This window comes from Ensifer sp. 22460, from assembly GCF_052044935.1.
Classification (GTDB): Bacteria; Pseudomonadota; Alphaproteobacteria; order Rhizobiales; family Rhizobiaceae; genus Ensifer.
In genome coordinates, this window is sequence record NZ_JBQENZ010000007.1 from 1 (window position 1) to 110,830 (window position 110,830).

Sequence of the window (110,830 nt, forward strand, 5' to 3'; positions counted from 1 at the left end):
GTCACCGATTTTGCGAGGTTGCGGGGCTGGTCGACGTCGGTGCCCATGAATACCGCCGTATGGTAGGCAAGCAACTGGATCGGCAGCGAGAAGATCATCGGCGCGATGATCTCGTCGACATTCGGCAGCACGATCGTTGCCATCGTTTCGAGCTTCGAGGCGGCAGCCCCCTTCTCATCGGTGATCAGGATGATCCGACCGCCGCGCGCGGCCACTTCCTGCATGTTGGAAACCGTCTTCTCATAGAAGCGGTCATGCGGCGCAATGACGATGACCGGCATGTTTTCGTCGATCAGCGCGATCGGTCCGTGCTTCAGCTCGCCGGCGGCATAACCTTCGGCGTGAATATAGGAGATTTCCTTGAGCTTGAGCGCGCCTTCCATCGCCAGCGGGAAGCTGGTGCCGCGCCCGAGATAGAGCACGTCGCGGCACTTCGACAGCTCGCGCGACAGAAGCTCGATCTTCGGCTGGATGGCGTTCAACACCTGGCCCATGATACGCGGCATTTCCGAGAGGTAGCGAACCAGCACCTGCTCCTCGTCTGCACTGACCGTGCCGCGGGCGCGTCCGGCGCCGATCGCCAGCGACGCCAGGACGGCCAGCTGGCAGGTGAAGGCCTTGGTGGAGGCGACACCGATCTCCGGACCGGCGAGGATCGGGAACACGGCATCGGACTCGCGTGCGATCGTCGATTCGCGCGTATTGACGACGGCGCCGATCTTTAAGCCCAGCTCCTTGCAGTAGCGCAGCGAGGCGAGCGTGTCGGCGGTTTCGCCCGATTGCGAGATGAACAGTGCTGCCGACTGCGCCGACAACGGGATTTCGCGATAGCGGAACTCGGAAGCGACGTCGATTTCCACCGGCAGGCGGGCATAGCGCTCGAACCAGTACTTGCCGACGAGGCCGGCGAGATAGGCCGTGCCGCAAGCGGAAATCGCCAGACTCGGGACCTTGGCAAAATCGATCGTGCCGCCGAGTGCCTTGATGCGGTTGCCGGCAAAATCGACGTAGTGACTGAGCGCGTGCGCGATCACCTCCGGCTGCTCATAGATCTCCTTCTCCATGAAATGCCGGTGGTTGCCCTTGTCGATCATATAGGCGGCGGCCGACGAGATCTGCTTCGGGCGATCAACGGCATTGCCGGCGAGATCGAAGATATGCACGCCGTTTGCGCCGATCACCGCCCAGTCGCCATCGATCAGATAGGTGATCTCGTTGGTGAAGGGCGAAAGTGCGATCGCGTCGGAGCCGAGGAACATCTCGCCCTTACCGTGGCCAATCGCCAGCGGCGGACCGTTGCGCGCCGCCATGATCGTCGACGGGTCGTCCTCAAAGAGCACGGCGAGCGCATAGGCGCCGGTGACCCGCTTCAGCATCGCATGCATCGCCTCGCGCCGGCCAAGGCCTTCGCGGCGGAACTTGGAGAGCAGATGGGCCACGACCTCGGTGTCGGTGTCCGTCTCGAACTTGGCGCCGTCAGCGATCAGTTCGTCCTTCAAATCGGCAAAGTTCTCGATGATGCCGTTGTGGACGACGGCGACACCGTCGGTGAAGTGCGGATGCGCGTTGCGCTCGGTCGGCGCACCATGGGTCGCCCAACGCGTGTGCGCAATGCCGATCGCGCCGGCGAGCGGCTCTTCGCGAAGCCGGATCTCGAGATTGACGAGCTTTCCCTCGGCACGCCGGCGCTCCAACGCTCCACCATTGATGGTCGCAACGCCGGCGGAATCATAGCCGCGGTATTCGAGGCGCTTCAGCGCATCGACCAGGCGCTCCGATACCGGCTGGTTGCCAACGATGCCAACAATACCGCACATAGTCGTCTCCGATTTGTCCCCGCGCCCGTCGTGGCGCCTCAGCCGATGAGGGCGGATGTCCCGCCCGTTGCGCTGCCTTGGTAAAGCATTTGTCAGGCGAGGCAATCCGCCCCGATTTCACTTTCGGTTTCAGTATTTAACGCTCTGCAGGCTTCCTTGAATCGCAGCCGATTCAGGCAAGAAAACATGCAGCAATCAAAGCGCCACAGCGACCTTTGCGCATCCGATTAGGCGCGCGGCGCCGTAGATCTACTCGGCCGTTTTCGCAGCTTTCTTGGCCGCCTTCACAGCCTGGTAGCGCTCGCGCAGCAGCCGCGCCCGACCCGGCTTGATCTCCTGGCGCGCGCGGCCGAAGGCAACGGCATCTGCCGGAACGTCCTCGGTAATCACGCTGCCCGAGGCAACCAAAGCCCCATCGCCGATCGTCACCGGCGCGACCAGCGACGAATTCGACCCGATGAAGGCATTTTCGCCGATCCGGGTCTCATGCTTGTTCACGCCATCATAGTTGCAGGTGATGGTACCGGCCCCGATGTTCGAACCCGCGCCGACGAAGGCGTCGCCGATATAGGTCAGGTGGTTGACCTTGGCGCCGGCGCCGATCTCAGCCTTCTTGACCTCGCAAAAATTGCCGACCTTCGAGTTTTCGCCAAGATCGGCGCCCGGGCGCAGTCGGGCAAAGGGGCCAACTGTCGCCCCTGCCCGGACCGTCGCGCCCTCGACATGCGAGAAAGCGTGGATGATCGCGCCGCTCTCGACGCGCGCGCCGGGACCGAAGACGACATTCGGCTCGATCAACACATCCTGCTCAAGCACCGTATCCCAGGCGAGGAACACCGTTTCCGGTGCGATCATCGATACGCCCGACAACATCAGTTCGTGGCGCCGCCGCTGCTGCCAGAGCCGCTCGATGAAGGCGAGTTCGGCACGCGTATTGCAGCCGGTCAGCTCCTCCTCAGGCGCCTCGACGGCGATCGCCCGTCCGCCGATCTCGCGCACGATCTCGACGAGATCCGTCAGGTAATACTCGCCCTTGACGTTGGCGTTGCCGATGCGCCCGAGCAGATCGAGCGCCTTGCGCCCGTCGATCGCCATCAGTCCACCGTTGCAATAGGTGATCCGGCGTTCTTCTTCGGTCGCATCCTTATGCTCGCGAATGGCGAGCAAGGCACCGTCCTTCACGATCAGACGTCCATACCCACTCGGATCCGCCGCCTCGAAGCCGATCACCACCACGTCGTTGCCGGCGGCAAGGCCATCACGTGCGGCCTTCAGCGGCTCCGGCGTGATCAGCGGCGTATCACCGAAGACGACGAGAAGATCGTCATAGCCTTTCGCTATGGCATCACGCGCGGCCAGCACTGCATGGCCCGTGCCCAGCCGTTCCTTCTGCAGATAGGAAGAGAGTGACACGCCGCCGACATCGGCCGCCGCCGAAACCGATTCCGCATCACGACCGACCACCAGGGCTATATCGGAAATCGAAGCGCTTGCCAGCGCCTGGACGACATGAGCGATCATCGGCCGGCCGGCGACCGGATGCAGCACCTTCGACATGGACGATTTCATCCGCGTGCTTTCACCCGCAGCCAGAATGATGGCCAGGCACGTCCGTTCCATACAATAGTCTCCTTGGTCTTTCCGAGGCCGACGCCTCCTGCACAATTTCTTAAATCGAAATCGCCTCAAGTACAAAGTCACGCACGATTCGGCGCTGTGGTATCGCCAAGATATTGCGAGAAGCATAATTCTCACAATCACGTCGCATTAACCGGCTTAAAACCGGATGATGGCATAAGAAGGCGCGGAGCCTGTGTCAGCAAGCAGTGCGGGTGCATCGCTCCCCGGGGGAACGATACCGCAATGCATAGCCGCACCGAACTGGAGGTACAGGCACGACAGGCGAGCGTGGCCCTCACCTTCATCCGCTCACCGTTGTTCTTGCTTGTCGTCACCCTCGGCGTGCTCGCGCTCCTGCTCTCCATCACGATTCCGCAACCGATCGGCCCGATGTACTGGGATCACTACCTTTATCTCGATGCCGCCAACCGCATACGAGACGGGCAAGTGCCGTCAGTCGACTTCTTCACGCCCGTTGGCGCGCTTGGCTACTACCTGTTCACGGGTCTGCAGGGCATCTTTCCCAACGGCCAGCCGTTGTTGCTGGCGAGCTGGTGTTTGCTGCTCGTCACCGGGCCGGCGATCGCGCTCGTCGTCTTCGACGTGCAAAAGCGCTCGGCGCTCCTTGCCTATGCGATCCTGCTGCCGTTCCTAGTCTTCTCGGTGCTGCCGTTCAACACCGGCGATTTCTACCCCTACCCCGGCTCCGACGGCTTCGGCATTTACAACCGCCAGGTCTGCCAGCTCCTCTACGTGCTGGCAGCGGCATTGGTTCATGTTCGCGACCGTCGTATTCTCGTGGTCGTCGTTGCAGGGGCGATGGCCGCTCTCTTTTTCGTGAAGATCACGGGCGTTGTCGCCGGCACGGTTCTTTGCCTGATGGCATTTGCCGCAGGCCGTATCCCCTTCAAATCAGCGGTAGCCGCAGCGTTGCTGTTCTTCGCCGTGCTGGGCGTGGTCGAGATTTCGATGGGCGCGGTGTCTGCCTATATCGACGACATCCTTGCGCTGCTGGCCGTCAATGACGGCAGCCTCTTGCCGCGCCTGCTGCAGGCAGTGTCGCTCAATGCCGGCCTGCTGATTCCGGCCGGACTGCTCGCGCTGATGCTTTTCGCGGCGCACCTTCTATCCTTTGTGCGGTCCTTGCGACAGCTTGGCGGGAACCCCTCTGCATCAGCACTCGCGGACGTTTTCGACCAATCGTTCCTTTGGCTGGCGGCCTTCGTTTTCGCCGGCATTCTTTTCGAAAGCCAGAACACCGGCAGCCAGGCCTTTATCTTTCTACTGCCTTTGCTGCTCAAGATCGTTGTCGACGAGGTCAGCGGTGCCGTGCCCAAGCCACGTGCGATCACAGTGGCCATTCTTGCCCTGGCGACGGCCCTGCCGCCGGCCACCGCTGTTGCTCAAAAGAGCGCTCGCGCCTGGATCGGCGCCGTCAACAATGTGCCGCTCGAGAGCCGAAACCTCAAAACGATGGGGGCAGTCAATCTCCGGCCGATTCTCGCACTGCGCGCCGAGCGCCTGCGCGATATCTATGCGGCACATCGCCCCACATTCGATGCCTTGGCGGATGCCGGCGAGCTGCCGTCTTTCCTGCTTTACAGCGATTTCGATTTCCAGGCCGGCTGGTTGACGAATGTAGACGAAGCCATCGATGCGATGCGCGCCTATGAAACGGCGAATGGCGTGCGTTTCGAGACGATCCTCAACATCGATTTCACCAATCCGTTTCCGTGGCTGATGGATCGCCGCGCTCCGGAACATGTCGCCATCGGTGCCGATCCTTTCCGGGCCGTGCCACCGCCGGATGAAAATGTCCGTGCCGCCATCCGCTCACTCGACATCGCGCTGGTGCCGACTTGTCCGGTCACCAACGTAAACCGCATGCTGCTTTCGCTCTATCAGCCGAGCCTTGAACCCGGCCACACCCGAGTGGTGCTGACGAAATGCTATGACGCCTTCATCCGCAACGAATTAAAGGCCGCGGCGCCCGCCGCCAGCGGCTCTTGAGATCTGACGACTAGGGTTCGGGCCGCAAACGGCTTTCGGTCAAAAGCCCGCTCTCCTCCAGGATCGGATAGGCGACGGACGCGATATGCGCGTTGACGCGCTTGAGATCGCGCAACATGTCGAGATGCAGCGAACTGGTCTGCAGGCTTTGAACCAGCCCGTCGCGCAACCGCTCGATGTGCCGCTCGGCCGAACGCTTCTCCATGTGACGAACGCTCACCTTCACCTCGATGAGCTGGCGGGCAAGGTCGGCATTGCGGCTGACGAAGATGGATTGGGCAACACGAAGATTGTCGATCGTAAGATTGAACAGGCTTTTCAGCTCCTGATAGCCCTCCTCCGAGAACTTCAGACCGTTGTTGACCTTCTTGGCGATCTCCTCGCAGAGCCCCTTCTCGATGATGTCGCCCATATGCTCGAGGTTGATGGCGTAGTCGATGATGACGATCGAGCGCCGGCCGTCTTCCTGGCTCAAACCATCGCGCCCCAAGCGCGACAGGAAGATCTTCACTTCCTGTTGCAGCTGGTCGACCTGTTTTTCGAACTTGGCGATGTCGCGAATATCGGAGAGATCGTTGTTCTCGAAGGCATTGGCTGCGCGCATCAGCATCATCTCGACCAGATCGCCCACACGCAGCACCTCCCGGGTCGCTCCGGAAAGCGCCATGACCGGGGTGTGCAGGGCATTTTCATCGAGATAGCGCGGCCCGCTCTCTTCCGTCTCCGTATCGGGAATGAAGCGAACCATCAGTTGCGACAATAGCCCGGCAAAAGGCCAGGCAAGGATCGCGACGGCGAGATTGAAGGCAAGGTGGACATCGACGGGCAGGTTCTGGCGCGGCAGCGGCAGGCTCTGCAGAAATTCGACACTCATGCTGGTCAGCGGCAACGCGATCAAACAGCCGACCGCACGAATAACGAGATTGCCGAGGGTGACGCGGCGCGCGGACGGGGCAGAAGCCAGGGTCGCCATGACCGGCGGGATCGCTCCTCCGAGGTTCGCGCCAAGCACGAGCGCCACCGTCAGCCCCACGGTAAGAATGCCCGCGGACGAAAGTGACAGGACCAGCATGACGACCGCCAGGCTGGAAGATGAAGCGAAGGCAAGCCCGGCAGATATGATGAGCGCGACGGGCCAGGCGCTGTCGAGCATGCCAAGGAACGCCGCAAGCGCCGGAGAATCACGCATCGGCTCGGTCGCCGAGCCCAGCAGATGCAACGACAGCAGCATGAGGCCGATGCCGACAAGGGCCGCCCCGAGACCCTGGCGGGCATTCGAACGGCTGGCACGGTGCAGAACCACGCCGACAAGGATCACGAGCGGCGACAGCCACTCGATGCCGGTCGCAACGATCCAGGCGGTCACGGCGGTTCCGACATTGGCGCCGAGGAGCACGATCTGCGCCATGCGCGAGCGCACGAGCCCCTTCTCCACGAAGGAAGCGGTCATCAAGGCGGTGGCCGTCGAACTCTGCAGGGCCAGCGTCGCCACAAGGCCGGTCGCGAACGAGCGCACGGCCCCGTTGGTTCCTTGCGCGAGACCGGCGCGCAAGCGCGCACCGAAGGCGCGTGTCACGCCATCCTTGACGAGCGACAGGCCGAAGAGCAGCAGTGCGACCGCTCCAAAAAGATTGACCATCACGATTGTCGACTGCATGGCATGCCTTCCTGCGGGGTCTTCAGAATCGCCCCTTGCCTTGCAACAGAACCACAGTTCCAAGGCGTATTCGACACAATCTGACAGATAAATTTCGATTGCCGGCTAATGAATCCGACATGGATTGTACTGCTCGCGCCCGACGGGTTGGCAGGCGGACCGGCGATCTCACCCGCGCGTCGCAGTGCGCCGGTAGCAAGCGCTGAAAACCGGGCGATCGGGATCGACCAACGATCCCGTGAGCGTGCGCAATTTGCGGCAAACAACCCTTCATTTCCTGTTTCGTTTGTTTTAAGGAACGAATTCGTTTTGGCCAATGGCCGCCGCATTGCAACGAGGTTTCTGCCCCCATGCTCGAATTCCTGAGAACTGCCGCCCAGACCTGGGTTGTCAAAGGCCTGCTAGTCATTCTCGTGCTGTCGTTCATGGTGTGGGGCGGCTCATCTCTGACGATGACGAACCAATCGGATGCGGTGGTGGTCGTCGGCGACGTCAAGGTCAAGGCGCCGGAGTTCCGGCTTACCTATGAAACCATGCTGGCTCAGGCCTCCCGCCAGCTCGGCACGCGACTGACGCCGCAACAGGCACGCGCCTTTGGCATCGAACAGCGGGTCTATTCGCAGGTCGTCGCCGGTGCTGCTCTCGACCAGCTTGCAGACGACATGAACCTCGGGCTGTCGCAGGACCGGCTGGCCAAGCTGATCGCCGACGATCCGGCGTTCCACAGCGTCAACGGCCAGTTCGACCGTCTGACGTTCTCCAGCGTTCTGCGCAACGCCGGCCTGCGCGAACAGGACTACATCAACAGCCAGAGCCAGACCGCGATCCGTTCGCAGATCGTCGATGCCCTCTCGGACGGTTATGCCGCTCCCAAGGTCCTGACCGACGCGATCGGCGCCTACCGCCACGAAAAGCGGACGGTCGACTACCTGCTGCTCTCGAACGCCAATATCGACGCTGTGAAGGCACCGGGCGACGACGTGTTGACGCCCTGGTACGATGGCCGCAAGGCAAACTATCGCGCCCCCGAATACCGCAAGGTCAGCTATGTAAAGCTCGAGCCGGTCGACGTCGCCGACACCGCAGCCGTGACGGAAGATGAGATGCGCACCGAGTATGACCGGCGCAAGGAGAGCTTCCGCACCGTTGCGACGCGGACCATCGAGCAGCTTACCTTCCCGTCGCGTGCAGCGGCTGACGCCGCAGCGGCCAAGCTCTCGTCCGGCACGAGCTTCGACGATTTGGTGAAGGCTGAAGGCAAGACGTCGGCGGACGTTCTTCTCGGCGAATTCAGCAAGGATCGCGTGCCCGATGCCAAGGTCGCCGAGGCGGCCTTCGCAGTTGCCGCAGACGGCGGCGTATCTCCGGTTGTCGACGGCGCCTTCGGCCCGGTCATTCTCCGCGTGACGAATATCCGGCCGGAAGCGGTGCGCAGCTTCGACGAAGTCAAGGAAGAGCTGCGCAAGGACATCGCGCTTTCCGCGGCGAGCGAAGAAGTCATGCGCCTCCATGACAAGATCGAGGACGAGCGCGCTTCCGGGGCTCCGATCAAGGAAGTGGCCGACCAGCTCAAGCTGAAGCTGGTGACCATCGATGCGATCGATGCAACCGGCAAGGACAAGAACGGCGACGACGTTGCCGGTCTGCCGGAGCAGGCAGCCCTTCTGCAGGAAGTCTTCAAGGCGGATGTCGGCGCAGAAACCCTACCCGTGAATGTCGGCCGCGACGGCTATGTCTGGTTCGACCTCGATGAAGTTACCCCCGCGCGTGATCGCACGCTGGACGAGGCTCGCGACGAAGTCGGCGCCGACTGGATGGCAGAACAGCAGCGCGCAGCACTTGCCAAGAAGGCCGGTGAGCTGAAGCAGCGTCTCGCGCAGGGTGCAAAGCTTGCCGACATTGCCAATGAACTCGGCCTCGCCGTCGAAACGAAGTCCGGCCTGATGCGCTCCACTTCGGACGCCGCCCTTAGCCCGGCGGCTGTCGTCGCTGCCTTCTCGGGCCCGAACGGTTTTGTCACCAACGCTGCCGGCATCGGTGGCGAGGGACAGGTGCTCTTGCAGGTAACGGCGGTCGAGGATGGCGGCCCGACGGATGCCCTGCAGGACGATAGCCGTCAGATCGAGGCTCTGGCCAGCGTCAGCGGTGCAGATATTGTCGATCAAATGGTCGCCACGCTGCAGGCCGCCTATGGCGTGACGATCAACCAGACGCTCGGCGAAACCGCAATTGCGCAACGATAGGCTTCGAGGAAACAAACGATGAGTGATCTGAAGCCATTCGTCGCCAAGGTGGCCGCCCGTGAGGCGCTGAACCGCGAAGACGCGCGTGCCGCCTTCGAAATCATCATGTCGGGGGCCGCGACGCCATCGCAGATCGGTGGCTTCCTGATGGCGCTGCGCGTGCGCGGCGAAACGGTCGATGAGATCGTCGGCGCGGTCGGCGCAATGCGTGCCCGCATGCTGCCGGTCGATGCACCTGATGATGCCATCGATATCGTCGGAACCGGCGGCGACGGCGCCGGCACCTACAACATCTCGACGCTCGCTTCGCTCATCGTCGCCGGCGCCGGTGTACCGGTTGCCAAGCACGGCAACCGGGCGCTGAGCTCGAAGTCGGGCACCGCCGATGCGCTCTCGTGCCTCGGCGTCAAGCTCGACATCGGCCCCGAAGCTATCTCGCAGTGCATTCGCGAGGCGGGCGTCGGCTTCATGTTCGCACAGCAGCATCATTCGGCAATGCGCCACGTCGGCCCAACGCGGGTGGAGCTTGGCACGCGCACGATATTCAACTTGCTCGGCCCGCTCTCCAATCCGGCGGGCGTCAAGCGACAGCTGGTCGGCGTCTATGCGCCGCAGTGGGTGCAGCCGCTCGCGGAAGTGCTGCGCGATCTCGGTTCCAAAAATGTCTGGGTCGTTCACGGCGAAGGCCTCGACGAGATCACCACGACCGGGACGACGCAGGTCGCTGCCCTCGAAGACGGCAAGATCTCGACTTTCACGCTGACGCCGGCCGATTTCGGCCTTCCGACCGTGACGCTCGATGTACTGAAGGGTGGCGACGGCGCGCACAATGCCATTGCGCTCCAGGCCGTGCTCGATGGCGCCGAGAACCCCTATCGGGACATTTCCCTTGCCAATGCAGCGGCATCGCTGATGATAGCCGGACGGGCGAAAGACCTCGGCGAGGGTATGGCACTCGCCCGCCAGTCGCTTTCGAGCGGCGGCGCCAAGATGGCGCTGCAGCGCCTGATCAGCGTTTCGAACGCAGCCTGAAGAAGGATCGGCAACGATGACGGATATCCTGCGCAAGATCGAAGCCTACAAGCGCGACGAGATCGCAGCCGCGAAAGCACAGACGCCGCTTTCCGAACTCAAGGCGCGTATCGCCGAACAGTCTGCGCCGCGTGGTTTTCACTCGGCGCTCACCGCGCGCCAGTCGGCCGGCACATTCGGGCTGATCGCGGAGATCAAGAAGGCAAGCCCATCCAAGGGGCTCATTCGCCCGGACTTCGACCCGCCGGCGCTTGCCAGGGCCTACGAAGCGGGTGGTGCCGCCTGTCTCTCGGTACTCACGGATGCGCCGAGCTTTCAAGGTGCACCGGCCTTCCTGGAAGCCGCACGCGCGGCCTGCGGCCTGCCGGCACTGCGCAAGGACTTCATGTTCGACAGCTACCAGGTGTTCGAGGCTCGGGCCTGGGGCGCGGACTGCATCCTGCTGATCATGGCTTCGCTCAGCGACGACGACGCCCGCCGCCTTGAAGATGCGGCCTTCGAGCTTGGCATGGATGTACTGGTCGAAGTGCACGACGGCGAGGAAATGGAACGGGCGCTCAAGCTGGCCTCCCCCCTCGTCGGCATCAACAACCGCAATTTGCGCACCTTCGAGGTCGACCTCGCCGTCTCGGAGCAGCTAGCAGGCATGGTCCCTTCCGACCGGCTGCTGGTCGGTGAAAGCGGCATCTTCACCCATGAGGATTGCCAGCGCCTGGAAAAGAGCGGCATCACCACCTTCCTCGTCGGCGAAAGCCTGATGCGCAAGAGCGATGTGGAAGCGGCAACGCGTACCCTGCTGACCGGCGCTGCAAACACGTTGGCGGCCGAGTGATGGGTAACCCGACGCTCACGCATCTTGGTGGCAGCGGCGAAGCGAACATGGTGGATGTCGGCGACAAGGCCGAGACGGTGCGCATTGCGGTCGCCGAGGGCCATGTGCGCATGAAGGCGGAAACGCTGACGCTCATTCTCGAAGGCGATGCGAAGAAGGGCGACGTCATCGGCACGGCGCGGCTCGCCGGCATCATGGCCGCCAAGCAAACCGCCAATCTCATCCCGCTCTGCCACCCGCTGATGCTGACGAAGGTTGCCGTCGACATCACGCCCGACCCCACGCTTCCCGGCCTCCGGGTCGAGGCACTCGCCAAACTCACCGGCCGCACGGGCGTCGAGATGGAAGCGTTGACGGCTGTGAGCGTCGCGTGTCTTACCATCTACGATATGGCGAAGGCCGCAGACCGCGAGATGGAGATCGGCGGGATCCGGGTGGTCAGCAAGTCCGGCGGTCGGTCCGGCGACTTTCGGCGCGAAGGGAACTGAAGTCATGTCGCTGCTGTCCGTCGAAGATGCGCTCGACCGAATTCTCGACAGCGCAACCCCGAGACCACTGGCAGAGCGTGTCGATCTTCACGACGCTGTCGGCCGCGTCCTTGCCGAGGATATCTCGGCACTCGTCACTCATCCCGCCTTCGACAATTCGGCAATGGACGGCTATGCGGTTCGCCATCAGGATATCGAGACCGTTGGCGCGGAACTTATTGTGATCGGCCAATCGGCTGCCGGCCATGGCTTCAAGGGAGAGGTGGGGCCTGGAGAGGCCGTCCGCATCTTCACCGGAGCACCCCTGCCTGCCGGTGCCGATACGGTCATCATCCAGGAAGATACCGAGCGCCGGCCGGAAGACCGGATCCGCACCAAGTTCGTGCCCGGCAAGGGCCGCCACATCCGCTTGGCCGGACAGGACTTCGCTCGGGACGAAACGGCGCTATCGGCTGGCGACGTACTCGATGCCGGGCGGCTGACACTGGCCGCCGGCATGAACCACGAGAATCTCCCCGTTTTCAAGCGGCCGAAGATCGCGATCCTTGCGACCGGCGACGAGCTTCTGCCTCCGGGGAGCAAGCCGGGGCCGGACCAGATCATCGCCTCGAACAGCTTCGGCGTCGCGGCAATCGCGCGCGACAATGGCGCGGAGGTCATCGACCTTGGCATTGTCGCCGACGACCAGCAGGCGATCGCCGCCGAGGTCGCGCGGGCTCAAGCTGCCGATGTCGACGTGCTTGTCACGCTCGGCGGCGCGTCGGTCGGCGACCATGACCTGGTTCAGGCAACTCTACTTTCCTGCGGCATGACGCTCGACTTCTGGCGCATCGCCATGCGGCCGGGAAAGCCGCTGATGGTAGGCAAGCTCGGAGGTACGACCGTGCTCGGCCTCCCCGGCAACCCAGTCTCGAGCCTCGTTTGCGCGCTGCTGTTCCTGGAGCCGCTGACACGCAAGCTCGCACAGCTACCGTTCCGCGAACGCATGACGACGGCGAAACTTGCAAGCGCCTTGCCCGCCAACGACATCAGGCAGGACTATGTGCGCGCGCGGCTCACTAAGGGTGAGGATGGTGACCTTATTGCCCATCCGTTCTCGCGGCAGGACTCGTCGATGATGAAAGTCTTTGCCCAGTCCGACTGCCTGATCGTGCGCCGGCCGCACGCTGCAGAAGCACCCCAGGGCGCATCCTGCGATATCCTCAGGCTTCGCTGAACCGCGCATCAATTCTGCTGGCATCCGCGGACTGCGGGCGAAGCGTCGCCGATACTGGGCGGACTCATTTCTTCCGGAGCCGTGGCTGGTGTCATGGCGCCGACATCATAGCTCTGTACAAGGAAGCTACTTGATCATCGCCGAGGACCTCCGACTACGGATGTACTAGCGGACCCGCGGTGATCTGGAAAAAGGTCGGGTTTAGCCCGGCCTTTTGCATTTGCGGCGGGTGAGGCAGTCCATAGCGACGCTACCGCCTCGCGCCGAGAGCAACTGCGTCCCCGGCCCCCTCGACACGTTTCATGGACTGTATCAGTTAGCCGCTTCGTCGCTTCGGCTGACCAGGATCTTGTCGATCCGGCGTGCATCCATGTCTATTACCTCGAACCGGTAGCCGTGAGCGATGGCGATATCGCCCTCCTCCGGCGTCTTGCGCAGCTGCTGTACCAGGAAACCGGCGATCGTCTCGAAGTTACCGTCGGCATCGATGCCTTCGATGCCGATCGTCAGGTGAATTTCGTCGATCGGCGTGCGGCCGTCGACGAGGTAGCTGCCATCCTCACGCACACGGATCAGCGCGTGTTCGATGTCGTCGTAGTTCGACGGCAACACGCCGACGATCGCTTCGAGGATATCGGCGATGGTGATGATGCCTTCGGTGCTGCCATATTCGTCGACGATCATCGCCAAATTGATGCTCGACGACTTGAAGGCTTCCAGTGCCTTCAGGCAGGAAGCCGTCTCCGGCAAGGTGTGGATTTCCTTTATGTACCTGCGCACATCGAACGGACTGGAGGTCGGGGCGTTCAGGACCTCCTTCGCCAGGACTGCGCCAAGCACGTCGCCGCTCGGTCCATCGACCACCGGATAACGGGAATGGTTGAATTGGCCGATCTTGCGGCCCACCGTCTCCAGACTGTCGTTAACGTCGATGAAGCTCACCTCGGTCCGGTGGGTCATAATCGACTTCACGTTGCGGTCGCCAAGCCGGATGATGCGGCGGAGCATCTCGTGCTCCGACTTCTCGATCGCGCCGCTTTCGACACCCTCGGCCATGATCGCGTGGACTTCCTCCTCCGTTACATGGTCCGGATCATCCGGACGCATGCCGAGGAGGCGCATGGCGACCGATGCGGCCGTTTCGAACAGATAGACGATCGGAGCCGCGATCCGCGACAGAAGATGCATCGGGCGCGCGACGAACATCGCCAGCGCTTCGGAATTCTTCAGTGCCAGTTGCTTCGGGATAAGCTCGCCGATCACGACCGAGAGGAACGTAATCAGGGTGACGACGAGCGCGACGGCGACCGTATTTCCGTAGGGATGAATCCAGGCGATTTCATCGAGGGTCGGTGCGATCTTGGCAGCGATAGTCGCACCGCCATAGGCGCCGGCCAGCGTGCCGACCAGCGTAATGCCGACCTGTACCGTGGAAAGGAATTTACCGGGATCTTCCGCCAGCCGCAGCGCCACCTCGGCGCGAGTGTTTCCCTGTTTTGCCATCTGGCGAAGCATTGGCTTGCTTGCCGAGACGATTGCCATTTCCGAGAGAGCAAAAAATGCATTAATCAAAAGCAGGACGAAAATGACAAAAAATTCGGACATGGTCTCCAGATCACCGTTGACGAAAGCCGCTCCGCTGGGAACGACCAATCACCAGATAAGGCCAGCGGGCGATCTGAGCAAGCGCAAGCATTGAAATCTATGCGATCTGCTGAACATTGGAGATCATCAATAGCGGGATTTCGAACAATCCCGGAGAAGCTGAACTCAGGCGCGGTTATGCAAGGCGCTGCGGACCCGCTCGCGACCGATCTTGATCACATTCTCCATCGCGAGCCGGGCGCCGACTTCGTCGCGCCGGCCGATTTCCTCAACGATGCGGATATGGTTGCGGGCGACCTCGTCGATGCCGCCCCTTTCGGCGACAGGCGAGCTCAGCTTGAAGACGCCAACCAGCGCCGCTTCAATCAGCCCGCCGACCGTCCGCATGAACGGGTTTCCGGAGGCTTCGGCGACCGCCAGGTGAAATTTCAGATCCGCCACGGCAAGGCTCTCTGCCGTGTGTCCCTCTTCGCCCATGGCAACGGCGAGCCGCATCATACGGCTGATTTCCGCTTCCGAAGCGTTTCGCGCGGCCAGGGCGGCTGCATGGGGTTCGAAGGCGAGGCGCACTTCACTCAGGTGGTAGAGAAAATCTTCATCGACCCCGCACTCGAAATGCCAGGTCAGGATATCGCTGTCGAACAGGTTCCAGTCGTTGCGCGGCGTTACGCGCGTGCCGATGCGGGCACGGGGCACGACCAGCCCCTTGGCGGCAAGCGTCTTCATGGACTCGCGCAGTACTGTTCGCGACACCTTGAAGCGCGCGGCGAGCTCCGGATCTCCTGGAAGGATCGAGCCCACAGGAAACTCGCCGGATATGATCGCCTTTCCAAGTTGATCGACGACATGCGCATGGCTCGTGCGTTTGCGCGAGCCGGACACAACGGTTTCCAGCAAACTCCTGTTCAATCCATCTCCTCCAGGCACTCCCCTGCCTGACTTTGCCGACACACGGATATCGGTGCTGCGAAGCGCCGCCGACGTTTGCCCAAACTTGCGCAAACGAGTGTAGTTTGATCGACCGATTCCGGAAAGCCCCCGGAAAGACAAGCGAAATCGGCGTTGGCAAACGATGTCCGATCGTAGCCGCACAGGCTTGCCATACCCCATTCTGAAACGAACAAACCCCGCCACGCGGCGGGGTTTGCACAACTTCACTTCTGTGCAGCCGCTTACTTCGGCAGCTGGTCGTCGACGCCCTCGACGTAGAAGTTCATGCCGAGCAGGGTGCCGTCATCAGACGTTGCACCGGCTGCGAGCCATTCGCTGCCGTCCTGCTTCTTCAGCGGGCCGGTGAAGGGCTTGAGCTCGCCCGACTTGATCTTGGCTTCGGTTTCCTCGGCCAGCTTCTTCACGTCATCAGGCATGTTGGTGTAGGGCGCCATCGTCAGGATGCCGTCCTTCAGGCCGTCCCAGCTCGATGTCGTTTCCCACTTGCCGTCGAGGAAAGCCTGCGTGCGTTTGATGTAATAGGCGCCCCAGGTGTCGACAATGGCCGTCAGCTGCGTCTCCGGGCCAGCCTTGATCATGTCGGAAGCCTGGCCGAACGCCTTGATGCCACGTTCGGCGGCAACCTGCATCGGAGCCGTCGTGTCGGTGTGCTGCGTCAGGATATCGACGCCCTGGTCAACCAGCGCCTTGGCGGCGTCGGCTTCCTTGCCGGGGTCAAACCAGGTGTTTGCCCATACGACCTTGATCTTGAAGTCGGGGTTTACCGAGCGCGCGCCGATGACGAAGGAGTTGATGCCCATCACCACTTCCGGGATCGGGAAGGATGCGATGTAGCCGGCGACGCCCTTCTGCGACATCTTGGCGGCGATCTGGCCCTGGATGTAGCGGCCTTCATAGAAGCGGCTGTTGTAGGTCGCGACGTTCGGCGCGGTCTTGTAGCCGGTGGCATGTTCGAACTTCACGTCCGGGAACTTCTGCGCGATCTTGATGGTCGCATCCATGAAGCCGAACGACGTCGTGAAGATCAGGCCGCAACCCGAGCGTGCCAGGCGCTCGATTGCGCGCTCCGCATCGGGGCCTTCCGGCACGCTTTCAAGATACTGGGTCTCGATCTTGTCACCGAGTTGCTTTTCCAGCTCCTGACGGCCGATGTCGTGCGCCTGGGTCCAGCCGCCATCGGTCTTGGCACCGACGTAGACGAAGCAGACCTTGGCCTTTTCCTGAGCGCTGGCACCCGTGGCGAAGCCGATCACCGCCGCGGTGCTTGCGAGAGCGAGCAGTAGTTTCTTCATTTTTTTTACCCCTGTCGGTTTGAGAAACGTTTGTCTGAAATTCTTGAAATCAGCGGTCCGGCACGAACGGTTTGCCGAGCGATGCCGGTGTATTGATCAAGGTCATGCGACGGTTGTGCGAAATGAGAATGAGCACGACGATCGTCGCCACATAGGGAAGCGATGAAAGGAGCTGTGAGGGAATACCCAGACCGAAGGCCTGCGCATGCAGCTGGCTGATCGAGACCGCACCGAAGAGATAACCGCCGGCCACCAGCCGCCAGGGCCGCCAGGAAGAAAAGACCACCAGCGCCAGCGCGATCCAGCCGCGCCCCGCCGACATGTTTTCCACCCATTGCGGCGTGTAGACGAGCGACAGCTGCGCACCGGCGAGGCCGGCGCAAGCGCCGCCGAACATGACGGCCAGATAACGGGTGCGGATGACGTCGACGCCGAGCGCGTGCGCGGAAGCGTGGCTGTCGCCGACAGCCCTGAGCTTGAGACCGGCGCGGCTGCGAAACAGGAACCAGTGCACGCCGGCGACAATCGCAATCGATAGATAAAAGATGATGTCCTGTCGGAACAGCAGCGGACCGATAACCGGAATGTCCGCCAGAAGCGGTATCGTGATCGGCTGCAGCTTGATGCCCTGAAGGCCGAGGAAACTCTCGCCCATCATGCCGGAAACGCCGATCCCGAGCAGCGTCAGGGCAAGGCCGGTCGCCACCTGGTTTGCCACGAGCGTCAACGTCAGGAAAGCGAAGAGCTGCGAGAAGATCGCGCCGCAGGCAACACCTGCAAGCATGCCCAGATAGGGCGAGCCGGTAATCTGGGTGATCGCGAAGGCGGAGACCGCCCCCATGATCATCATGCCTTCGACGCCGAGGTTGAGAACGCCTGAGCGTTCCGTCACCAGTTCGCCGATCGCGGCGAGCACCAGCGGGGTCGCGGCGGTGATGACACTCAAGAGGATCGCTTCGACAATACCCATCAGCGGCTCACCTCGGTGTTTGTCGCGGTCAGCCGGTCGAAGACCAGTTTGATGCGGTAGTGGATGAGGGTGTCGCAGGAGAGCACGAAGAAGAGCAGCAATCCCTGGAAGACGCGCGTCACCTTTTCGGAAACGCCGATCGAAAGCTGCGCCGCTTCACCGCCGAGATAGGTCAAGGCGAGCACCAGGCCGGCGGCCACAATGCCGAGCGGATTGAGGCGACCAAGGAAGGCGACGATGATCGCGGTGAAGCCGTAGCCGGGCGAGATGACCGGGCGCAGCTGCTGGATCGCACCGCTGACCTCGGATATGCCGGCGAGCCCAGCCAAGGCGCCGGAAAGCAGCATCGAGAACCAGATCATGCGGCGCGACGAGAAACCCGCAAAGCGCCCTGCCCGCTCCGACTGGCCGAGAACGGAAATCTCGAAGCCCTTCAGCGTGTAGCGCATCATGAACCAGATGAGGACTGCCGCGATGATGGCGAAAGCGAAGCCCCAATGGGTCCGTCCCGAGGCGATCATCTCCGGCAGGATCGCATCGACGGCGAAAGTGCGCGTCTCCGGAAAATTCATCCCACCCGGGTTGCGCCAGGGGCCACGCACCAGCCAGTCGAGAAAGAGCTGAGCGACATAGACCAGCATCAGGCTCGTCAGGATTTCATTGGTGTTCATATGCGCCTTGAGGAAGGCGGGAATTGCCGCAAACAAAGCGCCGCCGAGCATGCCCATTAGCATCATCAGCGGCAGCACCAGCGGCGACTGCCAGTCGTAGAAGACCACCGGCAGGATCGAACCGGCGATGGCGCCCATGATGAACTGGCCCTCGGCACCGATGTTCCAGTTGTTGGAGCGGAAGCAGACCGAAAGCCCGACGCCGATCAGGATCAGGGGGGCTGCCTTGATCGCCAGTTCGTGCAGCGACCAGACCTCGCTCAACGGTTCGACGAAGAAGCTGTAGAGCGCCATCACCGGGTTCTTGCCGAGCAGCGCGAACATGATGCCGCCGAAGACAATCGTCAGCAGGAAGGCGATGAACGGCGACAGGATCGAAAACAGCGTCGAGACCTTGGCGCGCTTTTCCAGTTCAATGCGCATGTGCGGCCTCCGTGCCTTCCGTCTTGCCGTACATGCCGCCCATCAGCAGGCCGATCTTTTCGCGCGAGAGTTCTTTCGCCGGATAGGGATCGGAGAGCCGCCCGTCGCTGATGACGGCGATTTCCGTCGCCACCTCGAAGATCTCGTCCAGATCCTGGCTGATGACGAGAACAGCCGAGCCCGCCTTGGCAAGGTCAACGAGCGCCTGGCGAATGCGGCTGGCGGCGCCGGCATCGACACCCCAGGTCGGCTGATTGACGACCAGCACGCTCGGCTGCCGATCAAGCTCACGGCCGACGATGAACTTCTGCAGGTTGCCGCCCGACAGCGAGCCCGCCGGCGGGTCTTCGCCGCTCTTGCGCACATCCATCGCCTCGGAAATGCGCTTCGTGGCACTCGTCACCGCATCGCGGCGGATGATCTTGAGGAAACCGCCACCAAGGAATGCCTTGGCGTCCGAACGGCTGCGGGCAAGCACGAGATTGTCCGAGAGCGGCAGCGCCGATACGGCGGCATGGCCGTGGCGCTCTTCGGGAACGAAGCCCGCGCCCATCAGGCGGCGGGCATTGATGTTCCTGTTGCCGACCGGCTTCTGCCGGATCTGTACGGCATTCTCGTCAACGACCGGATACTCGCCCGACAGCGCATCGAAGAGTTCGCCCTGGCCATTGCCGGCGACACCGGCGATTGCCAGCACCTCGCCGGCGTGGACCTTGAGACAGATGTTCTTCAGCGAAACGGCAAAGGGTGTGCGGGCCGGAACCGTCAGATGCCGCGCCTCGAGCTGCACCTGGCCCTTGGCGCTCGTGCCTTCGGCCGTCACGGCCGCGACGTCACTTCCAACCATCATGCGCGCCAGCGACGACGGGGTCTCCGCCTTCGGGTCGCAGGCGCCGGTCACCTTGCCGTGACGCAGCACCGTCGCGCGGTCGCAGATGCGCTGAACTTCCTCGAGTCGGTGGCTGATATAGAGAACCGAGCGGCCCTCCGCCTTCAGCTTGTAGAGCGTTTCGAACAGGCGATCGGCTTCCTGCGGCGTCAGAACCGAAGTCGGCTCGTCGAGAATGATGAGGCGCGGGTTCTGCAGCAGCGCCCGCACGATCTCGACCCGCTGGCGCTCGCCCACGGAAAGATCGGCAACATGCGCCTTGGGGTCGAGCGGCAAGCCGTAGGCATGCGACAGGCGCGAAGCTTCTTCCGCCACCTTCGCGAGCGAGATATTCGCATCCATGGAGAGCGCAATGTTTTCGGCGACGGTCAGCGCCTCAAACAGCGAAAAATGCTGGAAAACCATGCCGATGCCGAGCTTGCGCGCGGCGGCGGGATTGGCGATGCGCACGCTCTGGCCCTGCCAAAGGATCTCTCCTGCCGTCGGCGCCAATACGCCGAACAGCATCTTCACCAGGGTCGATTTTCCGGCACCGTTTTCGCCGAGAAGGGCGTGGATTTCGCCCTGTTCAATCTGCAGATTGATCCCATTGCAGGCCGCGAAGCTGCCAAACAATTTCGTCAGGTTGCTCACAGCCAATAGGTGACCGTTCGCCGCTACTCCCTCAACAGGCACGCTGCCCTCTTTCCCCTCTGTTGATCCGCGTCCGCCTTAAGGCTTCGATCACGGAATCAGCAGTGTTGTTCCACTTGTTTTTCTTGTCTCGAGATCCGTATGCGCCCGCCCTGCATCGGCAAGCGGATAAGTCTGATTTATATTGATACGCACTTTGTTGCTTTGCACAATATCAAACAGGGAATTTGCACACGCTTCCAGCGCAGGCCGCGTGGCAACGTAACCGAAGAGTGTCGGGCGGGTCGCGAAAAGCGATCCCTTCTGCGCCAGAATGCCGATGCTGAACGCTTCCACCGGACCGGACGAATTGCCGAAGCTGACCCACAGACCGCGCGGCTTCAGGCAGTCCAGCGACGCCGGATAGGTATCGCGCCCGACGGAATCGTAGACGACATCAACACCGCGGCCATCGGTCAATTCCTTCACCCGCGCGACGAAATTGTCGGTGCGGTAGTTGATGACGTGGTCGTAGCCGTGCGCCAGGGCCAGATCGATCTTGTCCTGCGAGCCCGCAGTGCCGATCACGGTCGCGCCAAGCGCCTTTGCCCACTGGCCAGCGATCAGACCGACGCCGCCGGCGGCCGCATGGAACAGGATCGTCGTGCCCGGACCGACCTGATAGGTCTGGTTGAGCAGGTACTGCGCCGTCATGCCTTTCAGCATCATCGCCGCTGCGGTCTCGAGCGTGATGCCGTCTGGCACTTTCACGAGTTGGGAGGCATCGACATTGCGCTCACTGGCATAGGCGCCGTCGGCCGAGGCATAGGCGACGCGATCACCAACGGAGAAGAGGCTGACGCCATCGCCAACCGCCGTAACGATGCCCGCGCCCTCCTTGCCCGGCACGAAAGGCAGGCCAGAGGCGGATTTATAGAGGCCGGTGCGGAAATAGACGTCGATGAAGTTGAGGCCAACGGCAACCTGGCGGATCTGCACTTCGCCCGGCCCCGGCGGCGAGAGGGTGACGCCTTCGAGTTTCAGGACCTCCGGTCCACCGAGTTCGCGTACCACAATCGCCTGTGCCATTGCCTGCTCCTATTTCTGGCCGAGACTTGGAAAAATCTGCAGCACGAAGCCAATCACGTAGAGATAGATGCCTGTCACGACAAAACCGGTCACGACCCAGGCCGGTGTCGCAAAATGCAGGAGCAGCGCATAGACACCCAGCGCCGACCAGACCAGGAAGACGCCGAGGTTCAGCGGCCGCAAACGCTGGACGCGGACCGGGTGGAGGAAATTGATCGGCAGGAAGGTGAGCACCACGGAGACGAAGACGACGATCGACGCCGTCACCTCGCTCGCCTGGATGACGAACAGCGTGAAGACCACCATGTTCCAGACGACGGGGAAGCCCGAGAAGAAGTATTCGTCCGTTTTCATGCCCATGTCGGCATAGTAGATCGCGCTCGAGACGACGATCGCACCCGCCGCCACGAAGGACCATGGCTCGCCGATCATGCCACTCTGATAGAGCGCAAAGGCCGGCAGCAGGACATAGGTCACGTAGTCGATGACGTTGTCGAGCGTGTCGCCCGACCAGTTGGGCAGCACTTCCTTGACGCGGACCTTGCGGGCGATCGGCCCATCGATACCATCGACGAGCAGCGCCAGGCCCAGCCACCAGAACATATCGACGAAGCGGTGCTCGGCCGCCGCAACGACGCCGAGGAAAGCAAGAAACGATCCCGAGGCGGTCAAGATATGCACGGAAAAGGCGCGAATCTCGGCGTAGGGAACTCGTTTGTAGTTAAAGAACTTCATCTGCGGACGCCGCCCACCCCTGCTGTTTTCCCCGTACGGACCCGGAAGCCCGCCTCAACCGCTCTGCGGCGCATTGCGCGTAATATGCACCCTTTGCAACGCATCGCCACTAAAATTCAAGCTCGGTCGCTTCCTGCAGCCCCATTGTCCTGTGGACACTTGCAAATTGCTTCTGCGCTGATTCTACCCATTTATTTCGCTCTCGCCCGCGACTAGAGGTATGATCGAGGCTCGGCCAAGACGCCTCGAAGCGTGCGTGAAAGGTTGGTTGCCTCATGGATCACTACGATATCGCCATCATCGGTGCAGGTCTTGCGGGATCGCTCGCGGCCATCGCGCTTGCCGACGCCGGTTACCACGTCGCCTTGATCGGTCCAGAGCCGGCGGTCGCCGACGGACGCACCACGGCGCTGATGGACCAATCGATCGAGTATCTCAAAAAGCTCAACCTTTGGGAAAAGGTAGAGCCGCTGACGGCAGCGCTCTCGACCATGCGCATTCTCGACGGAACCAACCGGCTGCTGCGTGCGCCGCCGGTCAATTTCCGCGCCTCGGAAGTCGGGCTCGACGCCTTTGGTTACAACATCCCGAACGCGCCTTTCATCGACATTCTCCGCCAGCGGGCCGAAGAGAGCCCGACGCTGACGCGCATCGCCACCTCCGCAATCGGCTTCGACCTTTCGGATACTGTCGCGACGATCGAGCTGGCAAACCGCAGCCAATGCAGTGCCCATCTGCTCGTCGGCGCCGATGGTCGCCGCTCGCCGGTGCGCGAAGCCGCGAAGATCTCCGTCAGCACCTGGTCCTATCCCCAGACGGCGGTCGTTTTGAACTTTGCGCACGAACTGCCGCACCAGAACATCTCGACCGAGTTCCACACCGAAAGCGGCCCCTTCACCCAGGTTCCCCTGCCCGGCAACCGCTCCAGCCTCGTCTGGGTGCGCAAACCCGACGAGGCCGCACAAACGCTGACGCTGGACCTTGCTGCACTCTCCCGCGCGGTCGAGGACCAGATGCAATCGATTCTCGGCAAGGTGACGGTCGAGGGCACGCCGCAATCCTTCCCGCTCTCGGGCATGACTGCGCAGCGCTTCGGCAAGGGGCGTGTCGTGCTCCTCGGCGAAGCCGCCCACGCCTTTCCGCCGATCGGCGCCCAAGGCCTCAACCTCAGCCTGCGCGATGTGATGACGCTCGTCGATATCATCGGTACGGCCAGTGGAGAAACGCTTTCCGGCGATATCGGCGATCGTTTCGATAGCCGCCGCCGGCCGGACATCATCAGCCGCACGGCGAGCGTGGACCTGCTCAATCGCTCGCTGCTTTCCAGCTTCCTGCCGGTGCAGGCGCTACGCGCGCTCGGGCTGCATGTGCTTTCCGCCGTCGGGCCGCTCCGCAGCCTGCTGATGCGCGAAGGCGTTCATCCCGGCAGCGCGCTTCACGCCTTTAGGGATAGCCTACGGGAAAAGATCGGGCGGAAGAGCGCCTGAGCGGATCAGGTAAAGCAGGCCGGTGACGGTTGCGACCGACAGCGTGGTGGTGATCAAGATCGTCGCCGAGGCCCGCTCCTGCCATACGCCATACTGGTGGCCGATGACGAAGACGTTCGTTGCCGTCGGTAGTGCTGCCAGCAGCACCGCGGTCTGCACCCAGATCGGATCATAGTTGCCCGTCAGGCTCATGGCCGTGAACATGACGAGCGGATGTAAAAGCAGCTTGGCCGGAACGATGTAGCCGATCTCGACGGGAATGCGCTTGATCGGGCGCAGCGCCAGTGTCACGCCCATGGCAAAGAGCGCGCAAGGTGCTGCACACTGCGCGAGATAATCGATGAGCCGCTGAACCGGCACCGGCGGCTGCACCGCGAAGAAGGCGGCGACGACGCCGGCGAGCGTCGCAAGGATGAACGGGTGCAGGATGATCTTGCGCGCGACACTTGCGGCAAACACCAGCGGTTTTTCCTGTCGGCCGCCTGATATCGCCATCATCGCCGGCGCGACGGCGAAATGGGCTGCATTCTCGAAGCTGAAGATCAGCGCAACCGGCACCGCGGCCGCATCACCCAAAGCAAGAAGCGCCAGGCCGGGGCCCATGTAGCCGATATTGCCATAGGCGGCGCCGAAGCCCTGGATCGTCGCCTCCGCAATGGAGTTGCGCCTGATATAGACGCCGATGAGAAAGATCAGCGAGAACACGATGTAAGTCGCCCCGACCGTCGTCAGGATGAAGTCGGCGCGCGCCAGCTGCTCGATCGGCGTGCGTGAGACGAGCTTGAAGAACAGTGCCGGCAGAGCGAGATAGATGATGAAGGTGTTGAGCCACCCCATTGCCTCGCCCGGATGCTGGACGAAACGCGCCGTCAGATAGCCGAGAAAGATCAGGCCGAAGAACGGCATCACCAGGCCCGCGATTTCCGTCATCTTTCCCCTCGCATCTTTCACTTCCCCGCGCCGGCACCTATACAGCGCCGCGCGTCTTACCAGACGCGCAAAGGTCGCTGTAGCACTTTGAATTGCAGCATGTTTTTGTACTTTAATCGGGTACGATTAAACGAAACACGCAGTAGCCTTCGCACGCCTAGCCCATGAACCGGCCTGACGATTAGGCTGGCCCCTTAGGAAAAGTGATTCCGAAATACGAGGGTGTGCCCTAGCCGATTTTCATCAGGATCGGGAAGGTCGTCTGGAACCAAATGGCGACGGAACTGATGAAACCGAAGAGGAAAGCGAGGCCCGCCAGCACCAGCAGGCCGCCCATCAGCTTCTCGACCAGGCCGAGATGACGGCGGAAGCGCAACATGAAGCGCATGAAGGCGCCAGAGAAGCCAGCCGCGATCCAGAACGGAATGGCAAGCCCGAGCGAATAGACGGCCAGCAGCATGGCGCCGTCAGACACGGTGTCGCGCGCAGCGGCAACACCGAGGATCGTGCCTAGCACCGGACCGATGCAGGGCGTCCAGCCGAAGGCGAAGGCTAGCCCCATGATATAGGCGCCGGAGAGCGTCGCCGGCTTGCCGCCGCCCTGGAAGCGTGCCTCGCGCGCCAGCAGCCCGATCTTGAACACGCCGAGGAAATGCAGGCCCATGATGATGATGATCACGCCGCCGATGCGCGACAGGAGATCCATATGCTGCCTGAGCAGCATGCCGACCGACGAGGCCCCTGCCCCAAGGGCCACAAAGACAGTTGCGAACCCGAGCGTGAACAACAGCGCCGCCGGCAGGACCGCACGCCGGGTGCTTCCGACCGTCGCCGCATCGCCGCTACGAAACTGGTCGACCGAAACGCCCGCCATGTAACAAAGATAGGGCGGCACGAGTGGCAGGACGCAGGGGGAAAGGAACGAGAGGGCGCCGGCAAGAATGGCGGTCCAGATGGAAATATCGGCGATCGACAACGGCAAGAACTCCGGCATGCGGCATTTGGGCCATTCCTTAGCCGCAGGATCATGATGATACCAATCACCTTTTGGCGATCATTGCGCCATGCACCGTTTCTTCACAAAACCCGCAATTTTTCGGTTGACCGACAGGAAACACGCGTGCATATGTCCGCCCACTTCCGCCGGGCTTAACAGCCGCGGCCAGGGAGCGCGTAGCTCAGCCGGTAGAGCAACTGACTTTTAATCAGTAGGTCCAGGGTTCGAATCCCTGCGCGCTCACCAACGAATTCAAGGGGTTATGGCCATTCCTAGCCCTTTTTCATGCGCCCCAGCAGTAACATGCTTTCCCTTATTCTCCGGGCTTTTTCAGGCGCTTCCCGCCCTTCCCGGTATCAAAATGGTCTCACGAAAACATGAGGGCGGAACGCCTTCAGAGCCGTAGGCTCCAGAGACCCTTGCATGCGCCCGGAAGTTGCCACTTGGATGTGGCGCGGCGGAGGCTTTGGCACACATTTGGCACTAGCTTTGTCACAACGAGAAATCCGTAGCGCGCTTTTTTGGCGACGCTCACCCCGAGGCCCGCAACTTCCGTCTAGTTGCATTGCCGCAGTGTCGGCTCATAATCGCACCATCGCGGGCGTAGATGAGGGCCTCGGCGGCTGGAAGATCATCACGCTTTCGCCCCAGTATAGGAGGTCGCGCGATGTCTCCGACGACCAATTCGAAGATGCTTCTCCCCCACGAAATCGACCAGATAGACCAGATTTTTAAGGACGTCCTGTGTGGGCTCGGCCTGTCGCGGAATAGTGAGGCCGCTGAGGCGATCGCAAGCCGCACTATCAATTGCTACCAAGGCGGCGTTCGTGAGAGCGGCGCTCTGAAACACATGATCGGATTCTACAAATCCGCTGCGTTGGATCCGAACGCGGACACTTTCGGCAGGGCAACCAAGAGGTCTCGATGGAGGAGATTGCGGGAGGCCTAAACAGCCGGATCACCCCGGACGAACTAGACATGCTCCAACGGACGTTCGACCGGGTGTGCATCTGGTGCAGTATCCCGCGTCATGGAAAACGCGCCGATTTACTGGCCCGGTACATCACCGATCAATTCCGCGAGGGACTGAGCGACGAAGCCGCATTGTTCGGCGACGCCATGTGGCGGGAGCAGAATTCCGACGCCCCTCGATATCGCCCGGATGCCTAGCTCCGTTTCGGGATATCACACTGGACTTAAGTTCAAGATCTCCAGCAGGCTATCTGATCTGCAATAATGTGAGGCGCGTTGGCAGCTTACATTGTGCATTCTCGCCACTATGCCGGGGTCATGCCCGAGCGCAAGCCGACGACCTCATCGACCTGCTGAATGTCCTCACGCGATTCCCGCTAAAAATCGAAGTAGACCGTAACGCCGGATCGACGCTGGTAGCGGTAATAGTCGCGGTAGCCATAGTAGCCGCGGTCACGGTAGCCACCATAGTAACCGTAATGGCGGGGGTAGCACCTGCCATAGTAACCGCAGGCGTACCGCCTATCCCACCGACGATCCCACCGGCGATCCGCACGCCAATGACGATGACTCCGGTGCTTAACCAGTTCGACAGTGTCCGTCTGCACTTGGACGGGTTTCGGCACGAAAATCGGAGCGGCGCTTAGCGGCAACGCGAAAGACGCAGCCAAGCCAATCGCTGCGAAGGCGGATAAGAGTTTTTTCATCGTAACTCCTCCTATCTGCCAATTACTGTGTGCTGATCAGCCTGAACCTCCGATGAACAATGGACCCCGCGCGGGCCGAGCGGTCTGGCACCATCGGAGCAGTCCCGGCGAGCGGTATGGCGGCGGCGCAGGCGTGCAGTTCCGGAACTTCCTGTCGAATCGACAGTTCCTTCCCTGACCACCACAAGGAGAAACATCGTGGCGAAAGATCTGAAAGCGGGCTTCACCGGAAAACCCATCGAACCACCTACAGGCCCCCGCAAGGTCGCAAAGACAGCCGCCGACGCCGTGAGCCGTGAGGCAAACGCCGCGGCGGTCGGGGCCGCAGATCACCCGTACACTGCAGCCGGACTAACGCTTGCCGTCGGCTTGCTTGCGTTTGCGATTGGCTACGTCATGGGCCGATCGTCAGTCGACAGCGAGCAAAGCTACTGGCGATAGTTGCCCTGCGCTTGGAAGGCCCGCCGCCGGTTGGTAGACCGCCGGCTGGAGGCCTTGAGCGAGCGGTCGCATAATCGTCAGAGATTCCTTGCTCCCAGCAAAACACCACTATCGACAATTGCGCGCGTTGCGTAGATGCTTAAGCTCGCGCTGAGGATGCAGAGTGGTGAACTCCCAGGTTGATTTGTAGCAAAGGGGTGAAAGCATGAAAAAGCTTATCATTGCGATTGGAATGATTGGTACGCTTGCGTCCTGCACGCAGACCGAGAAAGGGACGGCGATTGGCGCTGGCACCGGTGCCATCATCGGGGGCGCCGTGAGCGATAGCTGGGGCGGCGCGGCAATCGGCGCTGTCGCCGGCGGCGTCATAGGCAACCTGATCGGTCGTTCGCAAGAGCGCGCCGGCTATTGCATCTATCGTGATCGCTACGGTCGGCGATACGAAGCACGCTGCCGATAACAGCAACATTCGGAGCGGACGGGGTGTCAATTTCGACGCTCCGTAGCTTCGAACCTGGCCAGGGGGGCCTTCCCATCGCCAAAAACCTGGCCGCCGCGCGTAGCGCCTGGGCGGTCGGGCCATGTTTTTGGATGGGGCCAAGCCATGCCGGCACCAGCTTCTCGGTGCCAAGTACAAGATGACGGTGACGACTAGCATCGATGCCCGCTGGAGCAGCGATAACTGCCGAACAGCATGAGACGTCCTTTATCAAGCGTGTTAGACTGCGGAAATGACTGACGAAGAGCAGACGTACGAGTATTCAGAATTTTCCGGCCAGTTCAGTGACGACGGCGTCGTCGTCGAATTGCGCATTTATCGGCCAGCAGGCTCGAATCTCGATTGGGTCCTCGAGGTTATCGATGAGGAAGGTTTTTCCACCACGTGGGAGGAACCCTTCCCCACCGATCGCGAAGCCTTTGAGGAGTTCATTGCGACCGTGCGGCGAGACGGCATCCAGGCGTTTACCGACGAACCGCCGCAGACGGTCCACTGACCCCTAGTCCTGATCTGAATATCTGAGATGTCTACAGCGCCGCGCGTCTTATCAGACGCGCAAAGGTCGCTGTAGCACTTTGAATTGCTGCATTTTTTTGTCCTTTAATCGGGTACGATTAAAGGACAAGAACATGCGGCAGGCGCGTTTGGCCTTTGCCAACGCTAAGCCGCAGCCGCTCGCCGCGCCAGCCGCATCTTCAGTGGGCTCATGCCGTATTCGCGGCTATAGGCACGCGAGAAAGCCGACAGGCTGTCGAAGCCGCAGCGGAGTGCAATCTCGCGAATCGCGCTGCCAGAATCGCGAACCAGACGGTGTGCGACCTGAAGGCGAAGGCGCAGATAGTAGGCGCCGGGACTGGTCGACAGTCCCCGCGCAAAAAGTAACTCCAGCTTGCGCTGCGAAATCGACAGCCGCTTCGTTAAAGCCGCGATCGTCAACGGACGCTCAAGGGTGCGCTCCATCAGCCGAATCGCCTCGGCGAGCTCCGGGTCGCGCGTCTCGATGCGCCCAAGCGAAACGAATGGCTGAACGTCGGTCGCGTTGTGCGTCTGGTCGTAGACGAAGATGCTGGCGACATCGAGTGCCAGCGCCGAACCCAATCTCTGCGTGATCCAGTGCAGCATCATGTCGAAGGTCGGCGATGCGCCGCCCGATGTCCAGAACTTGCCGTCGGCGACGAAGCGGTCGCCAAGCACGGTCAAGGCCGGAAAAGCCTGGCTGAAGTCTTCGAGTTCTTCCCAGTGGGCAGTCGCCCGCCGGCCATTGAGCAGGCCGGTTCGCCCGAGTAGCCAGCAGCCTGACTCGATGCCGGCGACGATGTCGAAATGCCGGGAGGACTCCTGCAGGATCCCGATGAATTTTTTTCCCACATGCCGGTCGAGATTGAAACCGCCGATCACCAGCAGCGCGTCGCCGGCGAGCGGCTGGGCAAACGTGCCATCGACCACGATCGGCACGCCGCAGGTCAACGTCACCGGCTTTCCATCCGCCGAAAGCAGCCGCCAGCGAAATACATCACGACCGGAGATGCGGTTGGCAGCGCGCATCGGATCCAGCACCGAGGCGAGCGACATGATCGACGACTCCGGCAGGATGACGACAGAAACTTCGATCACAGATTGTGGACGTCCATCGGAGGGCATGCGGGAAATGTCAATTTTTGAGCGATAAATGTCAATTCCGGAAATGGCGTTCGGGCATTATCAGTCCGTATCGATCTCCCTACGCGCGGCGCTGCAGCCCCGCGCAGAGACGTTCCCCTTTCCGCCTTTTGCCGGAACGGGCCGGTTGGAGCTATCCACCGGCCCGTTTTTTTATGTGCCATCACAAAAGGAAGGGCCGCAGGCAGCCGCATCCATTATCGGCCAGGCTCACCTGGTCCAGTCTTCGTGCGGAGGTCAAGGATCGGTACGGCGTGAGCAAATACAGACCAATTACAACTTCTACCGCATATTAGCGAACATATCCGCCACTGGCTCCGGACGTTTCGCACCATCCGCTGACACTGCAGTACTCAGCATCAATATTTTCGGATATTTCGATCGATGTGTTTTTTTGACGGAGACTCTTCCATCCCTGTAGCTGGATGTGGCGTCATGAGCATCACAAGATTTCTACTCATCTTTTCGCTGGTGGCGGTGCTGACCTATCTCGTTCTTCTCGGTCTCATCTATTTTTCGCAGCGCACCCTTCTCTATCCCGGGGCCGACGCCACTGCCGCACCGAACCCAGCGAGTTGGGGTGAGAACGTCTCCGTCAAAACACCAGATGGTGAGACGCTGCACGCGCTTTATAGTGAAGGTAAGCCCGACAAACCCGGTGTGCTGCTCTTTTTCGGGAATGGAGATCGAACAGACAACTATGGGTTTCTCGCACAGGCATTGGCTGCGCGGGACATTGGATTGCTTGCGATTTCCTATCGCGGCTATCCGGGATCGACCGGCTCACCAGGCGAGGACGGTTTGCTGACCGACGGCATCGCGGCGTTCGACTGGCTGGCGCACCGCACCAAAGGGGGCATCGTCGTGCTCGGCCGCTCGCTCGGCACTGGCGTCGCCGTGAACACGGCGGCACAAAGGCCAGTCTCCGGCGTGATCCTTATCTCCCCATATCTGTCGGTTCTGTCGGTCGCCGAAGCGCGCTATCCGTTCCTGCCGGTCACGCTCCTCATCAAGGATCCCTTCCGCTCCGACCTCAAAATAGCGGCGGTGACGCAACCAAAGCTTTTCATTCACGGACGGTTGGACGACAGCATTCCCCTGTCGTCGGGCGAAGCGCTCTATCGCATTGCGCCTGAACCCAAGCAGATGCAGATCGACGAGCGCGCCGGCCACAACGACATCTGGAACGACAATACGGTAAGCGAGGTTATTCACTTCGTGGAGGCGTTGAAGCGGAACGCCACATAGGCCGCCCTGCGCACCTCGTGACAGGATCCACAATTTCTATCGAAGAAACAGATCGTTAGAAACTTGGCGACCCCTGCAGGAATGCAAGAAGTCCGTATTTTCGCAATGAAAACAACGCTTAGCGGGAAAAGTGAGGGGCGATTAAGTCCCTTTGAATCATTTGAGAAATTTTAAACTCACCCCTCACCGCTCAGCGCTCCCGGAGGTAGATGACCGGGGCTCAATCGCCGATGACCAGGGCCATCTCGGCAAAGCGCTAACAGCACCAGCCCCACGTCAACAAGCTGGCCCCCGAGCGATTGCCCATTGCGGTAGACGTCGCGTAGCTTGCGCCCGTATTTATAGCCCCCTTTTGCGTGACGCGGTTAAACAAGAGGAGCGAAACGAGATGGGAGTACGTGAGAGGTCACGCCGCCCGATTACTCCTGCCTTTGGCGTAGCTCACGTGAGCAACTGGCGCTGAATTTCAGTGGCTGCTAATTTAACTCTGAAGGTCAAACCCAGCTTATGGCGGGGGCTTTCCAGGAGGCTGGAATGCACAGGGACGATCCTCGGATCAAACAAAAGCTGGCGCAGATCGACAACCATCGCCGCCATGCGAAATTCGCGGAAGACCAAGCCTATATGCTGTTGGAGGATGCGCAGTATTCGTATGCGCACATTGCGCGTCTGAAGCGCGAGATTTTCGAAATCGAGAGCAGCCAATCCCAAAGCGGTTTCTTGCTGCCCCAGTAGATTGTCATGGATGCGCCGCACTACAGGCCGATCATATCGACCAAATCTTGCACCCGATATCGGACGTATTGGCCTTCTTCATTCGCTCCGCGCCAAACCGCGCTGCTATAGCGCCCCTCGGATGCGATCCAGTCGACCGCCAGGAGCCCACTCAGCACAACAATCGAGAGCAGCAAGCCACGCATGTCGCTAGTTTATCAATGAGCGCGTCAGAAATCTGTAACCTTTTCAATAGCCAGTTTGGGCTGTGCCCTACTCCTTGACTACATGGTGTGCTGTGCGAGCCTAGGTGCTCGGCTCAGTTTTGAGCCCAGCGAGCATAGACGCGGAAGGCAAGATGAATGGAAGCCGATCTCGAGGACGCTCGTCGGCGCTACAACGAACTCTACCCGGATCGACCGATTCCGCGGCTCGGTCTCAATCGGAGCGAAGTTGCTACCGCGATCGGGGTGAGCATGAACACAGTGGACGAGATGGTGCTGGAGGGTTTTCTTCCCAAGCCGCGACGATGGCACAGCCGCAAGATATGGATCGTCTCCGAGATCGAGCTTGCTTTGATGGAATGGCCGGTGGATGGCGTCACTGCCGATGACGATGACGATTGGCGCGCCACCGCTTGATAGTGGAGTGATCCCCGCCGCCCTCAAAATCCCCCTGCAGGAGCCGGATTTCCGTCGTCTGGCATGTCGCGGGTATCAAGACATAGGCAAGGCGTTGCCCGAGCGTTTTCCCTCTGTAGGGAGGCTTTCGAGTTGAAAGAGTTTGGCATTGAGAGATGGGAGGAGTATAATCCCTTTGCCGGTAGCGTCTGGCTCGCGTCAAGCGACGACAAAGCTTGATTTGCGGTATCTCCAATGGGTTTCAAAAGGCTCATCGGAGGAACCAGAACCACCCGCTACCGGTTCTCGGAAGGTCGGGTTCAGCCCGGCCTTTTTTGTTACAACCGCATCGCTCTCCTTAACGAAGCTGCCACGAAAGGCATCGCGGGTTCGATTTCCTCCACGTCCTGCAGCCGCATCTCCTTATCATGCTGCCAGCCGTTCAGTTTCGCATGCTCAATGTGCCGAAGCATATGCAACGGGTCAGGAACCCCGCAATCAAACACCCTGATGAGCACACATTTTTTCTGGACTTTCACCTCTGCGAAGATCCGACCGCAATGATAGCCGATGCGCGCTCGCGCGTGGTGACGGCCGGTATGCCCGGCTGCAACGGACCTTGGGCCACGTTCAGCTCCTGATACTGGATGATTGGGGGCTCGAACCGCTCAATGAACAGGCCCGTCACGATTTGCTGGAAATCCTCGAAGATCGCTACGGCCGTCGGTCGACGATCATTACCAGCCAACTTCCCGTATCCGCCTGGCACGGTGTCATCGGCGACCCAACCTATGCCGATGCCATACTCGACAGGTTGGTCCACAATGCCCACCGCATCGAATTGAGCGGCGATAGTCTGCGCCGAAACCTACCCCGCAAAGCTTGACACCTAGCCTAATTGAACTGACAACAATCATCGCCCGCAGACCTCCCTAGACAGGGGGCGAGATCATCCCGGAAACTGGGAGCGCAATCATCTCGGAACGAAGGGGCGGCTTCATCGGAATCGGCACAAGCGGTGTAAGAACCAGCCGATTTCCGTCGGGTGATCGTTCGTCACCGGCTTGTGGGCGTAGCTGCCAAGGCTGGCCTTGTCGAAGACCTGATCGGCGGAGCGGTAGACCTTCACAGACTGCATTTCCGGCTTGCCGACCTCACGGCCAGTATAAAGCTGGATGCCAGTACGAGCGGTGCGGACGTCCGCAACTAGGTAGCCGTCGGCGGTCCGTCGCGTGCCCGCGATCGGCGCAGTGTCTGTGAATTTCATGAGTAGTACCTCAGAAGAAAAACGATCTGCGGCGATGGCGGTCCGACACACCGTCAACGAAAGCAGCGAGATCAGACCATGGTCCGATACTAAAATTTCAGCGCTGGGCTAGGTTTTGGACCCGCACAACAGTCGAAGGAGTTTTGTCGTGACAAAGGTTCTGGTTGCCGCGATGGCGCTGGTAATGGTTGGTTTCTGGGGTTCTGTCGGCGTTCTTATTTACTCGCTGCTTGCGTCTTAGTTAGTAGCGGAGCCGTCGTCTCTCCCCTATAGTTCCTCCCGGCAATGGAGGTTGCCTACGGAGGATTGTATGAGCGACACCACGTTTGGGTTTCTGTTGGCGGCCGAGTTGTCGGCCTTACTCTGGGCCGCAATTTTCATGGTGATATTCTCGGCCTCTTGATGAGCCTATCCGGTTCATCGCTCCTGAATTGACTGTGCGACTGCTGCGGCCGCAAGCTCGTCCTCGGAAGGCTCCTGCTCGCTCAGCTTGCCATGTTCCTCGATCGCCGCGTCCAGGCCGGGTAGCGACCCATCTTCGACGAGCGCATTGACCAGAGCGTCGGACACAGCCTCACGAGGGATAATTTCCTGTCCCGGCGAAGTGCCCACCAACTGGCGCGCGGCGTCGGCCTTCGTCTTGAAGACGTCAGCCTTTTCCTTCTCCGACATGCCCCAGAGCGGTGCCCACTCGTAGTAGATACCCGGGTCGCGCGAGCCGGTCCCGCTGCGGATGATGCACTCGTCGAGGCGCATCATTGCCGGTGTCATCTCGACCTCCTGCATGGCCTGCAGGCGATCGTAGTAGTTGCGCAGGTCGCTTTCACCAGTGGCGTTCATGCCGGCAGGCGATTGGCCGAGCAAGCGGGTTGCCGGGATGTCGGCCGCGCCTGATACCAGCTGCATGAACGACATAAGCACGTCTGGCAGCGTGGCGAAGCTCGCCGTCTTCTGTTCGAACTCCTCTTCCTTGTCGAGGAGGAGGTCGCCGTTGATGCCTTTGGCCGTGGCCGCCAGTGTGTAGCGTTCAAGGATCTTGGCGCGGTACCGCTCATCCCCCACGTTCTGCATGAAGTCGGGGATGCGGATGACATTGACCTTGGCCTCGAAAACGAGGCTAGCAATGTTCGCCGCGGTCCCGTCTGCCTGCTTGATGGCCTCGACGACCGACAGAAGGACGCTATCACCCCAGCCAGGGAAAGCAGTGGTGTAATCTCTTCGTCCGGCTGCGCGGCACCATTGAAGATGACCAGGCGCGACGGATGAATATCGACCTGCCGGCCGCCGGACGAGCTCACCTGATAGAGCATTGGCTTGCCATACCATTCGGAGGCCGGATCGCGGTCGATCTCGCCGGCTGTCAGGCTACGCCGCGACATGACTGTGAGGTACTTCAGCCCGCCTTTGCCAACACGCTCCACGTCGAGTGGCTCGGTCAGGTTCTGGTCACCGGTACCGATGACAACGGCCGCGCCGCCCCAGAGCCGAGCCTTGATCTTGGCTTCGAGGATCTTGCCCTTGACGTTGAGGCGCTTCTCCTCGGCCTCGATAAGCTCGATCTGCTGCTTCTTCGCCTGCCAATCACGCCAGGCGCGCACGCTGTCGAATGCCGGGATGTCGACGATCTTCCGCGGTAGCCATGCGCCACGGTAGGCGTTGAGCAACTCCTCGTCCGAAAGCATCGGCATCGAGTAGAAGGTCGACGCCGCCTTATCTCGGCTGGTGCCGATGTTCGCAACCATGTTCGTCAGGCTGTCGCGGACGAAAGCGATGATGTTTCCCATGCCCGCTTCCGCCTGGGCAGAGAATGGGCTGAACCGTGTGACCATGTCACCGGATTCGGGCGTGGCCCGCACCGTGAAGCCAGCCAGCAGCTTCGTCAGGTTGGTGACCTGCGATTTGCCAGCCTGCCCCGGGTCCTGCGGCAGCGATATCTGCACGTCCTTGCCGTCGGCTTCCGCCGTGTTCCGGATCAACCGCTCGACGCCTGACGGTGACAGGAAGTCGTTGCAGTGGTGCGCAACGATGTAGCGTCCGTCTGACAGCTTGCCGACCTTGGTGCCTGCCGTGGCATCTGGGTCAGTGCCCTCTGTCTTCGGCGTCGCCGCCATATCCCAGCCGCGCATCCACTTGACGACCCCTGCCGGGATCGCATCGACGACCTCACACCAGCCGCGCTGGAACAAGAGCCCTGCCGCCGGCCTGATCTTCCAGTTGCCGCCGAGGAGGCGCTCGCGCTCGACCGTCGGCAGGGCCATCAGGTTGGCGAGGTAGCCGGGGTCGGCCGCCATCAGCGCCTTGTTGTCCGTCAGCTTGGCCGGGACGAAGGTCACCGACTTTGGCTCGATCGGCTTCCGGTTGCCGTTCTCATCGGGTGCCGTGTACTCGGCGAGTTCCGACGGATGATCGGCCCATATGATCGAATCGCCGATGCGGACGAAGTATCGAAGCTTACCGGCCCGCTCCGGGATCGGCAGACCGGTGTCCTGGTTGATCCACCACGAAATGAACTCGGCGACCCAGCTGTCTGCATCCGGGTTGCAGGTTGCCCTGACATACGGCCGGACGCCGCACATCGAGCGGTTACGTGACAGCAGGTACCAGAACTGCTTTGCACTGAAGTGCGTGAGCTCGTCGAAGCAGATCAGCGGGATCTGCGAGCCCTGCCAGTTCGATACCGTCTTGTCGTGCTCGAGGTGGGCAAAGCTGACGGACGCCCCAGATGGGAACGTCCACGATAGGTCCGGCGCCACCTTCGGCTTTGCGTTCAAGCTGGGATAGAGCTTCTCGCTCTCGTCCCAGAGGCCGCCCTCGTTTCGTACCTGCACCAGCGTGCGCCGAAAGAACACGGCGCCGAACTGTGGGTTCGCGACATGGCGCAGCGGCTCCATGAGCAGAGCCCATGTCTTGCCGCCACCTGCCGACCCGCCGTAGATGGCAATATCCGCCGGCGAGCCAAGGAATTGTGTCTGCGGGCCAGCCTGCGGCCGGATGATTGTCTGGGCGCCCTGCCCTTGCTCAACCCCTGCCATTATCGGGCAACTGGAAGATCGTCACCGGAGAGACCGGCGTCGGAAGATCCTTGCCGTCCTTGCCTGTGATCTCGCGTCGGTTCGTATAGGCGCCGCCGACTTCTTCCGCCGCCTGCTTCAGCAACGATGATGCTAGCACCATGTTGCCCTGGGTTTCTGCCTTGTCTGCCATGCGCTGAAGAGCGCGGAGACGAACGGCGCGATGGCTGATCGCGATCGAGGCGGTGTCCTCAAGGAAGGTCTTGCGGGTCTCTTCGAAGAGCATACGAAACCGCTGCGAGAGCTTCTGCCCTGCGCGCTTGGTCGGATCGTAGGCCTCTACCGCCTGCGAACTGATGACGACGTCAAACTCGGCCTTGACTGCCTTCGCTACGACAGCTGGACTGTCGAAACACGCGAGAGCCTGCACTACGTACGTCTTTACCTGGTCGGAGTACTTTGGATTGGCCATTGAACTGTAAAGGCTCCATCAAGGCTCGCATAGGAGGCACCTTTGGAAGACGCAGAGATCGAACGACGCGCCAAACAACTCTGGACCAAAGAAAACCCAGGGCGGCCATGGCTGCCCGTCGCGCAGCGTGTCGAGCTAGGGCAGGATTTGTCGGCTGGCGCGTCAGAGGAGGACAGGAAGCGCTACATGGAGCGGGTTCGTAACGGCGAGTAGTTCAAGCCACCCTAAGCTGGCAGGTGCCGCATGCATGCGCGATCTGCACTCTGGCGATCTCGGGTTTCTGGTTGGCCGCATCGACCATGGCGCGGACGCCAGCGGCATCTGCCCCGTAGCGTCTGACCACACCGACGAATTCCTCGACATCGTGTCCACGGATGACGAACACCGGGCGGCCAGTCGAGCGGCTGAACTTGGGCGCGCCGAAAGCATCGACGTCCTGGGCGGCGTGATAGAGCTCGTGCTCGACCAGCGCCATGAACTCCCCCACACTCTCGGCAGTAGTTAGCGTCCAGCGTGATGATGAAATCCGGGACGTGGCCGAACCACTGCTTGACCTGCATCTCTGCCCGAGCGCGTGACCACTTGCCCATCGTGCCCTGCGGCGATCCTGTCTCGCACTGGCCGATTACGCGGCGGCCCTTCTTGCTGTTGCCGACTGTGGTCCAGAGGAAGCCGATGTCGGCGAAGCGTAGGTGCGCATGGTCTGGATTGTGGACCGGTGAGCCCGCATCGATGAAGGTCTCGCGCACCCAATCAGGCATATCCGCGGCGGGGGCAAAGGCTGGCGAACTAATGTCGTCGAACATCGACGCTGGCGGTTGTGGGCGCATCAATCACCACTTGCCTCAGCGCTACCGCTGAGCAAACTTGTTTTGCCTGGTGCTATAGCACTGATGCAGCAACCGTGGAGGAGAATGAAATGTGGCTTGAACTTACCAGCGAAGACGGACAACCGATATTCGTCAATATGGACAACGCCACGGACTTCTATGACGGCATGGGGGATGCCCACAGAGCCATTATTCAACTCGCTATCGACGGCGGCCGCGTCGTGTACGTCAAGGAACGAGCCCGCGACATCATGAATATGATTGTAGAGGAACAGCGTCGTCTTGCGGGCCTGCCCCAAACTGTACGCTGATGTCGCAACCTCTACCCTCTCCTGAGGGCACAAGTTGAGACATCGGGGAAGCATTCTGAATGCCTGGAACAACGAAACGGCGGGATAAACTCCGAGAGATTTGTGAGCGTCTTCTCGCCGGAGGACGGCTCCACAAAATCCTCATTGTGATCGGCATGTTATCATTAGGGCCTGGGGCGCTTTATGGGGTTATCCATGCGCTCGTTACCGGCGAGGTCCGCAGGCGTGGGGCCGTCACATTGACCGCCAACGAAGACCCTTTCGAATTCTACGCCCTGATGCTGGTTGGTGGCGTGGGCGCTACCCTTGGTACCCTTGTGGCTGCTGGCTTACTGGTAGTGGTGCTGAAAGGGCGCGCGTCACGAACCGGTTCGTCGTCAGGGCCAAAACAACAGGACTGACGCGGCGATAAAGACAAGCGAAAGCAACGCAAATCCTATTCTGTTTTCGCCGGCCGATACCTTCCACCGGTTTGTTTCAGGATCTCGTAGTTCCCACTTAATCACGATAAAGGCTGCGAGAAGGAGCAGGATCCCAAACAGATACCCCCTCACCAAGCGTGTTCCTCCGCCAACGGTCCTTGGTGTATCTCTACCCTGACGGGATCACGACTACCATGCAGAAGTTGGGCCATAGGTCCGGCTCCCTATTCAGGCATGCGGGATCACCGCCGGGCGCGCCTCTGGTTGCCGTGATATAATTTGCAAGTCGTCGCATGTATGCGTCTATGAGGAGCCGAGCATGAGCCGTAATACCGCCCTGGGAATCCTTGCTGCTGCTGTGTTGATTGTCCTCGCGATCCTCTTCCTCATGCCATGGAAGGACGGGAGCGCGGAAAGGGCAACACCGCCCACTACCACGGCTGAGCCAACGACATCTCAACCGTCGACTACCCAACCCTCAACTACGACGCCCGCTCAATAGAGCCCATAAGCGCCTTCAACCCAGTAGATCTATGGGCTTCGGCTTTCGCGGCGAAGGCGCCCACCCTGCGTCATAGACGGCGGTCCTTGTGTGGTCGCGATTTCCAGGGGCACAACTTGCATTTGTTGCGACGTTGAGTGAACGTTCTGCCTGGGGGAAATCTCGAGGGGCAACTGTGAAAAACACGTTGACTGCTACATTACTAATAGCTGGGGCGCTCTCGCTTTGTAGCGCGAACGCGATCGCCGCGAAGAACGGCATTTTTGTCTATGGCTGCACTTCTGACGGGAAACCCGCGCGCATGCGCGTGGTTGCTCCACTCAAGGACAAGGGCGCCGTCGAGGCAGGATTTCGCAACATGATACGGCAGAAAACCTCAGATTGGTTTCTTGCACAGAAGAAGACTATCGTCCTGACAGAATTCGAGCAAGCCCTCGAAGTCATGATGCAATCAAGCGGCGGTAAGCTCCCAACGCAAAACCCTTCTGCTGTTGCGAGATCTGTTGAGATTGGCAAGCGCGCAGCCTCCCTGAAACTCTATTGCGGCACCTAACATGGTGCTGGAAGCGACCGAAGTTTCCGCGCTCCCGCTTCTCCGGGAGACGGGCGAGGCTCTCTGGCGCCGTAACTCGTTGCGGAGACAGGATTCGAACCTGCGACCTCGTGGTTATGAGCCACGCGAGCTACCGGGCTGCTCTACTCCGACTTGACCGGAATTACCTCAGTTGGGGCAGCTTTTGTGCGCTTGAAATAGCTACGAACAGCGAACAAGTTGCGGCAGCCATCTGCCTCACCACCTGTGATCCCGCGCGGCGCTCGGCGAGCGTGGTATAATCCCAACTTGCTACAGAGCTTCGAACTTTGTTGACCAGTCAGGCCGTCTGGCGGGAAGAGCCCACGTGACGACGTCGCTCTCGTATGTGCAAATTGGTACCGGCCATGTTGGGTCGAAAGAACTTCCATGAACCTGATCATCGCTCTTCAGCAGGGCTGCCGGTCAGTATTCTACTGCTCACGATCTTCGGTATATCGGCCTATCTATGGGTCGAGGGATCTTTACTCGATGGAAAGCGCGTTGCATCCAAGGTCTACCTGCCCGTCCCGCAAACGCAGGATCGTTGAGGAGAAGATCAGAATTTCGGCAATACGCACCTATGGCGGGAGGCGGTGACGTCCTCCCTAAGGCCCGGCGAGTAATCCCTCTAATCGAGGTCCGCAATCAGAACAGCCTGCAAATCACCAATGGTTGCAGGTACTCTAAGCGACTTTGTCGATTAGTTCAAGCGGCAGATCGACGTGGACGAGACCGCCGAGGTACTCGACCACAGCTTTGATCGTGTTGCGGCCGGTGACGTCGAGGACGGTGGCGAGCATGCCGCCGACAAGGCGGTGTTCTGGCGCGATCCGGACGGCGGAATCCTTCGGAAACTCTTGCTGCAGTTGCTTGCGGCTACGCTTCTTCCGGGCATCGCGCTCGCGCTGCAGTGCGGACCCTGCCATCTCCTCGGCCTGGCGGATGCTCGCGACTTCGAAGTCCGAGATACGGAGCGGGTAGCCGGCAACGCCGAGGATCGCCGTCACACCGTCAACGCGTGACAGGCGGTAGAAGTCCCCTGTCGGCAGATACACGAACGAGTAGCCGACGATCATGGCGAAGCGGCGCTCGATCAGTTCCTTGGTCCGGTGGTGTTTGATGTCCTTCCGGAATGACGGCATGTAGATTTCGATGTCCGCGTCACGGAGGTTCCGCTCGATGATGAACTCGCCCTTTCGGTCCTCGGTCTCGCCAATCCGCGGCGTTGCCGGCCGCTGGGTTCCGGGTCGGGTCTTGATTGCGTACCAGCTCATAGCGCCGCTTCCTTTTCTGCTCTGATGCGATGTTGGCTTTCGAGGGACTGCCTGTTCTTGCGCCGCACCCAGTTCTTTGCTTCGTCGTCGCCTTCCGCTGCCTCGACCCTACGGATGGCGTGCAGTATCGACGTGTGGTCGCGGTGCAGGACTAACCCAATCTGCTGAAGCGACAGGCCGCGCTGGCGAAGCTCCAAAATGATGCGGTTCCGCTGGGTCGTGACCGTGCGTTTCCTGGACGGGCCGAGCATCACATCCGGCGAGATCCTCAATTCGAGGCTGCGCATCCGCACGTAATCGGTCGGTGTGAGGTGCGGGCTCTGCTGGAGCCGGTAGGCCCGGAAGGCCCAGACGTGGTCGTCGGCCGGCGCGCGCGGCTTCGGCTTCGGGACATAGACCTTCCGCGGCTTCGGCTTGCCGATCAGCTTGCGACGACGGAAAAGGACCGCGGCGCGATAGACCGGCTCGCTGATCGCGATGTCTTGCGGGAGCTCAAGCAGCATGGCTTGCCTCGTCGTCGGCGCGCACCTCGGAGACCTCGGCTTCGATCTTGCGGCGGAACGCCATCTGATCGGCTCCGATCTCCCACCAGTCGGGCAGTTCTTGGATCTTGGCCCAGTACTCGGCCTTCTCAGGCGACATAGGCTCGTGAATTACGACGCCCCGTTCTTTGGCCTTGGCCTCCTCGTGGTCCTGGCGGAACTGGGCCAGCCGGGCGCGAACGCGGGCCATCACCTCCGGCGAGCGGTCGACCTCCGGAGCGACGCCCTTCATCGCCGAGGCGATCTCGCGCTTGTGGGCCAGATCCTCGCGGGCCGCCCTCGCCTCCTGCTTCGCCAGCGCGGCGAGGATCGGCGGCTTCGGGATCATGCCGAGCAAGATATCCGGGTTGCCGGCGTAGTCGCCCTTGATGAGCTTCTGGGTCGCGATCGTCAGACCACAATTCGGCACGCCGTCGAGGGCGTAGCCGTAGATCACGTCAAACTTCTGGGGGTCGATACCCTGAGGCAGGCTCATGCCAGCGCTCTGCATGACGCCGAGGCTGCGAACGATGGCATCAGCGCGAGCCGGTGCCAGTCGCTCGGTGAGCGTGGTAATCTCCCGGTTCAAGGTCGAAAGCTGGGCCGGTGCTGGCAAATTCGTCATGGCCTGGATTCCCGTTCAGTTTCTGCTGGATGGCTTCTCGAAACTCCCGCTGATGGCGGGCATTCTCGGTTTCTCGCGGGGGCGCTTGAGCTTGGGCTCGCGGCTTCGCCACGTTCCGCATCCAGTTGCGCCAGGTGGCCTCCCAATCGAGCTTGGCGGCGTCCTTGCCGCTCTTGCCGACCCAGAAGTCGCGGAACTTGTCGGCCTCGAAACGGATCGTTGCTTCGGAGTGGCCCTGATCGATAGCCCACTGGCCCCATGCTGCCGGGAGAGCCCAGCCAGCCGGCAAGCGCGTCCCGCGTTTGTTTTCCGAGCGAAGCGAGGATGGGGTGGGGTTAATTTCTTTAGGGGGTGTGGGGGACTTTTCTTTATCAGGGGTGGGGTTGTCCCGTTCGGTCACGTCCTGTCCCGCGACGTCACGTGACATCCCGTGACGTTGACGCTGCTTGCGCTCACGGTCGGACCTGCGCCGAGCCTCGATCGACGCCCCTGCCTCTTCCTTCGTTGCCGTCTCAACGGCCGCGAGCATGTCGGCAACCTCGGCCGCCTGCTCTGCAGTGAGGCCAAGTACCGCCATCCTCATGAGCACCGAAGTCGGGATCAAGTTGCCATCCCCTCTTCACATACCTGGACGATGACGACGCACTCACGCAGCCGGAAGAGCCCCGCTCTGTCGAGGTCGAGCAGATCCGCGCGATGCTGGAATCCGTCGAGCTCCCTCTCCCCAGCTGGGTTGAGCACGAAATCTACGAGAGCGACGGCTTCAAGAACCACCTTCTCGAAGATGCGGCCGACAAGGATGCCATGGCTGCCGAGGACGCAGCTGAGTACCGGCGCGAGTTGAGGGCCGGGCTATGAGCAGCCGTCCCGTCTCCTACGCCTGCGACCCGGCCAATCGATACTGTGAATGTGGCGCTTGCCAACTGCCGCCGGCCCGCAACATCGACCTGGACGGGCTCGCAGAGTTCAACCGCGCCACCTACGGCGTCGCCGCTTTCATCATCCTCCTCGCCGCCTTCCTCGCCTTCATGGCGATCGGCTTTGCGAACACCGAGGAGATCCACCGCAAAATCGTAGCCGAGAGGACCGTCTAATGACCGCTCCCGCAATCGAACACAGCATGCGCCGACAGACCGAGGCGGCAAAGGCCCTCCTCGTCGACCTCCGCAACCAAGGCGCCGACGACGACGCCCAGCTCGTCGCCGACACCATCGAGGGCGAAACGAACCTCATGGAGGCCATCGACGAGGCAATCGCAGAACTCGACGAGTGCGACGTTCTCGTGACTGGGCTCAAGGCCAAGGAAGCCGACTTCGAGGCACGCCGCAAGGCGATCGAGAAGCGCGCCGATCGGATCCGCGCCCTGATCGAACAGGCGATGCTGGCAACCGACCAGATGTCGATGAAGCTCCCGACGGCAACCCTGTCGCTCTCGAAGCGCGCCCCCGGCCTGATCGTCACCGACGAGGCGGATATCCCGGCCAAGTACTGGGTTGAGCAACCTCGCCCCGCTCCCAAGCTCGACAAGAAAGCCCTTAAGCACAGCGAATCCACCGATGGTGAGGGAATTCTGCGACACCCTTGCCGCGCTCCGTCGCGGTGCATGCCCGCGGCGCGCCTCTGGCAATGACGAAAACCAATCTACTGGAAAGGAGGTGACAAAATGGGACGAAGAGCCATTCCAGTCACGCAGGACGCGATCAGCCGCACTATCAAGGCGGTCCAGAAAGCTGGTCTTGAGGTCAAGTCGATCCGCGTCGAGCCCAATGGCGCCGTTGTCATCAATGGCGATGGCGACGGCTATTCACAAAAAGAGCTTGAAGAAAGCGCGGCTGGGTATCTCTAATAGTCGCCATGCCACGGAAACAGTACCCATACATCGTCAAGGAAGTTGACCGGCACGGCAACGTTCGCTGGTACTTCCGCATAGGCAAAGGCAAGAGAACTCGTCTACCTGGCGAATGGGGCTCGGCCGAATTCGCCACAGCCTACCGCAAGCTGATGGCGAATGAGCCCGTGCAGGCGGATGGAGCCAGCAAGAACACCCTCGGTTGGCTGGTTGGCAAATATAAGCTGAGCGCCGCCTTCAAGGGTCTGCGCGCGTCGACGCAGCGCCAGCGAGAAAACATTTTAAAATCCGTCTGCAAAACCGGCGGCAAGCTATTGATTCGTCAGATAGATCGTGTTGCGATTGCGAAGGGCCGCGATCGTCGCGCCGACACTCCCTTTGCCGCAATCAACTACATGAAGACGATGGGCTATCTCTTCGAGTGGGCCGTCGATGCCGGCTATGTGAAGGAAAACCCGGTCCGCGGCGTCAAGCAACCAAAACCCAAGACCGCCGGTTTCAAGCCCTGGACCGCCGAGGACATAGCCAAAGTCTATGAAGTGCACGAGGACGGCAGCCAGGCGAGGCTTGCGATGGACTTGTTGCTGTTCACCGGACTACGTCGCTCCGACATCTACAGAATCGGCCCTCAACATGTCCGCGACGGTATGATCGAGTACCGGGCCGGCAAAAACGACGAGATGGTCTATATCCCAATCCACCCGAATCTCGCGGCGGTGCTCGCTGCCAGGCCAAAGGCGCAAATGGCCTACCTCGTCACGGCGATCCACGGACGTCCGTTCAAAAGCGCTGCGGCGTTCGGCAACTGGTTTGCCGATGTTTGCGTAGAGGCTGGTGTAGATGGGAGAGCTCACGGCCTTCGTAAGACGCTCGCCCAAGTGCTTGCCGAGAGCGGCAACAGCAACAGCGAATTGAAGGCGCGGTTCGGGTGGCGGAGCGATTCGATGGCGAACCATTACACCCGGAATGCGGACAAGAAGCGGCTTGCAGTTTCGGGTGCAGAGAAACTGAACGTGAACATCCTAACCCCTCACTCTGATCTTGGTGAGGGATTGAGCAAAATTTCCGATTTAGAAACAAATACTTAGGAAATGGATGGCGACCCCTGCAGGATTCGAACCTGCGACAACCTGCTTAGAAGGCAGGTGCTCTATCCAACTGAGCTAAGGGGCCGTCCCGGGCTTTGCCCGTCGAATGCGACCGGAGGACTTAGTGGGTCCAGGGCTGCATCCGGTTGAAACGGAAGTTGTCCGGATATGACACGCTCTTTCGCGTCGCTTCCTTCGGCGCGATCACGCGGTATTCGATGCCGTTGCGCTCCGCATAAGCGATGGCCTGCTCGGCGTTTTCGAAGGTCAGCCGCAGTTGCTGTTTCATGTCGCCGGAGCTGGTGTAGCCCATGATCGGGTCGATCGTGCGCGGCTTTTCCTGATCAAACTCCAGCACCCACAGATTCGTCTTGGCCTTGCCAGACTGCATGGCGGTCTTTGCTGGACGATAGATCTTTGCGGACATGGTTTCGAACGGCTCCATACTTTCGCTGGCAACATTCACGGGCGCCAGCATTCCGTCTTCCCATAACGCAGAATGATTTAAAACGGAATGACTTTTGGCCGGATAAATTCGGCTTTTCCGTTAGACGATCGCGCGGGATACAGGTTTCGCTGACACGTCCGTGTAGTCGCCGTTCAACAAGTGCCCAAAAGGCAATATCTGACGAGTGAAAAGACGCAGGGAGATCAGGCACGCCACCTTCGGCGTTACGATGGTCGGAGTGGAGAGATTCGAACTCCCGACCCTCTGGTCCCAAACCAGATGCGCTACCAGACTGCGCTACACTCCGTGCCAACGGCGCCGGAGATACACGCTTCGCCCTTGGCCTGCAACATGTAATTTCGTTGACGTCCACACTGATAAAACCTGCATTCGTCCCGCGCATTGCCCTCGGCTGGCAGAAATGTCCCGAAATGGGACAAACGTGTGTGTTTATCATTCGAGTTTAGTAATCGCTAAATCCATTGCCGCTAGAGCCAAGGGTGCACAACCGCACCGCGCCAGCCTCCCAAGCCCGCCCGAGCATCATCCCATGAACACCGAACTCGATCTCACCACCGTTCTGCTGCTTCACAAATCGTCATTCCTCGTCGGCGCGCTCTGCTTTCTTTATGCCCGCTGGCAATCGCCGCGGGATGAAGGTCTCGGAATTCTCGCGAGCGGCTTCTTCTTCCTGGCTCTTGCGTCGACGCTCGCCGGCTACGGCGAACAACAGCTGCTGCCGGCCTATCTGTGGACGCTTTCGAGCTTCACGCTCGGGATCGGCGGTTATGCGCTGTTCTGGATCGGTGTGCGCCGCTTGAGCGCTGGCCGGCGACGCAAGGCGGACTGGCTGGCACTTTCGATACCGGCCGCGGGCGCAGCAATCGGTCTGGCCACGCATTTCCATGTGGTCAACTACGTCCGCGCCAGTGTCTTCAATGCCACCGCCTTTGCTTTTCTGGCGGCCGCCGCCCTTGCCGTCATCTCCGATCGCAACAGGGAGCCGCTGCCGGTACGCGCGCTGTTTGCGGCGGCCATGGCCATCGGCGCCAGCCTCTGCCTTGCCGTGGTGATCGGTCTTGTGAAGCCGGGCATCATACCGATCACCACCACCTACGCCTTCTTCCTCTCGATCATCTGCCACTTCGCGATCGCCCTTTTCGCGCTAGTCCTCGTCAAGGAGAGGGCCGAAGCCGAGCTCAGGTGTTCGGCCGACACCGATGCCTTGACCGGCGCGCGCAACCGACGCTGGTTTCTCACGCAACTGCCTGGATCAAACTGGCATGGCGACTGCCTCATCGTCATGGATCTGGACTTCTTCAAGCGCATCAACGATCGCTATGGCCACCAAGCCGGCGACCAGGCGCTGATCGCCTTTGCCGATCTGATGAGGAAGAACCTCAGAAAGGGCGATTGCTTCGCCCGCCTTGGCGGGGAAGAGTTCGGCCTCTACCTGCCGCAGACCAGCGAAGCGCAGGCGCTTGTCATCGCCGAGCGCCTGCGTCGCGCCGTCGAAGAACTCGTGGTGATCGGCAACGAGCAACGCATAGCGCTCAGTGTCAGCATGGGCCTCGCAGCCGGCGGCGACGAAGGTTCGTGGGAGGACCTGTTCAACAGGGCAGACGCGGCGCTCTACGAGGCCAAGCGCAGCGGTCGCAACCGCGTCACGTCATTTTCCGCAGCGACTGCACCTGCTTCATTGTCAATGGAGCTGAGTTTCGGCCGCGTCGGCTGAGGAGGAACGGCTACGCCGTCCAAAAAAGAAGCGGCCGTCCTAATGCAGAGGCCGCTCCAGATTGGAGGTGTAATGCCTCATACTACTCCTACTGAGCGAAATTGCCTGTGGCCAAATTTCACCTATTCCGAGCAAAAAGCCACCATGGCGCGTGGGCGTGAACACTCCGCACTTTGCGCGGCACACGTCGAGGTATAGAACAGGCTAGCAGCCACAATCGCGCTGTCTCGCCTGGAGTTTCGCTTTGCCTTTGTAAAATCCGGTCTCGCTAGTTTCACCCCGTACGCCCGATAGCGCCCGACGCTATCGGTGTGATATTTCACGCGTTCGTTGAGGTGACGGTTCGAGACCGGAATGGCATTGCCGATCTCAAGCCCGGTGCAACACCACCAGGCGGAACCATCACCTACAAACGCTGCCAGACCGCGTCCCCGGAACGGGTACTCAAACCGTCGTCTCGATGGACTTCCTATTGGAAGAACCAGACGACATGTCTCACACATTGACGGTCCTGTGGACCATTGAACCACAAGCCGCGCCGCGCCCCTGGCTCGCCTGCAGCCGCTGCCGCGGCGCGCGCCCATTCGAATGCAGCGGCAAGACGCGGCTGAACGCCAACGGCCGGCGGCTGGATGCCTGGCTGATCTATCGCTGCGCCGACTGTGACGACACCTGGAATCGCCCGATCTTCGAGCGGCAGTATGTCCGCGACATCGCGCCCGATACGCTCGACGCGCTTCAGAATAACGACCCGGGCTGGATTCGCCGGGTCTCGTTCGACGTCGAGGGTCTTCGCCGAAGCACCGACAGGATCGAAGAATTCGCCGATTGCCATGTGACAAGGCGCGTCGTCGCTCCACCGCGGGACGTCTGTACCCATCTTGAGATCGTCCTTGAGGTGCCGTTGGCAGTCAGTATGCGGGCGGATCGCCTGCTGTCGGCGGAACTCGGCCTGTCGCGCAACAGGCTCGTCCGGCTTGAGGAAGCAGGACGGCTTACGCTGCTGTCCGGCTCACGCAAGGCGTTGCAACGGCCCATCCGCGACGGTCTGCGCGTGGCTCTCGATCTTTCGGACGAAGGCGATCGAGGCGAAATCGCCGATCGCGCGGGGGGAATATTGCAGCCTGCATGAACGAATCAAGGAAGCGCCAGTGACACGCCGGCGCTTCCTTCATCTAGGCCATATAGGTCAGAATTTTACACCGACGCCGATGGTGAACTGCTGCTGATCGAGATCGACGTTGACGCCGCCGATGTCCTTGTCGCCATAGTCGTTGTAGCGATACTCGGCGCGGCCGAAGACGTTGTCGGTGAACGAATAATCCACACCGGCGCCGATCGTCCAACCGTTGAAGGTCTCTTTCTCCTTCGACGCTCCGGGCACGTCGACGAAGCCGCGGGTGACCGCCCAGCCACCTGCCCCGTAAAGCAGCGCTTTGTCATTCAGCACATAGCCGACACGTCCGCGTATCGCGCCGGAGACATCGGTGCCGACTTCGGCGGAGGTTCCGCCAACATCGAAGCTCTTGTCATTCCAGTTGTAGTTGACGTCGCCCTCGATGCCGTAGACCCAATCACCCTGCTGATAGTTGAACCCGGCAAAGGCACCGAGCAAGCCGCCATTGAAATCTTCTGAACCGCTGCCGCCGGGCGCGCTGAAATCGCCATTCAGCCAGCCGCCCCCGCCCTGAAGACCGACATACCCGCCGGTCCATACGAAAACGGGCGGCGTTTCCACAACCGGCGCCGGCTCCAGCGCCGGCGTCAGGTCTGCCGCCATCATGTTTTGCGTGAACGCAGCGGCCGCCACGATCGCAACAAGCACACTCCGGACCATCACAGATGCCTCCTGTCGTCTTCGGCAGAACATTAGCAACTTATTAAGTTGAAGTCTGCCCAAAAGGCTTTGCAGTCATCATCGAAAGGATCGATTCGTCTCGGTACAGGTGATTTAGGCGCTGATCCCCAAACTACAAGGCCAACGGATACCAGCTGTCGATTTGTGAGCATCTCCCCCGGGGATCATCGCCCCGGGATTCGAGCGCCTTCAAGACGATCTCCGGCCCGAACATCGAGCCGCTTGACGGTACCGGCATTGAGCTCGAGAACGAAGGCGACCGGCTCGCCGGAATCAATGATCGCTTCGGAAAATGGGACGGCGTCCTGGCGGATCGTCCGCACGACGCCCTTGTTGTCGATGAACAGCATGTCGAGCGGAAGATAGGTGTTCTTCATCCACATCATCACGCGGCGTGTTTCGCCGAAATCGAACAACATGCCGTGATCGGGCGCCATCGACCGGCGGAACATCAGCCCCTGCTCGCGCTGGTCGGGATCGACCGCAAGTTCGACTGTCAGTTCGTGCACCTTCCTGTCGGCGGTCACAATCCGCATCTTGTCCTTCGTGAACTCCACCTCGGCCAACGCGGCAGCGGTAAAGACGAACAACAAAAAAAGCGCCACCAGGGCGCTTTTTCCGGAAAGATCTCGTGCCGCGAGCATCAGTGCGACCGGCTCGTCGGCGACGGGCCGTCCGGATGGATTTCGGCCGCCATCAGGCCCTTTTCGCCATCGCCGAAGCGCACAAGGACAACCTGTCCGGGACGAAGCTCCGTGAGGCCGAAGCGCCGCAGGGTCTCCATATGGACGAAGATGTCCTCGGTCCCCTCGCCGCGCGTCAGGAAGCCGAAGCCCTTGGTGCGGTTGAACCACTTGACCAGGACCCGTTCGAGGCCGCTGGTCGGCGTCACCTGCACATGGGTGCGCACCGGCGGAAGCTGAGACGGATGCACGGCGGTCGACTGATCCATCGACAGGATGCGGAACGCCTGGTAGCCGCGATCGCGCTTCTGGATGAGAGCCACGACGCGCGCGCCCTCGAGAACCGTCTGGTAACCGTCGCGCCTCAGACAGGTCACGTGGACCAGCACGTCCTGCATGCCGTTGTCAGGCACGATGAACCCGAAGCCCTTGGCGACGTCGAACCATTTGATCACGCCCGTGATTTCGATGAGGTCGAGAGCGTCACTGCCAAAGTCGTCACCATGCATGACGTCTTTTGAAGATGTCCTATCCGCCATTCTCTCCCAGCCCCTCGTTTACGCGCGACTACCGATACGGTTAACTGATTCTTATTGACCAGAATAACATCGTCCCGCCGCGGATACGCAAGACCCTCGGCATATTTTGGCCGAGATCTAATATGCGGACGCAGCCTTGCCTCTGGCTTGCTGGCGGCTCAGTATACGCCATCTTCTGCAAAACAGGGACATTGCAATGCGCTATCTGCACACGATGGTTCGCGTCAAGAATTTGGACGAGGCCTTGAACTTCTACTGCACGCTTTTCGGCCTGACCGAAATCCGCCGTTACGAGAACGAGAAGGGCCGCTTCACGCTCGTTTTCCTCGCCGCTCCAGGCGACATCGATCGCGCACGCGGAGAACTCTCGCCCTGCCTCGAACTCACCTACAACTGGCATACGGAAGATTACACCGGCGGGCGCAATTTCGGTCACCTCGCCTATGAGGTCGACGATATCTACGGCTTCTGCCAGCACCTGATGGACAATGGCGTGACCATCAACCGCCCGCCGCGCGATGGCCATATGGCCTTCGTACGTTCCCCAGATGGCATTTCGATCGAAATCCTGCAGAAGGGCGAGAACCGTCCGGCGCAGGAGCCCTGGGCTTCGATGGCCAATACCGGTGCATGGTAAGCCCCGCGCAATTCTGACTGGCGAGGATGCCCCTATGCGGCCGGTCATACCGGCTGGCATGGCCGAGTCGCCGATCAGCAGCAGCTATGAATGATCCAAGGCCCGGTCGATCCGGGCCTTTGCATGTGTGCAACATGCGGGCTCAAGGTTAGCGCCGGTTTACAAATCGCGTGTCGTTGAGTATTTTTTCGCGCGAAACGTTGATGCCGGGTCCTATCCGCGATGTCTCGTGGCGGCGACCCCCTTTGTACTTGGCCTGATCTTTTCCCGTGGCGTTCTTTCGGACCGCCGCGAGAAACATGAGTTTGTTTGTTCTGAGCGATGTTTCGGAACTGAGACTTAATGCATGACAAGGCGAATTCGCCGATCATGCACGGAGAGCGGGGATAGGACGTTGCAACATCCGGATACGAAGGGCGCAGTGCTCGCTGCCATTGCGCGGGCGGCAGCTTTATCCGTTTCACTCCTGGCCCTCAGCGGTTGCGTGTCGGCCGTTGCCGACAACGACGTCACCGCCGGGTTGGGCCTTGAGGGACAGACAGCGACCCAGGCGGCCGAATCGGCCGAGCAAGGCACGGTCCGGGATGCGCAGGTGGCCGCGCTCGGCAGCGATCCACAGGCGCAACAGACCGCAACGACGCAGGATTCCGGGCAAGCCCAGTCCCTGACGATGCAGAACACAGGCCTGCGTGCCGCTTCTTCCAGCATCTACGGACAGGCAGCGGCGACGCAGGGCATGCCGAATACCCAGCCGCAGGCCAATGGAACTGTGCCGCTGCCGGCGGGCCAGCCCGCCATGAACGCAACTACTAACAGTTTGTTCAGCGGCACCCAGCGACAGCCTCAGCCCATCATGACGCCGCAACAGGGTGCCGCGAACGAGGCCACCGCTCAGCCGGCAGACACGGCGGTCGCAGCCTACGCTCCCGCTCCGGCGGCGGACGCCCTTCCCGCGGCCGTCCCCGTACCGCTCAGCGCCGAAGCGGCCGCCGGCGGCGAAAAATCGGCTGCACCTCAGGCCGTGGCCAATGCAGAGGTTGCGCCAGCCGCGGCTGAAGTGGCGATCGCGGAACCGATGCAGGCGACCGCGGAGGCAAAGGAAAGCGACGGCGACAAGGAAGCGCCGAAAACCTGGACACTCGCAACGCTCTTTGCCGGGAAGCGCAAGGAGAAGCAGCAGGAAGCACTGCGCGCTGTGCAACCGGCGGAAAAAAAGACGATTACCACCAGCAACGCGAGCCAGCCGCAGACGGCCTCCCTCGCCTATACGCTCCCGGGCGTCAAACTGACTTCGCTCTATAATTTCGAGCACGAGGAACATCTCGGCGACGACGACGACGGCGCGCCGGTTCAGGTCGCATCTCTTTCGGGCCTGGCACGGCTGGCCCCGAGCGGACTGATCCTGCAGACCGAGAAGGTTGATGCCGGCTGCTTCAAGCCTGAACTCATGCAGATGCTGAAGAAGGTGGAAACGCATTACGGCAAGCAGGTCATGGTCACCTCCGGCCTCAGGCCGATCAAGGTCAACCGCGCCAAGCAGTCGCTGCATACCCGCTGCGAGGCTGCAGACATCCAAGTCCAGGGCGTCAGCAAGTGGGATCTTGCCGAATTCCTGCGCAGCGTTCCCGGCCGCGGCGGCGTCGGCACCTATTGCCATACGGAGTCGGTCCATATCGACATCGGCGCACAGCGGGATTGGAACTGGCGCTGCCGGCGCGGCAAGGGCTGAAGCCAACCGCTTGTTTCCATGGATTATTCCAAGGAATCTACCCTTCGGCTCGCGACTGTGGAATTTTTACAGAAATATGAAGATTGCCGCTTGCGGTTCTCAAATCCGCTGGCTATAAGGCGCCCACACAGCGAGTGCGCCCTTCGTCTATCGGTTAGGACACCAGATTTTCATTCTGGGAAGAGGGGTTCGACTCCCCTAGGGCGTGCCACTGTGTTGAGCTTCCTCCCCCACATAAATCACTGATTTTCCCGCCTGACACAGCGATCTTTCTCGTCGCCGACGTCTTCCAATCCGGTCGTTTATTCAGCGGAATTTTCTCGTTGTTTTTAACAGGAAAAGCACAAAAATCCTGAGATTGGCGCTTGCGGTATCCAGAGTCGCTGGCTATAAGGCGCCCACACAGCAAGTGCGCCCTTCGTCTATCGGTTAGGACACCAGATTTTCATTCTGGGAAGAGGGGTTCGACTCCCCTAGGGCGTGCCACTGTGATGATCTCCTCCCCATGAAAATCGATATTCTCCTCGTCTGAAACGGCGATTTCCTGCCTCGGACACCTCTCCGATTCCGGCCTTCAGGCGCCGAATTTTTCTCGCCGTTTTTTAACAGGAAAAGCACAAAAAACCTGAGATTGACGCTTGCGGTATCCAGAGTCGCTGGCTATAAGGCGCCCACACAGCGAGTGCGCCCTTCGTCTATCGGTTAGGACACCAGATTTTCATTCTGGGAAGAGGGGTTCGACTCCCCTAGGGCGTGCCACTGTGTTGAATTTCTCCCCCACATTTCCAATATAGCTACGCAGTAAACTTGCGCTTGCGGCTCACTTTCGATCGAATCTCGCGACCTTGTCGCCGGAGCGATGCAGTTGGATTTATGTCGTCGTTTGCGCTGAAAAAGCATAATATCCGCAGATGAATTTGCTCACGGCCGCAAGACTGCGTTGCAAGTTCATGAGTCAGAAGCATAGGCGCCCATCGTCTAGTGGTTAGGACGCCGCCCTCTCACGGCGGCAACACGGGTTCGAGTCCCGTTGGGCGTGCCAATCCCTGCTCGCAAGATCACCAGCCGGCACTCAAATCAGAGCGATTCCTGTTCGGCGAGGTTACAGGGCCCTCGCGGCATCCGTGACGCGTAGCTGCACGCGGCGCTGGCCTTGCCAAAGGTCCGCCGAGACCGAACCTGCCACATGAATAGACGTGCCGCGGCTCGCGAGCAGAAAATCGCCGAGTGGCGTCTCCGTTGCCCGGAACGCAATCCCGTCGAGCCGGCTGCCGTCCTGGCCCTCCAGCGTCACCTTGATGTGGTTGGCGCCCACCTGTCGGCTATCGCGCAGCCGATGCTGCGGGAAGGCAAAGACCGGTTGCGGGTGCGCCGAGCCATAGGGGCCGGCCTGTTCCAGGAGATCGATAAGCTCCAGCGTCGCGCCGGAGGCGGCGAGCGCGCCATCAACCTTGAGCGTCTGGATGGCGACGAGATCACGCACCGCCGCCTCCGCACGCTCCTCGAAGAATTGCCGGAGTTTGCCGAGCTTCGCACGCTCCACCGTGAGGCCGGCGGCCATCGCGTGACCGCCGCCTTTGACCAGCAGGGCCCCATCGACGGCCGCCCGGACCATCTTGCCCATGTCAAAGCCATTGATCGAACGGCCAGAGCCAGTGCCGCGCCCATTCGGATCGAAGGCGATGGCAAAGGTCGGCCGGCGGAATTTTTCCTTGATGCGGGCGGCGAGCAGCCCGACGATGCCGGGGTGCCAGTTTTCGCGCGCCGTAACGATTACCGAGGCGCCCTCGCCCGTGCCGTACTCCGCAAGAACCTCGGCCTCGGCCTCGGCCAGCATGGCGGCTTCCATGGCCTGGCGTTCGCGGTTGAGTTCATCAAGCTGTGCCGCGATCTTTTCCGCCGCTCCGGCATCGTCCATCGCCAGAAGGCGACTGCCGAGCGCAGCGTCGCCGATGCGGCCACCGGCATTGATTCTTGGCCCCACCAGAAACCCCAGGTGATAGGGCGTGACCGGACCGCCGATCGCCGCCTTCCTCAGCAGCGTCGCGAGCCCGACATTTCCCATGTGCCGCGCGGCAATCAGTCCCTTGACGACATAGGCCCGATTCAGCCCCTTGAGCGGCACGACATCGCAGACGGTCGCCAGTGCCACCAGATCGAGCTGGGCCAGCAGATCGAAGGATGCAACACGGCCATCGCCGGCATTGCGCAGAACGCGCAGCGTGTTGACGAGAACGAGATAGACGACGCCGGCGGCGCAGAGATGTCCTTGTCCGGAAAGATCGTCCTCCCGGTTGGGATTGACGAGCGCATGACAGGCAGGCAGCGCTGAGCCAACCTGGTGGTGGTCGATGACGACCACATCGATGCCGCGTTTCGCCGCCACCGCGAGCGCTTCATGGCTCGTCGAGCCGCAGTCGACGGTCACGATAAGTTCGGCGCCGTTGTCGATCAGTTGTTCGATGGCCGCAGGATTCGGCCCGTAGCCCTCGAATATCCGATCGGGAATATAGATCTCCGCATCGATGCCGAAATGACGGAGGAAGCGCGCCATCAGTGCGGACGAGGCGGCACCGTCGACGTCGTAATCGCCGAAGGCCACGACCTTTTCACGCCGCTTGATGGCCACTGCCAGGCGATCGGCGGCCTTGCGGCAATCAGTGAGCGTGTCGGGATCCGGCATCAGCGACCGCAGCGTCGGATCGAGGAAGCTCGCCGCGTCGTCAAGCACGACACCGCGGCCGGCAAGCACGCGACCGAGCAGATCGGAATAGCCGTGGACCTGGCTGATGGCGAGCGCCCGGTTCTGGCCGGCCTGATCAAGCCGCGACACCCAGCGCTGACCGCTGATCGACTGCTCGACGCCGAGAAAGGCCCGCTGTACCGGATCCACCAATTCTTCCATGCTCGTCCACCCGCCTGCGCTTAACGTTTCTTAGCGCATAACCCCGCAAATCGTGACCGTTTTTGGAACGGCATACACAGAGATCCACGTTCCGCGGTCCCTTTTCGGCACCGACCGCCTGAAATACCCAAATAGGAAAGCCTCGCCGGCATGCTTGCACGGCGAGGCTTCCATTCTATCGGTGGCAATCCAGCGCTACGCACCGTCGTGCCTTGCGGCCTGAGGGCTATGCGGTCCTCAGTTCGCCTTCGGGCGTTCGATGCGGATGACCTGCGGTTCGCCGACGAGATAGCCCTCGCCCTTGATCGCCTTGATGGCATCGCGAACGGAATGCTCCGAGGTCGCATGCGTGACCAGGATGATCGTCTGCGGCTCGCCGCCTTCCATGAGTTGCTTGGAATGCTGCATGATCGATTCCAGCGAGATGCCGTTGTCCGCCATGCGGGTGGCGATGCTGGCGAAAACGCCGGTGCGGTCGACGACCTTCAGGCGGATGAAATAGCCGCCCTCGTGGCTCTGGATCTGTGCGCGCTTGTAGGGAAGCAGCGCATTGGTCGGACGGCCGAAGGCCGGAACGTGCTGGGCGCCGGGACGGCTCTTCGCAATGTCGGCGATATCGCCGAGAACCGCCGAGGCGGTTGCATTGCCGCCGGCACCGGGGCCGACCATCAGCAATTCGCCGAGAATGTCGGATTCGATCGCGACCGCATTGGTCACGCCGTCGACCTGCGCGATGACGGAATCATAGGGCACCATCGTCGGGTGGACGCGCTGCTCGATGCCGCTGTCGGTGCGCTGTGCGACGCCCAGAAGCTTGATCCGGTAACCGAGATCGGCTGCCGCATGGATGTCGTCGATCGAGATGTTGGTGATGCCTTCGAGGTAGATGTCGTCGGCCGCAATCGCTGTTCCGAAGGCAAGGCTCGTGAGGATCGACAGCTTGTGCGCCGTGTCGTTGCCCTCGATGTCGAAGGCGGGATCGGCTTCGGCATAGCCGAGGCGCTGCGCTTCCTTGAGGCAGGCTTCGAAGGAAAGCTCTTCCTTCTCCATCTTTGTCAGAATGTAGTTGCAGGTACCGTTCATGATCCCGTAAACGCGCGAGATCGTGTTGCCGGTCATGGACTCGCGCAGAGCCTTGATGACCGGGATACCGCCGGCAACCGCCGCTTCGTAATTGAGCAGCGCGCCCTTCTCCTCGGCGATCTTGGCGAGCTCGATGCCATGGGCAGCAAGCAGCGCCTTGTTGGCGGTCACGACATGAATGCCGCGCTCAAGCGCCGCCTTGACGGCCGAATAGGCCGGATCGCCCGAGCCGCCCATCAGCTCGACGAAGACGTCGATATCGGCGTCCCGCGCCAGCGAAACGGCATCTTCGAACCAGGTGGCCTTCGAAAGATCGACGCCGCGATCCCTGTTGCGGTCGCGCGCGGTTACGGCCGTGGTCTCGATTGCCCGCCCGCACGTTGTCGCAAGCATCTCGTGACGATCCTGGAGGATTCGCACGAGCGAGGCACCGACGGTACCCAAGCCCGCAATGCCGATTTTGAGGGCATCTGCCATAGCCATTTCCTAACATGTAGAGGGCGAGCCGCGAGAACTGCGGTGCCGGTGTGGAAGGAGGCGCACACGTAGCGCGCCTCCCGTCTTAATCACCTGTGCGCGTTGAGCGAGATGACGTTGTGCATCGTCTCGTCGGCAGTCGACAGGAATTTCTTGATGTTGCGCGCCGCCTGGCGAATGCGGTGTTCGTTCTCGACGAGAGCGAGACGCACGTAGTCGTCGCCCTGCTCGCCAAAGCCGATGCCTGGAGCAACTGCCACATCAGCCTTCTCGACCAGGAGCTTCGAGAACTCGAGCGAACCGAGATGACGGAACTTTTCCGGGATCTTCGCCCAGGCAAACATGGTCGCTGCCGGCGGCGGCACTTCGAAACCGGCCTTGCCGAAGCTTTCGACCATCACATCGCGACGGCGCTTGTAGATGTTGCGGACTTCGGCGATGTCGCTGCCGTCACCGTTGAGCGCCTGTGTGGCGGCAACCTGGATCGGCGTGAACGCACCATAGTCGAGGTAGGACTTCACCCGCGTCAGTGCCGCGATCAGCCGCTCGTTGCCGACGGCAAAGCCCATGCGCCAGCCGGGCATCGAAAATGTCTTCGACATCGAGGTGAATTCGACCGTGCAGTCGATCGCACCCGGAACTTCCAGGACCGACGGCGGCGGCGCGTCGTTGAAGTAGATTTCCGAATAGGCGAGATCGGAAAGCACGATAATGTCGTGCTTCTTCGCGAACGCGATTACGTCCTTGTAGAAGTCGAGCGTTGCCACCTGCGCCGTCGGGTTCGACGGATAGTTGAGGATCAGCGCCAGCGGCTTCGGGATCGAGTGCCGCACGGCGCGTTCCAGCGGCCCGAAGAACGTTTCGTCGGGTTCGACCGAGTTCGAACGGATAACGCCGCCCGCCATCAGGAAGCCGAAGGCATGGATCGGATAGGTCGGGTTGGGGCACAGGATCACGTCGCCGGGCGCTGTGATCGCCTGCGCCATGTTGGCGAAGCCTTCCTTGGAGCCAAGGGTGGCGACGACCTGCGTATCCGGGTTCAGTTTGACGCCGAAGCGACGGGCGTAATAGGCGGCCTGGGCACGACGCAGCCCGGGAATGCCCTTCGACGACGAATAACGATGCGTGCGCGGGTCCTGAACGGCCTCGCAGAGCTTGTCGACAATCGACTGCGGAGTGGGAAGATCCGGATTGCCCATGCCGAGGTCGATGATGTCAGCACCGGCCGCTCGCGCGCTTGCTTTCAAACGGTTGACCTGTTCGAAAACATAGGGCGGCAAACGCCGGACTTTGTGAAACTCTTCCATCTCCAAACCTCATTTGGCGCACGCTCCCGCCAGCGGCTCAAGCCTTGGGAAACCGTGCGCTGTGGTGAACGGCCGTCCATGCGGCCATTGAACGCTTTGCGTCCAAATCACCGGAAAGGCAAGCGCTAATTCTGGATCTCTTTCAGCGTGTCGGTACCGTGCTGTTCGGCGAGTGCACGCATTTCCTTCAGACGCCGCTGATATTCGGCTTCCGAGATCGCACCGGACTTGCGCGCAGCGCCAAGCGACGTCAGGCGCGCCTGCATGTCGGCCGCCTCCTCATTGGTCATCTGCGTCGTTGCGGCCGGCTTCTGGCCATAGACCGAAGGATAGTTCTCGAAGTTGGTCGTCTGACTGTTGCAGCCTGCAAGCGTGCCTAGCAGAACGATCCCGGCAAGCCAGGTGATGGAACGCTGTTTTCCGACGGCAAGCATACTGAAGACGACCTCTGTTTTGACACGCGACGATGCGCTAGCCCTTGTAATCATTTTCGGGCAGAATGTAAAAATACAAAACAAACAAGATGCTGTGGAGGACGCCGGGTGACAGCAGAGAGGAAAACGGAAGGCACCGCTGGCAAGGACGGTTTCACGGGATTCGACCCCAAATCCGTCGAACCTTATATCGTCAAGGACCCGGAAAGCCTCGCCGTCAACCTCGCCCGCGCCATGGAGCAACTCGGCAAGGCGGCCTCCGCCTGGCTGGCGCCGCGTGAATCGGGACAGAAATCGGACGTCTTCTCCGAACCCGTCACCGACATGGTGAAAACGCTCTCCAAGGTCTCCGAGTACTGGCTTTCCGATCCCCGGCGCACGCTTGAAGCGCAGACGCACCTGATGGGCAGCTTCTTCGAGATCTGGTCGCGGACGCTCCATCGCATGTCCGGCGACGTCGGAATGCCGGAGCCTGCGGCTCTCCAGCGCACTGACAAGCGCTTTACCGACGAGGATTGGGTGAAGAACCCGTTCTTCGATTTCATCCGGCAGGCCTATTTCGTCACGTCGGATTGGGCCGAGCGCATGGTCGAGGACGCCGAAGGGCTCGACGATCACACCAAGCACAAGGCCGCTTTCTACGTCCGCCAGGTTTCGAGCGCCCTCTCGCCCACGAACTTCGTCACCACCAATCCGCAACTCTATCGCGAAACCGTCGCATCGAACGGCGCCAACCTCGTCAAGGGCATGCAGATGTTCGCCGAGGACGTCGCCGCCGGCCGCGGCGACCTCAAACTGAGGCAGACGGATACCAGCAAGTTCGCGATCGGCGAGAATATCGCGATCACGCCAGGCAAGGTCATCGCCCAAAGCGACGTCTGCCAGGTGCTGCAGTATGAAGCAACGACGGAGACGGTGTTGAAGCGGCCGTTGCTGATCTGCCCGCCGTGGATCAACAAGTTCTACGTTCTCGATCTCAACCCGCAGAAATCCTTTATCAAATGGGCCGTCGACCAAGGGCACACGGTGTTCGTCATCTCCTGGGTGAACCCGGATGAACGACACGCAACCAAGGACTGGGAAGCCTATGCGCGCGAAGGCATCGGCTTTGCGCTCGATGTCGTCGAGCAGGCGACCGGCGAGCGCGAAGTCGATGCCATCGGCTATTGCGTCGGCGGCACCTTGCTTGCGGCGACCCTCGCGCTGCATGCCGCCGAAGGCGACGATCGCATTCGCTCCGCGACCCTCTTTACCACGCAAGTCGATTTCACCCATGCGGGCGACCTCAAGGTCTTCGTCGACGAGGAGCAGATTCGCCAGATCGAACAGAACATGAGCGTGACGGGCTATCTCGACGGCTCGAAGATGGCGACCGCCTTCAACATGCTACGCGCCTCCGAGCTGATCTGGCCTTACTTCGTCAACAACTACCTCAAGGGGCAGGATCCCCTGCCCTTCGACCTGCTCTACTGGAATTCCGATTCGACAAGGATGCCGGCCGCCAACCACTCCTTCTATCTGCGCAATTGCTACCTCGAGAACAAACTCTCGAAGGGCGAGATGATGCTTGCGGGCCGGCAGGTGTCGCTCGGCGACGTGAAAATCCCGATCTACAATCTCGCCACCAAGGAAGACCACATCGCCCCGCCGCGGTCGGTTTTCCTGGGCAGCTCTTCCTTTGGCGGCAAGGTCACCTACGTGCTTTCCGGCTCGGGCCACATTGCCGGTGTCGTCAACCCGCCGGACAAGGGCAAGTATCAGTTCTGGACCGGAGGCGCGCCCAAGGGCGAGTTTGATGATTGGTTCAAGGCAGCGAAGGAAACGCCGGGATCCTGGTGGCCGCATTGGCACCAATGGATCGAGAAGCTCGACAAGAGGCGCGTTCCGGCCCGCAAGCCCGGCGGCCCGCTGAATTCGCTCGAGGAAGCGCCGGGCTCGTACGTTCGCGCCCGGGCATGAAACAGTTGCAGGACATGTCTTGATCTTCGACCCGCCGCTCGCACAGGCAACCCTCGTGCAGCGCTACAAGCGCTTTCTCTTCGATGCGATCCAGCCCGACGGTACCGCCATGACCGGCTCCTGCCCGAACACAGGCTCGATGCGAGGCCTGACGACGCCGGGCTCGCGCATCTGGATGTCGGAACACGACAGCCCGACACGGAAATACCGTCACATGCTCGAAATCGTCGAAGCCGACGGCACACTGGTCGGGATCAATACCGGCTTGCCGAACCGACTCGCTGAAGAAGCCATTCGACTGGGCCTCGTTTCCGATCTGCATACATATCAAGGCTTCGCGCGGGAACAGAGATATGGCCGCAATTCGCGGATCGATATCCTGCTCAGCGACCCCGATCGAGGCCTCGCCTATGTCGAGGTGAAGAATGTGCATTTCAGTCGCACGCTCGGTCTCGCGGAGTTTCCGGATAGCCCGACGGCGCGCGGCGCCAAACATCTCGACGAACTCGGCGACATGGTCGCAGCCGGTCACCGCGCCGTCATGATCTATCTTGTACAGCGCGGCGACTGCGACCATTTGAGAATCTGCCGCGATTTCGATCCGGCCTATGCGCAAGCCTTCGATCGCGCCATGGCGCGTGGGGTCGAGGCCTATGCGATCAAATGTCAGGTATCGCCAACGCAAATCCGTCCGACCGGATTGATGGCAGTGGACGAAGGCGCCCTCGCTGCTCTATGAAATCCGACTTGGAACAAATGAAAGCTTTGGAATGGTGACTTACATCGAGGCAGGGTCTGCCCCCTACAAAAACACCGGCGTTATCCGGCTCTACGGACCGGAAGGTTTTGAAGGCATGCGCAAGGCCTGCCAGGTGACGGCGCGCTGCCTCGACGAACTCGTTTCGCGCGTTCAGCCGGGCGTCACCACCGACGAGATCGACCGCTTCGTCTTCGAATTCGGCATGGACAATGGCGCCCTGCCCGCGACGCTGAACTACCGCGGCTACACCAAGTCCTCCTGTACCTCGATCAATCACGTCGTCTGTCATGGCATCCCCAACGACAAGCCGCTGCGCGAGGGCGACATCGTCAATATCGACGTCACCTATGTCGTCGATGGCTGGCACGGCGACTCGAGCCGCATGTATCCGGTCGGCGAGATCAAGCGCGCCGCCGAGCGGCTGCTCGATGTCACCCATGAAAGCCTGATGCGCGGCATTGCCGCCGTACGCCCGGGTGCTCGCACCGGTGCCATCGGCGAGGCGATCCAAACCTATGCCGAAGCGGAACGTTGCTCCGTCGTGCGCGATTTCTGCGGCCACGGCGTCGGCAAGCTTTTCCACGACGCGCCGAACATCCTGCACTACGGCCGCGCCAACGAGGGCCCCGAATTACGGGAGGGCATGATCTTCACCATCGAGCCGATGATCAATCTCGGCCGCCCGCATGTGAAGGTGCTCTCGGATGGCTGGACCGCCGTTACCCGTGACCGGTCGCTTTCGGCGCAGTACGAGCACACGGTCGGCGTGACCGCCGTGGGGTGCGAGATCTTCACGCTGTCGCCGGCCGGCCTGTTCAAGCCGGGCCTCAACAACGTCGGCGCTGCATGAAGAAGCGTCCGATCTCCCCTGAAGGCGACGAAACGCCATCGGCGGACGAGAGGACTTTTTTTCCGCAATTGCAGTTGGACGGCGGACCGGCGGCCAAGAAGGCACCGGCGCCCGAAGCGCATTATCACGGCCATCGCGATCGGCTGCGCGAGCGTTACCGCGAGCACGGCGACGCGGCGCTGGCGGACTACGAGATCCTGGAAATGCTCTTGTTCCGGCTGATCCCGCGCAAGGATACCAAGCCGATCGCCAAGGCGCTCATCAGCCGTTTCGGGACGCTTGCTGGCGTCTTCGGCGCACCGATTGCGCTATTGCAGGAGGTGAACGGCATCGGCACAAGCGCAACACGTTGATCGCCGACGAGGTGCAGCAGACCGGCACGATCGACCACACGCCTGTCTATCCGCGCGAGGTGGTCAAACGCGCACTCGAACTCTCCGCCACCGCGATCATTCTCGTGCACAATCATCCCACTTCGCCTTTTTCGATCACGTTCGATCACGCTGTAGCACACTGAATAATAACGGTTTTCTGGCTTGTCGAAGAGTCGGATACCATGGCATATTGGGGTCGGCTTTTGAGGGATCGAAGCCCTTTTTTGGCCCCAGTCCCAGACCCCAGCAACCCGTCTGGTGACCCCACTAGAAAGCCCATGGGAGAGCCCAGTGGCTTTCGCCGAGCTCTCAAACAAGTGGAGCAGACAAGAAAGCAGCTAAGCCTCATTGATGGCGAGGGTCATGGAACGGGACGTCTCGTCCTAGTCATGAAACCAAATGCCGACCCGCGTCACTGCGGATTGGATGGCCCAGCAGTGGCGGGACCAAAAGCGCCTCAAGAAGAAGCTCGGCTCTTATCCCTCGATGAGCCTCAGTCATGCGCGCGAAGTGTTCAAACGCGACTATGCCGACATGATCCAAAAGGGGCGCAGCATAAAGATCGCCGGCGACACCCGCCCCGGGACCGTCGCGGACCTCTTCGAAGCGTATGTCGCGTCGCTCAAGGCCGCCGTCAAGCCATCCTGGAAGGAAGCTGAGAAGGGACTCCTGTGTCATCGCAAAGTGCTCAAATTTTAGCAGGGTGTTCGCATGGCGACTCCGGTCCACTCGACGACCGCTACCACGCCCAGACTTGATGAAGGGTCACCGCTAGACAAGCCAGCGAAGAATTCGTCATGAAACCCACGTTCTGACTAACCGCTACTCGCGCAGTTCGCCATGCTACGCCATTGGCGGTGAGTGAAGATGGGCGATAGTCAAAGTTGTGAGGCGGCCCGCGAGACGGCATCGCAATGCCGCAAAAAGATAAATGAACAACTAACCATCTGAATTAACTGTCGGATTTCGCCGCAGTTCACGATGATCACTCCCTTCACGTATTGGCATCGATCTTCGTGGCGGCGAAGCGTTCGCGAAGCCACTTCGCGGCTGGCCCGCAAGCTCGTTGTTTGTGCCAGATCATTTCCAGTGCGACGGGAAACTGGCCGTCGCCGAACTGGAGCTCCGGAGTGACGAGATAAGGTGCATGCGGTGAATTTGCGATGACGTGGTCAGGAACCAGCGCCCAACCGATGCCTTGCCTGACCAACTGCAATATGACCCACTGACTTTCGACCCACCAGACTTCCGCGGCCGTCCGCAACCGCTGTCTTTCCGGCCCCTCGCTCCGTACGGCAACCATGATCTGCCGATGACGCTTCAGTTCCTCCCAGTCCACATGAGCGTTCGCCAGCGGGTGATCCTTTGAGCACACCATTTTCAGCGGAATCCAGCCAAGAGTCTGGAACCCAAGTTCTGGAGGCAGTTTCTCCTGGCGCCACAAGATGCCAATGTCGGCTTTTCCGTCCAATACGAGGCGGCTCACGTCCTCCATCATCGGAAATAGGAGCTCGAGTTCAACATGCGGGAAACAAGCTGCAAACTCCGCGAAAAGCGCCCCCAATTCCCGGTCGGGGTAGAGCTCATCGATGGCGGCGACCAGGCGCGTCTCGATATGGGCCTCGAAGCTGCTAGCGACGCCGATCAGGTGTTCCCGACGATCCAGGATCACCTTGGCTTCAAGAAGGAGCCGTTCCCCCGCCGTTGTAAGTGAAGGATTCCGTCCCGACCGGTCGAACAGGTCGAGACCAAGATCCTCCTCAAGATTTGCGACTTGGGTGCTCACGGCCGACTGCGCTTTTCGTAAAGCCCGGCCCGCGGCAGAGAATGAACCGTGCTCTCCGGCCGCAACGAATGCTTGCAATTGTTCCAGGGAAACGGGCATCTATCTACAATCCAGATATAACCTAACTTGATCCACTGCATGATGCAGATAGAAATGGCGCGGTCAACGCCGCACAGGGAAGGCTTCGACGTTCCTAGTGTACGTCACACTGGGCGGGCTTTTCGAGCCGCTTGAGTCGTGGTCGCGGAGTGCGCGAACGGGCACCGATGAGGAAGCATACAGGTCCACGCCGTGCCGGGGCTGTCGCTCGCCGGATCAGACGAATCAAGGATCGTTTGTTCTTATCTTGGTCCTGCCAATCAGTGGGAGATGGAACATGGAAGCGAAGTCCGTAGTCGCAAGAGCGTATATCAGACAACTGGTGTTAACCGGCGGACTTGCTGCCGGGTCGGGAATTGACGTAACGGAGATTGCCCGGGCCCTAAATATCAGTGCGGTCCCCGTGAGGGAGGCGCTAATCCGGTTGGCGGAGCGACGATTCATTCGCGGCGGCGCGAGGCAAACCTATCACGTTCATAAGCCCTTGCAGCGCGAACAACTCGATGCCCTCATGTGGGCTCGGTCTCTCTTTCAGAAGGCGGTAGAGAAATTCCTGCTGCGCGAGGACCGAGAATTCCTCATCGCGAGTATTCAGATGGCTGCGGCGGGAAAGGACGAACTGCATCCTTCCATATTTTGCTTCCGTATCGCAGACGCCATCGGGAAGTTCAGCCTTTCGGACATCGAGTATCTTCTGTTCTCGATCGCACTGGATAATCTTTTGCTCACCCCGCCCAACGAGTGTGACGCGGAATACACAGATTTGAAGGCGACCGTCCGCAGGATAATTGAGCTTATCGTCAGTGCTGGCGATATTGAGGAGATCTCCAATCAGGTCCATCGGATGTCTTCCACGGTAGAACGGATAATATCGCTTGCCCACACTCAGAGCGCGGCCGAACGCCTGTTCAAGGAGAGCTGAGAAGGCACAGCTTTGCACCCCCCCATTCGCCCCTCTCCTCCCTCAACCGGAGCCACGGCGCTGTGACGACGGGCGCCGGCGTGAACGCCTGAACGTAACCGCTGAGCTAGATCGATCTCCATAGGCGTGTTTCCATGACTGTGCAGACTTCGCAAAAAAATCGATCCGCGGTTTACCAGCCATCCTGCAGAAATCCGCTTTCGGGGACAGCACGGTTTCGCCACACGCCAACGAGATGTTGCGTCCCGGCGATGACGCTTTTCTCCACTTCCAGCGAGAGCTTGATAAAGTCCCGCAGAAATAATAGCGATCGGAGTTCGACCGAGAGAACATGGTATGGAAGACTGGACATATCCGCCCTCTCCCCATCCTGTGTCTCTTCATAGCCTTCCAGGAAGGCGTTCCACAATTGGGATTTGATCTCAGCTGGCTGTTGAAGACCGGTCAGCCACCAAGCGACGTTGGCGACATCTGCTACCGGATCTCCAATGGATGTGTGCTCGAAATCGAAAAGGGTTACCCTGGATTCGCCAAAGCGTCCGTTCCCCGGCCAGGCATCGCCGTGCCGGATGGAAGTCTTGCCTGAGCTGGTCGGCTCGCCGCGATTTGACCATTGGAAGATCGCACCTTGGACCAGGGAGATCGCTTCGACCAATTTTCCCGATGCGGCCAGATGGGGTGCGCTGTCCACCCGCTCGACCTTTCCGGTTATGGGAATGGCGTGCAGTTTCCCAAGCGCCCGCCCGAACGGTCTCAACTGACCGACTGAATTATCGTACGGATCTCCGGGCGCGACGGTGGTGGCAATTCCAAAATAGGGCGCGCCATCCCACACGAAGGCGGTTCCCGCATGTTGCGGATCCATGAATGGCTTTGCTGCGATTTGTTCGTGGTCCGTGATGCAGGTTAGGATCTTCGCCTCGCGCTTTAACTCGACGGACGAGTGGAGACGTTCCGGGGACAGTCGAAGATAGAAATCGCCTTGCTCGCAGCGCCCGGCGAAAGTCTTATTCACCCCGTTGAGCACAAGCTCCAGATGAAGGTTGCCCTGATCCAGAACCCTGGACAGGGTGCGCTCGGCATTCTTGAGGTCCTCAACGTCACGCATATGCACTCTCCCGAAAAAAGGCCTCCAGATGCAAGATCGAGCAAATGTGGTGCAGTAGCTCAAACGATTTCGAATCGTAGAACCGCTCGACATCCGCTCGAAATTGTCGTGGCAGTACGAGGTCGAAGTCATACACCGCCATGTCGCGCACCAACGATCTGATTTTGTTTTCTTCCTTCAACAATCCGGAAATGTCACCATCAAGGAAATTTTCCTTCTGGTAGTTGCGGAAGATCGATGTGCTTGGGATCGAATGCTCGATGTAGGATAAGAGAAGCGCCTTTTCAAAGCGAAGCTCGAACGGCAACGCATGACAGAAGCGCACCAACGGGACGTTGCACAGCGGATAGAGCGGCCACACGCCTTCTTGCATGACCAGCGGCGTGTGACGTGCCATCGCTGAGAGCGCGGATGTCCTGCTCGGCGCCACCCCGGCCGCGCCCCAGAGCGGTGCCTCAGCCAGTTCCCTTGCTGGTTTCGTCAGGCAATTCAGGAACTGACCTTCGACGAAGCTCGGATCCGGCCCGACTGCATGCCGCAGACGATCGGTTTCAAACTTTTCGCCCTGAAATGTCGGGAACAGTTCGTCGCCGCCATGGCCGCTGATGACCGTGTCTGCGCCTGCCTGACGGGCACCGGCCCACAGCTTGTGGAATGCCGCGTAGTAGGATTCGCTCTGGTAATAGAGGCTCTGAAATCGCGCCAGGTTCGCGTAACTGGGTAGGTAATCCCGCATCGATAGAATCCGCGAATTCGCGCGGCAGGCCGAAACTACGGTGGAGATGCGCTTCTCCTGGCTTGCCGAAAGGCTCGCATTGGGCATCAGGATCGACAGATGACGCGCACCGTGCCCGACGCTCCTTGCAAACGACAACGCAACGGCCGCCGAGTCGTAGCCCCCGCTCAGTTCAATCGCGGTCGCGGCCGGAACAAGCGCTCGTGTCTTCCAGACGTCATCCAGTAACGAGCTGAAGTCGGATAAGGCACGCGCCTTGTGGACATCGATTGGCCCATCGAAGTCAAGGTCTGGTTCCGGCCCTGTCAGGCTCGGCGTGCCGCCGTCCCAGTTGATGACTGACCAGGGCGGCATCATGGCGACGCCATGGTATGGGGTACGGGTCGAATATACTGCCCGATAAGCGGCGTGAATAAGAAACTGTTGGTCGAAGCACTTGTTCGACCGATCACGAGCAAGCATCAGGACGTCCCAGCTGCCCGTTAACTTCGGCCCCTCTCCGGAGACGTAGATCGGACAGGTTCCATTCGATCCCGACAGGAGCCTTATGCGGGTCGCGCCGGCGCCGTAGGCGCATTCGATCGCAAAGAGTTCATTCGGAAAACCGACGATTTCGCGAAAGGCCTCCTCGTAGGCAGATTCCGACAGCATCTCCCCGGAAGGATGGAGTGTGACGGAACCTTCCTCCCTACCGCGTTCATGAACGACGATCAGCCAACGTCCTTCAGCCAACATGAGCTCCATCGATATCGTTGGATGCGAGAAGGCTTTAACAAATGACCGATCGCCCAGACGACACGTCTTGCCCTTCAGAAGCGGCGCGCGGAGGCACTCATTCAGCTGCAGCTCGAATGTGATCATAGCGGCCTCCGCGCGCCCAACTGTCAGTAGCGGAAGCGGTTGCTGTCGCCCTGCATCAGAAATTTGGTGGCACGGGCCATCCGCTTGCTACGCTTCATGGGTGCGATCGATTTGAAGGTGTTCATTGTCCTTTCCTTTCGATGACGTTGCTAACGCCAGAACCTTCCGCTGCCCACGCGATTATGTCCAAATGTTTCCATTTATAGCTGCAAATGCGTCGATATAAGCTATTGTATTTGCAAACACTTCCGACATTCCAGGTGTGCTGCCAGAGCACTCTCCCTAGCGGCCAAATCTTTGCTCGGGTGACCGATCGGGCGGTCTCGATGATCGAGCTTTACCTTGGCTCCTGGTAGGAGCCGATCCTCGGCCGATGTAAGTGCGGGGTGCGTCCCCATCGGTTGTACCGCCCGACATCAAGATCCTGCTCAAGATTTCCTAGCTGAGTACTGTCGGGCGCCGGCGCCTTTCGCAGACCGCTGGCAACAGCGGAAAACGACCCGTGTGCGCCGGGTGCCAGATAAGCGTCAAGCTGACCCCTGCAAACCGAAACCTATCTATATTCCAGATAATACCTAACTTGATGCACCTCATCATACAGATAGAAAGGTCGCGGTCACGCAACAGAGAAGGAAGATTTCGTCGTGTCTACTATGCGCACTTTCCCTGATCGAATGCGGCATGCGGTCCTGTTTGAGGCGCTCGGATTGGCTATCGTCACGCCGGCCGGGGCTTACGTGTTCGACCAGCCCGCAAGTCACATGGGCGTCGTCGGCATTTTCGCATCGGCCTTAGCGACCATCTGGAATTTCGGTTTCAATCTCGGCTTTGAACACACGATGCTGCGCCTCGTCGGGAATACGACGAAGACCTACGCGCTGCGCCTCCTGCACACGGCCCTGTTCGAGATCGGCTTTCTGATCATGCTCATCCCCCCGGTCTCGTGGTATCTCGGCATGTCGCTCTGGGACACATTCGTGATGGATGTGTCGATCGCAGTTTTCTACATGGTCTACGCTTTCGGCTTTAACCTTGCCTACGATCGGACCTTCCCAGTGCCCGTCCGTCGTTCGGCGGACACTGTGTAACGAAGGCGCGGCTGCGTTTCACTCAGATCGCTCGGCTCTGGCAATGGCGCCCCACAAAACTTGTCACGCGGCCAACCTCGTCGGTCGGCGCTATGGGGCGAAAGGTGCTCTGCGCCGACGGGAGAAGAAACATGCCATTCGATATTCGCCAGCTTCGTCATGCAATCGCAGCTGCGGACTGTCGCAGCTTCCATCGCGCTTCGGAGGCACTCAATATCAAACGATCGACGCTTAGCCGGAGCATCTTCCGCTTGGAAGAGCGTCTAGGCGCGACGTTGTTCATTCGGACGACTTCAGGGGTTTCGACTACTCGGGTTGGCAGGGAGTTCGTTCGCGAGGCGCGCCGCATCGTCAGCAAAGTCGATCAGCTAGCTGCGAGCATGCGTGCTGCCGGACAAGGACGCGTCGGGGATCTGTCTATCGGCTATAATGTCCCGGTTTCCGCCGGCAACCTCCACACGACACTGCTCAGTTGGCGCGAAAGCAATCCCAACGTGGAGATCTGTGCCGTTGAAGCTCAGCGCTTGGATCTAGTGAACGGTCTGAAGGAGCGCGCGGTCGATATCGCCATATTGCCCGGCGAGGCAAGCTATTCTGAAATCAAAAGGGCCGCCTTCTGGAGTGAACGCTTGCTCGTCGCGATGGCGGCGGATTACCCGCTCGCTGCATATCCGTCCGTGCAGTGGTCCGACCTGCGCGATGAGACTTTCTGGCTCACGGCCAATGATCCGGGACCCGAGATTCACGACATGCTATTGGGTCATCTATCGGCATTCGGGATCCGTCCGAAAATCAAGATGCAGCCGGTCAGCCGTGAGTCGATCATGAACATGCTGGGCGCTGGGATCGGCGTAACCATCACCTGCGAAGGTGCGGCAGGATTGCAGTATCCAAACATTGTCTTGCGGGAGGTGCGTGCCTCTCACGGCCCCTGCTTGATCGCATATTCTGGGTATTGGCACGAAGACAACTCGAATCCAGCGTTGAAGAATTTTCTTGCCTTCGTGTGCAATCGCTTTGCGCTGACGTTTTGCCTCCCGTAGTGGCCATCGGGACCTTGGGTGGCATTCGCCTCCCTCAATAGATCAGGAGACAGCACAGCCCTTTGAACAGAGAAAGGGGGGAATGGTGGGGTTTCTCATCAACCATTTAATCTACGAGCAGGTGTGCGAACAAATCTTTGCGCGCCCTCACTTCATTGTTGGCGGCGTTGCTGCCAAACCGTTAGCGCACGATATCGGAACAAGCGTCATGCCGGTTCGCGAGGCCCTTATCCGCCTCGCCCAGCAAGACGCGCTCGACAGTATCCCGTCGAAGGGATTCTTTATTCCGCCTCTCAAGGCGCATTACATCGAGGAGGCCTTCAATATTGCGCGCCAACTCGTTGCCAAGCAGCACAGCCCCACTTCCGACGATGGCAGGGCCGAACTGAAAGATGCCATCGTGCAGAACGTGCTACTGTCTTGGCATTGGGAGGTTTTTGAATGGATTGCCACACCTTCAGGCTTCCGTGCGATCGAGAGGGGGCAATACACTGATTTCGACAGGAAATTCCTTGTGATAGCGTCGAAGTGCATGGCGGAGGTCGATTGGACGATCATGCGCTATATCTGGGGCAAAACGATTCACTACCGATACTATATCTACAGCAATTTTGACCTTTACGCCGCCCCAGTGCCCAATTTGACCAGACAACCCAACCACCGGAACGAGGTAGCGCGCTTTGTCGATGAGGTTTTCAGACGATACGCACGCCTCGCCGGAATCGTCACGGCACAGGCCGGCGCCAACCAGCGCCCTTCGCCTTACATGTGATCGCAAATCGCCGCGGCGTTATACGCCTTCAGTTACGCGCGTCCGATCGCTGAGATCAATGACGTTGTCTGTCTGACGGATTGTGCACTTGCGGTGGGTGATCGCCAAGACGGTGACTTCGCCTGCGACCCTCCGAATATGGTCCATGATAGCTGCTTCCGTCGCCTCATCGAGGGCGGAACTCGCTTCGTCCAGCAACAGAAACTTCGGTTCGCCGTAAAGCGCCCTGGCAATTGCAATTCGCTGACGTTCGCCACCGGACAGTTTCAGGCCACGCTCTCCGACGATCGTTGAGAACCCATCGGGAAATTCTTCGATCCGATTGAGGATCGCCGCCTTCGCAGCGGCCACGCGCAGTCGCTGCTGATCGATCGGTCGGCCCAGAGCGATGTTGGCCGCTAGCGTATCGTTGAGCAGCATCACTTCCTGCGGCACGATGCCGACCGATGCATACCAATCCCGTCGGTTGACCTCGAAGAGGTCGACGCCGTCGACACGAATTTGCCCCTTGGAAGGTTCGACAGTTTTCAACGCCAGCCGGAGAACCGTCGATTTTCCCGAACCGGTCTCGCCGATAATGAAGGTGATGGCTCCTCGCTGGGCGATAAAGCTGACGTCCGCTATTCCACGCCCGTCGTCATAGGAAAAACCGACGTTCTTGAATTCGAGCCGTCCGCCGACGGAGGCGAGTTCACCGCGCGCTGCAGTCCGGTCACTCTCCTCCGGAGACGCCCACATCTGGGCGAAGGGCCTGAATTGCGCATAGGATCTCACCAGGCTCTCGATCGCGAGACCAACCATCTCGAAAGGCTGGTTGAGTTGAAGAAGGAGTGCATTGAACAGCACGATGTCGCCGACGGAGACGGTCCCTTCTCGGTAGCGGGGCAGGAAGATGGTGAAAGCGATCGCGAACTGAATCGCAAGAGCGAGACCGTAGACGCCAGCATAGGCGATCCGTTTCAGACAATAGCTCCGCCAGTTGTGAAGGACCTCTTCAGCGCCGCGTCTGTAGCGGTCACTCATCCATCCGCAGCTTCCAAAGTAACGCAACGTCTCCATCGAGGAAATCGCGTTACCCACCAACTGCGCATTGGCTTGCCCGGCCGTCGTCGCTTTTTCGAGGTGCGGCCGCGTCCATTTGTTCGAGAAATAGGTCAGCGAGATAAACACCGCCCCATATCCAAGGACGACAAGGACCACCCTTGCATCAATGGCGGCACCCAGGACGGCCAGGGTCAAAGCAAGCTGCGCAAAGCCGGGTATGAGGACCATCAAGGCAAGTTGCACTACGACGATGAGGGCTTGTGTTCCCTGCATCTGCGCAGACTGAATCTCCGCTGGATTGTGCTCGACGAAGAACCGAGGCGACTTCTTGACCAAGCGCTCGAAAAAGCCAGTGGCGGCGATGAAATTTAGGTCCTCGGCGCTCATCGCGGCGAGGTACTTCACCATGCTTTGCAGCGCGATCGAGAGCCCGATGACAACGGCGTAGATCAAAAGAACCGCAGAAATCGTCTCCAGCCAGCGATCATCGGTCAGGCGATCGACAAGCCGCGAGAAAAGGTAGGGCGCGAAGACCGAGGCCAGCGACGAGGCGACCACGACGGCGGCAACGAGCACTATCGTATCCCGCGAGGCCTTACAGAAGCTCGAGATGATCCCGCAGAGCGGAGCCATCACCATGCGCCAATCGCTCAGCTTTCCCGAAGTTGGCATTTCTGGTGATTTCCTTCGGATCTAGTGGCGTCGACACAGTCACGTCGCCAGCAACATCTGAAGGAGGCCGGACGCCGCGACTACGGCTAGACCTTAATAGGAGGCGACCGCTCGGCCGTGATAAGCGCGAAATACCCCGATTATAATATGTCTGGCATCTCGACGAAGTTGTCGTCCGCATCAATGGTCGCTGATGCTGGCTGTGGCGGGCTGTCGATCAAGATGGATATGTTCTCGACGAGATCGTCCAGACCCGCCGCGACACCAAGGCCGCCAAGCGATTGCTGATGCGGCTTTTGAGGAAGCAGGGCTGTTCGCCCCGCATCGTCACCGACAAGCTGAAATCATATTCAGCCGCAAAGCGTCAGGTTATGCCTAACGTCGAGCATCGCTCGCACAAGGCTTGAACAACCGCGCCGAGAATTCTCACCGCCGTTTCGAAAACGGGAACGAATGCGGCAGGGCTTTCGATCGAAAGCTTAGGCCCAAAATCAACGTGACAACACACATTTCCTCCTGTGCATCGCGGTTCAGGCCGCCCCGCGTTCCTCGATCAGCCGAACGTTCTGGTTCACCCGGAAGAGGTTCTGTGGGTCGTAACGCCGCTTGACCTCCACAAGTCGTTGGTAGTTGCCGCCATAGGCCGCCTCGACCCGGTCGACCTCGTCTTCCGGCATGAAATTGACGTAGGCTGTGCCAGCGGCATGGGGCTTGGCGGCCTCGAAGAGATGCCGCGCCCAATCGATGCAGGCCTGGTCCATCGCCGGATCGCGCCAGCGGGCGTGCACATTCATCACGAAATGCGAGCCGCGCTGCGGGAAGGCAGTCTCCTCGACCGCGATGCGACCGGCAGCCCCGCCGACATGGCCGATGAATATCTCGCATTCCGGCCCCGGCAGTTGCCGGATGGCATCGAGCAGAAAGCCCGTGGTCTGATCGGAAAGCTCCATGAAATCATGGCTCTTCCAGTAGTTACGCGCGCCCGGCGCCAGCAATGGATCGAAGGCCTGCTGCCAGCCGACGAAGAGATGCGGCGCGACGACGTCGGCGATCGGCCTGCCGATCGCGCGCAGGCCGGCCGTCGCCTTCTCGCCCGCTTCGAGATCGCCGCAATAGCACATTGCGAGCACGAGCACTTCCTTGCCGTGCCACTCGGCAGGAAGGAACGGCAGCGGTGGAGCCTGCCGCATCACCACCCAGCAGGTGAGTTCGTCCGGCGCGTTTTCAAGCGCCTGCCGGTACTGCTGGAGGACGCTTTCCGCGTCGGCGAAGGGATGGACGACGAGCCCGGAGAGGACCTCCGGCCCGAGATCGTGCAGTTCGAATTCGAATGCCGTGACGACGCCGAAATTCCCGCCGCCACCTCTTAAGCCCCAGAAGAGGTCGCGGTGCTCCGTCGGGCTGGCCCGCACCAGTTCGCCGCTCGCCGTGACCACATCGGCCGAAAGCAGGTTATCGATCGTCAAACCGAACTTGCGCGTGATCCACCCAAAGCCACCGCCGAGCGTCAGGCCGGCAATGCCGGTCGTGGAATTTATGCCGGTCGGCAGCGCGAGGCGGAATGCCTGCGTCTCCTTGTCGACATCGGCAAGCGTCGCCCCCGGCTCGACCCAGGCCCTCTTCGTAGTCGCATCGACACGCACCGATTTCATCGGCGTCAGGTCGATCATCAGGCCGCCGTCGCAGACCGCGTTGCCGGCAATGTTGTGCCCGCCGCCGCGCACGGCGACGAGCAAGTGGTTCTCAGCCGCGAAACGAACCGCATTGACGACATCGGCAGCCCCGGCGCATTGGACGATCAGTCCGGGCCTGCGGTCGATCATGGCGTTCCAGATCGTCCGCGCCTCGTCATAGGTGGCGTCGGTCGCGTTCAGGACGCGACCGCGCAACCGTCCCGCCAGCACCTGGATCGCCGCGGCGCTGATCATTGTTACTCCCGCTTGCAGATTGGTGAGGCTCATATCCTTCATGGTTCGCTCCTCCCAAGATGAACCATTGCCCCAGCGGCCGGCATTCTGCGCCTTTGCTGTGCGCCCGGCAAGCCGCGCCGGCCACCGCCACCCATAGTCCTTTGGGGTGCTGTCGGCCCAGATCGTCGATGCCGTTTTGTCCCAGTCACGACATTCCGGAGTTGAGCGCTGTCATGGGCGATCGCACCCGTCACAGTCCATCCCCGGATGTAGCCGTGCGCCCGGTCGATACCCGCATGGTTCTTGTAGCCGAACATCGGAATGGCAATGTCGGTCGACAAGCCGGCGATCGCCGACTGGATGCAAGCGCAGCAAAGCGACGCTCATAGAAGCGAGGTCCGGGGCGCGGCATAGGCGCCCCTCAACTCGATCAGTTGACAGTTCACTCCTGAAACAGAGTTTCGACCAGGAGCGCCGTCTGCGCACTGCGCAACGACCTCATCGAGAACGCGCTCGATGCGCCTGTGGTCGGTGATCTTCGCCCGGACGTCGGCAATGTGGGCGACAAGACGTCGCGTACCTCGCCACAAGGCCTCACCTCCTCCGAGCAGGACCGGCGTTGAATCAGGGCCCATAGCAAGCCTGGCGGCAAGCACCATTGACTCCCGTCACCGCGAGAACATAATACGAACATTCGACGGCGATGTGTGCGCCAATCAAACGAACTGAAGAGGACCGGATAACCGCCTGGACGGTGGTGGAGGAGGAGTCATGCCTGCGGCCGAGCCCGAAATCGAACCAGTCGAAGTCGCGGCGGCGCTCGCTTGGCATAACGGCGATGCCGAAGCCACTATCCGAACGCTGCTTGCCGATTGCAAACACCTGCGCGAGCAATTCTCAACGAAAACAACGTTTAGTGGGGAAAGTGAAGGGCGATTACCCCCCTTTGAATCATTTGCGAAATGTTAGACTTACCCCTCACCGCTCTACGCTCTCGAGCGTCAATCACCGGCGCTTGATACCCAACCTCGGAGACAATGAGCGGCTCTTGGAAACCTCTAGCCGCACCACGACTGCTTGAAACCAACCCAACGGTGCGCCAGGCCTTCGTCGACGAGTTGAGCGCCGAGTGATTGACCGCCGCGGTAGACCTCACGCAGTTTTCGGCCGTATTTGTCCTCGTCGCGTAGACCCGCCCTGAGGCCGAAGGCGCCGGCATTCAGAAGCGATTGGAGACGGATCGTGGCTTGCTCACCCAGCGCCTTCTCTTCGGCGCAACGCGACTCGCTGATCTCAGGCGTATCTATGTCCGCGATCCGGTACTTGATGCCCTCGAGCCAGAACGTATCACCATCCACGACGCACGTTGTTCGCACGCTCGATGTGCATATGGGGAAGGTTGCGGAAATGGTGTCTTCCGGCGGCACGGTCGCCCAGCCGTAGGCTCCACCTATCACGACGCCAGCGAGAGGCAACACAACCACCCAGGGCGATAAACCCCTTCGCGGCGGCGCCGTGCGTTTGGTCGCATTGAATTTGGCGGACCTCCCCACGGCCTCACGCGACGCTCGCAGCTTGCCTGTCCCTTTTGAAGGCAGGTCTTTACCAAACACGGAATTGGCTACAAGTATCGCGCAAACTACCACGCCGCCTATGAGCAGTCCGAAGGGCGAACGACTTCGGCCGCCGCCTCCACCTCCCCATCGGCCGCTACTACGGCGCGCCTCGGCGTCATTTGGAAGTAGAAGCAGAAGTGGGCCGAGCAACAGAGCACGGCGGCTTAACTGGTGTGGTTCGCGCACATCTGGTCCCCTCAAACCAAAACTACAGATCCCTGCGGCAGACGATAGCACACGTTAAAATTTAGAGAAGACTAAATAACACGGCAGACTTACTGCACTGCAGTTCAAGTTGGCTGCGCATTGATCTCGTAGACATCGAATGGTCCTTCCATCTCTCGCACCCCTTTGAAGGAAGGATGCCGAAGCTTTCCATCTTGTGTCCACGCGCGATACTCGACGTCCGCAACTAGTAGCGGACGGGCGAAAACCGCCCCCTTGCGCTTCAATCCTACCGGCGGCTTCTCAGCCGGGATTGCGTTGAGCAATTCGCGAAGCGCGACGGATTCCTTGTTGTTCCATCCAGTGCCGCAACCGCCAACATAGACGAGATCGTCGCCCTTCCTTGCCGCCAGGAGCAGCCGGCCAATCGCTCCTGGCATCGTCGAGGGCTCATAGCCGACGATCACGAACCAGTCCCGGCGCGCGCATTTGATCTTGAGCCACTCGGGGCGGCGGCCAGAGTGATAGGGCTTGTCCCGCCGCTTGGCGATAATCCCTTCGAGGCCGAGCTCGCACGCCGCACGGAAGAACTCGGCGCCGTCGGCGTGCACCTCCTCCGAGAAGCGAATCGCGCCTGTCCTGCCGGCAACGATCGGCTCTAACCGGCGTCGGCGTTCCGCCAGCGGCAATGATCGCAGGTCGTGGCCGTCCAGATAGAGGAGATCGAACGCCATAAGGATGATTCCGCTTGCATCTTCCGGGGCGTCCACACACGTCCCACTTCACTTCATAGGCCCACTCCGGACCTTTCGGCGGCTTGTCCACGAGCGTTGCCACGCACGGCCGGACCCGCCGCGGCATTGGGTCGGCCGGGGGTTCGGGAAGTGGCTTCTTTCGCGGTGTTTTAGCCATCATGCATTAACGCACGACGGGCGAAGACACCTCCGTAGTACATTAGAGCTATCTCGCGCACGCACGCGTTGCATTTATACTTTTGATAGAGGAATGCCACCTTGATCAACGGGGCGCTCGCGCCGCCGCCCTCAAGACCGCAGATTGCCAACGAAAGGTTGAGAATGGCTACCTACACATGGACGAGCGAAGAGCGCTCATCAACAATGGAATTATCCGTCCGCACGGTATGACGAAAATGGTAACAGTCGCTAGTAGGAGGGCCGACATGACAGACAATCCAGATTTCACGACGCCTTTACCTTCTACACCGTCATCTGCGCCCTCAGCATTGCACAGTTTGCTATTCAACGGCCCAGCCAATACCCACTTAGACGAAGTAGCCGACGCGCTGATCGAGCTTGCACATAATCATTGGTTCGCGCTGGACGCCAAGGACCGCATGTTCGACGAGGCCGCCGGCGTGCTCCTTCGCAAAGCAAAGCCAGCGGCGGTGCATTGAAGGCTAGGCCGCGCCCCTCCTCAGATCTCCATCCGCCGGCGGGATAAAGACCACCGACACCAGACGCGACCCGCAGCGGGGGCACCGGAGCCGGGAAGCAAGTATTGCGAGGGGAAAGTCGCGGCCGCGCGTCGTGACGAGCGTCAGCATGTCGAGATCATAGGTCCATGTGCAGTCGCGGATAGACTTCAGGCCCTCGCGCTTGCCATAGGCGCAGCGCGCCTTGAGGCGCCATCCGAGGCTGAAAGCTTCGCCAATTGTCTCGACCATGAGGTTGAGATAATGCAAGAACAAAAGAAGAACAATCTTTAGCATTCGAATTCCCCAAATTTGGGGAGGGAGGCCTACTGTGAGCGACGATCCATTCGCCGCAAAGAAGTCAACCGAAGGCCCCAGGCGCACCTCTGCGAGCACCCTGGCTGCAAGGAATGGGGCGGCTTCGGCTTTGCCATCGGCAAGGGCCCGTCCAAATGGTTCTGTTTCTAGCACCGGCCGGCGGTCTGGCCTCCTTCGAAGCAGGCGTGATCCCATGACCGATCTCCGGAGCCTTGATCAAGGCATCTACATCCGCCTCGTGACCACACGGGAGCCAATAAAGCGAGCGTTCGCCGGCACTGGCCGATCACGGCGGCGCGAGAAATCGAGCGCTCATTGGATTGCTCAGTCCATCGTCGCCGGCATCCGCGGCAATCACCGTATCGAGCGGGACGGTGTGGCAATAGACGAAGCAGAGACCGTCGAACTATTGGCGGACGAGCTCTCTGGGAGGTGCCCGAGGCGATAGCTAAGGATTTCGTCGGCATTGATGCCAGCAAACGGGACTATGCCAAGGCGGCGATCACACATGCGCTGCTAACGGCCCTGACCAGCCGTTTCGAATGCACGTTCTTTCAGCCTGAGTATCGCGGCATGGGGCCATCGTCGTCGCGTCCTTGATGAAAAAACGGCGCGGAACGACTTTGATTACCGCGCGTTGTTAGAGCGGCTCCGCACCCTTCCCTCTGGAGCCCGTTTGCACAGCACACTCTTGGCCCCGTCGTCGCCTTTCGGGGCCATTCTTTTTGGCTCACTGGCGAGTCCACTGGTAGCGGGGCTGATAGTGTTCGGCGGTCATGGTCAAAGTGTTAGATTAGATTCTGCGAAAATACCACGAGCACGGAACCACGGCGACGCGCATCCGTTACTTTAGCACTCCCGGATATGGCGATCCGGGGCAGACGACGCACACGCTCTTTCCGGCCCCATCTTTTTCCTTTTGGGGCCGCTTTGTTTGCCCAAGGAACCTTTCCGTCGAGCGTGCGTTTTTCGCGTGCCTACGATCCACCACCCCCGCGGATCTAGGCTGAGTCTCCATCCACCATGCCCAGAATGGAGCCCATTGGCACTGTTCCGTGCCGAGGCCCCGCTCTCCCCCGACGGGGCCGTTTCTTTGCGCAGTCTCCACAGGCTAATGGCCATCAAGCGCGCGCGCCTGGAACAATGCTCGTACGGACGGGTTGGAACTCCAATAAAGGAGTTCTGGCGATGATCCTAATCCCACCCGAATTTGGCTGTCGCTCCGGCGAGGGGTCTGATTCCTCGGGACTTATCGCCTCCCTAAAATATGCGCTGGCGGCCGAAGCTCCATTTGATACGCAAGGCCTCTGCTTTAGAGTGCTCGGAAACAGCGTCGTGATCGAGGGCCAAGTAAGTGCCGCCGGCGCGGACGAGTTTATCCGCAGGGTTGCTGAGGATATAGCGGGCGCCGATCGGGTTGTCGTACGTGTCGGGTGTCCCGTCGGACCATTTCCGAACGGTCCACTGGATAAAGGTCGGACCCCGGCGACCGACGCCGGGCCATCGGAGCGAAACTTGCGCAACGGGTGGCAGTAGTCCCGCCTCCCCATCTGCGGAGTTGGTTAGATAAAAAAGGCCCCGCTGAACGGGTGAGGCGAACCAGCGCCCGGGCTTTTGCCGAGAATTGCGAGCATTGATGGCCGCGGTAGGCCCCACACCTAGCGGGGACGCAAATGGCAGCGGGGCCTAGAGGCGCCTCGATCGACCGGGTTGAGGATCGAGAGCATTACAAATCGTAGGGGGGAGGAAAAGGTTCATGGGACTTCCCCCCTTAAGGCCGCGCAAAGGCGCCTTCGCAACCGAAGAGGTTCGTCGGATAACAGAAAAATACGGGCGGGAAAGCTGCGCCATGAAGCATGAGATCGGCTTTAGCAGCATCCCACAAACCCACCCCGCGCGCTCTGAGGTCCATCCAATCTGGGCATACGCTACCCCGAAATCTACCTAGGCGAATCCTACAATAGCGGTTCTCTGGCCCGGTGTTTTACACCTGTTGGATCTCGCCATTGGAGGAAGACGGGGATGCCCAATCGCAAGCAGCGCCTGATGAGGGCAAGTGAAGTCCACGATTTCGTCGACGAGATGATCGAAGCCGGTTGCGACATCTGCGCCGTAGGCCGGTACACTTACGTCGCCGGCGACATGCAACCAAGCAACGCGTCACTTGAGGAGGTTGCGCGGATCAGTGAGAAGTACGGCGACTGCGACGCACTTCGGCAGGAGATCACCGCCTACCTCTGGTCGATCGGGCGATACATAGAGCTTGCGTCCGAAAGCACGCGACACTAGCGCCCAACGGAGCACTAGGCTCAGGATCCATTCTGGCAGGCAGCAACCACTGCGGCGATTCCGCGTCAAACGAATATGAGTACCTGCTGGCTCCTGTTTGTGTGGTGAACAGCGGGGGCCGATTTCGCCTTGCACCTGGCGATTTCAACGGAACCTGGAAGGTGCCGGGACGTTGACGGTTATGCGACCCACAGCGGCGACCAGAAAAAGCCGCAGCGATCAACAAACAGCAACCTGTCAGGGAGACGAGCAATGGTTAGCAACGCATTGAAGGCGCTTCTGGGGGTTTTGGCGGTCGCCGGCTACCAGAATCGGGATAAAATTGGCGAGTTGTTGAACGGGCTCAGAAACCCGGCACAGCTCGGACCTGATGGTCAACCGCAAGCGGGCGGAGGATTGGGCGATCTTCTCGGAGGACTGGCGGGCGGCAGCCAAACGGGCATGGGTGGTCTCGGAGGTCTTGGTGGCCTGTTTGGGGGCGCTGCCTCAGGAGGTGGGCTCGGGGGAAGTCTTGGCGAGTTGCTCCGGCGATTTGAACAGAAGGGGCACGGCGAAACGGCTAATTCCTGGGTTCGCCCCGGGGAGAATAAGCCAGTCGGCGATCGCGAGCTGTCCGAGGTGCTTGGCCCGGAGGTCCTCAACGACCTCTCGGCACGCACAGGCTTGCCCCCCGAGGAAATTCTAAGCCGTTTGAGCCGCGACCTTCCGACGGCCGTTGACGACCTCACTCCGAACGGCCAGTTGCCATCTGATGTGGATGACGAGGCAGGCGCGCCCGGCTCCGTCCCGTCGGTGAAGCCCCAGATCGTGTGAGGCCACGACGTTCCGGCATTAAAAACAGGTGATTAAGTCGTGCTCGGTGGCATTTGCTACCACCAAATGGTCTCGAAATGCCGCCAACATAGCTGCCCTGGCAGGCGGTCAGCACTGTGAACAACAAGACAGTTAATGGCGCTTTCCGCACGAAGCCCTCGCACGCAAGGCTTCCACTAGCGCGATCCGGCGAAGGATAAAAAGGCCCGCTGTGAATTTGGCTGTCGCGCCCCCTTAGGCGAACCAGCGCCCGGCTTGGCGAGAATTGCGAGCATCAGTGGCCTCAGTAGGCCCCACACATTGCGGGGACGCTAATGGCAGCGGGGCCTAGAGGCGCCTCGATCGACCGGGTTGAGTATCGAGAGCATTACAAAACGTACGAAATCGGTCGGGTCTCTGGCTTCGAGTTCTGTGCGACGCCACAGGGGGGTTGGTAGGGTTCGGTCATGGGTCATACAGCTCCCGTCCGGCGGCCTTGCATATCTTTCGCCAAACTTTTCCGCCAAGCAGGGGTATCCGGAGCAGTTCTGCCGAGGGCACATCCTTCAAATCTTCTGCCGTCTCGAATCCGAGGAGATTGAGCTCTTGAAGGAGCCACGGGTGCAAGTTCAAATCCGAGAGATTCGTGGTCATGCACGCATAAGAGCAGGCTTCCGCACGTCGCGCAATTTGTAGGATTCTACATATAGAGGCGGCACCAGTCGCCCCGATTGGAAAGATTGATTTCGGTCATTGTCAAATAGAAGGTGAGCCGCCATTACTGGTTGAGCGTCATTACACCATTGACGCTAGGCCCCCAGGGCGCGACCCGCCCCAAGCACTGCGCGCTCTGGGGTCCGCTTAGGCGAAGGGTTCCGACATGTGAAATCCCCCCTTCATCATGAAGGCGACGACGCCGGCCACCATTGCACTTTTCTGTGCGTGCGCTGGGAAACATCTTCCTCCCCCGGCCACAATCTGACATTGTGCGCCACCGAAAGGAGGCAGCTCATGTCCTACGATTGGGAAAGCACCAGACGGCAAAGGTTTAGGCACGCTCGGGTTTGGCTTTTGATCGCCTTGGCAGCTTGGCTGGTTGTCCTCGCTCTATCGCCATAATTTCCTCCGTCGTTACCTCCTCAACTGCCCGCCTTCGATCCGCTGCAAAATCTCCTTGATCACCTTCAGGTCACTGGATCGCTGACTGACGCGCGATTGCAGATCGTTGATTGGCGTAGCATCTGGCTGTTGCATGTAAAATTGTGTCGCTTCACAAAGGCGGCAGTTCCGCACCTCAAGAGGAATGACGATGACTTCGCAGGGCGGACCAGGCAATGGTCGATGAAACTCGGCTGTTAGGATTGCTGGTTCAAAGCATCGCCCGCGAAACTGTGCAAGAATTTGGGGGCTTGCCGGGCGTTGCGGGTGATGTCTTCTCCCACGACTTCATGTCGACTTGGGAATGGGCATCGGACCTTCTTGTCGAGCTGTCCGTCGCGACGCCTGTGGATCCGGGATATTTGTCGACGAAATTGCAAACAGCTTTTGCACGAGACCTCATCCTGGCCAAGCGATCTTCGACAAAGTTCTGTCTCATTGGCTGTACTGCCAAAGCAATGTGGTACCGACGACGCGGAGCACGTTCCTGCTCCAACGAGGTCCATTAGGAAAAGCTATGGAAGAGGTTTGGTCGATCATGGAGCACCTTGCGAACTCCGGCTACGCCACTGCTTTGAAGGACTACCGGTACTTGTGGACCGACAAGGCTGCAGGTGCAATGACGGAGATGCCGGCGAAGGCGTGGAATGAAGCGCTCGACGCGTGGGTTGACCAGCCCGAGGAAGCTCCGCCAGTTTCGGACATCGAGAAACCGGAAGATGATCAAACTCCTTTTCTTCAAAAGTTATGGCATGAGCTTCGCGTCGCTTGGCGCAACGAACCTTAACCCTTCTTCTCACACCTTTCCGAGAATGACGAACACGATCAGGCGGATAGCTTCCGCAAAGCTCACGCCGAGGGCCATGGCGGCAATTCCGGTCACACCGAGTGCGCCGATACCCATCAGTTTCCATCGCTTCACGTCGTCGGTCACCGGTTTCATTTCCGCGACGTTGGCGTCGATCGTTGAGACCGACGCCTCCAGATCGCCAACGCGGTCGAATTCCTGCAGGCCTCGCATGCCCGCTACCAGTTCCCCAAGCTGACGGTGAACCGCCGCATCTATTTCCGTTGGTGCCATCCCCTACCGCCCTTCCCCGTGCCTCGCGCATTCCGCATTGGTCCAGACGCCGCCGGCGCAGAGGCCGACGACTGTCCTATCGATCTTTCGCTGATCTTCCGGCGTCGCCCCTCGCGCCCGATCAGGTCTGTCCCAACGATACTTCTAAGGGCCGTCACACTCGCCGGCGCCGAAGTTCCACAGCGCGCCAGCATCAAGGTAGGAATCGTAATCAGTGCGCTTCGAATGAGCGTGGCTCGCCGCTTCATTGTTCTGCCTTTCAATCTTGGTGGTGACGGACTGCGCGCCGTCCTCGCGGATCTCGGCAACGAGCCAGGTGATACCGGCGAGCAAGAGCCCGCCGATGATGATGCGCGGCCACATCTCAGTGGGCCGGCGCGCGGTTCACCGACCATCGTCCGGTGAAGAACATGAAGCCGCGATGGCGCCGATGACGATCAGCAGCGCGGCGACGCCGGCGGCATAGGGATTGTTGACGCCGAGAACTGCCGAAAGGCCGGCGCCGCCGAACAAGCCGCCGACGGTGGTCACCGCCGTTCCGCTTTTCCCGGCCGGCACGTCGTCGGCCTTCGCCGCTTCCGGCATCACGTCCGACAGCTCGGCCGGCGTTCGATACCTCGAGCGCGTCGAGGAAGTTCCGGTAGTAACCGGCGAACAGCTTCGCCTTGTCGGTCGAGTTGATGATGGCGCGAGCGCCGACCGGATCATTGGCCACCTGGTTGAAATAGTCGCCCAGCTTTTTGCCGGTGAAGAGGCCGCCGATCATGCCATCGAAGAGCATCCGGACAGCGGTCGTCATCTCGCCAGCCTTCTCCGGGCGTCGGCAATTCCGAACTTGGCATAGTTCTCCTTGCCGGTGATCTGCGGCAGCCCGCGGCCACGATAGCGCCAGCCGTCGTCCGGCGCGGCGTTGCCCATGCGACCGCCATAGACCCTATTCGCCAGCTTGCGCGGGTCACGGGCGAAGGGCCTTGCGCTGGCGATCGCCGGGAACCGGGACGGCCAGACCTGCGTGAGACGTTCGGCCGAGTAGTGGGAAAAAAGCTCGCCGGCCGCCTCCTTGACGGTATTGAGCACAACGATTTCCCGGAGGTCGCGTGATGTCGAACCGTCGACGTTTAGCGACTGCTCTTGGGAACCTCTTCGTCGAAGCGTGTCTTTTCGCGTCCCGGGTCGTCGTCGAGGATCTCCTCCTCGGTGTCTTCCGGCAGGGCCTCATCCGGATCCATATTGGCCTCGTCGCGGCTCGGAACGTGCGGCACCCGGCCCTCGGCTGGCGGTGCGTCGGCATCTGCTCCGGACAAGTCTGGGGACGGAATCGGTTCGAAATCCATCTCAGGCGGCCGTGGGCTCAATATGGGCGCCGGCGTCGGTTCGTCGCTGGCTTTTTCGTCTCTCGGTTCGCTCATCATCTGGTTCCTTTCCAGTTGGAAAGTGAACCGCTTGACGACGGTAAAGTTCCGAATGGGAAGGCTCGCTGATGCGCGCAGCATCACCGAATGGATTGGCAAGACCGATGACGAGAAGGTGCCGCCCCGCGTACGCCTTCGTCTATTCGAGCAATACGGCGGCGTCTGCCAGCTTTCCGGCAGGAAGATAATGGCCGGCGAGGCGTGGGATCTCGACCACATCAGGGCCCTATGGCGAGGCGGTGAGCACCGGGAAAGCGACCTGCACCCGGTACTGAAGCAGCCTCACCGTGAGAAATCCGCCGAGGAGCAGAGCATCCAGGCGAAATGCGACCGGACCCGCCAAAAGCACCTCGGCATCTATCCGAAATCGAATCCCAGACTCAAAAGCCGCGGCTTCGCGAGCACGCGGTCCGACGGCACAGTGAAAAGGGAGGCGGACATATGAACTTGTCCAACCTCCCCCACAGGCCCGCCGCCTCTTTCGTTCATTGTGGCTGCATCGTCGGCGCCCTCAAGATGAATGATGCCCTCTCGGCGGTTAAGCACAGCGAATCCACCGATGGTGAGGGAATTCTGCGACACCCTTGCCGCGCTCCGTCGCGGTGCATGGCCAAGAGGTCAACCGCTGGCTGGTCGAGACTGGCAATGCGTGGATTGGGAGAGATACAGCAAGGGCGCCTACGCCGACGCCCAACGGTCGGCGCGGTCGGGTCGCGCCGGTAGCTAGCGCGGACGTTTTGAACTGCCTTGCGAAGAGCGGGCCCGCCGTGCGAAGCAAGTGCCTTCTTGCTGAACCGAGTTGATCAATGCCGACCAACGAGACGAAAAACGATTTGAAGTCGATCGACCGGGAGATTGGCGCGCGGATCCGATCCATCCGAGAGGTATTGGGTGTAAGTCAGCAACTGCTTGCCAATGACGTGGGGGTCTCATTCCAGCAGATCCAGAAATACGAGAAAGGCATCAACCGTCTGTCTGCGGCGATGCTCGTGAGGGTCTGCCAGTCGCTGCAGGTCAGTCCCATGGAGATCCTCGGCGCCTACTTCTCACATTCGCGTCCGAGCGGGGAGCGCGTCGATTGGCTGCAGGAGAAACTGCTGACGGCAGAGCGAAAACTCGCCGGAGTTCGACGGGCACTTCGGGACGAATAGCGATTTCGCGGGATAAAGCGTGTCATGATTACGGCGCCTGATCGCAGGGCGCACGTCGTTCAGCATGGCCAATGACGACAGTTCTCCAGGCGACCTCAGATGCCCAGATCGCGTGTGGTGTTCCACTATCTTGCCATGTCGGGTGTACAAGTGACGACGGCCTGGCGTGGAAGCGGTCGTTATGCCGAGGACAGCGCCGGCTTCTCGAACCATCGACCGCCGCCACGTCCTCCTTGAGATCAGTTGTCAGTCCCCCGCCCCCATGCGGCCTCTTCAATGGCCTGATCTGGCCGAAGGACGGCTGACGCCTCGACCGCCTGTCACGCAACGGCGCGGCAGCAACTTTCTTCCCCTGGGCTACGCCCATTCCTCGCGAAGCAACAAAGTCGCCTCTGCGCCATCCTTCGCTGGCGCTGCGGTCGCAAGCGATGCGTCGTCGCTCGCCTCCAGCCGGAAGATCGCCATCGAGGCCGCGATGGGCGCGGGCTCGAAACAGCAGCACAAGGAGAACTACCATGGCGACCATCGGCACCTTCAAGAAGTCCGGCAACGAATTCGTCGGCGAAATCGTCACCCTCTCGGTCCAGACCAAGAACGTCCGCATCGTCCGCGAAACCGGAAATCCTGGCGAGAACGCCCCAAGCCACCGAGTCTTCGTCGGTCGCGCCGAAATCGGCGCCGCCTGGGCCAAGCGCTCCAACGAGGGCCGCGACTATCTCGGCCTCAAGCTCGACGATCCGAGCTTCACCGCTCCGATCTACGCCAATCTCGTCGACGACGAGGACGGTGAAGGCTTCTCTCTCATCTGGTCCCGCCCGGTCCGCCGAAACGGCGACTGAGCCACACCACCCTCGCCTCGCCCGGAACCGACCGGGCAGGGCGAGAACACCGGTGGCCGTAGCCGATCACATGCCTGAAGTGCCTCTGAGTCCCGGGGCTTTATACGTCCAGCTCGCGTTTCGTTCCGGAATGATCGGCCGGCAACCGCCTGAGCAGATCCGCTGCTTCCACGCCGAGCACGTTGGCCAACCGCTCCACAACATCGATGCTGGCATTGTAAACGCTCCGCTCAAGTGAGCTGATGTACGTGCGATCCAGACCGGCTTGATGCGCAAGCTCCTCTTGCGACAATCCCTTGGCTTGTCGCAAGGCTCTTAAATTACGCGCGAATACCTCTCGAATTTCCATGGTCGAGAGAGCAGCGGCTTGATGAGTATTCCACCACGGAGTATACTCTACAACCGCATGTCCGGGTGAGGACTTTCTTGGTTGAAGGGATGAATTAGCCGGTTGCCGACATGATCTCGCAGAAGTTTCGATCAGACGTTATTGTCGGGCTTAACCAGTTCGACGTGACTGACATCGAGGACTTGAGCCAACTCGTAGAGGGTGATCACGGTCGGATTTCTCCGGCCGCGTTCCAGGCTGCTGATGTATTGCTGGCTGAAGCCGGAGCGCGCTTCGACCTCTTCCTGAGTCAGGCCCTTCTCCCGACGCAGGCGGGCAAAGTTGCGGCCGACCAGTTTGCGCATGTCCATGCGCCGGAGGATCGTGATTTACACACTTTAAGTTTATCAACTATAATATGTAAACGCGAGTGCGCCGGGTACGGCGACCAGGAGGATTGAAGTGACCGAGCCAGCTTTTCTGGACGAGCCACCCGAAGGTCCAATGCTGACGACCTACGATCGCGAGCACATGAAGCTCTATATGCGCCTCCTCGACGCAGCAGCGGACGGCGCCACCTGGCAGGAAGCCGTCGCAGTCCTGTTCGGGATAGATCCCGTCAACGAGCCGGAGCGCGCGCGCCAAGTCCATGAACGACACCTGGCTCGCGCCCGTTGGATCAGCGAAAGCGGCTACCGTCAGCTTGCTGGGGAACGCAACCGCTGAAGCCATTGTGTTGCATAGAATGCAATACGTGGTCCCCTCGCGGGGACTTCCGCAAAGCAATCAGTCCGGGAATCATTCTCGCAGCGTCAGCGAAATGGTTGCATGCGCTCGGAGAAAACGGTTGCGCCCCGATACCTCACAATGGCGATCCTCATCGGCATACGACTACGTCGACGACCTTTCCGGCCCCGACCTCGCTTGGGAATGGCTACGCCGCAACACCGATTACCAACAGGACTTCCTGGCGCTTCAACGAACCACCGCTGACCGCCAAGCGCTCTTGCTAGCGCTCCGTCGGCGATGGGGGTTGCGATTTCCCGGTTGCGCCGACACTCAATGCGACACAAACCATCGTGACGTGGTCACCGGAGCTGGATACCGGCGCAGTTCTGCTGACATCCACCGCCACAATCGCGCCGACGGAGCGGAATCTCTCCCATCTGCTCGACCAGACCCAGGCGCAGCCAGACGAATTCGGCTCCTTCTTCCGCCACGTCTTGCCTGACGGCAACGCGGTGCAACTCCTGCGTCTCGCCGGCGTCGGCGCCGATGAGCCGCTCGCCGCGCTCATTCCCATCGATCCAGACGCGCTCGATCGTGTCGAGGCACTGCTTCGATTGGTGCAGAGTCTAATGGGCCGGCGCGTCGCCGAGGACACGCGTCTCACGCGCCAGAAACGTCGACGCGCGCGACACATGCTGCAAGCCGTAGACGGGCGCGCAAACGGCGCCAGTTACCGCGAAATCGGCGGCGTCATCTACGGACGCGAACGCGTGGCCTCCGAGCCCTGGAAAACCTCCGCTCTGCGTGACGCGACCATGGATCTGGTCAAGGACGGCCTGGCCATGATCGTCGGTGGCTATCGAAATCTTCTGCGCCACCGCCGCCGGTAGTGCCAGCCCCCGAAGGGGTGGGATTTTTGGCTCGTCTATCTTCGCACTCCCCCCTTCCGGCTCTTCTTCGCCACCCTGCCCTTCGTCCGCCGCTCACGTCCGGCGCGCCCCACCGACAGCCACGGAGGCTCCACATGGCATCGAATACCGCCGGCTTACCCCCTCGCTACCTGCGCACGCCCGAAGCTGCGCGTTTTCTGAGCCTGTCCGGCCGCACACTCGAAAAACACCGAACCTATGGGACAGGACCAGCCTACAGGAAGCTCGGCGGCCGGGTCGTCTATTCGATCGAGGATCTGCAAGCCTGGGCCGATCGCGGGATGGTGACCTCGACCTCCGACCCAGGAGGCAGCGTCCTTCCGGCGAAGCGCCATAGCGCCGTCGGGCAAGTACACACCGGTCGCAAACAGCGCTGAGGTCGCCCTGTCATGAAGCGACCGCCTATCATTGCCCTTAGCGAACGAGCGAAGCTCGACCCTTTCATTGTCGCCACAGGCGCCGCCAGTCCGCGCGATCAGCGCGACCTCATGGAGCGCCCCTTCTTTTCTTTGGCCAAGGCCAAGCGGATTGCACCAATCCTCTACAAATCCGGTGACGTGCAAGTGGAAGTCTTTGCCGTAGCCGAGCACGGCATGGCCACGATCTGGGACGCCGACGTTCTCATCTGGGCCGCGAGCCAGATCGTCGAGGCCGAAAATCTTGACCTGAAGACGTCCCGTTTTCTTCGCTTTACGCCGTATCAACTCCTGACCGCCATCGGCCGCGATACCGGCGCTCGGGAATACAAGCTCCTCAAGGGCGCTTTGACGCGGCTTCAATCGACCGCGATCCGCACGACCATACGGCAGGGCGAGCATTGGCGACGCCACCAGTTCTCCTGGATCAACGAATGGGAGGAATGCACGACACGTGACGGTCGGACGGAGGGCATGGAATTCGTCCTGCCCGACTGGTTCTATCGGGGCGTCGTCGACCGCTCACTCGTGCTCGCGATCGACCCGGCCTATTTTCGCCTGACCGGCGGCATTGAGCGCTGGCTCTACCGCGTCGCCCGCAAGCACGCCGGCCGCCAGACCCGTGGCTGGGTCTTCGAGATCGCCCACCTCCATGCGAAGTCCGGCAGCCTCGCTCGTATGTCCGATTTCGCCTTCGATCTCCGGCGCATAGTCCAGCGACAGTCGCTTCCGGGCTACCGACTTCGGATCGACCGGCATGGCAGGCGCGAGTTGCTGCGCATCCTCCCCGCCACCCTGCCCACGGGCCCTGTGGACGACGCTGTGGAAACACTCGGGACTTCGGGCGCAACGACCGTCGGGACTTCAGGCACATCGGCATCGGGATTTCGGGCGCATGGATTGCAGCTAACTCTTTGGCCTGAAGCGACCCTTCCCGGGCTTAACCTAGAATCTAACAGAGAATCTAACTTTCTTTCTGGCAGTGGCGATGTGGAAAAGACGTCCCGAAAGCCGGACCTGGGTCACCGTGGAGACCCACGCGACGTTCAGACCCGTGAAATCCCAAGATCAATCGGAGACGACTCATGACCGGCACCGCGAACAATCGCGGGCGTGGCATCTCGACGCCATCCGCCCGCCAATCCGACAACCTGACCCGTGTTGAGCTCACCTGGATCGAGAAGAAGATCGAGAGCTGGATCCGCTTTGGCGAGCCCGCACACGAAGAGGTTCTGAGCCGTAGCCGGCGCATCCTGTCCTTCCGCCCGGAGACGATCTTCGCCTTCGTTCGATGGGCCTCGAACGACTTCGGAACCATCCTCTCGCGGATTGACATCGTGCGCGCCGTCTCATCAGGCGAGGCCTACCAGACGCTACCCTTCGTGCGGCCCGGCGGCGAGATTCTCCTCAAGGTCGAGGGCTGGCCGAAAGTCGAACAGGTGCTGCGCACGATCGATGCCATAGAGGCGCGCGACATCGCCGGGCCCGACGTTTCTCCGGATCACTGGCGTCACATCCATAACCGGCTCGCGGCCGGCCATGCGCCTCGCGCTTACACGCACGAGCAGCATCAGGCCTATCTCCTGCGCCGGAAAGCGACGTCATGACCCGCTCTGGCTATGTCATGACGGTGCATCTCGCGACAATTGCGATTTTCATCTCGGCAGTGATGCCGGTCCCGGTGAAGCTTGTCTGGAACGCGTCGGCCAGCGCGCCGATCGGCCTCTATGCGATCGAGGCTCTAGGGCGGCTCGAAGTGAGCGACCTGGTCCTAGTCTCGGCACCCGAACCGCTCGCGACTTTACTCTCCGACCGTGGATATCTGCCGCGCGGCGTGCCGCTGATCAAGCACGTCGCTGCCCTGCCGAAGCAACGGGTCTGCCGCTCCGGTCGCCAAGTCATCGTCGATGGCGTGCCCATTGGCGCCGCGCTCGATCGCGACCGCCTCGGCCGCGATCTGCCCGCTTGGCAAGGCTGCTGGGTCGTCGCCGACGACGAGCTCTTCCTCATGAATTGGCAGGTCCTGGATAGCCTGGATGGCCGCTATTTCGGACCAATCCCCACGAGCCTCGTCCTCGGCCGGGCGGTCCCGCTTTGGACCAGCGAAAGCAGCTCCCGCGACCTTTGATCGCGCCCTGAACCTTCCCTTCACCACGCACGCAAGGACACTTTCGATGCCTCAGATCGGTCAGTTCTTACGGACGAAATCAGGCTATGCCGGAACGCTGCGAACCCTATCGCTCAACGTCGAACTCGTGCTCGAGCACGCCGAGCCAAGCGATGCCGACAACGCTCCGGACTTCCGCATCCATCTCGGCGAGGACGGGGCGGAGATCGGCGCCGGCTGGAAATGGACCGGAGAAAAGGCGGGCGACTATGTGGCGCTCCTGATCGACGATCCCGCCCTCGCCGCACCGATCCGCGCCAATCTTTTTTCGTCCGGCGAGGACAGAAGCGTCTGGGATCTCTACTGGCACCGACCTCAAAGACGCGCCGACCGGGATTGAGCCGATGCGTATCGCCCCCCCGGCTCGCGTCGCCCCAGCCTCGCCCGGACTGCGGCGTGTAGTCCGCCTCTCAACGCTTCTCCTCCTTTCCGGCATCTTCCTGGCTTCCATCGCGAATGTCAGCCTGTTCGCGCAAAGCAAACCAACGATGCGCCCAGCGACCGGCGGGCCCTATGCTGCCCACATCGACGACGCGGCCCGGCGGTTTGCCATTCCGACGTCGTGGATACGCGCGGTGATGCGCGTTGAAATTGCGGGTGAGGTCCACGCGCTGTCCCGCACCGGCGCCATCGGTCTTATGCAGGTAATGCCTGACACTTGGCAGGAACTCCGCGTCCGTTATCGTCTTGGTGATGATCCTTACGATCCGCGCGACAACATTCTGGCGGGCGTCGCCTACTTGCGCGAAATGCACGACCGTTATGGCACCTCAGGCTTTCTCGCAGCCTACAATGCGGGGCCGGCACGCTACGACGAATACCTCCGATCGGGACGGCCTTTGCCGGCGGAAACGCGCGCCTATGTCGTCGCGATCGCTCCCCTTCTCGGCGCTGGCGATCTACCGAGCGCCGCCACCCCGCGGACGTCAGATGAAACGACCTGGTGGCAGGCTCCACTCTTCATAACACCCGCCAGCCTCACGAAAGTTGGCAAGCCACGTTCGCGGCCATCGCGCGCCGGCGGCGCAGAAATCGAGCCTTCATCACGCGATTTCCCTGCACTGAAAACGCATTCGAACGGCCTGTTTGTTGAACGAAGTGATCCACGTGGTCAGCAATGAGCACCCCTTTAGGCAAGCGTATCCCGGCGGGCTCCGGCGCATCCTGGAGGATAGTGGAGCGGGCAGACGGAGACACGACCGGAGGATGGCAGGATAAAGGGCCGCGATGTGCGGCTGCGGACGGTTGTTTCTTTTCAATGACTTGCAGCGTGATTTCGCGAGGTGCGCCAAGGCACCGCACCTCACAAAAACGAGCATTATTACGCTGTTTCAATATGATATGACGATGTTCTGAACTAATACATGAGTGACGAAGGTGACTTCCGCGTTCGCCCGGGCCGCGTCCGCTCATCGAGAGCGCAACGCGCGCGCCCGTTCATCGCCCAGGCGTTGGCCGCTGCCCAGCGCGCAGGTGGGGCCGTATCACATCGTGGCACGATCAGTCCCGGCAATCGCTCTCGCTTCGGGCAAGGCCAGCGCGCCTCCGTTCAGGCCAATCGCCTGATCACGTCCCGCTCGCGTGGCGCTGTCGTCAAGGCGCGGGTGGTAAGGCTCAGCGGCCGCGGCGCGCCGCTTGCCACTCATCTAACCTATCTGCGACGCGAGGGCGTAACCCGCGACGGGGAGAAAGCCCGGATGTTCGATCCTGGTAGCGATGGGGCGGACCCGAAGGCCTTCACTGAACGATGCGAGGGCGACCGGCATCATTTCCGGTTCATCGTCTCGCCGGACGATGTGCTTCAGATGGCCGACCTCAAGGGCTTCACGCGTGATCTCATCAGCCAGATGGAGAAGGATCTCGACACCCGCCTCGACTGGGTGGCGGTCGATCACTGGAACACCGCGCACCCCCACGTCCATCTGCTGGTGCGCGGCGTGCGGGACGACGGTGAAAATCTCGTCATCTCGCGCGATTACATCAAGGAAGGAATGCGCGATCGCGCGCGCGACCTCATCACTCGGGAGCTCGGACCGCGGACCGATCAGGACATCCGCCAGACACTCGAGCGTCAGATCGATAGCGAGCGCTGGACCAGTCTCGACCGCCAGCTCGCCCGTGACAGCCACCGCGCCGGCATAATCGATCTCGCGCCACATCCCGACCGTCAGCCCGACGAATTCCACGCCAACAAGGTGGGTCGCCTGCGCAAACTCGAGTCTCTCGGCCTCGCAGATCAGGTGGGCCCGGGCCAGTGGGTGATCACCGAGAATGCCGAAGCAGTCCTTCGCGAGCTTGGCGAACGTAATGACATCATCAAGCGCATTCATCGCAGTCTGTCCGAACAGGGCATCGCACGCAGCACCGCCAGCTATGTGCTCGCGGGTGAAAGCCTCGACCTACCGGTCATCGGGCGCCTGGTCGATCGGGGCCTGGATGACGAGCTCAAGGGCACGGCTTATGCCGTAATCGACGCCGTCGACGGACGTACTCACCACATCAAGGTTCCCGATCTCGACGCGGCAGGCGATGGGGCGATCGGATCCATCGTGGAACTGAGAAAGTTCGATGACGCTCAGGGTCGGCGTCGCGTTGCCCTCGCCGTCCGATCGGATCTCACGATCGAACGGCAGATCAAGGCGAGCGGCGCCACATGGCTCGACCGTCAGGCGATCGCGCGCGAACCGCTGGCACTCAGTAGCGGCGGTTTTGGTGCCGAGGTTCGCGAGGCCATGGACCGGCGGGCGGAAGAGCTCATCGAACGCCGTCTCGCAGAGCGGCAGGGGCGCGGCGTGGTATTCGCGCGCAACCTGATCGAGACCCTGCGCAAGCAGGAGCTTGAGGCGCTTGGGCAGAAGCTCGCCGCCGAAATGGGAACGCCATTCAACAAGTCCGCCTCTGGCGAGTATGTCGCTGGCACCTATCGCCAACGGTTCGCACTCGCCTCCGGCCGCTTCGCCATGATTGACAGCAGCCTTGGATTCCAACTCGTGCCGTGGTCCCCTTCGCTGGAGAAGCATCTCGGACGCCATGTTTCCGGGGTTGATCGCGGCGATGGCGGGGTCGAATGGGGGTTCGGCAAGAAGCGCGAGCTCGGCCTCTGACGCAAGACCTTGGGTATCGGCGCGATCCCAAATTACACGTATCGTCGGCTCGGGAACCAGCCAGTGTTGCTGGCCGCCTGCATCGCCATCGTCGTGCACGCAGTATCGGCAGGGGTGATGTAGTGGAAGCGCCGGCCGGCCGAGCGCTTCCCGTACCGCGAATGCCCCGCGGCCTGTTGGCGATCCTCGCCATCGGAGGATTGCTGCTCCCGCTCGTCGGTCTGTGGCCGGTCGTCATGCTGGTGCTGGATTGGCTCTATGCCAAGCCATCGCGGCGAAAACCGGATGTCGCCGCGGATTTGCGGCGGCACTCAACCTCGACCGCTCGCAATAGCGGGCCGCGTTCACGCCGCGCCCTGACAGTATTTTGACCGCGGCGGGACCTATCGATGCCGGCTCGCTCCTTTGTACCTGCACCGATAGCCAAATTTCACAGCGTCGCTGCATTCTAACGACGCCTCGATGCATGCTGCTACGAAGGAGTTTTTCGCGGAATTCGTATACTCTGAATGGCGCAATGCAGCGCGACAAGCCTCAATTGCCCGAGCCTGCTGGACTCCATGGCTCGGCCATTCGTTTTCCAAGAAATCCAATGCATCGTAGGGGCCGCAGAACCGGCGCGGCATACCATTTTGCAGCATCACCCACAGTGGAATGCGCCACGGTGCTTCTTTCATTTTCGGACCTCCTCAAAGGTCGTACTGAGAATCGCCAGACCGCCAGCTTCGTTCCGCAAGCTACAATGATTCTTTTGGCTGGGTTACGCTCGCGCCGCGCGAATTCTTGGTCACCAGGAGTTAGCCATTCAGATGAGATGCAGTGCGACTCTCGCGGCAGATAACGGGGACCATCACCTTGGTGCGCAGAGCGAGCGCAAGCATCGCGGTTCGTGGAGGTAGAAGGATCGCGCCGACGGCCTGTAATTCCGCGCACTGCCCGCCGTTTGCTCGCTCCCCGCCTGGGGCAGCTTGAACACGCATGCCGCTATCCATGATCTTGACACCATTTGCTGCAACGAAGGTCGGAGCATGTCCGCGACCAAGATCCTCTGGGGCCAGATCCTCGCCGTTCTCCTGATCGTGCTCTTGACGACATGGACCGCGACACAATGGACGGCGTGGCAGCTCGGATTCCAGGCTCAGCTTGGCCAGCCCTGGTTCGAGTTTGCCGGCTTGCACGTCTACTATCCGCCCTCGATTTTCTTGTGGTGGTACTTCTACGACGCCTACGCGCCCGATGTCTTCTGGAAGGGCGGGATGATTGCAGCATCCGGCGGCTTCATCGCCATAGCGGTTGCGATCGGCATGTCGGTCTGGCGTGCGCGGGAAGCAAAGAACGTCGAGACTTATGGGTCCGCGCGCTGGGCGAGCCCTGAAGAAGTGAAGTCGGCCGACCTCCTCGGGCCCGACGGTGTGGTTCTTGGCAAGCTGGGTTCCGAGTATCTTCGACACGACGGTCCCGAACATGTGCTGTGCTTCGCGCCGACACGGTCCGGCAAGGGCGTAGGTCTCGTCGTTCCCTCGCTCCTGACCTGGCCGGGTTCGGCCATCGTCCACGACATCAAGGGCGAGAACTGGCAGCTCACTGCCGGCTTTCGGGCTCGATACGGCCGTGTGCTGCTGTTCGATCCAACCAATTCAAAATCCGCCGCCTACAACCCGCTGCTCGAGGTGCGCCGCGGTGAATGGGAGGTGCGCGATGTCCAGAACATCGCCGATATCCTCGTCGACCCGGAGGGTTCACTCGAAAAGCGAAACCACTGGGAAAAAACCAGCCATGCGCTGCTGGTGGGGGTGATCCTTCACGTTCTCTATGCCGAGCCGGACAAGACGCTTGCCGGCGTCGCGGCATTTCTCTCCGATCCTAAACGACCGATCGAGTCCACCCTCGCCACCATGATGAAAGCCACGCATCTCGGCGAGGCAGGTCCCCATCCCGTCATCGCCAGCGCCGCGCGCGAGTTGCTCAACAAGTCCGACAACGAGCGCTCCGGCGTCCTTTCGACCGCCATGTCCTTTCTCGGGCTTTATCGCGATCCGGTCGTCGCCGAAGTCACGCGACGCTGCGACTGGCGGATCACTGATGTTGTCGGAGGCGATCGGCCGACGACGCTCTACCTCGTCGTCCCACCATCAGACATCAATCGGACAAAACCGCTGATCCGGTTGATCCTCAATCAGATCGGCCGGCGGCTCACCGAAGACCTGCAAGGAAAGGCCGCCCGCCACCGACTTCTTCTCATGCTCGACGAGTTCCCCGCGCTCGGCCGCCTCGACTTCTTCGAAAGCGCCCTCGCCTTCATGGCAGGTTATGGGCTCAAGAGCTTCCTGATCGCGCAGTCGCTGAACCAGATCGAGAAGGCCTACGGGCCTAACAATTCGATCCTCGACAACTGCCATTTGCGCGTCTCCTTCGCGACGAATGACGAGCGCACGGCCAAGCGCGTCTCCGACGCCCTGGGAACGGCCACCGAGATGCGGGCGATGAAGAACTATGCAGGGCACCGGCTTTCGCCCTGGCTCGGCCACCTGATGGTTTCGCGCTCGGAAACCGCGCGCCCCCTGCTGACCCCCGGTGAAGTGATGCAGCTTCCACCCGCCGATGAGATCGTGATGGTCGCCGGCACGCCACCGATTCGCGCAAAAAAAGCCCGTTACTATGAAGATCCCGTTTTTAAGGAGCGCATCTTTCCGCCGCCCGAACTGAAGATCAGGACCCGCGGGAGCGTCGACGACTGGAGCACCTTGTCCGCTCCGCAGCAGGCCGTTTCTGACCCAGCCCAATTGGAAGCGAATTCCGACGACGAGGATCCGACCGGCTCGGAACGGCGTCAGCAGCCTGAGTTGAAGGTGACCGATGTCATCGAGAAGAAAGAGCCAATCGACAACGAGTTCGACTACGAGCCTCCGGAGGAGGCTGAAGAAGACGCCCTTCGCAACCGCCGTATGACCCGGCTCATGCAGGGTGTTGCCCGGCAAGTCTCCCTCGACCCAAATGACGGAATGGAGCTTTGAAACACACCCGATGACAAAAGCAGCGAAGAAACAACGCCTCTCCGTCTATCTCGACCCGCCTGTCATGAAGGCCCTCAGCGAGTATGCGGCGCGCCGCGATCAATCGCGTTCGCTCGTTGCTGAGGCATCCATCGCCTCTTTCCTTTCGCCCGATGCGGCGGAGCGCCAGGAGGCGGCGACCACAAAGCGGCTTGATCAGCTCGACCGACGTATGACCCGCCTGGAACGCGATCTCGGCATAGCGGTCGAGACACTCGCCGTCTTCGTGCGCTTCTGGCTGACGACCAATCCGCCGCTGCCCGAACCTGCTCAGGCTGCCGCTCGAGCCAGGGCCGGCGAGCGCTACGACGCTTTCGTCGCTGCCCTCGGCCGTCGTCTCGTCAAGGGGCCGAAGCTGCGGCAGGAGATTTCGGAGGATGTCGCGGAGCTGCCGACCGATGATTAGGGGTCGTTGGCGAAACTGGCTCACCGAGCACACGCCCTTTAACCATGCCGGCCGCGGGGCAGCCTATCAGTTGCGCCAGCCGCCAAAGGTCTCGCCCCATGCCCAACCGGCCACGCGGCCGGCCGGGCATGCGAGATCACGTGTTGAGCGATCTCGCGAATGGCATGACGCGGATCCGCTTGCCGAGCGCCCTGTAGGCGGCATTGGCGACTGCCGGGCCGATGGGCGGAACGCCGGGCTCGCCTATGCCGGAGGGCGGATTGGCGGAGGCGACGATGTGAACTTCGACCTTTGGCATCGCATCGATCCTCAGGGGCGTGTAAAGGTCGAAATTGCTCTGGTCGACCTTGCCGTCCGTCAGCGTGATCTCCTCGCCGAGTATCGCCCCCAGCCCAAAGCCGATTCCGCCCTCCACCTGGGCGCGGACCTGGTCCGGATTGATCGCCAGACCGCAATCGACAGCGACTACGACGCGCTCGACCTGGATCTGGCCATTTCCGTCAGTCGAAACCTCGGCGATCTCGGCCACAACGGAGCCGAAGCTCTCGGCGATGGCAACGCCTCGGAAGCGCCCCTCGGGCAAAGGCTTCTGCCAATCCGCCTTTTCCGCCGCCAGCTTGAGGACGGTCGCGTGACGCGACTGCGGCTCAAGCATCGAAAGACGGAATTCGATCGGATCTCGTCCCGCCGTCTCGGCGACCTCGTCCAGGAAGGTTTCAGCTGCGAAGGCCGTATGGGTCGAGCCGACGGAGCGCCACCACAGAACCGGAACGCCGGTCTCAGTGGTGGTCAAGCCCACCGTCTGGTTTGGAATGGCATAGGGCAGATTGTTGGCCCCTTCGACCGAGGTCGGGTCGACCCCATTCTTGACCATTCCATCGAACGCAGTCTTCGCCATGATGGACTGGCCGACGATGTGGTTGCTCCATGCAACGAGCTTTCCGTTCTCGTCGATACCGGCCTTGAGGCTATGCACATACGCGGGTCGATAGCGACCCGCGCGCATGTCGTCCTCCCGAGTCCACTGCACCTTTACCGGCGCGCGGAAACCGAGGGCCTTGGCCACATGCACCGCCTCGACGACGACGTCACCGTCGAACACGGCCCGCCGGCCAAAACTGCCGCCGGTCTTCATCACAATGAGGCGTACCTTTTCGGGGGCAATCCCGGCCACCTGGCCGGCAAGCATCTGGTATACGTCCGGGAACTGATGCCCACCCCAAACCTCGAGCGTACCGTCCTCGTTCATGCGCGCCACGGCATTCAGCGGCTCCATCGCGGCATGCGCGAGATAGGGAAACTCGAAACTTGCCTCGATTACTTTTGTTGCGCCGGCGAAGGCTGTTTCTGCGTCACCATCGTTGCGCGCAAGCGCGGCCGGCATCTTCTTCGCAAGCTCCCGATAGGCGGACATGAGCTCGGCCGTGCCGCGCTTTTCCGCCGCCGTTTCGTCCCAACTGACGGTGACCGCCTCGCGGCCCTTGATCGCCGCCCACATGTTTTCGCCGACGACGGCAACGCCCCGAGGCGTTTCGACGACGTCCACCACCCCCTTGACGGTGCGCGCGGACGAGGCGTCGAAGGACTTTACCTTCGCTCCAAACAGCGGCGGATGGATCATCACGGCGGTCAGCATGCCGGGAAGCTTGATGTCGATCGTGTACTGCTCCGTCCCGTTTGCCTTACGGGCGCTGTCGAAGCGCTTCAGTCTGGCATTGCCGATCAGCTTCCAGTCGCTCGGTTGCTTAAGTACCACGTCCGTGGGCACCGGCATTGTCGCCGCCTTTGCGGCGAAGACACCGAAACCGGCGCTCTTGCCTGACGGATGGGCAAGAATGCCGTTCTCGACGGTGATCTCTGCCGCGGCAACACCCCATTCGGAGGCAGCGGCGGCGACCAGCATGGAGCGGGCCGCGGCACCCGCCTTGCGATAGCGCTCCCAGGAGGACGCCATCGACGTGGACCCGCCGGTGCCCTGAAAGGCACCTCCAAAGGCGATGTTGCCATAGGCCTTCACATCGCCGGCGGCCCCCTTCACTTCGATCGTCGACCAATCGGCCTCGAGTTCTTCCGCCACCAGTGTGGCAATACCGTTATAGGAGCCCTGGCCCATCTCGAACTGCGACGAAAGTACGGTCACTTTTCCATCGCCGTCGATTGTCACGTAGGGGGAAAAGGCATGTGAAGCGCTGGTCGTCGCTGTCTCGCCCGCTACCGCCGGGGACGCGGACAGGAGGCGAAAGCCGACGGCCATACCAGTACCTGCAGCAAGGGCACCAATGAGGAACTGTCGCCGCGATGCCTGCGCTTCCGCGGCCGGAAGGAAAACCGATTGCATGAGTTTGGGCAGCATGGCTCAAGCCTCCAGACGCTTAGCGGCTTCGTGAATGCCGGCTCGGATTCGGTGATAGGTGGCGCAACGACAGAGATTGCCCGACATGGCCGTGTCGATGTCCTCATCGCTCGGCTTCGGATTGTTCGCCAGGAGGTCTGTCGCCGACATGATCTGCCCCGACTGGCAGTAGCCGCACTGCGGGACGTCGAGATCGGCCCAGACTGCCTGAACCGTTTGCGCGACCTTTCCCTTGAGGCCCTCGATGGTCGTCACTTTTGCCCCTTCGATGTCATCGACCAAGGTCTGACAAGACCGAACCGGCGAACCGTCGACATAGACCGTGCAGGCACCGCACTGCGCCATGCCACAGCCGAACTTCGTCCCTGTTAGTCCAACCAGATCGCGGATCACCCAAAGAAGCGGCATATCCGCCTCGGCCTCGACCGTGTGTTCGACGCCGTTGATCGTTACAATTGCCATGATGCTCTCCTCGCGTTCGGGCGCGTGGTCTCGGGATGCTTATCCGGAAACCCTGCTTCACGCGCCGCGGCCATTCGCCAGACCGCGGCTGCAGCTTAGAAGACCATCCTGCACGCTGGTAGGTTCGATCCTGTCAGATTATTGCCTATTCCTCTCGGCCTGACGAAATTGTGATCATGACAAAAGATGCGCCAGCGCACCAACGGGCGCTCCACTTGTGTTCGGCAGCCCGTCAACCGATGGAGTCGCGTCTTTTCGAGTCGCTGGAGTTGAGGATTGCCTTGATGTCTCTGAGCGGCGGATGACCGAAGGCGCGCCGATATTCCCTGTTGAACTGTGTCTGGCTTTCGTAGCCGACGCGCAGCGCGGCGGTTGCGGCGTCGAGCGATTCTGAAAGCATCAATTCCCGCGCATGATGCAGCCGTAGGTGCTTCTGGAACTGCAGTGGGCTCATGGCTGTCATGGCGCGGAAATGGTGGTGCAACGTGGATATCCCCATGTTCGCAATCTCCGCGAGTTCTTCGACACGAAGCGGCCGGGCATAGTTTTCTTTCAGCCACGCGACGGCCTTTGCCACCCGGTTACTGTTCGTGCCGGCAAGCGCGAAACGCCGCAGCCGCGCGCCTTGCTCGCCGGTGAGCAGCCGATAGAGGATCTCGCCCTGGATTTGACTGGCCAGGAACGGGATGTCTGCCGGCGTGGTCGCGAGCGAAATTAATCGCAATAACGCGTCGAACAGTTCCGGTGTGGCGGCGCCGACCGCGACGCCGAGATCGCGTTCGGGGGCATCCGGCGGCTGTATGTCGTAATCGGCGATAATTCGCCGCAGCTTTTCGAGATCGAGGCGCAGCGTGGCTGCCACATAGGGCTCACTCTCGCTCGCCTCGCAGATCTGGCCGGTCATCGGCAGGCCGATGGCGGTCATGAAGAAGCAGGATTCATCGTAAACGAGCATTTCGTTTCCGACATGGATACGCTTGCTTCCCTTGATGATGAGCGCCACGCTGGGTTCGGAGACGCTGGAAAACGGGCCGGCTGGCGCGATGATGCGATAGAGCGAAAGCCCCGGAACAGGGTGGCCGTAGCGAACGCCGTCCCATGGCAGTTGCGAGAGCATGTCGAGAATTCGCGCCCGAAGGGGCGCGGTTTCCTCGCGCAGGTCGCGTTGCTGCATAAATGTCTCGCTCGTTGCCATGCCCTGACCCATCCTCCGACCCGCCCGTCAAATTGGCTTCTTATCATATTACTTTGATCGCGACAGGATTAGGCAACCACGCCGGAGCGCGCGGCGAAGCAGCCGCGCCAGAAGGGCATTATCCAGCAGATCAGCGATCGTCCCGCCGAAGGACGCCCGCGCCCTTCGGCGCTTTGCCCACGGCGAACCACAACTCAGCCGATTGCCTGTCTTTCCGCGCCACGGCGCTACTACGCCACCAATCTTGTTGCGGCAGCTGAATTACTGGCTCTCTTAATTATCCCCGATCCAGGGCCGCGCGTTGTGCGGCCCGCGAGAGAGCGGGGACGACATGGCGACATCTCATCCGAAATCCGAAGCCGTGACGCGAGGCGTGCGCATGCTGCGCACCGCCCTCGGTCCCTCCATCGCGGGATTTCTGGAAGACCCCTCGATCGTCGAGGTGATGCTCAACCCCGATGGGCGCCTCTGGATCGACCGGCTGTCGGCCGGCCTCGCAGATAGCGGCGAGCGCATCTCCGCCGCCGACGGCGAGCGGATCATTCGCCTTGTTGCGCACCATGTCGGTGCAGAGGTTCACAGCGGGGCACCGCGTCTCTCCGCGGAACTCCCTGGAACCGGCGAGCGCTTCGAAGGTCTCTTGCCGCCGGTCGTCGCCGCGCCGGCATTCGCGATCCGCAAGCCAGCCGTAGCCATCTTCACGCTCGATGACTATGTTGCCGCCGGCATCATGTCGGCAGGACAGGCCGAGGCGCTGCGCGAGGCCGTAGCGTCACGCGCCAACATCCTCGTCATTGGCGGTACGTCCACCGGCAAGACCACGCTCACCAATGCCCTTCTCGCCGAAGTCGCGAAGACGGCCGACCGCGTCGTCATCATCGAGGACACCCGCGAGCTGCAATGCGCAGCGCCAAACCTCGTCGCCATGCGCACCAAGGATGGCGTCGCGTCTCTGTCCGAACTCGTGCGCTCGTCGCTTCGGCTGCGCCCCGACCGCATCCCGATCGGAGAAGTGCGCGGCGCCGAAGCCCTCGATCTCCTGAAAGCCTGGGGTACCGGCCATCCCGGAGGCATCGGCACCATCCATGCTGGCAGCGCCATCGGCGCCTTGCACCGTCTCGAGCAGCTCATTCAGGAAGCCGTCGTCACCGTCCCCAGGGCGCTGATCGCCGAAACTATCGATCTCGTCGCGGTCCTATCCGGACGAGGTTCATCGCGCCGTCTTTCGGAACTCGTCCGCGTCGTGGGGCTCGCTCCTTCAGGCGATTACCTGATCAATCCCGTCACCTCCACCGTACCAGGAGCTCTTGCATGATTCAGCGTTTGCATCACCTTCGCCGTCGCTTTCTGACGACGGTATCCGTCAGCCTACTGACCCTTTCGCTCGCTCCCGCGGCCCACGCATCAGGCTCCTCCATGCCCTGGGAGCAGCCGCTTCAGCAGATCCTGAAGTCCGTCGAAGGTCCGGTCGCCAAGATCGTCGCGGTGATCATCATCATCGTAACCGGCCTCACGCTTGCCTTCGGCGACACCTCAGGCGGCTTCCGGCGCCTCATCCAGGTCGTCTTCGGCCTCTCGATCGCGTTTGCCGCGAGCTCCTTCTTCCTCTCCTTCTTCTCCTTCGGCGGCGGAGCGCTCGTCTGATGGCAGCGACCACCTCTCCCGCCGAGGATGTGCCCGGCTTCGCAGTTCCCCTTCACCGGTCGCTGACCGAACCGATCCTGCTCGGCGGCGCTCCCCGTGCGATCGCCATCCTCAACGGAACGCTCGCAGCTGCACTAGGCCTGGGCCTGCGCCTCTGGCTGGTCGGCCTCGGTCTCTGGCTTGCCGGACATCTCGCCGCCGTATGGGCGGCCAGGCGTGATCCGCAGTTCGTCGACGTCGTTCGCCGGCATCTGCGCATCCCCGGTCACCTGTCGATCTAAGGGAGCGCGCCCATGATGAACCTCGCTGAATATCGCAACAAAAGCACCCGCCTCGCCGACTTTCTGCCCTGGGCAGCTCTCGTCGGCGAAGGCATCGTCCTCAACAAGGACGGCTCGTTCCAGCGCACAGCACGCTTCCGTGGTCCCGATCTTGACTCGGCCGTGCCGGCCGAACTCGTCGCCGTCGCCGGGCGCCTCAACAACGCCTTCCGCCGTCTTGGTTCCGGATGGGCGATCTTTGTGGAAGCGCAGCGCCATCCCGCCGCCGCCTATCCGGCAAGCCGTTTCCCCGACCCCGCTTCGGCTCTTGTCGACGCCGAGCGGAAGGCGGACTTCGAGGAAGCCGGCGCGCATTTCGAGTCGAGCTATTTTTTGACCTTCCTCTACCTGCCGCCCGCAGACGAGGCTGCCCGCGCCGAAAACTGGCTCTACGAGGGAAAGGCCGAGACCGGCGTGAATCCACGCGAGATCCTGCACGGCTTCATCGACCGCACGACCCGTGTACTGCAACTCGTCGAGGGCTTCATGCCAGAATGCGCCTGGCTCGACGACGCCGGGACGCTCACCTATCTCCACTCGACCGTCTCGACCAGGCGTCACCGGGTGCGCGTCCCCGACACCCCGATCTATCTAGATGCCCTACTTGCTGACCAGCCGCTCACGGGCGGTCTCGAGCCGCGCCTCGGCGACGCGCATCTCAGGGTGCTGACCATCGTCGGCTTCCCGACCGCGACGACGCCCGGCATTCTCGACGACCTCAATCGCCTTGCCTTTCCCTATCGCTGGTCGACGCGCGCGGTCATGCTCGACAAGACCGATGCGACGAGATTGCTGACGAGGATCCGCCGGCAATGGTTCGCCAAGCGCAAGTCGATCGCCGCGATCCTCAAGGAGGTTATCACCAACGAAACGTCCGTGCTCGTGGATAGCGATGCCGCGAACAAGGCCGCGGACGCGGACCTCGCGCTGCAGGAGCTCGGCGCCGACCATGCCGGACAGGCCTATGTGACGGCGAGCGTCGTGGTTTGGGATGCCGATCCGCGCGCCGCCGACGAGAAGCTGCGCCTCGTCGACAAAGTGGTGCAAGGCCGGGACTTCACGGCCATGACGGAGACCATCAATGCCGTCGACGCCTGGCTCGGCGGCCTGCCGGGGCACGCCTATGCCAATGTGCGGCAGCCACCGATCTCCACCTTGAACCTCGCCCACATGGTGCCGCTCTCCGCCGTGTGGGCAGGGTCGGAACGGGACGAGCACTTCCAAGCGCCCCCCTTGCTGCTCGGCAAGGCCGAAGGCTCGACCCCGTTTCGGTTCTCCATCCATGTCGGCGATGTCGGTCACACGCTCGTGGTCGGACCTACCGGCGCCGGCAAGTCCGTTCTGCTGGCGGTGATGGCGCTGCAGTTCCGCCGCTATGAGCGCTCCCGGATCTTTGCCTTTGACTTCGGCGGTTCGATCCGCGCCGCGGCTCTCGCGATCGGCGGCGACTGGCACGACCTCGGCGGCGAGTTGACCGAGAGTTCTGTCTCGCTGCAGCCACTCGCCCGTATCGACGACGTCGCAGAACGCGCCTGGGCGGCGGACTGGATCGTCACCAACCTGCACCGGGAGGGCGTCGCAATCTCGCCGGACGAGAAGGAGCACATCTGGACGGCGCTCACCTCGCTCGCTTCCGCGCCAACCATCGAGCGCACCCTGACCGGCCTCACCGTCCTTCTGCAATCGAACGATCTCAAGCAGGGGCTGCGCCCCTATTGCGTCGGCGGTCCCTATGCCCGCCTTCTCGATGCGGAAAGCGAGAATCTGGGCACGGCCTCCGTCCAAGCCTTCGAGACCGAGGGACTGATCGGCACCGGTGCGGCCTCCGCCGTGCTCCAGTATCTTTTCCACCGCATCGAGGACCGGCTGGACGGCAGCCCCACTCTCATGATCATCGACGAGGGCTGGCTCGCCCTCGACGATCAAGGCTTCGCCGGACAGCTGCGCGAATGGTTGAAGACGCTGCGCAAAAAGAACGCGTCCGTCGTCTTCGCCACCCAGTCGCTCAGCGACATCGACGGTTCCGCGATCGCGCCGGCGATCATCGAAAGCTGCCAGACGCGTCTCCTCCTTCCCAACGAACGCGCGATCGAGCCGCAGATCGCGGCGATCTATCACCGCTTCGGCCTCAATGACAGGCAGATCGAAATCCTCGCGCGGGCTACGCCCAAACGCGATTATTACTGCCAGTCGCGGCGCGGCAATCGCCTCTTCGAACTCGGCCTCTCGGACGTCGCGCTCGCGCTGTGCGCCGCATCGTCAAAGACCGACCAGGCCGCCATCGACAAGATTGTCGCCGAGCACGGCCGGGAGGGTTTCCTCGCCGCGTGGCTGCGCCACCGCGGCGCCACCTGGGCCGCCGACCTCATACCCGACCTCACCAATCTCATCCCTGAAGCCCTCGAGGTACAATCATGACCAACCGTTACCGTCCGCATTTTCGGGCGCTTCGCGTTGCCGCAGCCCTGCTTGCCGCATCGCCAGTGATTTCTCTGCTCACGGCGTCGGCGCAGGCGCTCATCGTCTTCGACCCGAAGAACTATGCGCAGAACCTGCTCTCGGCAGCGCGAGCGCTCCACCAGATCAACAACCAGATCAACTCTTTACAGAACGAAGCTCAGATATTGCTCAATCAGGCCCGCAATCTTGCGAGCCTGCCACACTCGTCCCTTCAGGAGCTGCAGCAGTCGGTTCAACGCACCCAACGGCTCCTCGCCCAGGCGCAGAACATCGCCTTCGACGTCCGCCAGATCGACCGTGCCTTCGAGACCACCTATCGCAGGGCCCCGATCTCTACGAGCGACCAGCAGCTCGTCGCCAACGCGCGCACGCGCTGGCATTACACGGTCGGCGGTCTGCAGGATGCGATGCGTGTGCAGGCGACCGTCATCGGAAACATCGACACCAATCGTAGAGAGATGTCGGCGCTCGTCGGCAAGAGCCAGAGCGCCATCGGCGCCCTGCAAGCCACCCAGGCCGGAAACCAGTTGCTAGCACTGCAGGCACAACAGCTCGCCGACCTGACCGCAGTGGTTGCAGCCAACGGACGGGCCACGGCGCTCAGCGACGCCGAGCGTGCGGCCGCCGCCGAGCAAGGGCGCGAACAGCGTCGCCGCTTTCTCGCCCCGGGCGTCGGCTACCAGCCGGGCAATGCCCGGATGTACCGGTGATGGAGGCGGGCATGGGCGGGAGCCGGTTGATCAGGGTCGCCGCCGTAGCCCTCGTGGCCGTCGCATTTCTTGGAGCGGCGATCGCGATGAGCCGGAAAGGGGACGGGCCGCCGGAGGCAGCGGTCGGCGGACGGGGCCCGGCCTCCGCAGATCCCCTTCGATCGGAACTCAGGCGCTGTGTCGGCATGGGAGAGGCCGGTGCCCGCGATGCCTCGTGCCTGCGTGTCTGGGCTGAGAACCGGCAGCGCTTTCTCAGGCCCGGACACGCAGAGCGTCCGGCCTTTCCCGACACCTCGCTCAGTTCACCTGCGCAAGCCGTGCAGCCCGGGGCGCCCGTCAAGGTGACCGCGCCGCTCGCCGGGCCGAACGCGGACGAGGTCCGGTGAGAATATGGGCGGCACCGGCGTCATTGACCAGTTCCTCGAGGTCTTCACCCGATACATCGATTCCGGCTTCGGCCTCCTCGGTGCAGAAGTGGCCTTCATCGCCACGACGCTGATCGTGATCGACGTGACGCTCGCCGCACTCTTCTGGAGCTGGGGTGCCGACGATGACGTTATCGCGAGGCTGGTGAAGAAAACCCTGTTCATCGGCGTCTTCGCCTATCTGATTTCCAACTGGAACAATCTCGCCCGTATCGTGTTCGAGAGCTTCGCGGGCCTCGGCCTCAAGGCGTCCGGGACCGGCTTCTCGACGGCTGATCTGCTCCGGCCGGGCAAGGTCGCCCAGACAGGCCTCGATGCCGGACGCCCTCTCCTCGAATCCATTTCCGATTTAATGGGTTACTGGAGTTTCTTCGAAAACTTCATCCAGATCGCCTGCATGATGTTCGCCTGGGTGCTGGTGCTACTCGCCTTCTTCATCCTCGCCGTCCAGCTCTTCGTCACACTCATCGAGTTCAAGCTGACGACGCTCGCCGGCTTCGTGCTCATTCCATTCGGTCTCTTCGGAAAGTCGGCCTTCATGGCCGAGCGGGTGCTCGGCAACGTGATTTCGAGCGGTATCAAGGTGCTCGTCCTCTCCGTCATCATCGGTGTCGGCTCGACCCTCTTCTCGCAATTCACTCAAGGTTTCGGGGGCCAAACGCCGACCATCGATCAGGCCATGGCGATCGTGCTTGCGGCGCTGTCGCTGCTCGGCCTCGGCATCTTCGGACCGGGTATCGCCAACGGCCTCGTCTCAGGCGGTCCGCAACTCGGAGCGGGAAGCGCAGTCGGCACCGGGCTGGCCGCTGGAGGCGTCGTCGCGGCCGGAGCGGCGACTGCCGGCGCCGCCATCTCCGGTGGCGCGGCGCTCCTTGGCGCTGCCGCGGCTGCCGCTCGCGGCGGCGCGGCCCTCGCCGGTGGAGCCTCCGCCGCCTACAGCCTCGGTGCGGCCAGCAAGTCGGGTGTCACCGGCGTCGCATCCGGGCTCGGCAGCACGGCCAGATCCGGCGCGGCCGCCGCGGTCTCGCCCCTGAAGCGCATCGGCGCTCGCGCCGCCGAAAGGCTGAGCTCAAGCCGCGCCAGTGGAGCCCAGTCCGCCTCCGCAGGAGGTGACGGCGATCGTCGGGCTGCCGGCGATGCCTCGCAAACCACCGGTCCGTTGCATGGCGACAGTCCGCCCGACTGGGCCAGGCGCATGAAGCGCGCACAGCAAATGTCACATGGCGTTCAGGCAACTGCCCACGCAATCCGCTCCGGAGACGCCCACGGCGGCGGCTCCTCCGTCAATCTCTCCGAAGGCGACCGCTCATGAATCCCTTCCGACGACCCTCCACGCATTACGGAAAGACGCCAGAGCCCGAGACACCCTATCAGCGCGCCGCCCAGGTCTGGGACGATCGCATCGGCTCGGCCCGCATCCAGGCGAAAAACTGGCGGCTCATGGCATTCGGCTCGCTCATCCTCTCGGCCGGCTTTGCGGCAGCCCTCGTCTGGCAGTCGGCCCGCGGCACGGTCGTCCCCTGGGTCGTTCAGGTCGACCGGCTCGGACAGGCGCAGGCAATCGCCCCGGCAGAAGCGGATTTTCGCCCGACCGATCCCCAGATCGCCTGGCATCTCGCGCGCTTCATCGAAGAGGTAAGGAGTATCTCGGCCGACGCGATCATCGTGCGGCAGAATTGGTTGCGCGCCTACGAATTCACCACTGATCGCGGCGCGCTGGCGCTCAACGACCATGCACGCACCAGCGACCCGTTCACCAAGGTCGGCAGAGAGCAGATCGCCGTCGACGTTTCCTCCGTCATCCGCGCCTCGCCCGACTCCTTTCGCGTCGCCTGGAGCGAGCGCCGCTATCAGGACGGGTCGCTCGCGGAGGCCTCCCGCTGGACCGCGATCCTCACGATCGTCGTCGAGCCACCGCGCGATGCCGAGAAGCTTAAGCGCAATCCGCTCGGGATCTACGTCAACGCGATCAACTGGTCGAAGGAGCTGGGACAATGAAACCGCCGTCTGAAGCCACGCAACCTGCTTTCCTCACGCGCGTCAGTTCGCGGAAAGGCGGAAACGCCGCCGCATTGTGCGCAAATGTCGTCCTCGCGATCCTGTCCGCCACGGCGCTCGCCGGATGCGCGACAGCGAAGAAGCCTCCGGAGATCTCCTACGACGATGCCGCGCCGGCGGTGCAGACCATCAATCCTCCAGCTCCAGTTCGGGTCGTCGAGATTGCGAAGCCCCTGCCCTTGCCGGGACAGATGAAGCCGATCGAGATCAGCCGGCTGAGGCCCGAACCCGCCGACCCGGCGGCCAGGATCCACCAGGCCAATGCGGCGGCCCGCGTGCAGCCGGTTCGCAACGGCTTCATCAACGCCATGCAGGTCTATCCCTTCACACAAGGGGCGCTCTATCAGGTCTATACAGCCGTTGGTCAGATCACCGACATCGCGCTTCAACCTGGAGAGCAACTAGTAGGTACTGGCCCGGTCGCCGCCGGCGACACGGTGCGTTGGGTTATCGGCGATACCGAGAGCGGATCAGGCACGACCAGGCAGATCCACATCCTCGCGAAGCCCACGCGGCCCGATCTCACGACGAACCTGATCATCAATACCGACCGCCGGACCTATCACCTGGAACTGCGATCCGGGGAGCGCACCTACATGGCATCGGTGTCATGGCAATATCCCCAGGACCAGTTGATCGCGCTTCGTCGCCAGAATATCGAAGCTCAAGCCGCGCAGCCCGTCGCCTCGGGTGTCGATCTGGCGCGCCTCAACTTTCGCTACGCGATCGAAGGCAACCGCGCCCCGTGGCGGCCGCTTCGCGCCTTCGACGACGGCCGGCAGGTCTTCATCGAGTTTCCGCGCGGCATCGGTCAGGGCGAAATGCCG

109 protein-coding genes, 8 tRNA genes and 10 pseudogenes (1 of these 127 cut by a window edge) are annotated in these 110,830 nt (G+C 61.2%); 72 read left to right on the forward strand and 55 right to left on the reverse strand.

What is annotated here, in order from left to right; translation table 11 throughout:
* Together glmS and glmU are read right to left on the reverse strand one after the other, a co-directional pair.
* On the reverse strand, window positions 1-1,817 hold a 1,817-nt coding region (gene glmS, locus ACTJKM_RS10265; protein ID WP_440660309.1), incomplete at its 3' end, for a glutamine--fructose-6-phosphate transaminase (isomerizing).
* Between the two features lie 249 nt (window positions 1,818-2,066).
* Window positions 2,067-3,437, reverse strand: coding sequence for a bifunctional UDP-N-acetylglucosamine diphosphorylase/glucosamine-1-phosphate N-acetyltransferase GlmU (gene glmU / locus ACTJKM_RS10270; RefSeq protein ID WP_058328183.1), 1,371 nt, complete (start codon window positions 3,435-3,437; stop codon window positions 2,067-2,069).
* A gap of 243 nt (window positions 3,438-3,680) precedes the next feature.
* Between glmU and ACTJKM_RS10275 the strand changes: the two genes are divergently transcribed.
* Window positions 3,681-5,447 carry a hypothetical protein gene (locus ACTJKM_RS10275; RefSeq protein WP_058328182.1) on the forward strand — a complete coding sequence of 589 codons (1,767 nt, stop codon included), beginning with the start codon at window positions 3,681-3,683 and terminating at the stop codon, window positions 5,445-5,447.
* A 10-nt stretch (window positions 5,448-5,457) separates the two neighbouring features.
* Here ACTJKM_RS10275 and ACTJKM_RS10280 read toward each other — a convergent pair whose 3' ends face one another.
* Window positions 5,458-7,104: a Na/Pi cotransporter family protein gene (locus ACTJKM_RS10280; protein ID WP_058328181.1), complete on the reverse strand. Its 1,647-nt coding sequence runs from the start codon at window positions 7,102-7,104 to the stop codon at window positions 5,458-5,460.
* A gap of 350 nt (window positions 7,105-7,454) precedes the next feature.
* On the opposite strand from ACTJKM_RS10280, the gene ACTJKM_RS10285 reads away from it, so the two are divergent.
* The 5 genes from ACTJKM_RS10285 to ACTJKM_RS10305 are packed head-to-tail and all read left to right on the forward strand — an operon-like array spanning window position 7,455 to window position 12,915.
* On the forward strand, window positions 7,455-9,347 hold the full coding sequence (locus tag ACTJKM_RS10285; RefSeq protein ID WP_057255921.1) for a peptidylprolyl isomerase: 1,893 nt from the start codon (window positions 7,455-7,457) through the stop codon (window positions 9,345-9,347).
* Window positions 9,348-9,365: 18 nt separating this feature from the next.
* Window positions 9,366-10,379 (forward strand): anthranilate phosphoribosyltransferase, encoded by a 1,014-nt coding sequence (trpD, locus tag ACTJKM_RS10290; RefSeq protein ID WP_058328179.1) that lies wholly within the window; start codon window positions 9,366-9,368, stop codon window positions 10,377-10,379.
* A 16-nt stretch (window positions 10,380-10,395) separates the two neighbouring features.
* Window positions 10,396-11,211, forward strand: a complete 816-nt coding sequence (gene trpC, locus ACTJKM_RS10295) for an indole-3-glycerol phosphate synthase TrpC (protein ID WP_058328178.1) — start codon at window positions 10,396-10,398, stop codon at window positions 11,209-11,211.
* Window positions 11,211-11,699 (forward strand): cyclic pyranopterin monophosphate synthase MoaC, encoded by a 489-nt coding sequence (gene moaC, locus ACTJKM_RS10300; protein WP_058328177.1) that lies wholly within the window; start codon window positions 11,211-11,213, stop codon window positions 11,697-11,699. The genes trpC and moaC overlap by 1 nt, the downstream gene beginning before the upstream one ends.
* 4 nt (window positions 11,700-11,703) lie before the next feature.
* On the forward strand, window positions 11,704-12,915 hold the full coding sequence (locus ACTJKM_RS10305; protein WP_113513017.1) for a molybdopterin molybdotransferase MoeA: 1,212 nt from the start codon (window positions 11,704-11,706) through the stop codon (window positions 12,913-12,915).
* A 312-nt stretch (window positions 12,916-13,227) separates the two neighbouring features.
* Here ACTJKM_RS10305 and ACTJKM_RS10310 read toward each other — a convergent pair whose 3' ends face one another.
* The 8 genes from ACTJKM_RS10310 to pcsA form a co-directional block, all read right to left on the reverse strand.
* On the reverse strand, window positions 13,228-14,520 hold the full coding sequence (locus ACTJKM_RS10310; protein WP_058322457.1) for a hemolysin family protein: 1,293 nt from the start codon (window positions 14,518-14,520) through the stop codon (window positions 13,228-13,230).
* Window positions 14,521-14,685: 165 nt separating this feature from the next.
* Window positions 14,686-15,429 carry a FadR/GntR family transcriptional regulator gene (locus ACTJKM_RS10315; protein ID WP_057255908.1) on the reverse strand — a complete coding sequence of 248 codons (744 nt, stop codon included), beginning with the start codon at window positions 15,427-15,429 and terminating at the stop codon, window positions 14,686-14,688.
* Window positions 15,430-15,692: 263 nt separating this feature from the next.
* A complete protein-coding gene (locus ACTJKM_RS10320) occupies window positions 15,693-16,763 on the reverse strand; it encodes a BMP family ABC transporter substrate-binding protein (RefSeq protein WP_058328175.1) in 1,071 nt (356 codons plus the stop codon).
* Window positions 16,764-16,812: 49 nt separating this feature from the next.
* Window positions 16,813-17,733, reverse strand: coding sequence for an ABC transporter permease (locus ACTJKM_RS10325; RefSeq protein ID WP_058328174.1), 921 nt, complete (start codon window positions 17,731-17,733; stop codon window positions 16,813-16,815).
* The gene (locus tag ACTJKM_RS10330) at window positions 17,733-18,827 is read right to left on the reverse strand and encodes an ABC transporter permease (protein ID WP_058322454.1); all 1,095 of its coding nucleotides are present in this window, start codon (window positions 18,825-18,827) and stop codon (window positions 17,733-17,735) included. The genes ACTJKM_RS10325 and ACTJKM_RS10330 overlap by 1 nt, the downstream gene beginning before the upstream one ends.
* A complete protein-coding gene (locus ACTJKM_RS10335; RefSeq protein WP_440660312.1) occupies window positions 18,817-20,391 on the reverse strand; it encodes an ABC transporter ATP-binding protein in 1,575 nt (524 codons plus the stop codon). Before ACTJKM_RS10335 ends, ACTJKM_RS10330 begins: the two co-directional genes overlap by 11 nt.
* A 48-nt stretch (window positions 20,392-20,439) precedes the next feature.
* A complete protein-coding gene (locus ACTJKM_RS10340) occupies window positions 20,440-21,417 on the reverse strand; it encodes a quinone oxidoreductase family protein (protein WP_058328173.1) in 978 nt (325 codons plus the stop codon).
* Window positions 21,418-21,426: 9 nt separating this feature from the next.
* A complete protein-coding gene (pcsA, locus tag ACTJKM_RS10345) occupies window positions 21,427-22,152 on the reverse strand; it encodes a phosphatidylcholine synthase (protein WP_058328172.1) in 726 nt (241 codons plus the stop codon).
* A gap of 275 nt (window positions 22,153-22,427) precedes the next feature.
* Between pcsA and ACTJKM_RS10350 the strand changes: the two genes are divergently transcribed.
* Window positions 22,428-23,639 carry a UbiH/UbiF family hydroxylase gene (locus ACTJKM_RS10350; RefSeq protein ID WP_058328171.1) on the forward strand — a complete coding sequence of 404 codons (1,212 nt, stop codon included), beginning with the start codon at window positions 22,428-22,430 and terminating at the stop codon, window positions 23,637-23,639.
* Here ACTJKM_RS10350 and ACTJKM_RS10355 read toward each other — a convergent pair.
* On the reverse strand, window positions 23,607-24,569 hold the full coding sequence (locus ACTJKM_RS10355) for an AEC family transporter (RefSeq protein ID WP_057255892.1): 963 nt from the start codon (window positions 24,567-24,569) through the stop codon (window positions 23,607-23,609). The genes ACTJKM_RS10350 and ACTJKM_RS10355 overlap by 33 nt on opposite strands.
* 229 nt (window positions 24,570-24,798) lie before the next feature.
* Complete coding sequence (locus ACTJKM_RS10360; RefSeq protein ID WP_058328297.1) at window positions 24,799-25,545, reverse strand: cytochrome c biogenesis CcdA family protein; 747 nt, start codon at window positions 25,543-25,545, stop codon at window positions 24,799-24,801.
* 191 nt (window positions 25,546-25,736) lie between these two features.
* On the opposite strand from ACTJKM_RS10360, the gene ACTJKM_RS10365 reads away from it, so the two are divergent.
* Window positions 25,737-25,812 (forward strand) — tRNA-Lys (locus ACTJKM_RS10365).
* A gap of 678 nt (window positions 25,813-26,490) precedes the next feature.
* A complete protein-coding gene (locus ACTJKM_RS10370; RefSeq protein ID WP_058328169.1) occupies window positions 26,491-26,736 on the forward strand; it encodes a hypothetical protein in 246 nt (81 codons plus the stop codon).
* A 179-nt stretch (window positions 26,737-26,915) separates the two neighbouring features.
* Here ACTJKM_RS10370 and ACTJKM_RS10375 read toward each other — a convergent pair whose 3' ends face one another.
* Window positions 26,916-27,245: a hypothetical protein gene (locus ACTJKM_RS10375; RefSeq protein WP_058328168.1), complete on the reverse strand. Its 330-nt coding sequence runs from the start codon at window positions 27,243-27,245 to the stop codon at window positions 26,916-26,918.
* Between the two features lie 198 nt (window positions 27,246-27,443).
* Between ACTJKM_RS10375 and ACTJKM_RS10380 the strand changes: the two genes are divergently transcribed.
* The 3 genes from ACTJKM_RS10380 to ACTJKM_RS10390 all read left to right on the forward strand — a co-directional run bounded on the left by ACTJKM_RS10380 (window position 27,444) and on the right by ACTJKM_RS10390 (window position 28,681).
* A complete protein-coding gene (locus ACTJKM_RS10380) occupies window positions 27,444-27,686 on the forward strand; it encodes a hypothetical protein (protein ID WP_058328167.1) in 243 nt (80 codons plus the stop codon).
* Window positions 27,687-27,891: 205 nt separating this feature from the next.
* The gene (locus ACTJKM_RS10385) at window positions 27,892-28,146 is read left to right on the forward strand and encodes a YMGG-like glycine zipper-containing protein (RefSeq protein WP_057255883.1); all 255 of its coding nucleotides are present in this window, start codon (window positions 27,892-27,894) and stop codon (window positions 28,144-28,146) included.
* Between the two features lie 271 nt (window positions 28,147-28,417).
* Entirely contained in the window at window positions 28,418-28,681 is a 264-nt protein-coding gene (locus ACTJKM_RS10390; protein WP_057255881.1) for a hypothetical protein, read from the forward strand.
* Between the two features lie 164 nt (window positions 28,682-28,845).
* Here ACTJKM_RS10390 and ACTJKM_RS10395 read toward each other — a convergent pair whose 3' ends face one another.
* Window positions 28,846-29,826 carry a GlxA family transcriptional regulator gene (locus ACTJKM_RS10395; RefSeq protein WP_058328166.1) on the reverse strand — a complete coding sequence of 327 codons (981 nt, stop codon included), beginning with the start codon at window positions 29,824-29,826 and terminating at the stop codon, window positions 28,846-28,848.
* Window positions 29,827-30,279: 453 nt separating this feature from the next.
* Between ACTJKM_RS10395 and ACTJKM_RS10400 the strand changes: the two genes are divergently transcribed.
* The 4 genes and pseudogenes from ACTJKM_RS10400 to ACTJKM_RS10415 form a co-directional block, all read left to right on the forward strand.
* Window positions 30,280-31,092, forward strand: a complete 813-nt coding sequence (locus ACTJKM_RS10400; protein WP_058328165.1) for an alpha/beta hydrolase — start codon at window positions 30,280-30,282, stop codon at window positions 31,090-31,092.
* Window positions 31,093-31,626: 534 nt separating this feature from the next.
* The gene (locus ACTJKM_RS10405) at window positions 31,627-31,827 is read left to right on the forward strand and encodes a hypothetical protein (RefSeq protein ID WP_058328164.1); all 201 of its coding nucleotides are present in this window, start codon (window positions 31,627-31,629) and stop codon (window positions 31,825-31,827) included.
* A gap of 341 nt (window positions 31,828-32,168) precedes the next feature.
* Entirely contained in the window at window positions 32,169-32,447 is a 279-nt protein-coding gene (locus tag ACTJKM_RS10410; RefSeq protein ID WP_058328163.1) for a hypothetical protein, read from the forward strand.
* Window positions 32,448-32,997: 550 nt separating this feature from the next.
* A pseudogene (locus ACTJKM_RS10415) lies at window positions 32,998-33,312 on the forward strand (ATP-binding protein); the annotation flags it as partial.
* 150 nt (window positions 33,313-33,462) lie between these two features.
* Here the strand turns inward: ACTJKM_RS10415 and ACTJKM_RS10420 are convergent.
* The 4 genes and pseudogenes from ACTJKM_RS10420 to ACTJKM_RS10435 form a co-directional block, all read right to left on the reverse strand.
* A pseudogene (locus tag ACTJKM_RS10420) lies at window positions 33,463-33,693 on the reverse strand (DUF2213 domain-containing protein); the annotation flags it as partial.
* A 417-nt stretch (window positions 33,694-34,110) separates the two neighbouring features.
* A pseudogene (locus ACTJKM_RS10425) lies at window positions 34,111-35,477 on the reverse strand (DUF1073 domain-containing protein).
* A 12-nt stretch (window positions 35,478-35,489) separates the two neighbouring features.
* Window positions 35,490-36,725 (reverse strand): annotated as a pseudogene (terL, locus tag ACTJKM_RS10430) (phage terminase large subunit); the annotation flags it as partial.
* Window positions 36,712-37,176 (reverse strand): DUF2280 domain-containing protein, encoded by a 465-nt coding sequence (locus ACTJKM_RS10435; RefSeq protein ID WP_058328159.1) that lies wholly within the window; start codon window positions 37,174-37,176, stop codon window positions 36,712-36,714. The gene ACTJKM_RS10435 and the pseudogene terL, both read right to left, overlap by 14 nt.
* A gap of 42 nt (window positions 37,177-37,218) precedes the next feature.
* On the opposite strand from ACTJKM_RS10435, the gene ACTJKM_RS10440 reads away from it, so the two are divergent.
* A complete protein-coding gene (locus tag ACTJKM_RS10440) occupies window positions 37,219-37,389 on the forward strand; it encodes a hypothetical protein (protein WP_156436911.1) in 171 nt (56 codons plus the stop codon).
* 1 nt (window position 37,390) lies between these two features.
* Here the strand turns inward: ACTJKM_RS10440 and ACTJKM_RS10445 are convergent.
* Window positions 37,391-38,006, reverse strand: a pseudogene (locus tag ACTJKM_RS10445) (putative metallopeptidase).
* An 89-nt stretch (window positions 38,007-38,095) separates the two neighbouring features.
* Between ACTJKM_RS10445 and ACTJKM_RS10450 the strand changes: the two are divergent.
* Together ACTJKM_RS10450 and ACTJKM_RS10455 are read left to right on the forward strand one after the other, a co-directional pair.
* Complete coding sequence (locus ACTJKM_RS10450; protein WP_058328158.1) at window positions 38,096-38,317, forward strand: hypothetical protein; 222 nt, start codon at window positions 38,096-38,098, stop codon at window positions 38,315-38,317.
* Window positions 38,318-39,416: 1,099 nt separating this feature from the next.
* Window positions 39,417-39,794 (forward strand): hypothetical protein, encoded by a 378-nt coding sequence (locus ACTJKM_RS10455; protein ID WP_156436910.1) that lies wholly within the window; start codon window positions 39,417-39,419, stop codon window positions 39,792-39,794.
* 80 nt (window positions 39,795-39,874) lie between these two features.
* Here ACTJKM_RS10455 and ACTJKM_RS10460 read toward each other — a convergent pair.
* The 5 genes from ACTJKM_RS10460 to ACTJKM_RS10480 form a co-directional block, all read right to left on the reverse strand.
* Window positions 39,875-39,947: transfer RNA gene (locus ACTJKM_RS10460), tRNA-Met, on the reverse strand.
* A gap of 551 nt (window positions 39,948-40,498) precedes the next feature.
* Window positions 40,499-41,089 carry a transcription termination/antitermination protein NusG gene (gene nusG, locus ACTJKM_RS10465; RefSeq protein ID WP_058328155.1) on the reverse strand — a complete coding sequence of 197 codons (591 nt, stop codon included), beginning with the start codon at window positions 41,087-41,089 and terminating at the stop codon, window positions 40,499-40,501.
* Window positions 41,086-41,592 (reverse strand): helix-turn-helix domain-containing protein, encoded by a 507-nt coding sequence (locus ACTJKM_RS10470; protein WP_058328154.1) that lies wholly within the window; start codon window positions 41,590-41,592, stop codon window positions 41,086-41,088. Before ACTJKM_RS10470 ends, nusG begins: the two co-directional genes overlap by 4 nt.
* Window positions 41,582-42,235 carry a hypothetical protein gene (locus ACTJKM_RS10475; protein ID WP_245296173.1) on the reverse strand — a complete coding sequence of 218 codons (654 nt, stop codon included), beginning with the start codon at window positions 42,233-42,235 and terminating at the stop codon, window positions 41,582-41,584. The genes ACTJKM_RS10470 and ACTJKM_RS10475 overlap by 11 nt, the downstream gene beginning before the upstream one ends.
* Window positions 42,147-42,764 carry a hypothetical protein gene (locus tag ACTJKM_RS10480; protein WP_440660314.1) on the reverse strand — a complete coding sequence of 206 codons (618 nt, stop codon included), beginning with the start codon at window positions 42,762-42,764 and terminating at the stop codon, window positions 42,147-42,149. The genes ACTJKM_RS10475 and ACTJKM_RS10480 overlap by 89 nt, the downstream gene beginning before the upstream one ends.
* A gap of 167 nt (window positions 42,765-42,931) precedes the next feature.
* Between ACTJKM_RS10480 and ACTJKM_RS10485 the strand changes: the two genes are divergently transcribed.
* The 5 genes from ACTJKM_RS10485 to ACTJKM_RS10505 are packed head-to-tail and all read left to right on the forward strand — an operon-like array spanning window position 42,932 to window position 45,172.
* Window positions 42,932-43,093: a hypothetical protein gene (locus tag ACTJKM_RS10485; RefSeq protein ID WP_156436909.1), complete on the forward strand. Its 162-nt coding sequence runs from the start codon at window positions 42,932-42,934 to the stop codon at window positions 43,091-43,093.
* On the forward strand, window positions 43,090-43,329 hold the full coding sequence (locus ACTJKM_RS10490) for a hypothetical protein (protein ID WP_058328151.1): 240 nt from the start codon (window positions 43,090-43,092) through the stop codon (window positions 43,327-43,329). The genes ACTJKM_RS10485 and ACTJKM_RS10490 overlap by 4 nt, the downstream gene beginning before the upstream one ends.
* Window positions 43,329-43,865, forward strand: coding sequence for a siphovirus Gp157 family protein (locus ACTJKM_RS10495; protein ID WP_058328150.1), 537 nt, complete (start codon window positions 43,329-43,331; stop codon window positions 43,863-43,865). Before ACTJKM_RS10490 ends, ACTJKM_RS10495 begins: the two co-directional genes overlap by 1 nt.
* A gap of 33 nt (window positions 43,866-43,898) precedes the next feature.
* Window positions 43,899-44,081 carry a hypothetical protein gene (locus ACTJKM_RS10500; protein WP_058328149.1) on the forward strand — a complete coding sequence of 61 codons (183 nt, stop codon included), beginning with the start codon at window positions 43,899-43,901 and terminating at the stop codon, window positions 44,079-44,081.
* An 8-nt stretch (window positions 44,082-44,089) separates the two neighbouring features.
* Window positions 44,090-45,172 (forward strand): tyrosine-type recombinase/integrase, encoded by a 1,083-nt coding sequence (locus tag ACTJKM_RS10505; protein WP_058328148.1) that lies wholly within the window; start codon window positions 44,090-44,092, stop codon window positions 45,170-45,172.
* Between the two features lie 8 nt (window positions 45,173-45,180).
* Here the strand turns inward: ACTJKM_RS10505 and ACTJKM_RS10510 are convergent.
* The 3 genes from ACTJKM_RS10510 to ACTJKM_RS10520 all read right to left on the reverse strand — a co-directional run bounded on the left by ACTJKM_RS10510 (window position 45,181) and on the right by ACTJKM_RS10520 (window position 45,927).
* Window positions 45,181-45,257: transfer RNA gene (locus tag ACTJKM_RS10510), tRNA-Arg, on the reverse strand.
* A 36-nt stretch (window positions 45,258-45,293) separates the two neighbouring features.
* Window positions 45,294-45,599: an ETC complex I subunit gene (locus ACTJKM_RS10515; protein WP_034791376.1), complete on the reverse strand. Its 306-nt coding sequence runs from the start codon at window positions 45,597-45,599 to the stop codon at window positions 45,294-45,296.
* 251 nt (window positions 45,600-45,850) lie between these two features.
* Window positions 45,851-45,927 (reverse strand) — tRNA-Pro (locus ACTJKM_RS10520).
* Window positions 45,928-46,170: 243 nt separating this feature from the next.
* On the opposite strand from ACTJKM_RS10520, the gene ACTJKM_RS10525 reads away from it, so the two are divergent.
* Both ACTJKM_RS10525 and ACTJKM_RS10530 read left to right on the forward strand, forming a co-directional pair.
* Window positions 46,171-47,355 carry a GGDEF domain-containing protein gene (locus tag ACTJKM_RS10525; protein WP_063893376.1) on the forward strand — a complete coding sequence of 395 codons (1,185 nt, stop codon included), beginning with the start codon at window positions 46,171-46,173 and terminating at the stop codon, window positions 47,353-47,355.
* 490 nt (window positions 47,356-47,845) lie between these two features.
* Window positions 47,846-48,487 carry a DUF1062 domain-containing protein gene (locus ACTJKM_RS10530; protein ID WP_058328147.1) on the forward strand — a complete coding sequence of 214 codons (642 nt, stop codon included), beginning with the start codon at window positions 47,846-47,848 and terminating at the stop codon, window positions 48,485-48,487.
* Window positions 48,488-48,544: 57 nt separating this feature from the next.
* Here the strand turns inward: ACTJKM_RS10530 and ACTJKM_RS10535 are convergent, their stop codons facing one another.
* The 3 genes from ACTJKM_RS10535 to ACTJKM_RS10545 all read right to left on the reverse strand — a co-directional run bounded on the left by ACTJKM_RS10535 (window position 48,545) and on the right by ACTJKM_RS10545 (window position 50,435).
* Complete coding sequence (locus tag ACTJKM_RS10535; protein WP_058328146.1) at window positions 48,545-49,192, reverse strand: outer membrane protein; 648 nt, start codon at window positions 49,190-49,192, stop codon at window positions 48,545-48,547.
* A gap of 185 nt (window positions 49,193-49,377) precedes the next feature.
* The gene (locus tag ACTJKM_RS10540; RefSeq protein ID WP_058328145.1) at window positions 49,378-49,857 is read right to left on the reverse strand and encodes a DUF192 domain-containing protein; all 480 of its coding nucleotides are present in this window, start codon (window positions 49,855-49,857) and stop codon (window positions 49,378-49,380) included.
* On the reverse strand, window positions 49,857-50,435 hold the full coding sequence (locus ACTJKM_RS10545; RefSeq protein ID WP_043623636.1) for a cold-shock protein: 579 nt from the start codon (window positions 50,433-50,435) through the stop codon (window positions 49,857-49,859). Before ACTJKM_RS10545 ends, ACTJKM_RS10540 begins: the two co-directional genes overlap by 1 nt.
* A gap of 196 nt (window positions 50,436-50,631) precedes the next feature.
* On the opposite strand from ACTJKM_RS10545, the gene ACTJKM_RS10550 reads away from it, so the two are divergent.
* The 6 genes from ACTJKM_RS10550 (at window position 50,632) to ACTJKM_RS10575 (ending at window position 53,843) form a co-directional block, all read left to right on the forward strand.
* Entirely contained in the window at window positions 50,632-51,072 is a 441-nt protein-coding gene (locus ACTJKM_RS10550; RefSeq protein WP_440660316.1) for a VOC family protein, read from the forward strand.
* Window positions 51,073-51,466: 394 nt separating this feature from the next.
* Window positions 51,467-52,801, forward strand: a complete 1,335-nt coding sequence (locus ACTJKM_RS10555) for a YcbK family protein (protein WP_058328144.1) — start codon at window positions 51,467-51,469, stop codon at window positions 52,799-52,801.
* 136 nt (window positions 52,802-52,937) lie between these two features.
* Window positions 52,938-53,012: transfer RNA gene (locus ACTJKM_RS10560), tRNA-Glu, on the forward strand.
* Window positions 53,013-53,212: 200 nt separating this feature from the next.
* A tRNA-Glu gene (locus ACTJKM_RS10565) sits at window positions 53,213-53,287 on the forward strand.
* A gap of 198 nt (window positions 53,288-53,485) precedes the next feature.
* Window positions 53,486-53,560: transfer RNA gene (locus ACTJKM_RS10570), tRNA-Glu, on the forward strand.
* 208 nt (window positions 53,561-53,768) lie between these two features.
* Window positions 53,769-53,843, forward strand: a tRNA-Glu gene (locus ACTJKM_RS10575).
* 60 nt (window positions 53,844-53,903) lie between these two features.
* On the opposite strand, the gene recJ is transcribed toward ACTJKM_RS10575, so the two are convergent.
* The 4 genes from recJ to ACTJKM_RS10595 all read right to left on the reverse strand — a co-directional run bounded on the left by recJ (window position 53,904) and on the right by ACTJKM_RS10595 (window position 59,007).
* Entirely contained in the window at window positions 53,904-55,706 is a 1,803-nt protein-coding gene (gene recJ / locus ACTJKM_RS10580) for a single-stranded-DNA-specific exonuclease RecJ (protein ID WP_058329926.1), read from the reverse strand.
* 237 nt (window positions 55,707-55,943) lie between these two features.
* Window positions 55,944-57,266 (reverse strand): homoserine dehydrogenase, encoded by a 1,323-nt coding sequence (locus ACTJKM_RS10585; RefSeq protein WP_058329925.1) that lies wholly within the window; start codon window positions 57,264-57,266, stop codon window positions 55,944-55,946.
* A gap of 89 nt (window positions 57,267-57,355) precedes the next feature.
* Window positions 57,356-58,573: an LL-diaminopimelate aminotransferase gene (locus ACTJKM_RS10590; protein ID WP_058329924.1), complete on the reverse strand. Its 1,218-nt coding sequence runs from the start codon at window positions 58,571-58,573 to the stop codon at window positions 57,356-57,358.
* A 125-nt stretch (window positions 58,574-58,698) separates the two neighbouring features.
* Window positions 58,699-59,007: a hypothetical protein gene (locus ACTJKM_RS10595; RefSeq protein ID WP_058329923.1), complete on the reverse strand. Its 309-nt coding sequence runs from the start codon at window positions 59,005-59,007 to the stop codon at window positions 58,699-58,701.
* A gap of 108 nt (window positions 59,008-59,115) precedes the next feature.
* On the opposite strand from ACTJKM_RS10595, the gene phaC reads away from it, so the two are divergent.
* The 5 genes and pseudogenes from phaC to ACTJKM_RS10620 form a co-directional block, all read left to right on the forward strand.
* Window positions 59,116-60,966, forward strand: a complete 1,851-nt coding sequence (phaC, locus tag ACTJKM_RS10600) for a poly(3-hydroxyalkanoate) polymerase subunit PhaC (protein WP_058329922.1) — start codon at window positions 59,116-59,118, stop codon at window positions 60,964-60,966.
* A 19-nt stretch (window positions 60,967-60,985) separates the two neighbouring features.
* Entirely contained in the window at window positions 60,986-61,705 is a 720-nt protein-coding gene (sfsA, locus tag ACTJKM_RS10605) for a DNA/RNA nuclease SfsA (protein WP_058329921.1), read from the forward strand.
* Between the two features lie 31 nt (window positions 61,706-61,736).
* Entirely contained in the window at window positions 61,737-62,576 is an 840-nt protein-coding gene (map, locus tag ACTJKM_RS10610; protein WP_058329920.1) for a type I methionyl aminopeptidase, read from the forward strand.
* Window positions 62,573-63,051: pseudogene (locus ACTJKM_RS10615) on the forward strand (JAB domain-containing protein); the annotation flags it as partial. The gene map and the pseudogene ACTJKM_RS10615, both read left to right, overlap by 4 nt.
* Window positions 63,052-63,228: 177 nt before the next feature.
* Window positions 63,229-63,619, forward strand: a pseudogene (locus ACTJKM_RS10620) (site-specific integrase); the annotation flags it as partial.
* Between the two features lie 325 nt (window positions 63,620-63,944).
* Here the strand turns inward: ACTJKM_RS10620 and ACTJKM_RS10625 are convergent.
* Complete coding sequence (locus ACTJKM_RS10625; protein WP_058329918.1) at window positions 63,945-64,835, reverse strand: LysR family transcriptional regulator; 891 nt, start codon at window positions 64,833-64,835, stop codon at window positions 63,945-63,947.
* Window positions 64,836-65,112: 277 nt separating this feature from the next.
* On the opposite strand from ACTJKM_RS10625, the gene ACTJKM_RS10630 reads away from it, so the two are divergent.
* On the forward strand, window positions 65,113-65,757 hold the full coding sequence (locus ACTJKM_RS10630) for a GntR family transcriptional regulator (RefSeq protein ID WP_112995867.1): 645 nt from the start codon (window positions 65,113-65,115) through the stop codon (window positions 65,755-65,757).
* A 172-nt stretch (window positions 65,758-65,929) separates the two neighbouring features.
* Here ACTJKM_RS10630 and ACTJKM_RS10635 read toward each other — a convergent pair whose 3' ends face one another.
* Together ACTJKM_RS10635 and ACTJKM_RS10640 are read right to left on the reverse strand one after the other, a co-directional pair.
* On the reverse strand, window positions 65,930-66,865 hold the full coding sequence (locus tag ACTJKM_RS10635) for a phosphotransferase family protein (protein ID WP_058329914.1): 936 nt from the start codon (window positions 66,863-66,865) through the stop codon (window positions 65,930-65,932).
* Entirely contained in the window at window positions 66,858-68,462 is a 1,605-nt protein-coding gene (locus ACTJKM_RS10640; RefSeq protein ID WP_058329913.1) for an asparagine synthase-related protein, read from the reverse strand. Before ACTJKM_RS10640 ends, ACTJKM_RS10635 begins: the two co-directional genes overlap by 8 nt.
* A 653-nt stretch (window positions 68,463-69,115) precedes the next feature.
* Here ACTJKM_RS10640 and ACTJKM_RS10645 point away from each other — a divergent pair.
* The 3 genes from ACTJKM_RS10645 to ACTJKM_RS10655 all read left to right on the forward strand — a co-directional run bounded on the left by ACTJKM_RS10645 (window position 69,116) and on the right by ACTJKM_RS10655 (window position 71,365).
* Window positions 69,116-69,550 (forward strand): PACE efflux transporter, encoded by a 435-nt coding sequence (locus ACTJKM_RS10645; RefSeq protein ID WP_058329912.1) that lies wholly within the window; start codon window positions 69,116-69,118, stop codon window positions 69,548-69,550.
* Between the two features lie 131 nt (window positions 69,551-69,681).
* Window positions 69,682-70,593: a LysR family transcriptional regulator gene (locus tag ACTJKM_RS10650; protein ID WP_063893441.1), complete on the forward strand. Its 912-nt coding sequence runs from the start codon at window positions 69,682-69,684 to the stop codon at window positions 70,591-70,593.
* 82 nt (window positions 70,594-70,675) lie between these two features.
* Window positions 70,676-71,365: a GntR family transcriptional regulator gene (locus ACTJKM_RS10655; protein ID WP_058329911.1), complete on the forward strand. Its 690-nt coding sequence runs from the start codon at window positions 70,676-70,678 to the stop codon at window positions 71,363-71,365.
* A gap of 18 nt (window positions 71,366-71,383) precedes the next feature.
* On the opposite strand, the gene ACTJKM_RS10660 is transcribed toward ACTJKM_RS10655, so the two are convergent.
* Complete coding sequence (locus ACTJKM_RS10660; protein ID WP_082663769.1) at window positions 71,384-73,081, reverse strand: ABC transporter ATP-binding protein; 1,698 nt, start codon at window positions 73,079-73,081, stop codon at window positions 71,384-71,386.
* A gap of 149 nt (window positions 73,082-73,230) precedes the next feature.
* On the opposite strand from ACTJKM_RS10660, the pseudogene ACTJKM_RS10665 reads away from it, so the two are divergent.
* A pseudogene (locus ACTJKM_RS10665) lies at window positions 73,231-73,555 on the forward strand (IS6 family transposase); the annotation flags it as partial.
* 56 nt (window positions 73,556-73,611) lie between these two features.
* On the opposite strand, the gene ACTJKM_RS10670 reads toward ACTJKM_RS10665, so the two are convergent.
* Window positions 73,612-75,051: an FAD-binding oxidoreductase gene (locus ACTJKM_RS10670; RefSeq protein WP_058329910.1), complete on the reverse strand. Its 1,440-nt coding sequence runs from the start codon at window positions 75,049-75,051 to the stop codon at window positions 73,612-73,614.
* A gap of 711 nt (window positions 75,052-75,762) precedes the next feature.
* Here ACTJKM_RS10670 and ACTJKM_RS10675 point away from each other — a divergent pair.
* Window positions 75,763-75,960, forward strand: a complete 198-nt coding sequence (locus ACTJKM_RS10675; RefSeq protein WP_082663768.1) for a hypothetical protein — start codon at window positions 75,763-75,765, stop codon at window positions 75,958-75,960.
* An 89-nt stretch (window positions 75,961-76,049) separates the two neighbouring features.
* Here ACTJKM_RS10675 and ACTJKM_RS10680 read toward each other — a convergent pair whose 3' ends face one another.
* Window positions 76,050-76,349, reverse strand: a complete 300-nt coding sequence (locus tag ACTJKM_RS10680; RefSeq protein WP_440660320.1) for a thermonuclease family protein — start codon at window positions 76,347-76,349, stop codon at window positions 76,050-76,052.
* A 548-nt stretch (window positions 76,350-76,897) separates the two neighbouring features.
* Window positions 76,898-77,506, reverse strand: coding sequence for an ATP-dependent DNA ligase (locus tag ACTJKM_RS10685; protein WP_440660321.1), 609 nt, complete (start codon window positions 77,504-77,506; stop codon window positions 76,898-76,900).
* A 446-nt stretch (window positions 77,507-77,952) separates the two neighbouring features.
* On the opposite strand from ACTJKM_RS10685, the gene ACTJKM_RS10690 reads away from it, so the two are divergent.
* Window positions 77,953-78,186: a hypothetical protein gene (locus ACTJKM_RS10690; protein ID WP_156436822.1), complete on the forward strand. Its 234-nt coding sequence runs from the start codon at window positions 77,953-77,955 to the stop codon at window positions 78,184-78,186.
* 3 nt (window positions 78,187-78,189) lie between these two features.
* Here ACTJKM_RS10690 and ACTJKM_RS10695 read toward each other — a convergent pair whose 3' ends face one another.
* Window positions 78,190-78,501 carry a hypothetical protein gene (locus ACTJKM_RS10695; RefSeq protein WP_058326577.1) on the reverse strand — a complete coding sequence of 104 codons (312 nt, stop codon included), beginning with the start codon at window positions 78,499-78,501 and terminating at the stop codon, window positions 78,190-78,192.
* A gap of 2,043 nt (window positions 78,502-80,544) precedes the next feature.
* Here ACTJKM_RS10695 and ACTJKM_RS10700 point away from each other — a divergent pair.
* From ACTJKM_RS10700 to ACTJKM_RS10710, 3 genes are all read left to right on the forward strand, one after another.
* Window positions 80,545-80,811 carry a hypothetical protein gene (locus ACTJKM_RS10700; RefSeq protein ID WP_245296050.1) on the forward strand — a complete coding sequence of 89 codons (267 nt, stop codon included), beginning with the start codon at window positions 80,545-80,547 and terminating at the stop codon, window positions 80,809-80,811.
* 252 nt (window positions 80,812-81,063) lie between these two features.
* The gene (locus ACTJKM_RS10705; protein WP_058326579.1) at window positions 81,064-81,624 is read left to right on the forward strand and encodes a YidB family protein; all 561 of its coding nucleotides are present in this window, start codon (window positions 81,064-81,066) and stop codon (window positions 81,622-81,624) included.
* A 1,654-nt stretch (window positions 81,625-83,278) separates the two neighbouring features.
* Window positions 83,279-83,548, forward strand: coding sequence for a hypothetical protein (locus ACTJKM_RS10710; RefSeq protein ID WP_058326581.1), 270 nt, complete (start codon window positions 83,279-83,281; stop codon window positions 83,546-83,548).
* Between the two features lie 9 nt (window positions 83,549-83,557).
* Here ACTJKM_RS10710 and ACTJKM_RS10715 read toward each other — a convergent pair whose 3' ends face one another.
* From ACTJKM_RS10715 to ACTJKM_RS10740, 6 genes and pseudogenes are all read right to left on the reverse strand, one after another.
* Window positions 83,558-83,842 carry a DUF1515 family protein gene (locus tag ACTJKM_RS10715; protein ID WP_063893325.1) on the reverse strand — a complete coding sequence of 95 codons (285 nt, stop codon included), beginning with the start codon at window positions 83,840-83,842 and terminating at the stop codon, window positions 83,558-83,560.
* A gap of 3 nt (window positions 83,843-83,845) precedes the next feature.
* Window positions 83,846-84,090, reverse strand: a pseudogene (locus ACTJKM_RS10720) (hypothetical protein).
* Window positions 83,987-84,205: a hypothetical protein gene (locus ACTJKM_RS10725; protein ID WP_058326583.1), complete on the reverse strand. Its 219-nt coding sequence runs from the start codon at window positions 84,203-84,205 to the stop codon at window positions 83,987-83,989. Before ACTJKM_RS10725 ends, ACTJKM_RS10720 begins: the two are co-directional and overlap by 104 nt.
* A 1-nt stretch (window position 84,206) precedes the next feature.
* Entirely contained in the window at window positions 84,207-84,623 is a 417-nt protein-coding gene (locus ACTJKM_RS10730) for a hypothetical protein (protein WP_156436824.1), read from the reverse strand.
* A 14-nt stretch (window positions 84,624-84,637) separates the two neighbouring features.
* Window positions 84,638-84,919, reverse strand: coding sequence for a hypothetical protein (locus ACTJKM_RS10735; RefSeq protein ID WP_058326585.1), 282 nt, complete (start codon window positions 84,917-84,919; stop codon window positions 84,638-84,640).
* Window positions 84,920-84,960: 41 nt separating this feature from the next.
* Window positions 84,961-85,254 (reverse strand): hypothetical protein, encoded by a 294-nt coding sequence (locus ACTJKM_RS10740; RefSeq protein WP_058326586.1) that lies wholly within the window; start codon window positions 85,252-85,254, stop codon window positions 84,961-84,963.
* 31 nt (window positions 85,255-85,285) lie between these two features.
* Between ACTJKM_RS10740 and ACTJKM_RS10745 the strand changes: the two genes are divergently transcribed.
* The 3 genes from ACTJKM_RS10745 to ACTJKM_RS10755 all read left to right on the forward strand — a co-directional run bounded on the left by ACTJKM_RS10745 (window position 85,286) and on the right by ACTJKM_RS10755 (window position 87,244).
* On the forward strand, window positions 85,286-85,699 hold the full coding sequence (locus tag ACTJKM_RS10745) for an HNH endonuclease (protein WP_440660324.1): 414 nt from the start codon (window positions 85,286-85,288) through the stop codon (window positions 85,697-85,699).
* 361 nt (window positions 85,700-86,060) lie between these two features.
* Window positions 86,061-86,405: a helix-turn-helix domain-containing protein gene (locus ACTJKM_RS10750; protein WP_063893326.1), complete on the forward strand. Its 345-nt coding sequence runs from the start codon at window positions 86,061-86,063 to the stop codon at window positions 86,403-86,405.
* Window positions 86,406-86,920: 515 nt separating this feature from the next.
* Entirely contained in the window at window positions 86,921-87,244 is a 324-nt protein-coding gene (locus ACTJKM_RS10755) for a DUF736 domain-containing protein (RefSeq protein ID WP_058326588.1), read from the forward strand.
* Between the two features lie 100 nt (window positions 87,245-87,344).
* On the opposite strand, the gene ACTJKM_RS10760 is transcribed toward ACTJKM_RS10755, so the two are convergent.
* Together ACTJKM_RS10760 and ACTJKM_RS10765 are read right to left on the reverse strand one after the other, a co-directional pair.
* The gene (locus tag ACTJKM_RS10760; RefSeq protein ID WP_058326589.1) at window positions 87,345-87,593 is read right to left on the reverse strand and encodes a helix-turn-helix domain-containing protein; all 249 of its coding nucleotides are present in this window, start codon (window positions 87,591-87,593) and stop codon (window positions 87,345-87,347) included.
* 131 nt (window positions 87,594-87,724) lie between these two features.
* Window positions 87,725-87,943, reverse strand: a complete 219-nt coding sequence (locus ACTJKM_RS10765; RefSeq protein WP_082663454.1) for a helix-turn-helix domain-containing protein — start codon at window positions 87,941-87,943, stop codon at window positions 87,725-87,727.
* 91 nt (window positions 87,944-88,034) lie between these two features.
* On the opposite strand from ACTJKM_RS10765, the gene ACTJKM_RS10770 reads away from it, so the two are divergent.
* The 11 genes and pseudogenes from ACTJKM_RS10770 to ACTJKM_RS10820 form a co-directional block, all read left to right on the forward strand.
* The gene (locus tag ACTJKM_RS10770; RefSeq protein ID WP_280938098.1) at window positions 88,035-88,298 is read left to right on the forward strand and encodes a DNA -binding domain-containing protein; all 264 of its coding nucleotides are present in this window, start codon (window positions 88,035-88,037) and stop codon (window positions 88,296-88,298) included.
* A 94-nt stretch (window positions 88,299-88,392) separates the two neighbouring features.
* Window positions 88,393-88,803, forward strand: a complete 411-nt coding sequence (locus tag ACTJKM_RS10775; protein ID WP_245296053.1) for a transcriptional regulator domain-containing protein — start codon at window positions 88,393-88,395, stop codon at window positions 88,801-88,803.
* Complete coding sequence (locus ACTJKM_RS10780) at window positions 88,739-89,191, forward strand: DUF2285 domain-containing protein (protein ID WP_245296054.1); 453 nt, start codon at window positions 88,739-88,741, stop codon at window positions 89,189-89,191. Before ACTJKM_RS10775 ends, ACTJKM_RS10780 begins: the two co-directional genes overlap by 65 nt.
* 134 nt (window positions 89,192-89,325) lie before the next feature.
* Window positions 89,326-89,607, forward strand: coding sequence for a helix-turn-helix transcriptional regulator (locus ACTJKM_RS10785; RefSeq protein WP_058326592.1), 282 nt, complete (start codon window positions 89,326-89,328; stop codon window positions 89,605-89,607).
* Window positions 89,608-89,619: 12 nt separating this feature from the next.
* Window positions 89,620-90,735, forward strand: coding sequence for a replication initiator protein A (locus ACTJKM_RS10790; protein ID WP_082663455.1), 1,116 nt, complete (start codon window positions 89,620-89,622; stop codon window positions 90,733-90,735).
* Window positions 90,732-91,253 carry a DUF2840 domain-containing protein gene (locus ACTJKM_RS10795; protein ID WP_058326593.1) on the forward strand — a complete coding sequence of 174 codons (522 nt, stop codon included), beginning with the start codon at window positions 90,732-90,734 and terminating at the stop codon, window positions 91,251-91,253. The genes ACTJKM_RS10790 and ACTJKM_RS10795 overlap by 4 nt, the downstream gene beginning before the upstream one ends.
* Window positions 91,250-91,774 (forward strand): S26 family signal peptidase, encoded by a 525-nt coding sequence (locus tag ACTJKM_RS10800; protein ID WP_058326594.1) that lies wholly within the window; start codon window positions 91,250-91,252, stop codon window positions 91,772-91,774. Before ACTJKM_RS10795 ends, ACTJKM_RS10800 begins: the two co-directional genes overlap by 4 nt.
* 46 nt (window positions 91,775-91,820) lie before the next feature.
* On the forward strand, window positions 91,821-92,153 hold the full coding sequence (locus ACTJKM_RS10805; RefSeq protein ID WP_058326595.1) for a DUF736 domain-containing protein: 333 nt from the start codon (window positions 91,821-91,823) through the stop codon (window positions 92,151-92,153).
* 4 nt (window positions 92,154-92,157) lie between these two features.
* Window positions 92,158-92,934 (forward strand): lytic transglycosylase domain-containing protein, encoded by a 777-nt coding sequence (locus tag ACTJKM_RS10810; protein WP_058326596.1) that lies wholly within the window; start codon window positions 92,158-92,160, stop codon window positions 92,932-92,934.
* A gap of 243 nt (window positions 92,935-93,177) precedes the next feature.
* A complete protein-coding gene (locus ACTJKM_RS10815; protein ID WP_440660329.1) occupies window positions 93,178-94,917 on the forward strand; it encodes a relaxase/mobilization nuclease domain-containing protein in 1,740 nt (579 codons plus the stop codon).
* Between the two features lie 48 nt (window positions 94,918-94,965).
* Window positions 94,966-95,198: pseudogene (locus ACTJKM_RS10820) on the forward strand (PepSY domain-containing protein); the annotation flags it as partial.
* A 102-nt stretch (window positions 95,199-95,300) separates the two neighbouring features.
* Here ACTJKM_RS10820 and ACTJKM_RS10825 read toward each other — a convergent pair.
* The gene (locus tag ACTJKM_RS10825; RefSeq protein WP_082663456.1) at window positions 95,301-95,594 is read right to left on the reverse strand and encodes a DUF982 domain-containing protein; all 294 of its coding nucleotides are present in this window, start codon (window positions 95,592-95,594) and stop codon (window positions 95,301-95,303) included.
* 351 nt (window positions 95,595-95,945) lie between these two features.
* On the opposite strand from ACTJKM_RS10825, the gene ACTJKM_RS10830 reads away from it, so the two are divergent.
* Window positions 95,946-97,931 (forward strand): conjugal transfer protein TraG, encoded by a 1,986-nt coding sequence (locus ACTJKM_RS10830; protein ID WP_058326599.1) that lies wholly within the window; start codon window positions 95,946-95,948, stop codon window positions 97,929-97,931.
* A gap of 10 nt (window positions 97,932-97,941) precedes the next feature.
* Window positions 97,942-98,376 (forward strand): ribbon-helix-helix protein, CopG family, encoded by a 435-nt coding sequence (locus ACTJKM_RS10835; protein ID WP_058326600.1) that lies wholly within the window; start codon window positions 97,942-97,944, stop codon window positions 98,374-98,376.
* Between the two features lie 136 nt (window positions 98,377-98,512).
* On the opposite strand, the gene ACTJKM_RS10840 is transcribed toward ACTJKM_RS10835, so the two are convergent.
* The 3 genes from ACTJKM_RS10840 to ACTJKM_RS10850 form a co-directional block, all read right to left on the reverse strand.
* Complete coding sequence (locus tag ACTJKM_RS10840; protein ID WP_058326601.1) at window positions 98,513-100,729, reverse strand: xanthine dehydrogenase family protein molybdopterin-binding subunit; 2,217 nt, start codon at window positions 100,727-100,729, stop codon at window positions 98,513-98,515.
* 3 nt (window positions 100,730-100,732) lie between these two features.
* Complete coding sequence (locus tag ACTJKM_RS10845; RefSeq protein WP_058325350.1) at window positions 100,733-101,191, reverse strand: (2Fe-2S)-binding protein; 459 nt, start codon at window positions 101,189-101,191, stop codon at window positions 100,733-100,735.
* 232 nt (window positions 101,192-101,423) lie between these two features.
* Complete coding sequence (locus tag ACTJKM_RS10850; RefSeq protein ID WP_058326602.1) at window positions 101,424-102,386, reverse strand: AraC family transcriptional regulator; 963 nt, start codon at window positions 102,384-102,386, stop codon at window positions 101,424-101,426.
* 331 nt (window positions 102,387-102,717) lie between these two features.
* Here ACTJKM_RS10850 and trbB point away from each other — a divergent pair, with 331 nt between their 5' ends.
* The 9 genes in view from trbB to trbG are tightly spaced (at most 12 nt apart) and all read left to right on the forward strand, a layout consistent with a single transcriptional unit that may run on beyond the window.
* Window positions 102,718-103,701: a P-type conjugative transfer ATPase TrbB gene (trbB, locus tag ACTJKM_RS10855; RefSeq protein WP_058326603.1), complete on the forward strand. Its 984-nt coding sequence runs from the start codon at window positions 102,718-102,720 to the stop codon at window positions 103,699-103,701.
* Window positions 103,698-104,030, forward strand: coding sequence for a TrbC/VirB2 family protein (locus ACTJKM_RS10860; RefSeq protein ID WP_058326604.1), 333 nt, complete (start codon window positions 103,698-103,700; stop codon window positions 104,028-104,030). Before trbB ends, ACTJKM_RS10860 begins: the two co-directional genes overlap by 4 nt.
* Complete coding sequence (locus tag ACTJKM_RS10865) at window positions 104,030-104,311, forward strand: VirB3 family type IV secretion system protein (RefSeq protein WP_058326605.1); 282 nt, start codon at window positions 104,030-104,032, stop codon at window positions 104,309-104,311. The genes ACTJKM_RS10860 and ACTJKM_RS10865 overlap by 1 nt, the downstream gene beginning before the upstream one ends.
* 12 nt (window positions 104,312-104,323) lie before the next feature.
* The gene (gene trbE / locus ACTJKM_RS10870; RefSeq protein ID WP_058326606.1) at window positions 104,324-106,768 is read left to right on the forward strand and encodes a conjugal transfer protein TrbE; all 2,445 of its coding nucleotides are present in this window, start codon (window positions 104,324-104,326) and stop codon (window positions 106,766-106,768) included.
* Window positions 106,765-107,520 (forward strand): P-type conjugative transfer protein TrbJ, encoded by a 756-nt coding sequence (gene trbJ, locus ACTJKM_RS10875; protein WP_058326607.1) that lies wholly within the window; start codon window positions 106,765-106,767, stop codon window positions 107,518-107,520. The genes trbE and trbJ overlap by 4 nt, the downstream gene beginning before the upstream one ends.
* Window positions 107,521-107,531: 11 nt before the next feature.
* Complete coding sequence (gene trbK-alt / locus ACTJKM_RS10880; RefSeq protein WP_058326666.1) at window positions 107,532-107,906, forward strand: putative entry exclusion protein TrbK-alt; 375 nt, start codon at window positions 107,532-107,534, stop codon at window positions 107,904-107,906.
* Window positions 107,907-107,910: 4 nt separating this feature from the next.
* The gene (gene trbL / locus ACTJKM_RS10885; protein WP_112995891.1) at window positions 107,911-109,257 is read left to right on the forward strand and encodes a P-type conjugative transfer protein TrbL; all 1,347 of its coding nucleotides are present in this window, start codon (window positions 107,911-107,913) and stop codon (window positions 109,255-109,257) included.
* The gene (trbF, locus tag ACTJKM_RS10890; protein ID WP_058326608.1) at window positions 109,254-109,943 is read left to right on the forward strand and encodes a conjugal transfer protein TrbF; all 690 of its coding nucleotides are present in this window, start codon (window positions 109,254-109,256) and stop codon (window positions 109,941-109,943) included. Before trbL ends, trbF begins: the two co-directional genes overlap by 4 nt.
* Window positions 109,940-110,830: the 5' portion of a P-type conjugative transfer protein TrbG gene (trbG, locus tag ACTJKM_RS10895; protein WP_082663457.1), read on the forward strand. Its footprint extends 174 nt past the window's final position; 891 of the gene's 1,065 nt are visible here — the first part of the coding sequence; its start codon is at window positions 109,940-109,942; the stop codon falls past the right edge of the window. Before trbF ends, trbG begins: the two co-directional genes overlap by 4 nt.

Coding starts and splice junctions, on each gene's coding strand:
- glmU (WP_058328183.1), bottom strand. CDS start 3,437: ATGGAACGGACGTGCCTGGCCATCATTCTGGCTGCGGGTGAAAGCACG.
- ACTJKM_RS10275 (WP_058328182.1), top strand. CDS start 3,681: ATGCATAGCCGCACCGAACTGGAGGTACAGGCACGACAGGCGAGCGTG.
- ACTJKM_RS10280 (WP_058328181.1), bottom strand. CDS start 7,104: ATGCAGTCGACAATCGTGATGGTCAATCTTTTTGGAGCGGTCGCACTG.
- ACTJKM_RS10285 (WP_057255921.1), top strand. CDS start 7,455: ATGCTCGAATTCCTGAGAACTGCCGCCCAGACCTGGGTTGTCAAAGGC.
- trpD (WP_058328179.1), top strand. CDS start 9,366: ATGAGTGATCTGAAGCCATTCGTCGCCAAGGTGGCCGCCCGTGAGGCG.
- trpC (WP_058328178.1), top strand. CDS start 10,396: ATGACGGATATCCTGCGCAAGATCGAAGCCTACAAGCGCGACGAGATC.
- moaC (WP_058328177.1), top strand. CDS start 11,211: ATGGGTAACCCGACGCTCACGCATCTTGGTGGCAGCGGCGAAGCGAAC.
- ACTJKM_RS10305 (WP_113513017.1), top strand. CDS start 11,704: ATGTCGCTGCTGTCCGTCGAAGATGCGCTCGACCGAATTCTCGACAGC.
- ACTJKM_RS10310 (WP_058322457.1), bottom strand. CDS start 14,520: ATGTCCGAATTTTTTGTCATTTTCGTCCTGCTTTTGATTAATGCATTT.
- ACTJKM_RS10320 (WP_058328175.1), bottom strand. CDS start 16,763: ATGAAGAAACTACTGCTCGCTCTCGCAAGCACCGCGGCGGTGATCGGC.
- ACTJKM_RS10325 (WP_058328174.1), bottom strand. CDS start 17,733: ATGGGTATTGTCGAAGCGATCCTCTTGAGTGTCATCACCGCCGCGACC.
- ACTJKM_RS10330 (WP_058322454.1), bottom strand. CDS start 18,827: ATGCGCATTGAACTGGAAAAGCGCGCCAAGGTCTCGACGCTGTTTTCG.
- ACTJKM_RS10340 (WP_058328173.1), bottom strand. CDS start 21,417: ATGGCACAGGCGATTGTGGTACGCGAACTCGGTGGACCGGAGGTCCTG.
- pcsA (WP_058328172.1), bottom strand. CDS start 22,152: ATGAAGTTCTTTAACTACAAACGAGTTCCCTACGCCGAGATTCGCGCC.
- ACTJKM_RS10350 (WP_058328171.1), top strand. CDS start 22,428: ATGGATCACTACGATATCGCCATCATCGGTGCAGGTCTTGCGGGATCG.
- ACTJKM_RS10355 (WP_057255892.1), bottom strand. CDS start 24,569: ATGACGGAAATCGCGGGCCTGGTGATGCCGTTCTTCGGCCTGATCTTT.
- ACTJKM_RS10370 (WP_058328169.1), top strand. CDS start 26,491: ATGGAGGAGATTGCGGGAGGCCTAAACAGCCGGATCACCCCGGACGAA.
- ACTJKM_RS10375 (WP_058328168.1), bottom strand. CDS start 27,245: ATGAAAAAACTCTTATCCGCCTTCGCAGCGATTGGCTTGGCTGCGTCT.
- ACTJKM_RS10385 (WP_057255883.1), top strand. CDS start 27,892: ATGAAAAAGCTTATCATTGCGATTGGAATGATTGGTACGCTTGCGTCC.
- ACTJKM_RS10390 (WP_057255881.1), top strand. CDS start 28,418: ATGACTGACGAAGAGCAGACGTACGAGTATTCAGAATTTTCCGGCCAG.
- ACTJKM_RS10395 (WP_058328166.1), bottom strand. CDS start 29,826: ATGCCCTCCGATGGACGTCCACAATCTGTGATCGAAGTTTCTGTCGTC.
- ACTJKM_RS10400 (WP_058328165.1), top strand. CDS start 30,280: ATGAGCATCACAAGATTTCTACTCATCTTTTCGCTGGTGGCGGTGCTG.
- ACTJKM_RS10405 (WP_058328164.1), top strand. CDS start 31,627: ATGCACAGGGACGATCCTCGGATCAAACAAAAGCTGGCGCAGATCGAC.
- ACTJKM_RS10410 (WP_058328163.1), top strand. CDS start 32,169: ATGGAAGCCGATCTCGAGGACGCTCGTCGGCGCTACAACGAACTCTAC.
- ACTJKM_RS10435 (WP_058328159.1), bottom strand. CDS start 37,176: ATGGCCAATCCAAAGTACTCCGACCAGGTAAAGACGTACGTAGTGCAG.
- ACTJKM_RS10450 (WP_058328158.1), top strand. CDS start 38,096: ATGTGGCTTGAACTTACCAGCGAAGACGGACAACCGATATTCGTCAAT.
- nusG (WP_058328155.1), bottom strand. CDS start 41,089: ATGAGCTGGTACGCAATCAAGACCCGACCCGGAACCCAGCGGCCGGCA.
- ACTJKM_RS10470 (WP_058328154.1), bottom strand. CDS start 41,592: ATGCTGCTTGAGCTCCCGCAAGACATCGCGATCAGCGAGCCGGTCTAT.
- ACTJKM_RS10475 (WP_245296173.1), bottom strand. CDS start 42,235: ATGACGAATTTGCCAGCACCGGCCCAGCTTTCGACCTTGAACCGGGAG.
- ACTJKM_RS10480 (WP_440660314.1), bottom strand. CDS start 42,764: ATGCTCGCGGCCGTTGAGACGGCAACGAAGGAAGAGGCAGGGGCGTCG.
- ACTJKM_RS10485 (WP_156436909.1), top strand. CDS start 42,932: ATGCTGGAATCCGTCGAGCTCCCTCTCCCCAGCTGGGTTGAGCACGAA.
- ACTJKM_RS10490 (WP_058328151.1), top strand. CDS start 43,090: ATGAGCAGCCGTCCCGTCTCCTACGCCTGCGACCCGGCCAATCGATAC.
- ACTJKM_RS10495 (WP_058328150.1), top strand. CDS start 43,329: ATGACCGCTCCCGCAATCGAACACAGCATGCGCCGACAGACCGAGGCG.
- ACTJKM_RS10500 (WP_058328149.1), top strand. CDS start 43,899: ATGGGACGAAGAGCCATTCCAGTCACGCAGGACGCGATCAGCCGCACT.
- ACTJKM_RS10505 (WP_058328148.1), top strand. CDS start 44,090: ATGCCACGGAAACAGTACCCATACATCGTCAAGGAAGTTGACCGGCAC.
- ACTJKM_RS10515 (WP_034791376.1), bottom strand. CDS start 45,599: ATGTCCGCAAAGATCTATCGTCCAGCAAAGACCGCCATGCAGTCTGGC.
- ACTJKM_RS10525 (WP_063893376.1), top strand. CDS start 46,171: ATGAACACCGAACTCGATCTCACCACCGTTCTGCTGCTTCACAAATCG.
- ACTJKM_RS10530 (WP_058328147.1), top strand. CDS start 47,846: ATGTCTCACACATTGACGGTCCTGTGGACCATTGAACCACAAGCCGCG.
- ACTJKM_RS10535 (WP_058328146.1), bottom strand. CDS start 49,192: ATGGTCCGGAGTGTGCTTGTTGCGATCGTGGCGGCCGCTGCGTTCACG.
- ACTJKM_RS10540 (WP_058328145.1), bottom strand. CDS start 49,857: ATGCTCGCGGCACGAGATCTTTCCGGAAAAAGCGCCCTGGTGGCGCTT.
- ACTJKM_RS10545 (WP_043623636.1), bottom strand. CDS start 50,435: ATGGCGGATAGGACATCTTCAAAAGACGTCATGCATGGTGACGACTTT.
- ACTJKM_RS10550 (WP_440660316.1), top strand. CDS start 50,632: ATGCGCTATCTGCACACGATGGTTCGCGTCAAGAATTTGGACGAGGCC.
- recJ (WP_058329926.1), bottom strand. CDS start 55,706: ATGGAAGAATTGGTGGATCCGGTACAGCGGGCCTTTCTCGGCGTCGAG.
- ACTJKM_RS10585 (WP_058329925.1), bottom strand. CDS start 57,266: ATGGCAGATGCCCTCAAAATCGGCATTGCGGGCTTGGGTACCGTCGGT.
- ACTJKM_RS10590 (WP_058329924.1), bottom strand. CDS start 58,573: ATGGAAGAGTTTCACAAAGTCCGGCGTTTGCCGCCCTATGTTTTCGAA.
- ACTJKM_RS10595 (WP_058329923.1), bottom strand. CDS start 59,007: ATGCTTGCCGTCGGAAAACAGCGTTCCATCACCTGGCTTGCCGGGATC.
- map (WP_058329920.1), top strand. CDS start 61,737: ATGGTGACTTACATCGAGGCAGGGTCTGCCCCCTACAAAAACACCGGC.
- ACTJKM_RS10625 (WP_058329918.1), bottom strand. CDS start 64,835: ATGCCCGTTTCCCTGGAACAATTGCAAGCATTCGTTGCGGCCGGAGAG.
- ACTJKM_RS10630 (WP_112995867.1), top strand. CDS start 65,113: ATGGAAGCGAAGTCCGTAGTCGCAAGAGCGTATATCAGACAACTGGTG.
- ACTJKM_RS10635 (WP_058329914.1), bottom strand. CDS start 66,865: ATGCGTGACGTTGAGGACCTCAAGAATGCCGAGCGCACCCTGTCCAGG.
- ACTJKM_RS10640 (WP_058329913.1), bottom strand. CDS start 68,462: ATGATCACATTCGAGCTGCAGCTGAATGAGTGCCTCCGCGCGCCGCTT.
- ACTJKM_RS10645 (WP_058329912.1), top strand. CDS start 69,116: ATGCGCACTTTCCCTGATCGAATGCGGCATGCGGTCCTGTTTGAGGCG.
- ACTJKM_RS10650 (WP_063893441.1), top strand. CDS start 69,682: ATGCCATTCGATATTCGCCAGCTTCGTCATGCAATCGCAGCTGCGGAC.
- ACTJKM_RS10655 (WP_058329911.1), top strand. CDS start 70,676: ATGGTGGGGTTTCTCATCAACCATTTAATCTACGAGCAGGTGTGCGAA.
- ACTJKM_RS10660 (WP_082663769.1), bottom strand. CDS start 73,081: ATGCCAACTTCGGGAAAGCTGAGCGATTGGCGCATGGTGATGGCTCCG.
- ACTJKM_RS10670 (WP_058329910.1), bottom strand. CDS start 75,051: ATGAAGGATATGAGCCTCACCAATCTGCAAGCGGGAGTAACAATGATC.
- ACTJKM_RS10675 (WP_082663768.1), top strand. CDS start 75,763: ATGCCTGCGGCCGAGCCCGAAATCGAACCAGTCGAAGTCGCGGCGGCG.
- ACTJKM_RS10685 (WP_440660321.1), bottom strand. CDS start 77,506: ATGGCGTTCGATCTCCTCTATCTGGACGGCCACGACCTGCGATCATTG.
- ACTJKM_RS10690 (WP_156436822.1), top strand. CDS start 77,953: ATGACAGACAATCCAGATTTCACGACGCCTTTACCTTCTACACCGTCA.
- ACTJKM_RS10695 (WP_058326577.1), bottom strand. CDS start 78,501: ATGCTAAAGATTGTTCTTCTTTTGTTCTTGCATTATCTCAACCTCATG.
- ACTJKM_RS10700 (WP_245296050.1), top strand. CDS start 80,545: ATGCCCAATCGCAAGCAGCGCCTGATGAGGGCAAGTGAAGTCCACGAT.
- ACTJKM_RS10705 (WP_058326579.1), top strand. CDS start 81,064: ATGGTTAGCAACGCATTGAAGGCGCTTCTGGGGGTTTTGGCGGTCGCC.
- ACTJKM_RS10710 (WP_058326581.1), top strand. CDS start 83,279: ATGGAAGAGGTTTGGTCGATCATGGAGCACCTTGCGAACTCCGGCTAC.
- ACTJKM_RS10715 (WP_063893325.1), bottom strand. CDS start 83,842: ATGGCACCAACGGAAATAGATGCGGCGGTTCACCGTCAGCTTGGGGAA.
- ACTJKM_RS10725 (WP_058326583.1), bottom strand. CDS start 84,205: ATGTGGCCGCGCATCATCATCGGCGGGCTCTTGCTCGCCGGTATCACC.
- ACTJKM_RS10730 (WP_156436824.1), bottom strand. CDS start 84,623: ATGCTCTTCGATGGCATGATCGGCGGCCTCTTCACCGGCAAAAAGCTG.
- ACTJKM_RS10740 (WP_058326586.1), bottom strand. CDS start 85,254: ATGATGAGCGAACCGAGAGACGAAAAAGCCAGCGACGAACCGACGCCG.
- ACTJKM_RS10750 (WP_063893326.1), top strand. CDS start 86,061: ATGCCGACCAACGAGACGAAAAACGATTTGAAGTCGATCGACCGGGAG.
- ACTJKM_RS10755 (WP_058326588.1), top strand. CDS start 86,921: ATGGCGACCATCGGCACCTTCAAGAAGTCCGGCAACGAATTCGTCGGC.
- ACTJKM_RS10760 (WP_058326589.1), bottom strand. CDS start 87,593: ATGGAAATTCGAGAGGTATTCGCGCGTAATTTAAGAGCCTTGCGACAA.
- ACTJKM_RS10765 (WP_082663454.1), bottom strand. CDS start 87,943: ATGGACATGCGCAAACTGGTCGGCCGCAACTTTGCCCGCCTGCGTCGG.
- ACTJKM_RS10775 (WP_245296053.1), top strand. CDS start 88,393: ATGGTTGCATGCGCTCGGAGAAAACGGTTGCGCCCCGATACCTCACAA.
- ACTJKM_RS10785 (WP_058326592.1), top strand. CDS start 89,326: ATGGCATCGAATACCGCCGGCTTACCCCCTCGCTACCTGCGCACGCCC.
- ACTJKM_RS10790 (WP_082663455.1), top strand. CDS start 89,620: ATGAAGCGACCGCCTATCATTGCCCTTAGCGAACGAGCGAAGCTCGAC.
- ACTJKM_RS10795 (WP_058326593.1), top strand. CDS start 90,732: ATGACCGGCACCGCGAACAATCGCGGGCGTGGCATCTCGACGCCATCC.
- ACTJKM_RS10800 (WP_058326594.1), top strand. CDS start 91,250: ATGACCCGCTCTGGCTATGTCATGACGGTGCATCTCGCGACAATTGCG.
- ACTJKM_RS10805 (WP_058326595.1), top strand. CDS start 91,821: ATGCCTCAGATCGGTCAGTTCTTACGGACGAAATCAGGCTATGCCGGA.
- ACTJKM_RS10810 (WP_058326596.1), top strand. CDS start 92,158: ATGCGTATCGCCCCCCCGGCTCGCGTCGCCCCAGCCTCGCCCGGACTG.
- ACTJKM_RS10815 (WP_440660329.1), top strand. CDS start 93,178: ATGAGTGACGAAGGTGACTTCCGCGTTCGCCCGGGCCGCGTCCGCTCA.
- ACTJKM_RS10825 (WP_082663456.1), bottom strand. CDS start 95,594: ATGAAAGAAGCACCGTGGCGCATTCCACTGTGGGTGATGCTGCAAAAT.
- ACTJKM_RS10830 (WP_058326599.1), top strand. CDS start 95,946: ATGTCCGCGACCAAGATCCTCTGGGGCCAGATCCTCGCCGTTCTCCTG.
- ACTJKM_RS10835 (WP_058326600.1), top strand. CDS start 97,942: ATGACAAAAGCAGCGAAGAAACAACGCCTCTCCGTCTATCTCGACCCG.
- ACTJKM_RS10840 (WP_058326601.1), bottom strand. CDS start 100,729: ATGCTGCCCAAACTCATGCAATCGGTTTTCCTTCCGGCCGCGGAAGCG.
- ACTJKM_RS10845 (WP_058325350.1), bottom strand. CDS start 101,191: ATGGCAATTGTAACGATCAACGGCGTCGAACACACGGTCGAGGCCGAG.
- ACTJKM_RS10850 (WP_058326602.1), bottom strand. CDS start 102,386: ATGGCAACGAGCGAGACATTTATGCAGCAACGCGACCTGCGCGAGGAA.
- trbB (WP_058326603.1), top strand. CDS start 102,718: ATGGCGACATCTCATCCGAAATCCGAAGCCGTGACGCGAGGCGTGCGC.
- ACTJKM_RS10860 (WP_058326604.1), top strand. CDS start 103,698: ATGATTCAGCGTTTGCATCACCTTCGCCGTCGCTTTCTGACGACGGTA.
- ACTJKM_RS10865 (WP_058326605.1), top strand. CDS start 104,030: ATGGCAGCGACCACCTCTCCCGCCGAGGATGTGCCCGGCTTCGCAGTT.
- trbE (WP_058326606.1), top strand. CDS start 104,324: ATGATGAACCTCGCTGAATATCGCAACAAAAGCACCCGCCTCGCCGAC.
- trbJ (WP_058326607.1), top strand. CDS start 106,765: ATGACCAACCGTTACCGTCCGCATTTTCGGGCGCTTCGCGTTGCCGCA.
- trbK-alt (WP_058326666.1), top strand. CDS start 107,532: ATGGGCGGGAGCCGGTTGATCAGGGTCGCCGCCGTAGCCCTCGTGGCC.
- trbL (WP_112995891.1), top strand. CDS start 107,911: ATGGGCGGCACCGGCGTCATTGACCAGTTCCTCGAGGTCTTCACCCGA.
- trbF (WP_058326608.1), top strand. CDS start 109,254: ATGAATCCCTTCCGACGACCCTCCACGCATTACGGAAAGACGCCAGAG.